General features: G+C 71.3%; 75 protein-coding genes and 4 pseudogenes (1 of these 79 cut by a window edge). 34 read left to right on the forward strand and 45 right to left on the reverse strand.

Annotation, left to right across the window (positions count from 1 at the left end; translation table 11 throughout):
• Positions 1-321 carry the 3' end of an alkaline phosphatase gene (locus tag DI272_RS34860; RefSeq protein ID WP_258314778.1) on the forward strand. The gene continues 1,320 nt to the left of window position 1, outside the view, so only the last 321 of its 1,641 coding nucleotides appear in the window; the start codon falls outside the window, past its left edge; the stop codon is at positions 319-321.
• Here the strand turns inward: DI272_RS34860 and DI272_RS34865 are convergent.
• The gene (locus DI272_RS34865; protein WP_109499166.1) at positions 308-1,351 is read right to left on the reverse strand and encodes a Gfo/Idh/MocA family protein; all 1,044 of its coding nucleotides are present in this window, start codon (positions 1,349-1,351) and stop codon (positions 308-310) included. The genes DI272_RS34860 and DI272_RS34865 overlap by 14 nt on opposite strands.
• 110 nt (positions 1,352-1,461) lie before the next feature.
• On the opposite strand from DI272_RS34865, the gene DI272_RS34870 reads away from it, so the two are divergent.
• From DI272_RS34870 to DI272_RS34890, 5 genes are all read left to right on the forward strand, one after another.
• Positions 1,462-2,757, forward strand: a complete 1,296-nt coding sequence (locus tag DI272_RS34870) for a multidrug effflux MFS transporter (protein WP_109499167.1) — start codon at positions 1,462-1,464, stop codon at positions 2,755-2,757.
• Positions 2,709-3,884 carry a serine hydrolase gene (locus DI272_RS34875; RefSeq protein WP_181387421.1) on the forward strand — a complete coding sequence of 392 codons (1,176 nt, stop codon included), beginning with the start codon at positions 2,709-2,711 and terminating at the stop codon, positions 3,882-3,884. Before DI272_RS34870 ends, DI272_RS34875 begins: the two co-directional genes overlap by 49 nt.
• Before the next feature lie 43 nt (positions 3,885-3,927).
• The gene (locus tag DI272_RS34880; protein ID WP_109499169.1) at positions 3,928-4,923 is read left to right on the forward strand and encodes a small ribosomal subunit Rsm22 family protein; all 996 of its coding nucleotides are present in this window, start codon (positions 3,928-3,930) and stop codon (positions 4,921-4,923) included.
• Positions 4,924-4,948: 25 nt separating this feature from the next.
• Positions 4,949-5,572 carry a TetR/AcrR family transcriptional regulator gene (locus DI272_RS34885; RefSeq protein WP_109499170.1) on the forward strand — a complete coding sequence of 208 codons (624 nt, stop codon included), beginning with the start codon at positions 4,949-4,951 and terminating at the stop codon, positions 5,570-5,572.
• A gap of 199 nt (positions 5,573-5,771) precedes the next feature.
• On the forward strand, positions 5,772-6,506 hold the full coding sequence (locus DI272_RS34890; RefSeq protein ID WP_109499171.1) for a bifunctional DNA primase/polymerase: 735 nt from the start codon (positions 5,772-5,774) through the stop codon (positions 6,504-6,506).
• A 12-nt stretch (positions 6,507-6,518) separates the two neighbouring features.
• Here the strand turns inward: DI272_RS34890 and DI272_RS34895 are convergent, their stop codons facing one another.
• From DI272_RS34895 to DI272_RS34915, 5 genes and pseudogenes are all read right to left on the reverse strand, one after another.
• A complete protein-coding gene (locus DI272_RS34895) occupies positions 6,519-7,523 on the reverse strand; it encodes a hypothetical protein (RefSeq protein ID WP_109499172.1) in 1,005 nt (334 codons plus the stop codon).
• Entirely contained in the window at positions 7,483-8,355 is an 873-nt protein-coding gene (efeU, locus tag DI272_RS34900) for an iron uptake transporter permease EfeU (RefSeq protein ID WP_109499173.1), read from the reverse strand. Before efeU ends, DI272_RS34895 begins: the two co-directional genes overlap by 41 nt.
• A gap of 6 nt (positions 8,356-8,361) precedes the next feature.
• The gene (gene efeB, locus DI272_RS34905) at positions 8,362-9,621 is read right to left on the reverse strand and encodes an iron uptake transporter deferrochelatase/peroxidase subunit (protein ID WP_109499174.1); all 1,260 of its coding nucleotides are present in this window, start codon (positions 9,619-9,621) and stop codon (positions 8,362-8,364) included.
• 14 nt (positions 9,622-9,635) lie between these two features.
• The gene (gene efeO / locus DI272_RS34910; RefSeq protein WP_109499175.1) at positions 9,636-10,790 is read right to left on the reverse strand and encodes an iron uptake system protein EfeO; all 1,155 of its coding nucleotides are present in this window, start codon (positions 10,788-10,790) and stop codon (positions 9,636-9,638) included.
• Positions 10,791-11,016: 226 nt separating this feature from the next.
• Positions 11,017-11,380, reverse strand: a pseudogene (locus DI272_RS34915) (ATP-binding cassette domain-containing protein); the annotation flags it as partial.
• A 188-nt stretch (positions 11,381-11,568) separates the two neighbouring features.
• Between DI272_RS34915 and DI272_RS34920 the strand changes: the two are divergent.
• The gene (locus DI272_RS34920; RefSeq protein ID WP_109499176.1) at positions 11,569-12,225 is read left to right on the forward strand and encodes a PhzF family phenazine biosynthesis protein; all 657 of its coding nucleotides are present in this window, start codon (positions 11,569-11,571) and stop codon (positions 12,223-12,225) included.
• A gap of 9 nt (positions 12,226-12,234) precedes the next feature.
• Here DI272_RS34920 and DI272_RS34925 read toward each other — a convergent pair whose 3' ends face one another.
• Entirely contained in the window at positions 12,235-12,882 is a 648-nt protein-coding gene (locus tag DI272_RS34925; RefSeq protein WP_109499177.1) for a heme oxygenase (biliverdin-producing), read from the reverse strand.
• A gap of 130 nt (positions 12,883-13,012) precedes the next feature.
• The gene (gene map / locus DI272_RS34930) at positions 13,013-13,870 is read right to left on the reverse strand and encodes a type I methionyl aminopeptidase (protein ID WP_109499178.1); all 858 of its coding nucleotides are present in this window, start codon (positions 13,868-13,870) and stop codon (positions 13,013-13,015) included.
• A 58-nt stretch (positions 13,871-13,928) separates the two neighbouring features.
• On the opposite strand from map, the gene DI272_RS34935 reads away from it, so the two are divergent.
• Entirely contained in the window at positions 13,929-14,156 is a 228-nt protein-coding gene (locus DI272_RS34935; RefSeq protein ID WP_109499179.1) for a hypothetical protein, read from the forward strand.
• On the opposite strand, the gene DI272_RS34940 is transcribed toward DI272_RS34935, so the two are convergent.
• On the reverse strand, positions 14,157-15,452 hold the full coding sequence (locus DI272_RS34940; RefSeq protein ID WP_109499180.1) for an MFS transporter: 1,296 nt from the start codon (positions 15,450-15,452) through the stop codon (positions 14,157-14,159).
• Between the two features lie 82 nt (positions 15,453-15,534).
• Positions 15,535-16,137, reverse strand: a complete 603-nt coding sequence (locus DI272_RS34945; protein ID WP_109499181.1) for a hypothetical protein — start codon at positions 16,135-16,137, stop codon at positions 15,535-15,537.
• 150 nt (positions 16,138-16,287) lie between these two features.
• On the opposite strand from DI272_RS34945, the gene npdG reads away from it, so the two are divergent.
• The gene (gene npdG / locus DI272_RS34950; protein WP_109499182.1) at positions 16,288-17,016 is read left to right on the forward strand and encodes an NADPH-dependent F420 reductase; all 729 of its coding nucleotides are present in this window, start codon (positions 16,288-16,290) and stop codon (positions 17,014-17,016) included.
• Between the two features lie 63 nt (positions 17,017-17,079).
• Entirely contained in the window at positions 17,080-17,259 is a 180-nt protein-coding gene (locus DI272_RS34955; RefSeq protein WP_109499183.1) for a hypothetical protein, read from the forward strand.
• Here DI272_RS34955 and DI272_RS34960 read toward each other — a convergent pair.
• Positions 17,249-18,046, reverse strand: a complete 798-nt coding sequence (locus DI272_RS34960) for a site-2 protease family protein (protein ID WP_109499184.1) — start codon at positions 18,044-18,046, stop codon at positions 17,249-17,251. The genes DI272_RS34955 and DI272_RS34960 overlap by 11 nt on opposite strands.
• A gap of 105 nt (positions 18,047-18,151) precedes the next feature.
• Between DI272_RS34960 and DI272_RS34965 the strand changes: the two genes are divergently transcribed.
• A complete protein-coding gene (locus tag DI272_RS34965) occupies positions 18,152-18,442 on the forward strand; it encodes a DUF6578 domain-containing protein (protein WP_109499185.1) in 291 nt (96 codons plus the stop codon).
• A 152-nt stretch (positions 18,443-18,594) separates the two neighbouring features.
• Positions 18,595-21,876: a BTAD domain-containing putative transcriptional regulator gene (locus DI272_RS34970; protein ID WP_109499186.1), complete on the forward strand. Its 3,282-nt coding sequence runs from the start codon at positions 18,595-18,597 to the stop codon at positions 21,874-21,876.
• 22 nt (positions 21,877-21,898) lie between these two features.
• Here DI272_RS34970 and DI272_RS34975 read toward each other — a convergent pair whose 3' ends face one another.
• From DI272_RS34975 to panB, 3 genes are all read right to left on the reverse strand, one after another.
• On the reverse strand, positions 21,899-22,723 hold the full coding sequence (locus tag DI272_RS34975; RefSeq protein WP_109499187.1) for an ABC transporter permease: 825 nt from the start codon (positions 22,721-22,723) through the stop codon (positions 21,899-21,901).
• On the reverse strand, positions 22,720-23,745 hold the full coding sequence (locus DI272_RS34980) for an ATP-binding cassette domain-containing protein (RefSeq protein WP_109499188.1): 1,026 nt from the start codon (positions 23,743-23,745) through the stop codon (positions 22,720-22,722). The genes DI272_RS34975 and DI272_RS34980 overlap by 4 nt, the downstream gene beginning before the upstream one ends.
• Positions 23,746-23,910: 165 nt before the next feature.
• Positions 23,911-24,777 carry a 3-methyl-2-oxobutanoate hydroxymethyltransferase gene (panB, locus tag DI272_RS34985; RefSeq protein ID WP_109499189.1) on the reverse strand — a complete coding sequence of 289 codons (867 nt, stop codon included), beginning with the start codon at positions 24,775-24,777 and terminating at the stop codon, positions 23,911-23,913.
• 216 nt (positions 24,778-24,993) lie between these two features.
• Between panB and DI272_RS34990 the strand changes: the two genes are divergently transcribed.
• The 4 genes from DI272_RS34990 to DI272_RS35005 all read left to right on the forward strand — a co-directional run bounded on the left by DI272_RS34990 (position 24,994) and on the right by DI272_RS35005 (position 29,911).
• Positions 24,994-26,592 carry an MFS transporter gene (locus tag DI272_RS34990; protein WP_109499190.1) on the forward strand — a complete coding sequence of 533 codons (1,599 nt, stop codon included), beginning with the start codon at positions 24,994-24,996 and terminating at the stop codon, positions 26,590-26,592.
• Between the two features lie 63 nt (positions 26,593-26,655).
• Entirely contained in the window at positions 26,656-27,315 is a 660-nt protein-coding gene (locus DI272_RS34995) for a TetR/AcrR family transcriptional regulator (RefSeq protein WP_258314779.1), read from the forward strand.
• A gap of 231 nt (positions 27,316-27,546) precedes the next feature.
• The gene (locus DI272_RS35000) at positions 27,547-28,596 is read left to right on the forward strand and encodes an endonuclease/exonuclease/phosphatase family protein (protein ID WP_109499191.1); all 1,050 of its coding nucleotides are present in this window, start codon (positions 27,547-27,549) and stop codon (positions 28,594-28,596) included.
• Between the two features lie 79 nt (positions 28,597-28,675).
• A complete protein-coding gene (locus tag DI272_RS35005) occupies positions 28,676-29,911 on the forward strand; it encodes an MFS transporter (RefSeq protein WP_109499192.1) in 1,236 nt (411 codons plus the stop codon).
• A gap of 193 nt (positions 29,912-30,104) precedes the next feature.
• On the opposite strand, the gene DI272_RS35010 is transcribed toward DI272_RS35005, so the two are convergent.
• The 4 genes from DI272_RS35010 to DI272_RS35025 form a co-directional block, all read right to left on the reverse strand.
• On the reverse strand, positions 30,105-32,168 hold the full coding sequence (locus tag DI272_RS35010) for an NAD(+) synthase (protein WP_109501216.1): 2,064 nt from the start codon (positions 32,166-32,168) through the stop codon (positions 30,105-30,107).
• A gap of 117 nt (positions 32,169-32,285) precedes the next feature.
• The gene (locus tag DI272_RS35015) at positions 32,286-34,226 is read right to left on the reverse strand and encodes a protease pro-enzyme activation domain-containing protein (protein ID WP_109499193.1); all 1,941 of its coding nucleotides are present in this window, start codon (positions 34,224-34,226) and stop codon (positions 32,286-32,288) included.
• A 185-nt stretch (positions 34,227-34,411) separates the two neighbouring features.
• The gene (locus DI272_RS35020) at positions 34,412-35,041 is read right to left on the reverse strand and encodes a DUF305 domain-containing protein (RefSeq protein ID WP_109501217.1); all 630 of its coding nucleotides are present in this window, start codon (positions 35,039-35,041) and stop codon (positions 34,412-34,414) included.
• A 5-nt stretch (positions 35,042-35,046) separates the two neighbouring features.
• Positions 35,047-35,706, reverse strand: coding sequence for a DUF3105 domain-containing protein (locus DI272_RS35025; RefSeq protein WP_109499194.1), 660 nt, complete (start codon positions 35,704-35,706; stop codon positions 35,047-35,049).
• A gap of 350 nt (positions 35,707-36,056) precedes the next feature.
• Here DI272_RS35025 and DI272_RS35030 point away from each other — a divergent pair, with 350 nt between their 5' ends.
• Positions 36,057-37,418, forward strand: coding sequence for a glutamine synthetase family protein (locus DI272_RS35030; protein ID WP_109499195.1), 1,362 nt, complete (start codon positions 36,057-36,059; stop codon positions 37,416-37,418).
• Positions 37,419-37,568: 150 nt separating this feature from the next.
• On the forward strand, positions 37,569-37,811 hold the full coding sequence (locus tag DI272_RS35035; protein ID WP_109499196.1) for a hypothetical protein: 243 nt from the start codon (positions 37,569-37,571) through the stop codon (positions 37,809-37,811).
• Positions 37,812-37,875: 64 nt separating this feature from the next.
• Here the strand turns inward: DI272_RS35035 and DI272_RS35040 are convergent, their stop codons facing one another.
• A complete protein-coding gene (locus DI272_RS35040; RefSeq protein ID WP_109499197.1) occupies positions 37,876-38,319 on the reverse strand; it encodes a VOC family protein in 444 nt (147 codons plus the stop codon).
• Between the two features lie 12 nt (positions 38,320-38,331).
• A complete protein-coding gene (locus tag DI272_RS35045) occupies positions 38,332-38,844 on the reverse strand; it encodes a pyridoxamine 5'-phosphate oxidase family protein (protein ID WP_109501218.1) in 513 nt (170 codons plus the stop codon).
• 99 nt (positions 38,845-38,943) lie between these two features.
• On the opposite strand from DI272_RS35045, the gene DI272_RS35050 reads away from it, so the two are divergent.
• Entirely contained in the window at positions 38,944-41,922 is a 2,979-nt protein-coding gene (locus DI272_RS35050; protein WP_109499198.1) for a bifunctional [glutamine synthetase] adenylyltransferase/[glutamine synthetase]-adenylyl-L-tyrosine phosphorylase, read from the forward strand.
• On the opposite strand, the gene DI272_RS35055 is transcribed toward DI272_RS35050, so the two are convergent.
• The gene (locus DI272_RS35055) at positions 41,910-42,833 is read right to left on the reverse strand and encodes a DMT family transporter (protein ID WP_109499199.1); all 924 of its coding nucleotides are present in this window, start codon (positions 42,831-42,833) and stop codon (positions 41,910-41,912) included. The two genes, DI272_RS35050 and DI272_RS35055, sit on opposite strands and share 13 nt — an antisense overlap.
• 72 nt (positions 42,834-42,905) lie before the next feature.
• Here DI272_RS35055 and DI272_RS35060 point away from each other — a divergent pair, with 72 nt between their 5' ends.
• Positions 42,906-43,802: a LysR family transcriptional regulator gene (locus tag DI272_RS35060; protein WP_109499200.1), complete on the forward strand. Its 897-nt coding sequence runs from the start codon at positions 42,906-42,908 to the stop codon at positions 43,800-43,802.
• On the opposite strand, the gene DI272_RS35065 is transcribed toward DI272_RS35060, so the two are convergent.
• Positions 43,765-44,619, reverse strand: coding sequence for a phosphatase PAP2 family protein (locus DI272_RS35065; RefSeq protein WP_109501219.1), 855 nt, complete (start codon positions 44,617-44,619; stop codon positions 43,765-43,767). The two genes, DI272_RS35060 and DI272_RS35065, sit on opposite strands and share 38 nt — an antisense overlap.
• 131 nt (positions 44,620-44,750) lie before the next feature.
• Positions 44,751-45,797: a LacI family DNA-binding transcriptional regulator gene (locus DI272_RS35070; protein ID WP_309221683.1), complete on the reverse strand. Its 1,047-nt coding sequence runs from the start codon at positions 45,795-45,797 to the stop codon at positions 44,751-44,753.
• 414 nt (positions 45,798-46,211) lie between these two features.
• Here DI272_RS35070 and DI272_RS35075 point away from each other — a divergent pair, with 414 nt between their 5' ends.
• The 4 genes from DI272_RS35075 (at position 46,212) to DI272_RS35090 (ending at position 51,391) form a co-directional block, all read left to right on the forward strand.
• Positions 46,212-47,483, forward strand: a complete 1,272-nt coding sequence (locus DI272_RS35075) for an extracellular solute-binding protein (protein WP_109499202.1) — start codon at positions 46,212-46,214, stop codon at positions 47,481-47,483.
• Positions 47,484-47,587: 104 nt separating this feature from the next.
• Positions 47,588-48,592 (forward strand): carbohydrate ABC transporter permease, encoded by a 1,005-nt coding sequence (locus DI272_RS35080; protein ID WP_109499203.1) that lies wholly within the window; start codon positions 47,588-47,590, stop codon positions 48,590-48,592.
• A gap of 12 nt (positions 48,593-48,604) precedes the next feature.
• Positions 48,605-49,525 (forward strand): sugar ABC transporter permease, encoded by a 921-nt coding sequence (locus DI272_RS35085; RefSeq protein ID WP_109499204.1) that lies wholly within the window; start codon positions 48,605-48,607, stop codon positions 49,523-49,525.
• Between the two features lie 180 nt (positions 49,526-49,705).
• Entirely contained in the window at positions 49,706-51,391 is a 1,686-nt protein-coding gene (locus DI272_RS35090) for a glycoside hydrolase family 13 protein (protein ID WP_109499205.1), read from the forward strand.
• An 86-nt stretch (positions 51,392-51,477) separates the two neighbouring features.
• Here the strand turns inward: DI272_RS35090 and DI272_RS35095 are convergent, their stop codons facing one another.
• Together DI272_RS35095 and DI272_RS35100 are read right to left on the reverse strand one after the other, a co-directional pair.
• The gene (locus tag DI272_RS35095) at positions 51,478-53,544 is read right to left on the reverse strand and encodes an AAA family ATPase (RefSeq protein ID WP_109499206.1); all 2,067 of its coding nucleotides are present in this window, start codon (positions 53,542-53,544) and stop codon (positions 51,478-51,480) included.
• Positions 53,545-53,654: 110 nt separating this feature from the next.
• Positions 53,655-55,718, reverse strand: a complete 2,064-nt coding sequence (locus DI272_RS35100; RefSeq protein ID WP_109499207.1) for a carbohydrate-binding module family 20 domain-containing protein — start codon at positions 55,716-55,718, stop codon at positions 53,655-53,657.
• A gap of 223 nt (positions 55,719-55,941) precedes the next feature.
• Between DI272_RS35100 and DI272_RS35105 the strand changes: the two genes are divergently transcribed.
• From DI272_RS35105 to DI272_RS35125, 5 genes are all read left to right on the forward strand, one after another.
• Positions 55,942-57,324, forward strand: coding sequence for an alpha-amylase family protein (locus DI272_RS35105; protein WP_109499208.1), 1,383 nt, complete (start codon positions 55,942-55,944; stop codon positions 57,322-57,324).
• A 93-nt stretch (positions 57,325-57,417) separates the two neighbouring features.
• Positions 57,418-58,818 carry a glycoside hydrolase family 30 beta sandwich domain-containing protein gene (locus tag DI272_RS35110; protein WP_109501220.1) on the forward strand — a complete coding sequence of 467 codons (1,401 nt, stop codon included), beginning with the start codon at positions 57,418-57,420 and terminating at the stop codon, positions 58,816-58,818.
• 144 nt (positions 58,819-58,962) lie between these two features.
• Positions 58,963-64,368 carry a pullulanase-type alpha-1,6-glucosidase gene (pulA, locus tag DI272_RS35115; RefSeq protein WP_109499209.1) on the forward strand — a complete coding sequence of 1,802 codons (5,406 nt, stop codon included), beginning with the start codon at positions 58,963-58,965 and terminating at the stop codon, positions 64,366-64,368.
• Between the two features lie 76 nt (positions 64,369-64,444).
• Complete coding sequence (locus DI272_RS35120) at positions 64,445-66,073, forward strand: fused response regulator/phosphatase (protein WP_109499210.1); 1,629 nt, start codon at positions 64,445-64,447, stop codon at positions 66,071-66,073.
• 134 nt (positions 66,074-66,207) lie between these two features.
• The gene (locus tag DI272_RS35125) at positions 66,208-66,558 is read left to right on the forward strand and encodes a 5-carboxymethyl-2-hydroxymuconate Delta-isomerase (RefSeq protein ID WP_109499211.1); all 351 of its coding nucleotides are present in this window, start codon (positions 66,208-66,210) and stop codon (positions 66,556-66,558) included.
• Here the strand turns inward: DI272_RS35125 and DI272_RS35130 are convergent.
• The 5 genes from DI272_RS35130 to DI272_RS35150 all read right to left on the reverse strand — a co-directional run bounded on the left by DI272_RS35130 (position 66,555) and on the right by DI272_RS35150 (position 71,762).
• Positions 66,555-67,244: a TetR/AcrR family transcriptional regulator gene (locus DI272_RS35130; protein ID WP_109499212.1), complete on the reverse strand. Its 690-nt coding sequence runs from the start codon at positions 67,242-67,244 to the stop codon at positions 66,555-66,557. The genes DI272_RS35125 and DI272_RS35130 overlap by 4 nt on opposite strands.
• 56 nt (positions 67,245-67,300) lie before the next feature.
• The gene (locus tag DI272_RS35135) at positions 67,301-68,320 is read right to left on the reverse strand and encodes a PDR/VanB family oxidoreductase (RefSeq protein ID WP_109499213.1); all 1,020 of its coding nucleotides are present in this window, start codon (positions 68,318-68,320) and stop codon (positions 67,301-67,303) included.
• Entirely contained in the window at positions 68,320-69,198 is an 879-nt protein-coding gene (locus DI272_RS35140) for a metal-dependent hydrolase (protein WP_109499214.1), read from the reverse strand. Before DI272_RS35140 ends, DI272_RS35135 begins: the two co-directional genes overlap by 1 nt.
• 79 nt (positions 69,199-69,277) lie before the next feature.
• The gene (locus DI272_RS35145) at positions 69,278-71,200 is read right to left on the reverse strand and encodes a hypothetical protein (protein WP_109499215.1); all 1,923 of its coding nucleotides are present in this window, start codon (positions 71,198-71,200) and stop codon (positions 69,278-69,280) included.
• Between the two features lie 49 nt (positions 71,201-71,249).
• Positions 71,250-71,762: a tetratricopeptide repeat protein gene (locus DI272_RS35150; RefSeq protein WP_181387422.1), complete on the reverse strand. Its 513-nt coding sequence runs from the start codon at positions 71,760-71,762 to the stop codon at positions 71,250-71,252.
• Positions 71,763-71,878: 116 nt separating this feature from the next.
• On the opposite strand from DI272_RS35150, the gene DI272_RS35155 reads away from it, so the two are divergent.
• Positions 71,879-72,304 (forward strand): hypothetical protein, encoded by a 426-nt coding sequence (locus tag DI272_RS35155; protein ID WP_109499217.1) that lies wholly within the window; start codon positions 71,879-71,881, stop codon positions 72,302-72,304.
• A gap of 63 nt (positions 72,305-72,367) precedes the next feature.
• Here DI272_RS35155 and DI272_RS35160 read toward each other — a convergent pair whose 3' ends face one another.
• From DI272_RS35160 to glnII, 7 genes and pseudogenes are all read right to left on the reverse strand, one after another.
• Positions 72,368-73,924 (reverse strand): DUF1996 domain-containing protein, encoded by a 1,557-nt coding sequence (locus DI272_RS35160; protein WP_109499218.1) that lies wholly within the window; start codon positions 73,922-73,924, stop codon positions 72,368-72,370.
• Positions 73,925-74,104: 180 nt separating this feature from the next.
• The gene (locus DI272_RS35165; RefSeq protein WP_109499219.1) at positions 74,105-74,758 is read right to left on the reverse strand and encodes a response regulator transcription factor; all 654 of its coding nucleotides are present in this window, start codon (positions 74,756-74,758) and stop codon (positions 74,105-74,107) included.
• A complete protein-coding gene (locus tag DI272_RS35170) occupies positions 74,743-76,008 on the reverse strand; it encodes a sensor histidine kinase (RefSeq protein WP_109499220.1) in 1,266 nt (421 codons plus the stop codon). Before DI272_RS35170 ends, DI272_RS35165 begins: the two co-directional genes overlap by 16 nt.
• A 52-nt stretch (positions 76,009-76,060) precedes the next feature.
• Positions 76,061-77,083: an SDR family oxidoreductase gene (locus DI272_RS35175; protein ID WP_109499221.1), complete on the reverse strand. Its 1,023-nt coding sequence runs from the start codon at positions 77,081-77,083 to the stop codon at positions 76,061-76,063.
• A 114-nt stretch (positions 77,084-77,197) separates the two neighbouring features.
• On the reverse strand, positions 77,198-77,767 hold the full coding sequence (locus tag DI272_RS35180; RefSeq protein WP_109499222.1) for a winged helix-turn-helix domain-containing protein: 570 nt from the start codon (positions 77,765-77,767) through the stop codon (positions 77,198-77,200).
• A 314-nt stretch (positions 77,768-78,081) separates the two neighbouring features.
• Positions 78,082-79,009: pseudogene (locus DI272_RS35185) on the reverse strand (hypothetical protein).
• Positions 79,010-79,096: 87 nt separating this feature from the next.
• Complete coding sequence (glnII, locus tag DI272_RS35190) at positions 79,097-80,125, reverse strand: glutamine synthetase (protein ID WP_109499223.1); 1,029 nt, start codon at positions 80,123-80,125, stop codon at positions 79,097-79,099.
• Between the two features lie 244 nt (positions 80,126-80,369).
• Between glnII and DI272_RS45725 the strand changes: the two are divergent.
• Positions 80,370-80,915: pseudogene (locus tag DI272_RS45725) on the forward strand (alpha/beta fold hydrolase); the annotation flags it as partial.
• 3 nt (positions 80,916-80,918) lie between these two features.
• Here DI272_RS45725 and DI272_RS35200 read toward each other — a convergent pair.
• The 3 genes from DI272_RS35200 to DI272_RS35210 form a co-directional block, all read right to left on the reverse strand.
• The gene (locus DI272_RS35200; RefSeq protein ID WP_109499224.1) at positions 80,919-81,584 is read right to left on the reverse strand and encodes a hypothetical protein; all 666 of its coding nucleotides are present in this window, start codon (positions 81,582-81,584) and stop codon (positions 80,919-80,921) included.
• Positions 81,585-81,693: 109 nt separating this feature from the next.
• On the reverse strand, positions 81,694-82,503 hold the full coding sequence (locus tag DI272_RS35205) for a hypothetical protein (RefSeq protein ID WP_109499225.1): 810 nt from the start codon (positions 82,501-82,503) through the stop codon (positions 81,694-81,696).
• Positions 82,504-82,561: 58 nt separating this feature from the next.
• Positions 82,562-82,921: an arsenate reductase family protein gene (locus DI272_RS35210; RefSeq protein ID WP_181387423.1), complete on the reverse strand. Its 360-nt coding sequence runs from the start codon at positions 82,919-82,921 to the stop codon at positions 82,562-82,564.
• 173 nt (positions 82,922-83,094) lie between these two features.
• On the opposite strand from DI272_RS35210, the gene DI272_RS35215 reads away from it, so the two are divergent.
• Both DI272_RS35215 and DI272_RS35220 read left to right on the forward strand, forming a co-directional pair.
• The gene (locus DI272_RS35215; protein ID WP_109499227.1) at positions 83,095-83,403 is read left to right on the forward strand and encodes a hypothetical protein; all 309 of its coding nucleotides are present in this window, start codon (positions 83,095-83,097) and stop codon (positions 83,401-83,403) included.
• Between the two features lie 227 nt (positions 83,404-83,630).
• Complete coding sequence (locus DI272_RS35220) at positions 83,631-85,007, forward strand: DUF2252 domain-containing protein (protein ID WP_109499228.1); 1,377 nt, start codon at positions 83,631-83,633, stop codon at positions 85,005-85,007.
• A gap of 83 nt (positions 85,008-85,090) precedes the next feature.
• Here DI272_RS35220 and DI272_RS35225 read toward each other — a convergent pair whose 3' ends face one another.
• The gene (locus DI272_RS35225) at positions 85,091-86,692 is read right to left on the reverse strand and encodes an alpha/beta fold hydrolase (protein WP_109499229.1); all 1,602 of its coding nucleotides are present in this window, start codon (positions 86,690-86,692) and stop codon (positions 85,091-85,093) included.
• Between the two features lie 28 nt (positions 86,693-86,720).
• On the reverse strand, positions 86,721-87,221 hold the full coding sequence (locus tag DI272_RS35230; protein ID WP_109501221.1) for a DUF1269 domain-containing protein: 501 nt from the start codon (positions 87,219-87,221) through the stop codon (positions 86,721-86,723).
• 209 nt (positions 87,222-87,430) lie between these two features.
• On the opposite strand from DI272_RS35230, the gene DI272_RS35235 reads away from it, so the two are divergent.
• Positions 87,431-87,718, forward strand: coding sequence for a hypothetical protein (locus DI272_RS35235; RefSeq protein ID WP_109499230.1), 288 nt, complete (start codon positions 87,431-87,433; stop codon positions 87,716-87,718).
• A 22-nt stretch (positions 87,719-87,740) separates the two neighbouring features.
• Here DI272_RS35235 and DI272_RS35240 read toward each other — a convergent pair whose 3' ends face one another.
• The 3 genes and pseudogenes from DI272_RS35240 to DI272_RS35250 form a co-directional block, all read right to left on the reverse strand.
• Positions 87,741-88,325, reverse strand: a complete 585-nt coding sequence (locus DI272_RS35240; protein ID WP_109499231.1) for a hypothetical protein — start codon at positions 88,323-88,325, stop codon at positions 87,741-87,743.
• Positions 88,326-88,328: 3 nt separating this feature from the next.
• Positions 88,329-89,246: a zinc metalloprotease HtpX gene (htpX, locus tag DI272_RS35245; protein WP_109501222.1), complete on the reverse strand. Its 918-nt coding sequence runs from the start codon at positions 89,244-89,246 to the stop codon at positions 88,329-88,331.
• A gap of 165 nt (positions 89,247-89,411) precedes the next feature.
• Positions 89,412-89,846: pseudogene (locus DI272_RS35250) on the reverse strand (hypothetical protein); the annotation flags it as partial.

Consider the following 89,846-nt stretch of genomic DNA (forward strand, 5'->3'; position numbering starts at 1 on the left):
CACGTGCACTACGGCTTCGACATCAAGCGGGACTTCGACGACCCCGCCTCCAGGACCCTGGGCACGGAGATCGTCACGACCTCGGTCAGCAGCGGCGGCAACGGCTCCGAGAAGCCGTCGAACTGGGCCACCTACCTCGCCGCCAACCCGCACCTGAAGTTCTACAACGGGCAGCGCGGCTACGCGACGGTGGCCCTCGACCGGGAGCGGGCGCTGGTCGACTACAAGACCGTCCCGTACATCACCACCCAGGGGGCGCCGCTCACCACGTACGCCTCCTTCGTGACCGAGGTCGGCGACCAGGGGCTCAAGCCGGCGTGACCGCCGGGGCCGCCGGGGCCGCCGGGGCCGCCGGGGTCTCGGACGGGTAGCGGACGCCGACGCGGTCCCTGATCGCGTCGAGCGTCCGCATCACGGCCAGCGTCCCGTCGAGCGGGACGAGCGGCGACTCGGTCTCGCCCGCCCGCAGGGCCCGCATCACCTCGGCGGCCTCGTGCTTGAGGCTGTTGCGGGGACCGGCGGCCGGGTCGGCCTTGAACTCCTCGGGGTCGCGGCCGTCCCGGTGCAGCACGAACCGGTCCGGGAAGAAGAAGCCGTACGGCACGTCGATGCGGCCGTGCGAGCCGGTGATCGAGGCCGACGTCGCCGTACCGCCGATGATGGAGCAGTGCACCGAAGCGAGAGCGCCGCTCTCGAAGGAGAGCAGTGCACCCGTCTGGAGATCGACGCCCTCGTCGGAGAGCACCGCTCTCGCCGCCACGTCCGACGGCTCCCCGAGCAGCAGCTGGGCGAACGACACCGGGTACACGCCGAGATCCAGCAGCGCGCCGCCGCCCTGAGCGGGGTCGCGGAGCCGGTGCGAGGGCGGGAAGGGGCCGGCCAGCCCGAAGTCCGCCTGCACACTGCGCACCTCGCCGATCGCCCCGTCGTCCACCAGCGCCTTCAGCTGCCGGACCAGCGGGTTGCAGTACATCCACATGGCCTCCATCAGGAAGCTCCCGCGCTCCCGCGCCAGCCCGACCAGTTCCCCGGCCTCGCGCGCGTTCAGCGTGAACGCCTTCTCGCACAGCACGTTCCGCCCGGCCTCCAGGCACAGACCGGCGGCGGCCCGGTGCGCCGAGTGCGGAGTGGCGACGTACACGACATCGATGTCCGTGTCCTCGGCCAGCGCACCCCACTCCCCGTACGCCCGCTCGATCCCGAACCGGTCCGCGAACGCCTTCGCCGACTCCTCGCTGCGCGAGGCCACCGCCACGACCTCCGCGTCCGGCAGATCCACCAGATCCGCCGTGAACGCCGCCGCGATCCCGCCCGTCGCCAGAACGCCCCAGCGCACGTTTCTCTCCGCCATCCCGCTCCCCGCCGCCCCTGTTCGCGCTCGCTCAGGTGACCCTCGCCACCCTGTACGAACTGAGAGCATAGGTGCCGGACCATGCGAGACACCGGCAGAGGGAGGGGCGCATGCCCGAGCGCGGGGCATCCACACCGGACCTGAACCAGGCGGCCGTCCCCGAGCAGGAGACGGCCGCCCCCGCCGTGCGCCGCACCGGACTGCTCGTCACCTTCGTCCTCGGCGGCCTGACCGCCACGCCCCCGCTGGCGATGGACATGTACCTCCCCTCGCTGCCCGAGGTGACCCGCTCCCTGCACGCCCCTGCGGCGACCGTCCAGCTCACCCTCACCGCCTGCCTCGCCGGCATGGCCCTCGGGCAGCTGGTGGTCGGCCCGATGAGCGACCGGTGGGGCCGCCGCCGCCCGCTCCTCGCCGGCCTCGCGATCTACGTCCTCGCCACCGTCCTGTGCGCCCTCGCCCCGACCGTCGAGACGCTGGTCGCCTTCCGGCTGACGCAGGGTCTCGCGGGCGCGGCCGGAATAGTCATCGCCCGGGCCGTCGTACGCGACCTCTACGACGGCGTCGCCATGGCCCGCTTCTTCTCCACCCTCATGCTGATCGGCGGCGTCGCCCCGATCGTCGCGCCGCTCATCGGCGGCCAGATCCTGCGCGTGACGGACTGGCGGGGCGTCTTCGTCGTCCTGACGGTCATCGGGGCGCTGCTCGCCGGGCTGGTGTGGGCGCGGCTCCCGGAGACCCTCCCCGTGGAGGCGCGGCACGTCGGCGGCGTCGGCGAGGCCCTGCGCGCCATGCGCACGCTCCTCGCCGACCTTCCCTTCACCGGCTTCATGCTCACCGGCGGCTTCGCCTTCGCCGCGCTGTTCGCCTACATCTCTGCCTCGCCGTTCGTGGTCCAGGAGATCTACGGCGCCTCCCCGCAGACCTTCAGCCTGCTGTTCGGCGTCAACTCGGTCGGCCTGGTGGCCGTCGGCCAGATCAACGGCAAGCTGCTGGTCGGGCGGGTCAGCCTGGAGAAGGTGCTCGGCGTGGGCCTGCTGATCGTCACGGCCGCCGCGGCGGCGCTGCTGCTGATGTCCCTGGGCGCCTTCGGCGAGGTGGGCCTGGCGCCCGTGGCCACGGCCCTGTTCGTCCTGATGTCGGCGATGGGCCTGACGCTCCCCAACGCCCAGTCCCTCGCCCTGCTGCGCACCAAGCACGCCGCGGGCTCCGCGTCCGCCCTGCTCGGCACCTCCTCCTTCCTCATCGGAGCGGTCGCCTCGCCGCTGGTCGGGATCGCCGGGGAGGGAACCGCTGTCCCGATGGCCGTCGTCCAGTTGTCGGCAGCACTGGTAGCGCTTACCTGTTTCATGGGAATGTGCCGTCCTTGGAACAGACGTGCGAGTGTGGAGGGAGCGGAGAGCTGAGCGCGCCGAAACTGCGCAGCGACACACCGGAACGGGCCGGACTGGACCCCGAGGAACTGCGCCTGCTCGTCCAGGACGTACACGAGCTCACCACCGGAGAACGCCCCTGGGCCGCGGGCGCGGTCGTGGTGGCCGGACGGGGCCCGGTCATCGCCGTGGAGGAGGCGGCGGGCTGGGCGGTCCGGTACGCGTCCTACGACCCGGAGGCGGACGCGGGCGTGCAGCTGCCGCGCGCCTCCTGCGTCCCGATGACCACCGACACCCCTTTCGACCTGGCCTCCCTCACCAAGCTGTTCACGGCGGTCGCCGCGATGCAGCAGATCGAACGCGGCACGCTCGGCATCGACGCGAGAGTGGGCGCGTACCTCCCGGACTTCCGGGCGGCGGCCCAACACGGCATCACGGTCCGCGAACTCCTCACCCACACCTCCGGCCTGCGCCCCGAACTGCCCCTGTACGAGTACGCCGACGACCCGGCCCGGCTCGCGGCCCTGCAGTCGGAACCCCCGATCGGCGTGCCCGGCACCTACTGCTACTCCGACCTCAACCTCCTCCTGCTCCAGCACGTCCTGGAACGCATCACCGGCCGCACCCTCGACGTCCTCGTCCACGACTGCATCACCCGCCCCCTCGGCATGACGTCCACGGCGTTCGGCCCCTGCCCCGGCGCGGCGGCCACGGAGGACCAGCGGCGGCCCTGGGCCAAGGTGGACCGGGGCATGCTGCGGGGCGTGGTCCACGACGAGAACGCGTGGGCGCTGGGCGGGGTGGCCGGTCACGCGGGCCTCTTCTCCACGGCCCGCGACCTGGCGGTGTTCTGCCGTGCGGTGCTGGCGGGCGGCTCGTACGGCCCGGCGCGCATCCTGGGCCCCGACTTCGTGGAGTTGCTGCTGACCCCGCCCGGTCTGGGCTTCGCGCTGGACCAGCCCTGGTTCATGGGCGAGCTGGCGGGCCGCGGCGCCGCCGGCCACACGGGCTTCACCGGGACGTCCCTGGTCCTGGACCGGGCGACGGACACGTTCCTCGTCCTGCTGGCCAACACGGTCCACCCGAGACGCCGGCCGGCGGCGAACGGTCCGCGGGCGAAGGCGGCGACGAGGATGGCGCGGGCGGTGCGGGAGAAGTGAGCGCAGGTGCGGTCGCCGCACCCCGCGCCCATAGAATCACCGGGTGAACGCCCCCGTACCCCCGGCAGAAACCCTCCGCACCGCCCTCGCCGGTCTCCTCGACGGTCTCCCGCCCCGGCAGGCCGCCCAGGCCGTGGACCGGCTGATCGCCAACTATCGCGGGGCCACCCCGACCGACGCCCCCATCCTCCGGGACCGCGCGGACGTCGCCGCGTACGCCGCCTACCGGATGCCCGCCACCTTCGAGGCGGTGCGGTCGGCGCTGGAGGAGTTCGCGGCTGCCACCCCCGACTGGTCCCCGCGGAGCCATGTGGACGTCGGCGGCGGCACCGGCGCCGCGACCTGGGCCGTCACCGCCACCTGGGACGGCACCCGCCCGGTCACCGTGCTCGACTGGGCCGAACCCGCGCTCGCCCTGGGCCGCGAGCTCGCCGCCGCCCACCCGGCCCTGAGCGCGGCGACATGGCAGCGCGCACGTATCGGATCGGCGCTCACCATCGAGAGCACCGATCTCGTCACCGTCTCCTACGTCCTCAACGAACTCACCCCCGCCGACCGCACCGCCCTCGTCGACGCCGCCGCGACCGCCGCGCAGGCCGTGGTGATCGTCGAGGCGGGCACCCCGGACGGCTACGCCCGCGTGATCGGGGCGAGAGACCGGCTCGTCGCCGCCGGCTTCCACGTCGCCGCCCCCTGCCCGCACAGCGCGCGCTGCCCGATCGTCCCCGGCGAGGACTGGTGCCACTTCGCCGCCCGGGTCAGCCGCTCCTCCCTGCACCGCCGGATCAAGGGCGGCTCCCTCGCCTACGAGGACGAGAAGTTCAGCTACGTCGCCGCGACCCGGTTCCCGGCCGACCCGGCGCCCTCCCGAGTGGTGCGCAAGCCCCAGATCCGCAAGGGCCAGGTCCTCCTCGACCTGTGCGAGACCGAACCGTCCCTGCGCCGCACGACGATCACCAAACGCCACGGCGACCTGTACAAGGCGGCCCGGGACGCGGACTGGGGCGACGCCTGGCCGCCGCACTCCGAGCAGCGCTGACACCGGCAGCCGGTACGGTCGGTCCATGGTCAAGAAGTCCGGTCCCGGCCCCGACACCACCCGGCGCAGCGAGAAGTCCCGCCGCGCCATCTACGACGCCGCCCTCGCGCTCGTCGGTGAGGTCGGCTACCCCAGGACCACCATCGAGGGCATCGCCGCCCGCGCCGGCGTCGGCAAGCAGACGATCTACCGGTGGTGGTCGTCGAAGGCGGACGTCCTGCTGGAGGCCTTCCTCGACCTCAGCGGGCAGGCGGCGCAGGCGGCGGGCCAGGAGCCGTACGCCATCCCCGACACCGGCGACCTGGCCGCCGACCTCAAGGCGGTCCTGCGGGCCACCGTCGATGAGCTGCACGACCCCCGCTTCGAGCGGCCCTCGCGCGCCCTGGCCGCCGAGGGCCTGGTCAACGAGCAGCTCGGCCGGGAATTCGTCACCAAGCTCCTCGACCCCTCCCTCCAGCTCTACGTCGAGCGACTGCGGGCCGCCCAGGAGGCGGGCCAGGTCCGCACCGAGATCGACCCGCGCATCGCCCTCGAACTCTTCGTCTCCCCCCTCGCCCAGCGCTGGCTCCAGCACACCGGCCCGATCTCCTACGAGTACACCGACACCCTCGTCGACTACGCCCTGTACGGCCTCGCACCCCGCTCGTGACGCCCCGGCCCCTGTGACGATGCCGACAACGGCGAGGGCGGTGAGCGGCTAAATCCCGGCAAAGCGGGTGATGGTGCGCGATCCACGGGCCCGGTACGCCCTGTCCCACCTACCCCGGTTGTCGGCTCCGGCCCCCCGGAGCGCAGGATGGTGGGACCATAGGGCATGCTGTCCGCACCACAGCGAGGCGAGGGGATAGATGAGCCAGGAGTTCGGCGGCCGGACCGGCCTTCAGGGCAAACTCACCCAGTGGCTGCGCGGACGCCGCCCCAAGGAGGCCGCCGACGACAGCGGCCGTGAGGCCCTGCTGCTGGCCGCCGCCGGGGCGGGACTGCCCCTCGCGCCCGCCGCGCACCCGGCCCCCGGCTACCGCTGCTCCTGCGACCGGGTCGGCTGTCCGACCCCCGCCCGGCACCCCGTCTCCTTCGCGTGGCAGACGCAGTCCACCACCGACCGCGGCCAGATCGAGCGCTGGGCCCGGCACCAGCCGCAGGCCAACTTCATCACCGCCACCGGCATGGTCCACGACGTCCTGGACGTCCCCCTGGAGGCGGGCCTGGAGGCCGTGGAGCGGCTGCTCGCCTCCGGTGTCGAGGTCGGCCCGGTCGCCGAGAGCAGCGACGGCCGCCTGCTCTTCTTCACCCTCACCCGCGGCACCCCCGAGGACGAGGACGAATGGTGGCCCTGCGAGCTGGACTGCCACCCCGAGACGATGGACGAGCATCCCGGACTGCGCTGGCACTGCCGGGGGTCCTACGTCCTCGTACCGCCCGCGCGGCTGCCCGGTGAGGGTCAGACCGTGCACTGGGTCCGCGGGCTCGAACACCCGCTGCCCGACCCGCTGAGCCTGCTGGAAGTCCTCACCGACGCCTGCGCCCGCTACGCCGGCGAGGAACCCGACCACGTCTCCGCGGCCTGGCCCCTGCGCGGCTGAGACGCCGTAGGGCTATTCGCCCTTGCCGGCCGTCAGGCCCTGGATGCGGCCCAGCAGCCGCACCTGCCCGCCGTCCGCGTTCTTCGGCGGGTCGAGGGCGATCTCGTTGGAGACGGACTCCAGCGTCAGCGACTGCTTCACCTCACCGGTCGTCAGCGCCTGCACGGCCGCGGTCTGGGCGGGCACCGAGGTGCCGGGTGCGGCGGTCTGCTTCTCGAAGTGGCGCGAGGTGAAGAACACGGCCGCGCCGCCGTCCTCGGTGCGCAGCGCCAGCGGGGCGTACGCGCCGCTGGTGAGCGGTTCGTCGATGTACTGCCTGACCAGACCGGGCTTCTTGGCCTGCTTCTGCCGCTCGGTGCGCCACCCGCTGGTGTGCGCGCCGTCCGCGAAGACCTTGCCCTTGCCGTCCTGGAGATACGTCGTGTAGTCCCGGCTCAAGTCCTTGGGCGCGACGGCCAGTTCGGTGGAGTTCACGGGGATCGCCTCGGCCCAACCGTCCGCGTCCGTCTTGAACCGAGGTACGTCGTCCGGGGCCACCAGCGTCAGATACGCCGCCTGGAAGGGCTCGTTCAGACCGTTGCGGGTGAACACGAACAGCCAGCGGGCGGTGCCGCCCTTGTTGGCGGCCGCGTCCGCGACGAACCAGCGCGGCCAGCCCGCCTTCTCGGTGATGGTGTACTTCACGTCGGTCAGCTTCAGCGGCGTGTGCGACGGATTGCCATCCGGGCTGGTCACCGAACCGGCCTTCAGACGCGCCGCGTCGATGTCGCCGAGGGCGCCGGTGACGTGGTCCGCGTCCAGTGAACTGTCGTACGCCTTGTCCGCGGCGTTGTACGCGGTCGTGAACTCCTGAAGCGCCTTCGCGGCCTCGGCCCTGGTCGTCGCGGGGAGCACTTCGCGCTCCCCGTGCACCACCACGCACCCGCTCGCCGTCAGCGACAAAGCGGTCACCGAGGCCGCTATCAGGGCCCTCCGGTCAAGACTGCGGAGCCTTCGACGGCTGCGATCCCTGCTCATCGGGTACCTTCACCTTCCCCTTCCCGGAGGCGAACCCTACCGGGGCGAGGAACAGGGCGAGCGTCGGGATCAGGTACAGCAGCCACACCGTGACCTGGAGGACCGTCGGGTTCGGCTGGAAGTTGAACACGCCCTTGAGCAGGGTGCCGTACCAGCTGTCCGGCGGAATGGTGTCGCTGATGTCGAAGGCCAGGGTCCGCTCGCCGGGCAGGAAGCGGGCCTCCTGCAGGTCGTGGAAGCCGTACGCCAGCACGCCCGCCGCGACCACGACCAGCATGCCGCCGGTCCAGGTGAAGAACTTGGCGAGGTTGATCCGCAGCGCGCCCCGGTAGAACAGCCAGCCCAGCACGACCGCCGTGGCGATGCCGAGCGCGGCGCCGATCACCGGGCGCGGGGTGCCGTCACCGGCCGCGCGCACCGACGTCCACACGAACAGGGACGTCTCCAGGCCCTCCCGGCCGACGGCCAGGAACGCCGTGGCGACCAGCGCGCCGGTGCCCATCTGGAGCGCCGCGTCCAGCTTGCCGTGCAGCTCGGACTTCAGGTGCCGGGCGGTGCGCCGCATCCAGAAGACCATCCACGTCACCAGGCCGACCGCGATGATCGACAGCGAGCCGCCGAGCGCCTCCTGCGCCTCGAACGTCAGCTCCTGGGAACCGAATTCGAGCGCGCAGCCGAAGCCCAGCGCGAGCGCGACGGCGACGCCGATGCCGGTCCAGATGGGCTTCAGCGCGTCCGTGCGGCCCGTCTTGACCAGGTAGGCGATGAGGATGCAGACGACGAGAGAGGCCTCCAGGCCCTCGCGCAGACCGATCAGGTAGTTGGAGAACACGGTCGCTCACGCCTCCTTGGAGAACAGCGTCCGGCCCCACCAGTCGTCCTTGTCCCGGACGCCGGGCGGCACGGCGAAGACGGCCGAACCCACGTGCTGGATGTACTCGTTGAGCGCGTCCGTGGCGAGATGCCGCTGGATGCGGATGAACCCCTCGCGCACGTCACGCTGGTAGGCCAGGAAGAACAGGCCCGCCTCCAGACGGCCGAGGCCGTCGGTGCCGTCGGTGAAGGAGTAGCCGCGCCGCAGGATCGTCGCCCCGCCGTTGGCGTCGGGGTGCGCGAGCCGGACGTGCGCGTCGGGCTTCATCGCCTTCAGGAACGGCTCGTCGCGCTCCTTGGCCTTGCCGACCGGGGCCCCCTCGCCCTTGTCGCGGCCGAAGATGTCCTCCTGCTCCTGCAAGGAGGTGCGGTCCCAGGTCTCGATGTGCATGCGGATGCGCCGGGCGACGAGGTAGGACCCGCCGACCATCCAGTCGGGCCCGTCCTTCTCGTCCACCCACACGAACTTCTTCAGCCGGTCCGTCTCCGTCCCCGCGATGTTGCGGGTGCCGTCCTTGAAGCCCATGAGGTTGCGCGGGGTCTGCTCCTCGGGCGTCGTGGAGGAGGTCTTGCCGAAGCCCAGCTGCGACCACTTGATGACGACCTTGCCGAAGCCGATGCGGGCGAGGTTGCGGATGGCGTGCACGGCGACCTGCGGATCGTCAGCGCAGGCCTGGACGCACAGGTCGCCGCCGCTGCGGTTCTTGTCGAGGGCGTCGCCGGCGAAGTGCGGCAACTCGACGAGGGCGTCGGGCTGCCGGTCCTCGATGCCGAACTTCTGGAACAGGGAGGGCCCGAAGCCGATGGTGAGCGTCAGCCGCGACGGCTTGAGCCCCACGGCCTCGCCGGTGTCGTCCGGCGGAGCCTCCGCCAGCCCGCCGAAGGCGCCCTCGCCGACGGCCTGCCCACCGGTCATCCGGCGGGCCGCGGCCGTCCAGTCCTTCAGCATCTGCACGAACTCGGCGCGGTCCTCGGTCTTCACGTCGAACGCGGCGAAGTGCAGCCGGTCCTGCACCGGCGTGGAGATACCGGCCTGATGGGCGCCGTGGAACTCCACCGCGGCCCCCGCCTCGGCGGCGACGGTGTCGACGTCGTCGCCGTCACGGGTCATCGCCACCGCGCCACCGGCCGCGACGGCACCGAGCGCGAGCCCGGCACCACCCCAGCCGATGACCGAACGCCGGGACGGAGCCGCCGAGTTGTCGGTCTGCGGGATCTCGCTCATCGGATGCCCCCCACTCACTTCACGACGACGGCGGCGGCGAGCTTGGACAGCGGCTCCGCGAGCGCGTTCACCGCGTCCGACAGCTCCTTGCGATCGGCGTCGCCGACCTTGTCGTACGAGGTGAAGTCGTAAGACGACTTGTCCGCCCGGTACTTGTCCAGCAGCGTGTTCAGCGCGGCGAACTGCTTGTCGAGCTCGGTCACCAGGGCCGGGTCGTTCTCCTGGGCGACGGGCTTCAGCAGCTCGTAGGACTTCTCGGCGCCCTCGACATTGGCCTTGAAGTCGACGAGGTCGGTGTGCGAGTAGCGCTCCTCCTCGCCGGTGACCTTGCCGGTGGCGACCTCGTCGAGGAGCTCCTTGGCGCCGTTGGCCATGGAGGTCGGGGTGATGTCCGCCTTGCCGACCCGCTTCTGCCAGTCGGTGAGGTCGGTGATCAGCTGGTCGGCGAGCTCGGAGTCCCGGGCGGTGAGCTTCTTGTCCTTCCACAGGGACTTCTCCAGCCGGTGCCAGCCGGTCCAGTCCTTCGCCGGGTCCTGGCCCTCCTCCAGGCCGTCCTCGCGGACGTCGACCTTCGGGTCGATGTCACCGAAGGACTCGGCGACCGGCTCGGTGCGCTCCCAGCCGATGCGGGACGGGGCGTAGGCCTTCTGCGCCGCCGCGACGTCGCCGTCCTTGACCGCCTTGGCGAAGGTCTCGGCGAGCGGCAGGGTCGCGTCGGCCTGCTCCTGCACATAGGTGCGGTAGGCGGCGACGGCCTTGTCGAGCCGTGGGTCGCGCTTGGCGGTGGTGCCGCCGGTGGCCTTGACGTCCTGGCGGATGCCGTCGCCCTTCATGCCCGGCTTGCAGGCGATGGTGTAGTCACCGGCCTTCACCTCGGCGGTGACCCGCTGCTTGGTGCCGGCGCCGATGTTCTCCCGCTCGGTGACGATGCGGTCGTCGGGGAAGAGGAGGTAGACCTCGGTGACCTTGGAGCCCTTGTTCTCGATGGCGAGCTCGACGTGCCCGGCCGGGAACTCCTTCGACGACACCTCGCACTTGCTGTCGGTGGCGGTCACGTTGATCACCCGGTCGCCGCTCGCGTCGCCGCCCTTCTCCGTGCATCCGGTGAGGGCGGTCAGAGCCGCCACGGTGGCGGTGGCGGTGACGGCGGACAGGCGGACGGCTCGCATGCAGGCTCCCGTGGATGGCTGTGGGTGGCCGAAAAATCACGTGACAGCGCTCACACGGATTGGTGAGGCTGCCCTAACTTAACCGAGGCTTACCTGCGTGATACCCCGTCGCGCCGTGATTCACCTCTCATAGACGGTGTAAGGGCACGAGCCGATCACGGTGACCTAAAACGGACCCCAAGGAAGTCCCAAGAACCCCTCAAAGGAGATTCACAGGTTCCGGGCCGGGGTGACGAGGGGCAGCGACCCGCCCGGCGCACAGGATCGCGCCCCGCTGCGCGCAGGCCGCCGCGAGCCCCAGGTCGTGCAGAACGACGACCACCACGTCCCCGGCCCGGGCCCACTCCCGGCACACCCGCAGCACCAGCTCCTGATGCCGGAGATCGAGCGCGGCGGTCGGCTCGTCCAGCAACAGCAGCGGCGCGCGCTGGGGCGAGCACCCGGGCGAGCGCGACCCGGGCCCGCTCGCCGCCGCTCAGCGCGGAGAAGGGCCGCGGCGCGAAGGCGGTGGCGTCCGTCTGCCGCATGGCTTCGGCCACGGCGGTGTCGTCGTCGGGCGGGTCGACGGCGGCCCGGGGGCCGAGGCGGACGTGAAGGGCGTCGACCTCGGCGAGGGCGTCACCGGGTTGGGCGGGGCGCCGATGAGATGAACGGACGCGGACCTGCGGGGGAAGCGGCTCACTGCCGTACGCCGTGGAGCCCATGACCGTGCAGCCCCTCCCCGGCGCAGCCCCCACCTGGGACGACCTCGGCGCCCGCGCAATGTTTCAATGCCCCCGTGACTGACTACGACGTCCTCCGCGTCTTCTGCGCGCCCAACGGCGGATACGGCAACGAACTCGGCGTCGTCCGCGAGGGCTCCGTGATGCCCGACAGGGACGAGCGGCAGGCGTTCGCGGGCAAACTCGGCTTCAGCGAGACCGTGTTCGTCGATGACCCCGAGCGCGGTGTCATCGACATCTACACGCCCACCCTGCGGCTGCCCTTCGCCGGGCACCCGTGTGTCGGTACCGCCTGGCTGCTGGACGTGCCCGAGCTCGTCACGCCCGCGGGGCCCGTGGGCGCCCGGCTGGACGGGGAGTTCAGCTGGATCGAGGCGCGGGCGGAGTGGGCGCCGCCGAGGACACTGCGCCAGTACGCCTCGGCCGCCGAGGTCGACGAGCTCCCGGTGCCGCCCAAGGGGGAGTGGATCTACGCGTGGGCCTGGGAGGACGAGTCCGCGGGCCGGATCAGGGCCCGTGCCTTCCCCGGCCGGGACGACGGCATCGACGAGGACGAGGCCACCGGCGCCGCGGCGATCCTGCTCACGGACCGGCTCGGCCGCGCCCTGAACATCACTCAGGGCGCGGGCTCCCAGATCCTCACCGCGCCGCAGCCGTACGGCTGGGTGGAGATCGGCGGCCGGGTGGTCCTGGAACGCGAGCCGGAACGCTAGAGAGAGGTCTCAGGCGCTCAGCGGGAACTCCTCGCCCAGCGCCCGGAACACCGCCGTGTTCAGCGTGAACGCCCGCTTGCACTCGGCCACGACCCGCTGCTTCTCCAGGTCGTCCGCCCGGACGGCGTCCAGCAGTTCGCGGTAACCCCGCTTGAACGCGGCCGGGTTGGCGATCCCGTCGAACACGTAGAAGCGCACGCCGTCGCCCTTGCGTGCGAAGCCCCAGGTCCGCTCCGCCTTGTCGCGGATGATCTGGCCGCCGGACAGGTCGCCCAGGTAGCGCGTGTAGTGGTGGGCGACGTATCCGGCGGGCCAGCGCTCGGCGCACTCGCGCACCCGGTCCGCGTACGCCCGGGTGGCGGGCAGCGCGGACAGTGCCGTACGCCATCCGGGGCCCCGCAGATGCTCCAGGTCCCGCTCCAGGGCGCCCAGCCGGTACAGCTCCGGCCGGATGAAGGGCCCGGTCACCGGGTCCGAGGCGAGCCGGTCCGCGTGGGCCTCCAGCGCCTCGTACACGAACCACAGCTGCTCGGTGTAGCGCGCGTACGCCTCGACGCCCAGGCGGCCGCCGAGCAGGTCGCTCATGAACGACGAGGTCTCCGCCTCGACGTGCTGCTCGTGGGACGCGGTGCGGATCACTGCGGAGAAGGAGTCCATGCGCCACATCCTCTGAGGTTAGCCTTACCTAAGTCAATACTCTTGCCGACACCCTGTCGGTAAAACGGTACAAGAAAGGACCCGCCCCCAGCAGGGGACGGGTCCTGGAGCCTGCCTGCTCAGAGCCTGCCTACGGCAGCGTCAGGATCTCGGCGCCGCTCTCCGTCACCACCAGCGTGTGCTCGAACTGCGCCGTCCGCTTGCGGTCCTTCGTGACGACCGTCCAGCCGTCGTCCCACATGTCGTAGTCGTGGGTGCCCAGCGTCAGCATCGGCTCGATCGTGAACGTCATGCCGGGCTGAATGACCGTCGTCGCGTGCGGGCTGTCGTAGTGCGGGATGATCAGGCCGCTGTGGAAGGAGGAGTTGATGCCGTGACCGGTGAAGTCACGGACCACCCCGTAGCCGAAGCGCTTGGCGTACGACTCGATGACCCGGCCGATGATGTTGATCTGGCGGCCCGGCTTGACCGCCTTGATCGCCCGGGTGAGGGACTCCCGCGTCCGCTCCACCAGCAGCCGGCTCTCGTCGTCCACGTCCCCGACCAGGTACGTGGCGTTGTTGTCGCCGTGCACCCCGCCGATGTACGCGGTCACGTCGAGGTTGACGATGTCGCCGTCGCGCAGCACGGTCGAGTCCGGAATGCCGTGGCAGATCACCTCGTTGACGCTGGTGCACAGCGACTTGGGGAAGCCGCGGTAACCGAGCGTCGAGGGGTAGGCGCCGTGGTCGCACATGTACTCGTGCGCCACCTTGTCCAGTTCGTCGGTCGTGACGCCGGGCGCGATCTTCTTGGCCGCCTCGGCCATCGCCCGCGCCGCGATTCGGCCGGCGATCCGCATCGCCTCGATCGTCTCGGGCGTCTGCACCTCCGGACCGGTGTACGGCGTCGGCGCGGGCTTGCCGACGTACTCGGGGCGACGGATGTTTCCGGGCACGGAACGGGTGGGGGACAGCTCCCCTGGGACGAGCAGCGACTGGCCAGACATGCCAGCGAGTCTAACGAGCCCGGGTGGGGGAACATGTCCCTGGCGAGAGGAGCAGGTCATGGCCTTGTTCAAGAAGCGCACGGTCGGCAAGCCGGGCGAGTGGTACTACTGCCTGGAGCACAAGAAGGTCGAGGAGGGGCCGGAGTGCCCCGCCAAGGACCGCTTCGGCCCGTACACCTCCCGGCAGGAGGCCGAACACGCGATGGAGACCGCCCGCGAGCGCAACCTCCAGTGGGAGAACGACCCCAAGTGGCACGACGCCGCGAAGGGCGCCGAGGACGACTGATCAGGCCTCGGCCGGGGATGCCTGCGCCGCCGCCTCGCGCTGGGCCCGCACCCGTGCCGCGTGTTCGTCCGTCCGGGCGTCGTACGTCATCAGCTTCGGCAGGCACAGCACGAGCAGCCCCATCGCACCCGCGCACAGCAGCCCGCCCGACCACACCGACGCCCGCACCCCCCACCAGGCGGCGAAACCGCCCGACCTGACCTGGCCGAGGGTCGGGCCGACCGAGTACGACAGCAGTTCGATCCCGGCGAGCCGGCCCCGCAGCTCGTCCGGGATCGTCTGGTTCCACATCACCCCGCGGAAGATCCCGCTGACCATGTCGCAGCCCCCGGCCACGGTCAGGCACAGCAGCACCAGCCACACGTTGCCCGCGAAGCCGGCCGCCGCGATCGCCGCGCCCCACAGCGCGGCCGACAGCACCACCATGCGGCCGTGGCGGTGGACCCGTGCCGTCCAGCCGCTCGTCACGCTCACCAGCAGCGCGCCCAGCGGCACCGTCGCGTACATCAGCCCCAGCGACCACTCCGCGTCCAGCTCGTCCGCGAGGAACGGCAGCACGGCCAGCGGCATCGCCAGGAACATCGCGGCCAGGTCGACGGCGTAGGTGCCGAGGAGCTCCTTGCGGTTCCAGGCGTACCGGGCCCCCTCGGCGATCGCCCGCAGCGACGGCTTCGCGGCCTCGTGCGCGGCGGGGGAGGAGGCGATCGGGATCATCAGGGCCACGGAGACCACGAAGGTGGCCAGGTCGGCGGCGTAGGCCCAGCCGAGGCCCGCGTACGCGACGACCACGCCCGCCAGCGCCGGGCCCGCGACCCCGCCGACCGTCCAGCGGAAGGTGTTGAGGGAGGCCGCGGCCGGCAGATGCTCATGGGCCACGATCCGCGGCCACAGCGAGTCGAGCGCGGGCCGCTGCACCGACGTCAGCGCCGAGGAGAGGGCGGCGACCACGTACAGCGGCCAGATCGCGGGGCTCGGCAGCAGCGCGTTGAGCAGCAGCACCCCGCTGAGCAGGCCCTGCCCCGCCTCGGTCCAGATGATCAGGCCGCGCTTGTCGAGGGCGTCGGCGAGGGCGCCGCCGTACAGCCCGAAGACGATCAGCGGGACGAGCTCCACCGCGCCGATGGCGCCGACGGCCGCCGCCGACCCCGTCAGCTCCTTGATCTGCACCGGCAGCGCGACGAACGTCAGGAAGCTGCCGAAGTACGAGATCAGCCCCGACACCCACAGCCGCCGGAAGTCGGCGGAGGCCCGCCAGGGGGCGAGGTCGGGGAGGACGGAGCGAACACGGCGGGACAAGGCCGTATCGGTATCGGCAGCAGCATCGGTCACGACCGGTCATGCTCGGCCGGGGCAGCCGCCCCGGCAACCGAATTTCCCGTTACCAGCGCGCCGGCGGCGGTGCCGTCAGGTGCTCCGTGAGCCGGGCGAGCCGGTCCCGGAAGCGGCGCGGGCCGCGGGGCGCCGGCAGGGCGTTCTCCCCCGCCGCCGCGCTCACCAGATGCTGCACGGTGTCCAGATCGAGGTCCGTGCCCTCCGGCACCGCCAGCGACTCGTGCGCCAGCGCCGCCAGGTCCCCCCGGCCGGGGCCGAGCGAGAGGACCGTCGCCCCGGCCCTGCGGGCGTCGTGCACCCGCTCCAGGAGCGGGGCGTCCGGCTCCTGCGGCGTCACCACCAGCAGCGTCTCGCCGCGCCGCGCCGCCGCCAACCGGCCCGGACCGACGGCCAGATGGGCCGGATCGGAGGGCCGCGCGTCGTGCCGCACCAGCGTGGGGGCCAGCTCCGGCGTACCGGACCAGGCCGCCTCGTCCACCAGATGGGCCGCCAGATGCCAGGGTTCGTACTCCGGGGTGCCGACCAGCAGCAGCCCGCCCCCGTAGGAGACGACCGACCCGCGCAGCACTCCCGCGAACCTCCGGGTCGACCCCAACCACTCGGTCCCGGCGAGCACTTCGCGCAGCAACGCGACACGTACGGCGTCCATGCGACCGCATCCTGCCGCAACCGGACAGCGGCGGCCCGGAGTTCATCACGGATTCGCCCGAACCGGGCACACGCGGTCCCGGCCGCAAGGCGCGGGTGACGCGGCTCACCTGACCGGTGGCGGCCGGCCGGGCGCACGTAAAGTCAGCCCATGACCTCTACCGACAGTGCTGCACAGACCCCCGGGCAGACCCCCGCGAAGGCTCCCGCCAAGGACCCCTGGGACCTGCCCGACGTCTCCGGACTCGTCGTCGGCGTGCTCGGCGGGACCGGCCCCCAGGGCAAGGGCCTCGCCTACCGGCTCGCCAAGGCCGGCCAGAAGGTGATCATCGGCTCGCGGGCCGCCGACCGCGCCCGGGCCGCCGCCGACGAGCTCGGACACGGCGTCGAGGGTGCCGACAACGCCGAGACCGCGCGGCGCAGCGACCTCGTGATCGTCGCCGTGCCGTGGGAGGGCCACGGCAAGACGCTGGAGTCGCTGCGCGAGGAGCTGGCCGGGAAGCTGGTCGTCGACTGCGTCAACCCGCTCGGCTTCGACAAGAAGGGCGCCTACGCCCTCAAGCCCGAGGAGGGCAGCGCCGCCGAGCAGGCCGCCGCCCTGCTCCCGGACTCCCGGGTCGCCGCCGCCTTCCACCACCTGTCGGCCGTCCTGCTCCAGGACCCGGAGATCGACGAGATCGACACCGACGTGATGGTGCTGGGCGAGGAGCGCGCCGACGTCGAGATCGTCCAGGCCCTCGCCGGCCGCATCCCCGGCATGCGGGGCGTCTTCGCGGGCCGGCTGCGCAACGCCCACCAGGTCGAGTCGCTGGTCGCCAACCTGATCTCGGTGAACCGCCGCTACAAGGCGCACGCGGGACTGCGCGTCACGGACGTGTGAGGGAATGGGGGACACTGGACGCCGTAACAGCGCAGTGTCCCCCGATCCGAAAGCCGAGCGACCATGCCCCGCCTCGCCCTCTACGCCCTGATCGTCTGCCTGCTCGCCGTCGCCGCAGCGGTGGTGTCCTTCGCGCAGGGCAGCTGGCTGGGGATTCTGTGGGTGCTGATCGCGGGCCTGTCCAGCAACATGTGCTGGTACTACGTCAAGCGCGGCAGGGAGCGGAAGGCCGTCAGCCGCTGACCGTGCAGAAGTCGCTCGTCTGCCAGAACCGGTAGAGGTCCTGACCGCAGTACGTCTCCAGGTCGCTGATCCCGAGCCCTGCCAGGATCGAGTCGATCAGGTCGAAGAACGCGTGGTTGACCGACGGCACCCACAGCAGCGCGAAGACGAACAGCAGGCCGAACGGCGCGAACGGCTCCACCTGGCGCTTGATGTCGTACGACAGCCAGGGCTCGATGACGCCGTAGCCGTCCAGGCCCGGGATCGGCAGGAAGTTCAGGATCGCCGCCGTCACCTGGAGCAGGGCGAGGAAGGCGAGGGCGAACCGGAAGTCGGCCGGCACCCCGTCCAGGGCGTCCAGCCAGAACGGGGCGGTGCACACGGCCGCGAACAGCACGTTGGTCAGCGGGCCCGCCGCCGAGATCAGGCTGTGCCGCCAGCGGCCCCGGATGCGCCCGCGCTCGATGAACACGGCACCGCCGGGCAGACCGATCCCGCCCATGATCACGAAGAGGACCGGCAGGACGATGCTGAGCAGGGCATGGGTGTACTTGAGCGGGTTCAGGGTCAGATAACCCTTCGCGCCGACCGAGATGTCGCCGCTGTGCAGGGCGGTCCGCGCGTGCGCGTACTCGTGCAGACACAGGGAGACGATCCACGCGGCCGTCACGAACAGGAACACCGCCACCCCGGGCTGCTCCGCGAACCCGGTCCAGGTGGCCCACCCGGTCACCGCCGTCACGGCGAGGATGCCGACGAAGACGGGGCTGATCCGCCGGTCGCTGCGGCGGGCGGCAGTGGCTGTCATGGGGTTCCCCCGACTCTCGTACACGCGCTGGGACTGCCCGACCGTACCGGGCGTACGACGAAAACGTCTCGCGCAGGGTCTTCGGTTCCGTGGAAGGTGGGGGACATGGGGTTGTGGCACGTGTACTACGAGGGCCGGCAGATGGAGTGCTGCGGGCCGGCGGTCTCGGTGGGGGACGAGGTGAGCCGGCCGCTGCTGCTGTGCGACGCCGAGGACGTCCTCGGCGGGGGCTGGTACGACCAGCTCACCCAGGTCTCCGGGCTGTCGTCCGCCGTCCGCGAGGCGAGCGGCCTGCCCGCGGACGCGCCGCCCGGAGCGGAGACGGCGGACCTCGACACGGCCTCCCTGGCGGCGCTGCTGGAGAGGTTCAGTACGGTGCACCGGCCGCCCCACTGAGGTCGGTCGCCCCCGACACGGCTCCCGGCCGCCTTCGTGCACCCCCGAGACCTTCGACCGGAACGACCAGAGACAGCCGAGGCCGGCCGCCCCCGACACGGCTTCACGCCGCCTCCGTATCCCCGTGACCCTTCCCCGAACGACCGGAAACAATGGACCCCGTGCGCTATCGCATCCTCGGCACCACCCAGGCACTCCGTTCCGACGGCACCCCGCTTCCCGTCGGCGGGGCGCGGCTGCGTGCCCTGCTGACCGTGCTCGCGCTGCGGCCCGGCCGTACCGTGACCGTGGGGCTGCTGGTGGCCGAGGTGTGGGACGGCGACCCGCCCGCCGACGCGCCCGCCGCCCTCCAGGCGCTGGTGGGGCGGCTGCGCAGGGCCCTCGGCGCGGACGCCGTCGCCTCCGTGGACGGCGGCTACCGGCTCGTCGCCGCCCCCGACGCCATCGACCTGCACCGCTTCGACCGCCTCACCGGCGAGGGCCTGCGCGCGCTGGCCGACGGCGACCCGACGAAGGCGGCCGGCGTCCTCGACGACGCCCTCGCCCTGTGGCGCGGCCCCGCCCTCGCCGACCTGCCCGACCGCACCGCCGAGTCGGCCCGCTGGGAGACCCGGCGCCTGGACGCCCTGCGCGCCCGCCACACCGCCGCCCTCGCCCTCGGCCACGCCGAGCAGGCGCTGCCCGAACTGACCGCCCTGTGCGACACCCACCCCCTCGACGAGCCCCTCCAGGCCCTGCGCCTGCGCGCCCTGCGCGACGCGGGCCGCACGGCGGAGGCGCTGGCCGCCTACGGGGACGTACGGCAGATGCTGGCGGACCGTCTCGGCGCGGACCCGGGGCCGGAGCTGCGGGCCCTGCACGGGGAGTTGCTGGACCGGGCGGCGGCCCCGGCCCCGGTCGCCGCGGCCCCCGCTCTCGCCCCCACCCCCGGCAACCTCCGTGCCCGGCTCACCTCCTTCGTGGGCCGGGAGGCCGACATCGCGGCCATCCGGGGCGACCTGGCGCGGGCGCGGCTCGTCACGCTGCTCGGGCCCGGCGGGGCGGGCAAGACGCGGTTGTCGCAGGAGGCGGCCGAGACCGTGGGGGACGCGGCCCGGGACGGGGTGTGGCTGGTCGAGCTCGCTCCCGTCGACGACCCCGCCGATGTGCCGGAGGCCGTGCTCACCGCCGTCGGCGCCCGCGAGACCGTGCTGTACGGGGCCGGTGCCGAGGCGATGCGGGCCGGGAACGAACGGCACGACGACCCGGTGGAGCGGCTCGTCGAGCACTGCGGCAGGCGGCGGATGCTGCTGATCCTCGACAACTGCGAGCATGTCGTCGAGGCCGCCGCCCGGCTGGCGGCGGCGCTCCTGGAGCGCTGCCCGCAGCTGACCGTGCTGGCCACCAGCCGTGAATCCCTGGGGGTGCCGGGGGAGTTGCTGCGGCCGGTCGACCCGCTGCCCGAGCCCGTCGCGCTGCGGCTGCTCGCCGACCGCGGGGCCGCGGCCCGGCCCGGGTTCCGGGTCGAGGCCGACGAGGAGACCGCCGCGGCCTGCGCCGAGATCTGCCGGCGGCTCGACGGCCTCCCGCTCGCCATCGAGCTCGCGGCAGCCCGGCTGCGGATGATGACGCCGCGTCAGATCGCCGACCGGCTCGACGACCGCTTCCGGCTGCTCACCTCCGGCAGCCGTACCGTCCTGCCCCGCCAGCAGACCCTGCGGGCCGTCGTCGACTGGTCCTGGGACCTGCTGGACGAGGGGGAACGGGACGTGCTGCGGCGGCTGTCGGTGTTCGCCGGCGGCTGCGATCTGGCCGCCGCCGAGGCCGTGTGCGGGCCGGCCGCGCTGGACGCGCTCGGCTCGCTCGTCGACAAGTCCCTCGTGGTCGCCGCCCCTTCGGACGGCGGGGAGATGCGCTACCGGCTGCTGGAGACCGTCGCCGAGTACGCGGCCGAGCGGCTCGACGAGAGCGGACTGCGGGCCGAGGCCGGGCGCGCGCATCTGACGTACTACCGCGAACTCGCCCGCGCCACCGACCCGTTGCTGCGCGGACCGGGCCAGCTCGACGCCATCGGGCTGCTGGAGCGCGAGTACGAGAACCTGCGCACCGCCCTGCGGCTCGCCGTCGCCGAGCGCGACGAGCAGGAAGGCATCTGTCTGATCCTGTCGCTGGCCTGGTACTGGCAGATGCGCGATCTGAAGATCGAGGCCCGCAACTGGTCCCGGGAGGTCATGGCCCTCGGCCCCGACCCCTTCCCCGACCCCGCCCGCCCCGCGGCGCCGGTGTGGCAGCGCTGCACGGACACGCCGCCGCCCTGGACCGGCGAGGTCCTCGAAGAGGCCCGGCGCGGGCTGCACCTGGTCCATCTCGCCTGTATGGACACCGAGCTGGACGCCTGGCAGACCCCGGCGGCCCAGACGAAGCTGCGGTCCATCGCCCGGACCTACGAACCCGGCATGCCGCAGACCTGCCGAATCCCCGGCTCCCTGTGGTTCTTCGCCGTCATGCTCACCGGGGACATGGAGCGGCTGCGGGTGGTCATCGAGGAGACCGTGCGCACCTCCCGCGAGACCCCTGGGTACGACTGGGAGCTCGCCGCGAGTCTCCAGTGGCGGGCCAACCTGTTCGCCCACCGCGTCGACTGGGAGGGCGACGCCATCCGGGACGCCGACGAGTCACTGGCGATCTACCAGCGCCTCGGTGACCTGTGGGGCACCGCCGAGGCGCTCTCCGCCCGGGCCGAGTCCCATGAGCGCGACGGCCGTTGGGACCGGGCGGCGGCCGACTACGCGGCGGGCATCGACATCGCCGCCCGGCTCGGCGCCCACGCCCAGCAGGCCGTGCTCAAGGCCCGGCTGGGCAGCGCCCTGCTGGAGTCCGAGCCCGAGCGGGGCGAGCGGCTGCTGCGCGAGGTGATCGCCGCCGACAGCGGCAGCCACAACGACGCGATGCCCGCCGCCCGGCTCTTCCTCGCCGCCCGGCTCGCCCAGACCGGCCGGGTCGCCGAGGCCCGCGAGCAGATCCGGCTGCTGCGCGAGAACTTCGCCATCGCCCACTTCATCATGTTCGACGCCTACATCCTCGGCGTGGAAGCCCGGGTGGAGGCGGCGGGCGGCTGCTTCGAGGTCTGCCTCGACAAGATCCGCCGGGCGCTCGACAAGGCCGAGGACCCGCTGTCCCAGGCCATCGCCCCGCACATGCGCGCCCAGTACCTGCACATCGCCGCGCTCGGCCTGGCCGGTCTCGGCGATCCCGGCCGTGCCCCGGACGGCGTCCGCTGTCTCGCGGCCGGCGACGCGCTGCTGCCCTCCGACCACGCCCCGACGACCTTCGAACGCGATACCCGCGCGCAGGCCGAGCGGGACCTGCGCGCCCTCCTCGGCGAGGCGGCCTTCGACACGGCGTACGACGAGGGCGCCGGTCTCTCCCCCGGGGAGGCCGCCGCCCTCGTCTGAACCCCGCCGTCGCCGCTCGGCGTCAGCTCTTCGTACGGAACTTGTGGATCGCCACCGGCGCCATCACCGCGGTGATCGCCACCGACCAGGCGAGGGTCACCCACAGGTCGTGCGCGACCGGCCCGCCGATCATCAGCCCGCGCGCGGCGTCCGCCAGCGTGGACAGCGGGTTGTAGTCGGTGAAGGTCTGGAGCCAGCCCGGCATCGAGGTCGTCGGCGCGAAGATCGACGAGCCGAACTGGAGCGGGAAGAGCACCAGGAAGCCCATCGCCTGCACGGACTGCGCGCTCTTCATGACCACGCCCAGGGTGAGGAACACCCACATGATCGACGAGGCGAACGCGGTGGCCAGCGCCACGGTCGCGAACAGGCCGGGCCAGTTGGTGATGTCGAAGCCGACCGCGACGGAGACCAGCATCAGCACGGTCGTCGCGAACAGCATCCGCATCAGCTCGACGGAGATCTTCGCGAACAGCACCGAGCCGCGCCCGATCGGCAGCGACCGGAACCGGTCCATGACGCCGGAGTTGAAGTCCTGGCTGAAGCCGGTGCCGACGCCCTGGGACAGCGTCATGCTCATCATCGCGATCATGCCGGGGATGACGTACTGCACGTACTGGTCCTGACCGCCGCCCAGCGCCTGCCCGATCGAGCCGCCGAAGACGAACACGAACAGCAGGGTGAAGATGACCGGCATCAGCAGCGCGTCGGCCATCGACTCCGGGTCCTGGCGGATCCACAGCAGGTTGCGGCGGATCAGGGCGCCGGTGTGCCGCAGATGCCCGCGCAGCGGGATGCGGACGTCGTCGGCGGGCTTGCTGTCGGCGGTAAGGGTGGCGGCGCTCATACGGCGACCTCCTCGCGGGTCTCGGCGGGCACGGTGTCCTGCGGGGCACTGGCACGGTGGCCGGTGAGGGACAGGAACACCTCGTCCAGGCTGGGCAGTTCGGTGGTGATGGCGGAGACCGTGATGCCGCGCGCGGTGACCGCCCCGACCACGGCGGTCAGCTGCTCGTCGCTGAGGATCGGCACCAGCAGGGAGCCGGACTCCGGGTCGACGACGGTGGTGGCCAGGCCGGTGATGCCGAGGCCGTCCAGGTGACCGGCGAGCGGGCGCAGGTGCAGCGGATCGGCGGGGCGCACCCGCAGGGTCCGGCCGCCGACCTTCGCCTTCAGCTCCTCGATGCCGCCGCCCGCGATGACCTTGCCGCGGTCGACGACGGTCAGCTCGGAGGCGAGCTGCTCGGCCTCCTCCATGTACTGGGTGGTGAGCAGGACGGTGACCCCGTCGCCGACCATCCGCTTGACCTCGTCCCACACCTCGTTGCGGGTGCGCGGGTCGAGGCCGGTGGTCGGCTCGTCGAGGAAGAGCACCGCCGGGTGCCCGATCATGGAGGCGGCCAGGTCCAGGCGGCGGCGCATACCGCCGGAGTAGGTGCTCGCCGGGCGCTTGGCGGCCTCGGTGAGCGAGAACCGCTCCAGCAGCTCGTCGGCCCTCCGCCGGGCCTCCTTGCGGGGCAGGTCGAGCAGCCGGCCGATCATGTAGAGGTTCTCCCAGCCGGGGAGCTTCTCGTCCACGGAGGCGTACTGCCCGGTGAGCCCGATCACCCGGCGCAGCTGCCGCGGCTGCCGGACGACGTCGTAGCCGGCGACCGTCGCGTGGCCGGAGTCGGGGGAGAGAAGGGTGGACAGAATCCGGACGAGGGTGGTCTTGCCGGCGCCGTTCGGCCCGAGCACACCCATCACGGTGCCCTCGCGCACATCCAGGTCGACGCCGTCCAGCGCCTTGGTCTCGCCGTAGTGCTTGACCAGTCCCCGCACGGACACGGCGCTGTCGGCGCCGCTGCGGTGGTTGTCGATTCGCGTCATGCCGAGAACGGTGCCAGGGCCCACCGACAAACGACCTACAGGTCACCGACAGCCGCCTACAGGCCGCCTGCAAAGCCAGCAGCCCGCCGATGGGGGAAGTCGGCGGGCTGCTTCTGTGCCACTGTGGCTCTGGTGCGCGGGCCCGGTACGCGGCCCTGCGGGGATCTAGTGGACGCTGTGCTCCTCCTGCGGGAACGTCCCGCCGACCACGTCCTCCGCGAACGCCTTCACCGCGTCGCCCATGACCGAGCGCAGGTCGGCGTACTGCTTCACGAACTTCGGCACCCGCCCGCCGGTCAGACCGAGCATGTCGGTCCACACCAGCACCTGCGCGTCCGTCTCCGCGCCCGCGCCGATGCCGACCGTCGGGATGTGCAGCGTGCGCGTGACCTCGGCCGCCAGCTCCGCCGGGACCAGCTCCAGGACGACCGCGAAGGCACCGGCGTCCTGGACGGCCTTCGCGTCGCGCAGCAGCTGCGCCGCCGCCTCCTCGCCGCGGCCCTGGACGCGGTAGCCCATGGCGTTGACGGACTGCGGGGTGAGGCCGATGTGGGCCATCACCGGGATGCCGGACTCGACGAGGAGCCGGATCTGGTCGTAGGACCGCTCGCCGCCCTCCAGCTTGACCGCCCCGACCCCGGCCTCCTTGACCATCCGGGTCGCCGAGCGCAGCGCCTGCACCGGGCCCTCCTGGTAGGAGCCGAAGGGCAGGTCGCCGACGATGAGGGCACGCGAGGTGCCGCGTACGACGGCGGCCGAGAGCATGGTCATCTCGTCGAGGGTGACCGGCACGGTCGACTCGTAGCCGAGGTGGGTGTTGCCCGCGGAGTCACCGACGAGCAGGACCGGGATGCCGGCCTCGTCGAAGACGGCCGCGGTCGACGAGTCGTAGGCGGTGAGCATGGGCCACTTCTCGCCGCGCTCCTTGGCGAGGGCGATGTCGCGGACGGTGATGCGGCGGGTGCCCTTCCCCCCGTACAGCGCTTTGCTGCCGTCGGAGGGCTTCGTCTGGGCAGCCGAAAGCTGCGTCATGGCAACGGCTCCTTCAGTCATCTCGAGGCGCCCTGACGGCGTCCCCGGATCACCTCCATGGTGGCACCTCGTGCCACGCGCGGCCAGACCGGGTGACGGGACATCGGTCACGCGTCGAGCGGTGTACGTCCGCCGCCCTAGGTCCGTTCTTAAGGTCTCCGTAAAGGATTCCGATACGAGACGGTGCCGTATCGGAATGGGTCTAGGCTCGGCCGTATGACTTCTCCAGCCGACCCTGCCCTCACCGGCCCCCGCATACCCGAGGCCGTGCACCGGCGCCGCTGGGCGATCCTCGGCGTGCTGATGCTGAGCCTGCTGATCGTGGTGCTCGACAACTCGATCCTGAACGTCGCGATCAAGACGATCTCGACCCCCGCCCCGACCGGCCTGGGCGCCACCCAGAGCGAGCTCGAATGGGCGATCAACGCCTACACCCTCGTCTTCGCGGGCCTGCTGTTCAGCGCCGGCCTCCTCGGTGACCGGCTCGGCCGCAAGAAGGTCCTGCTCGGCGGGCTCGCCGTGTTCGGCATCGGCTCCGCCCTCGCCGCCTTCTCCGGCTCACCGACGCAGCTCATCGCCTTCCGCGCGGTGATGGGCCTCGGCGCCGCCTTCGTGATGCCCGCCACCCTCGCCGTCCTCATGAACGTCTTCGAGCGCGACGAGCAGCCCAAGGCCATCGGCATCTGGGCCGGCGGCGTCGGCCTCGCCATCGCCATCGGACCGATCACCGGCGGTGTCCTCCTCGACCACTTCTGGTGGGGCTCGGTCTTCCTCATCAACGTGCCGATCGTGCTGCTCGCGCTCGCCCTGATGCTGTGGCTGGTGCCCGACTCCCGCGACCCGAACCCGGGCCGCGTCGACCCCGTCGGCGTCGTCCTGTCGGTCGTCGGCCTGGTCCTGCTCGTCTACGGCATCATCAAGGGCGGCCAGCTCGCCGACTTCACGGACCCCAAGGTGCTGTCGACCATCGGCGCCGGTCTCGCCGTGCTCGTCGCGTTCGTGGTGTTCGAGAAGCGCAGCGACCACCCGTCGATCGACGTCACCTACTTCAAGAACAAGGTCTTCTCGGCCGCGATCGCCGCCATCGCGCTGGTCTTCTTCGCGCTGATGGGCGTGACCTTCTTCTCCGTCTTCTACACCCAGAGTGTGCGCGGCTACTCGCCGCTCCAGACCGGTCTGCTGATGCTGCCGCTCGCCGCCGCCCAGATGATCTTCGCGCCGCGGGCCCGGCTGCTCGTCGACCGGTTCGGCAACAAGGCCACCACCACGACCGGCCTGCTCGTCATCGCCGCGACGCTGGCCGCGTTCGCCGGTTTCGAGGCGGACACCCCGATCTGGGTGCTCGAGGTCGTCTTCTTCCTCATGGGCACCGGCATGGCGCACATCATGACCCCGGTCAGCGTCGTGATCATGCAGGCCCTGCCGCGCGAGAAGGCCGGCTCCGCGTCCGCGCTGAGCAACACCTTCCGGCAGGTCGGCGGCGCCCTCGGCATCGCCGTCCTCGGCTCGGTGCTGTCCACCGCCTACCGCAACGGCATCGAGGACAAGCTCGGCCTGCTCCCCGCCGGTGTCCGCCACACCGCGGGCGAGTCCATCGAGGCCACCCTCGGCGTCGCCGAGAAGCTCGGCCCCCAGGGCAAGGCACTCGTCGGCCCGGCCCACGACGCCTTCCTGCACGCCATGCACGTCACCGCGCTGTGGGGCGCCGGCGTCGCGGTGGTCGGCGCGGTCGTGGTCGCCGTGTTCCTGCCGGGCAAGCCGCCCGTCGGCGAGAAGGACGAGCAGGGGCGGGAGTTGGTGACGGCGGCGGAGTAGCCGAGTCGTGCGCGAGCGCCATGGGGGGAGAATCACTCCGGACAGCAGAAGGGACGCACCGACGTGACCAGCCGCGCCGAAGCCGAAGGCACCCCCCGGCCCACCGCCCCCGGCCCCGCCCGCGGACGCCCCCGCAGCGAGGCCGTGGAGCGCGCCATCGTCGAGGGCGTGATGAAGCTGCTGGAGGACGGCGTGCCGCTCGCGGAACTCTCCATCGAGCGCATCGCCCGTACCGCCGGGGTCGGCAAGGCCGCCATCTACCGTCGCTGGAGCGGCAAGGAGGAGCTCTTCGTCGCCGTCGTCCGTACCGCCGAGCCCCCGGACCCGCCGCTGCCCGGCACCTCCATGCGCGACGACCTCGTCGTCCTGCTGGAGTCGCTGCGGCAGCGCGGACTGGTCACCCGTAGCTCGGCGATCCTGCACAACGTGTACGCCCAGATGAAGAGCAGCCCGAAGATCTGGGCCTCCTACCACGACACCGCCATCGCCCCCCGGCGCCGGGTCGGCCTCGACGTCCTGCGCCGCGGCCGGGAGAACGGCGAACTCCGCGCCGACCTCGACCTGGAGCTCGTCAACGACCTGTTCGTCGGCCCCATGCTGGTGCGCGCCATGATGCGCCCGGACGACGACCTGCCCGAGGGGCTCTCCGAGCAGATCGTCGACACGGTCCTGGCAGGCCTACGCCCCGTCAGCTCACCGTCCGTCAGTTCGCCGACCTCGTAATGCCGATGTGCGCGTTTCGTCACAGAGGGCGCTTTCCCCGGCCGTGTCCGGAACTCCGAACGGCGACTTGTACGTCCTCGTGCGGGTACGGCCGTCATGGGACGGCAGGATCGGAACCGATCATCCCCTAGGGTCTAGGGGTGCCCTCCGGGCGGGCGCCGGGGATCGACGGACACCCCCCTGGCCACCGGGGGACGGACGGTTGCACGGCAGGCAGTGAGGCGACGCGGTATGGCGCAGCAGGCGTACATGGAGGAGACGGACAACGGCGGCTCGGGGCCCGAGCGCCAGGGCTCCAGGCTCCGGCGCCTGCTGGACAGACTGACCGGCCCCTGGCGCGGCGACCCGCGGATCTGGCGGCGCGGCCTCGTCCTCGCCGCGCTGGCCCTGATCCTCGCGCTGATCATGCTGGTGCACTCGCGCATCCCGAACGCGATCGGCAACCTCGGCAGCCTGACGGAGACCTTCCTGCCCTGGCTGGGCCTCTTCGTCCCGGTGCTGCTGGTCCTCGCGCTCGTGCGGAAGTCGGCCACCGCCCTGATCGCGGTACTGCTCCCGGCGGCCGTCTGGCTGAACCTCTTCGGCGGGCTGCTCACCGACAAGGCGGGCGCCGGCGGCGATCTCACGGTGGCCACGCACAACGTCAACGCCGGCAACCCCGACCCGTCCGGCACCGCCCATGACGTCGCCGCCTCCGGCGCGGACGTCGTCGCCCTGGAGGAGCTGACCGGCGCGGCGGTCCCGACGTACGAGAAGGCGCTGGCGGGGACGTACAAGTACCACTCGGTGCAGGGCACCGTCGGGCTGTGGAGCAAGTACCCGCTGACCGGGGTGAAGCCCGTCGACATCAAGCTGGGCTGGACCCGGGCCATGCGCGCCACGGTGAGCACGCCCGCGGGGCAGGTCGCGTTCTACGTCGCCCACCTGCCCTCGGTCCGCGTGAAGATGGAGGCCGGCTTCACCGCCCGCCAGCGGGACACGAGCGCCAACGCCCTCGGCGAGGCCATCGCCGACGAGCCGCTGCCGCGCGTCGTGCTGCTCGGCGACCTCAACGGCACGATGAACGACCGCGCCCTCAACGCCGTCACCTCCCAGCTGCGCTCCACGCAGGGCGCGGCGGGCAGCGGGTTCGGGTTCAGCTGGCCGGCCTCGTTCCCGATGGCGCGGATCGACCAGATCCTGGTCAAGGACGTGCGGCCGGAGAGCTCGTGGACCCTGCCGGAGACGAGCAGTGACCACCTTCCGGTGGCCGCCCGTCTGAAGGTCGACATGTCGTCGTAACCGTCTGGAATACTGGGCCTGCAAGGCTTTGTTCCGCAGGTGAACATAAGCACCGCGGAACACCTCCGAAAGGCCCTTCATGCCCCTCGCCCTGCTCGCCCTCGCCGTGGGCGCTTTCGGGATCGGCACCACCGAGTTCGTCATGATGGGCCTGCTGCCCGAGGTCGCGGACGACCTGGGCATCTCCATCCCCGCCGCCGGCCACCTGGTCTCCGCGTACGCGCTCGGCGTCGTCATCGGCGCCCCGCTGCTCGCCGCGGTCACCGCGCGCATGTCCCGCCGTACGGTCCTCATCGCGCTGATGGCCCTGTTCGTGGCCGGCAACGCGGCCTCCGCCTTCGCGCCCGGCCAGCACTGGCTGCTGGCCGCCCGCTTCCTCAGCGGCCTGCCGCACGGCGCCTTCTTCGGCGTCGGCGCGGTCGTCGCCACGGGCCTGGTCGCGCCGGAACGCAAGGCCCGGTCGGTGTCGCTGATGTTCCTCGGCCTGACCGTCGCCAACATCGCGGGCGTGCCGGTCGCCACGCTCATGGGCCAGCACCTGGGCTGGCGGGCCACCTTCCTCGCGGTGAGCACCATCGGCCTCGCCGCGATCGCGGCCCTGGCGGCGCTGATCCCGCACGACCGGCCGGCGTCGGCGCACGGGGGCCTGCGCGGCGAGCTCACGGCCCTGAAGTCGCTGCCCGTCTGGCTGGCCCTCGGCACGACCGTCGCCGGCTTCGGCGCGCTGTTCGCCGCGTACAGCTACATCACGCCGATGCTCACCGACTCCGCCGGGTACGCCGACGCCAGCGTCACGCTGCTGCTCGCGCTGTTCGGCGTGGGCGCGACGGCCGGCAACCTGCTCGGCGGACGGCTGGCCGACCACGCGATGCGGGCGACCCTGTTCGGCGGCCTGGTCTCGCTGGTGGTCGTCCTCGCCGCCTTCCCGCTGCTGATGAGCACGCCGGTGAGCGCCGCCGCGGGCGTCGTCCTGCTCGGCGTCGCGGCCTTCGTCACCGGCTCGCCGCTCCAGCTGATGGTCATGGAGAAGGCGTCCTCGGCGCCCTCACTGGCCTCCTCCGCCAACCAGGCCGCCTTCAACCTGGCGAACGCCGGGGGCGCGTGGATCGGCGGCCTGGCGCTGGCGGCCGGCTTCGGCGTCACGTCCCCGGCGCTCGCGGGAGCGGCGCTGGCGGTGCTGGGCCTCGGCGTGGCGGGCGCGGCGGCGCTGGTGGACCGGCGGCGGGCGGTGGCACCGCGGGTGCCGGTGACCGGCCGGGAGCGCGTGGTCGCCTCGCATGTCCCGGAGCCGAGCAACGCGAGCCTGAGCGGCTGAGCCGCGTCCGCCGGATGCGGCTCCGGCCGGTGGCCGGCGGGCGGCCGGTGTGCCGGGTGCCGCCCGCCCTGGCAGCTGAGGTGGTCCGTCCGGCTCCCGCATCGCCTCGTCCCGGTGGGTCAGCAGTCGTGGCACGGACGTCACGCACGTCACGGACGGTCACGCAGGCAACGGATGTTGCGGATGGGCCGGTCTATGACGCGGACGCCCCGTCGTCGCCGGCCCGCAGCTCCTCGAAGCGCTCCAGATCCCGCAGCCACGCCCGCGCCGAACTGTCCGAAGGCGCGCGCCAGTCGCCCCTGGGGGACAGTGAACCCCCCGCCGACACCTTCGGGCCGTTGGGCATCGCGGAGCGCTTGAACTGGGCGAAGCCGAAGTAGCGGCGGCAGAAGACCTCCAGCCACTTGCGGATCTCCGGCAGGTCGTACGCCGTCCGCTTGGCCTCCGGGAAGCCCGGCGGCCAGTCGCCGGCGTCCGCGTCCCGCCAGGCGTGCCAGGCCAGGAAGGCGATCTTCGACGGCCGGAAGCCGTAGCGCAGGACGTGGAAGAGGGTGAAGTCGTGCAGCGCGTACGGGCCGATCTTCGACTCCGTCGACTGCATCTCCTCGCCCGGCACCAGCTCCGGGCTGATCTCCGTGTCGAGGATCGCGGTGAGCGTCTTGCCGGTCTCGTCGCCGAACTGGCCGCTGCTGATGACCCAGCGGATGAGGTGCTGGATCAGCGTCTTCGGGACGCCGCCGTTGACGTTGTAGTGACTCATCTGGTCGCCCACGCCGTACGTCGACCAGCCGAGCGCCAGCTCCGAGAGGTCACCGGTGCCGAGCACGATGCCGCCGCGCTGGTTGGCCAGCCGGAAGAGGTAGTCGGTGCGCAGGCCCGCCTGCACGTTCTCGAAGGTGACGTCGTACACCGGCTCGCCGGACGCGAACGGGTGCCCCATCTCCTGCAGCATCAGCCGCGCGGTCGGCGTGATGTCCAGCTCGGCCGCGGTGACGCCGAGGGAGCGCATCAGCGCGTGCGCGTTGTCCTTCGTGTGGTCGCTGGTGGCGAAGCCGGGCAGCGTCCAGGCCAGGATGTCGCTGCGCGGGCGCCCGGCGCGGTCCATCGCGCGGGCGGCGACGATCAGCGCGTGCGTGGAGTCGAGGCCGCCGGAGACGCCGATGACGACCTTCGCGCCGCCGATCGAGGCCAGCCGCTGCTGAAGGCCCTGCACCTGGATGTTGTACGCCTCGAAGCAGTCCTGGGCGAGCCGTTCGGCGTCGGCCGGCACGAACGGGAAGCGCTCCAGGCGCCGGCGCAGCCCCAGGTCGGTGAGCGGCGGGTCGAGTTCCAGCAAGACCGTACGGAAGTCGCCCGTCCGTGCCGCGTGCGTACGGCGGTTGTCGTCGAACGTGCCCATCCGCAGCCGCTCCTGCCGCAGCAGGTCGAGATCGACGTCGGCGACCGCGTACTCGTCGCCGAGCGGGAACCGCTCGGTCTCGGCGAGCAGCACGCCGTTCTCGTAGATCATCGTCTGTCCGTCCCAGGACAGGTCGGTGGTCGACTCGCCCAGACCGGCCGCCGCGTAGACGTACGCGGCGAGGCAGCGGGAGGACGCCGAACGGCACAGCAGCTTGCGGTCCTCGGCCCGCCCGACCGTGATCGGGCTGCCGGACAGGTTGACCAGGACGGTCGCACCGGCGAGGGCCGCCTCCGCGCTCGGCGGCACCGGCACCCACATGTCCTCGCAGATTTCTGCGTGCAGGACGAGACCGGGGACGTCGGAGGCCTCGAAGAGCAGGTCCACGCCGAACGGCACGCTCTCGCCGCCCACCCGGATCGAACCGCCGCGCTCGTCGGCGCCGTCGCCGATCTGCCGGCGCTCGTAGAACTCGCGGTAGTTGGGCGGGTACGACTTCGGGACGACCCCGAGGACCCGGCCGCGGTGCACGAGCACCGCGCAGTTGTAGACCCGGTTGCGGTGCCGCAGCGGGGCGCCGACGACCAGGATCGGCAGCAGGTCCGCGGACCCGGCCACCACGGTTGCGAGGGCCGCCTCGACCTCGTCGAGCAGCGCGTCCTGCAGCAGCAGGTCCTCGATCGAGTAGCCGCACAGCACCATCTCGGGGAAGACCGCGACCGCGACCCCCTCCTCGGAGCACCGGCGCGTGTGACGCAGGACCGCTGCGGCGTTGGCGGGCGGGTCGGCGATGACGGTGTGGCCCGTGCACGCGGCGACGCGCGCGAAGCCGTGCTGGTAGATCGACCGGAAGTTCAGCGGGGTACGCGGAGTCGGAGGCACGGCGCCCAGTGTAATCCGTGTAATCGTCAGAGCGACGCGATGGGGCGCGGGACGTGATCGTCCCGCGCCCCATCGGCCGCCTTGCCGGAGCTGCTAGCGGCGCTTGTACGACTCCACGTAGCCGTTCGCGGGCGTGCCCACGCCGGTGACGTCGTCGTAGCCCTTCACCGCGGACAGCGAGCTGTCCTTGCCGAGGGACCGCACGGACGTGGTCAGACCGTCCGTGGCGTCGTAGCCGTTGACGAAGTCCACGCGCGCGACCGCCAGGCCGGAGCCCGTCGGGTTGTCGGTGACGTCGTGGTAGACCTTCGACCCGTACTTGGCGTAGATCGACGGGTTGGCGAAGCCGATCGCCTTGCCGCCGCGGGCCTCCGTGGCGAGCGCCTGCACGGCCGCGATGACCGGCGCGGCCAGCGAGGTGCCGCCGATGCGGTACTCGCTGTACTGCTCGGAGCCGTCCGGGAAGGTCTGCGTCTGACCGACCTTGAAGCCGGTGTTCGGGTCGGCGATCGCGGAGATGTCCGGGACCACCCGGTTGCCGGCCGCGTCGTTGGCCTTGGCCAGCGCGTCGGGGACGACACCCTTCTGGTAGAAGGGCTCGGCGACGGTCCTGCTGGTGCCGCCGCCCGCGCCGGAGGTGAACGCGCCGGGGAAGTTCGTCCAGCTCGTGCCGTCCGCGGACAGCACGGCCTTCTCGGTGCCCCAGCCGGTCTCCCACAGGTACTTGTCGCCCTTGCCGACGGCGAGCGAGGTACCGCCGACCGCCGTCACCCACGCCGAGTTGGCCGGGGTGTCGACCTGCTTGGTGCCGGTGTTGGCGACCTCGTCGCCGTTGTCGCCGGAGGAGAAGTAGAAGCCGATGCCCTCGACCGCGCCGAACTGGAAGACCTGGTCGTAGGCGGCCGCGAGGTCCGGCGTCTGGTTGGCCTCGATGTCGCCCCAGGAGTTGGAGACGATGTCGGCGAGGTGGTTGTCGACGATCTTGCTGAGCGAGTCCAGCAGGTCGTCGTCGTAGCAGGACGAGGCGCCCACATAGGTGATCTGCGCGGCCGGCGCGACCGCGTGCACGGCCTCGACGTCGAGGGTCTCCTCGCCGTACCAGCCGGAGGCGTCGCACTCCTCGGTCTTCGTGTACTTCTTGGGCAGGACCTGCTTCAACTGGCCGGTGTTGTACGCCGCGTCGCCGTGCTTCGCCGCGTAGGTGGCCGCGTCGTAGGCGATCGTCGGGGAGGCGTAGGCGTCGGTGATGGCGACGCGCACCTTCTTGCCCGTGTACGAGCCCGCGCCGTAGGCGGCACGCAGCTGCTTGCCGGTGTAGCCCTTGACGGCGTACGGGATCTTCGTGCCGTACGCGTCGGGCAGCGTGCTCGCGATGTTGGAGCCGTAGTACGAGGAGAACGGCCCTGAGTTCTTGAACACGGCGCCGGGACCGGGAAGCTGGTCGGCGTGGCCGGCCTTGTGCGGGGCGGTGTCCAGGCCGGTGACGGTCAGGACGGCACCGTTGAGGCTCTCCGGCGCGGAGGCGGTCCTCGACGGCGCGCGGTAAGTCTTCGTGCCCTTGGCGTAGTTGTGCAGCTGGGTGCCGAACGCCTTCTCGGCGGCGGCCACGTCACCGGTGACGGAGACGTAGTGCTGCGTGACGCCGGTGACCTTCAGACCGGCCGACGTCAGCCAGGACTTGACGGCGGCGACCTGGGCCTTCGTCGCGCCGAAGCGGGACTGCGCCTGGCCGGCGCTCAGGTACTTGCCGTACGACGCCGAGGACGGGTCGGACACGGCCTTCGCGTACGCGGTGAGTCCGGCCGCGTCCTTGCCCGCCAGGTAGACGCGGGCCGAGACCCGCGAACTGTCGGCGGTGGCGCCCTTGTCGGCCTTGGCCGTCGCCCACGCGGGCCTGGTACCGGCCAGCGTGTCACGGGCCGGGGAGTCCGAGGCGTGCGCCGCGGGTATGCCGAGCGCCAGCGCGCCGGCGATCATGGGCAGTGTCGCTGCCATGCTCACTCCGGCGCGCGTTCTGGCGCGGTTGGATCTCATGGAACCCCCTGTGTGCGGTTCGTCGCGAGTGGATCACTCGACGGTGGCCACTCTTTCGGCGAACCGTTCATGCCAGGGGAATACGAATCCCAAGAAGAGCCCAATTAACCTAATGACAAGGCCATTTGAGCGTCAACGCGCTATGAGGACCGAGGGAAAACCCTCTATGGCGACACCCCGGTCCCCTAGGAACGCGGTGCGGCGCCCCGCTCCTTCAGCATGTCCGTCATCAAATCGATCTCGGACTCCTGCGCGTTCACCATGCCCTGCGCGATCCGCTTCTCCACCTTCACCGTGCACCGCGACACGCAGCCCTCGGCCATGTGGATGCCGCCCTTGTGATGGTCGGTCATCAGCTGGAGGTAGAAGATCTCGGCCTGCTTGCCGCTCAGCGACTCCAGCTTCTTCAGCTCGGTGTTGGTCGCCATGCCCGGCATCAGCGCGCCGTCCTCGCCGTCGGCCATGCCGCCCATGTCCATCCAGGTCATCGGCGCGTCCGAGGACACCTTCGGCAGCCCCCACAGATCGAGCCAGCCGAGCAGCATGCCGCGCTGGTTGGCCTGCGTCTGGGCGATGTCGTAGGCGAGCCGCCGTACGTCCTCGTCCTTGGTGCGGTCGCGGACGATGAAGGACATCTCCACCGCCTGCTGATGGTGCACCGCCATGTCCCGGGCGAAGCCCGCGTCGGCGGAGTCGGCGGCCGGGACGTCCGCCGCGCCGCCGCCCTCGCCCTCGGCGACCGCGTACGTGATCGCGCCGGCCGCGACGAGCACGGCCGCCGCGGACCCCGCGATCCAGCCGACGCGCTTGCGCATCGACATCACATCTTCCCGCCGGTGCAGGAGGCACCCGGCTCGGGCGTCTGCTCGCCCTGGACGTACTTCTCGAAGAACTTGGCGACGTTCGGGTCGCTCGCGCCGGTCACCGTCCGCTGGTGGCCCCACGCCGACAGCACGATCGGGGCCTCCTGGTCCTCGTACGGGCTCATCAGCGAGTACGGCGTCTTCTTCACCTTCGCCGCCAGCGCGTCCACGTCGGCCTTCTTGGCCTTGCTGGTGTACGTCACCCAGACCGCGCCGTGCTCCAGCGAGTGCACGGCGTTCTCGTTCTGCACGGCCTCGGTGTAGACGTTGCCGTTGCAGTTCAGCCAGACCGCGTTGTGGTCACCGCCGACCGGGGGCGACATCGGGTACTTCACCGACTTGGTGACGTGGGTCTGGCTGAGCTTCGCCGACCAGGTCTTCACCCCGTCCTTGCCCGTGGTCCAGTGACCCGGGGTCTTCGAGTCGGAGGCGGTGCTGCTGTCGTCGTCCTGCGACTGCACGAGCACGACCGCACCGACGACGAGAGCGGCCACGACCGCCACGCTCGCCCCGATCGTGAGGATCCGGTTGCGGCGCTCGCGGGCCTGCTCGGCACGCCGCATCTCGGCTATGCGCGCCTGCCGTGCGGCGGATTCCTTCTTCTTGGCGGAGCCCATGGGGTTGTGTCCTTCTGGGGAAAAGGGGCCGGTCGGGTCCGCTGATCGTAATGGGGGCGACGGATCTGTCGTAGGGCGGGCACAGGAATGGCCGAAGACCGGGTTCCGCCGAAGGCCGGGGGCGCGGCAGCTCGCGGCCCGCCCGGCATTACTTATACGGGTCCGAGCAGGCAAGATGGGCGGCAGAACAGTACACCTGTCGGACGTGAGGCGTTCAACCGGGCGTCGGCCTGCCGATCATGGTCCGCAACACGCATGAAATGGTGTTGTGGTGGGATGCTCAGGTGCCCGACCGTCTCTCGCGGGACCGGAGGCAGGCGGCCTGACCAGCAAGGATGGGGAAGCGGAAGATGGACAAGCAGCAGGAGTTCGTGCTCCGGACGTTGGAGGAGCGCGACATCCGGTTCGTACGCCTGTGGTTCACGGACGTGCTGGGCTTCCTCAAGTCCGTCGCCGTGGCCCCGGCCGAACTGGAGCAGGCCTTCGACGAGGGCATCGGCTTCGACGGCTCCGCGATCGAGGGCTTCGCCCGGGTCTACGAGTCCGACATGATCGCCAAGCCGGACCCGTCGACGTTCCAGATCCTGCCGTGGCGCGCCGAGGCCCCCGGTACCGCGCGCATGTTCTGCGACATCCTCATGCCGGACGGCTCGCCGTCCTTCGCGGACCCGCGCTACGTCCTCAAGCGCGCCCTGGCCCGCACCTCCGACCTGGGCTTCACCTTCTACACCCATCCGGAGATCGAGTTCTTCCTCCTGAAGGACAAGCCGCTCGACGGCTCCCGCCCCACCCCGGCCGACAACTCCGGCTACTTCGACCACACCCCGCAGAACATCGGCATGGACTTCCGCCGCCAGGCGATCACCATGCTGGAGTCGATGGGCATCTCGGTGGAGTTCTCCCACCACGAGGGCGCCCCCGGCCAGCAGGAGATCGACCTCCGCTACGCCGACGCCCTGTCCACGGCGGACAACATCATGACGTTCCGCCTGGTGATGAAGCAGGTGGCGCTGGAGCAGGGCGTGCAGGCGACGTTCATGCCGAAGCCGTTCTCGGAGTACCCGGGCAGCGGCATGCACACGCACCTGTCGCTCTTCGAGGGCGACCGCAACGCGTTCTACGAGTCCGGCGCCGAGTACCAGCTCTCCAAGGTCGGCCGTTCCTTCATCGCGGGCCTGCTGAAGCACTCCGCCGAGATCTCCGCGGTGACGAACCAGTGGGTGAACTCGTACAAGCGCATCTGGGGAGGCTCGGAGCGCACGGCCGGCGCCGGTGGCGAGGCCCCGTCCTACATCTGCTGGGGCCACAACAACCGCAGCGCCCTGGTCCGCGTCCCGATGTACAAGCCAGGCAAGACCGGCTCGGCCCGTATCGAGGTCCGCTCGATCGACTCCGGCGCCAACCCGTACCTGGCCTACGCGGTCCTGCTGGCGGCCGGCCTGAAGGGCATCGAGGAGGGCTACGAGCTCCCGCCGGGCGCCGAGGACGACGTCTGGGCCCTCTCCGACGCCGAGCGCCGCGCGATGGGCATCGAGCCGCTGCCCCAGAACCTGGGCGAGGCCCTGACCCTGATGGAGCGCAGCGACCTGGTCGCCGAGACCCTGGGCGAGCACGTCTTCGACTTCTTCCTGCGCAACAAGCGCCAGGAGTGGGAGGAGTACCGCTCCGAGGTCACGGCCTTCGAGCTGCGGAAGAACCTGCCGGTGCTCTGACGGGCGAGAAGACGGATCTCGTCTTTTCGGACAAAAGTGAGCATTCCGTATTGACGTGACGCGTCTCGGAGACAAGCGTGTTGACCCGAGACGCGACAGTCCTGCGAACGCTCTGCCGCGCAGCCGAGAGCAAGAATCGAGGCCGGGCGAATGACGAGCTCACTGACGATGAAGCGGATCGCGACGGCGCTCGGCGCCGGAGCGGCCGTGCTCGCACTCAGTCTTGGCGGCGCCGGTGTCGCCCATGCCAAGATCGAACCGGTGGACACCTCCTGCACCAACAACGGCGGTCATGAGGCCCCGGGCCAGCAGCCGACCTGCACGGGCGGCGGACAGACCCAGAACACCGAGAACCAGAACCCGGCTGGTCACGCCCCGCCGGGACAGAACTGACCCACGGACGACGAAGCCGCGGCGCCGAAGGCCCGCGGCTTCCCCGTTGCTCCGTGCCCTCGGTCTAGCCCTCTCGCCGCGCGGCCTGCTCCGTCAGCAGCTTGTGCAGTGGTTCCGTCTCGCGGCGCTTGTACTCCTGGATCGCCCAGCCGTTCCCGTCCGGGTCCTTGAAGTACATGAAGGCCGCGCCGTCCTGCGGGGCGAAGGACTGCGGCTCGGTGACGTCCAGGCCGCGGGCGGTCAGCTCCTCGTACGCCGCCTTGGCGTCCGTGACGCACAGTTGCATGCCGTGGTACGTCCCCGGCTGCGGGGTGCCCGTGGGGACCTGGAGGCCGTCCACGAGCGCGATCGAACAGCCCGAGCCGGGCGGGGTCAGCTGGACGATCCGTACGCCCGGCATCACCTCCCCGTCGAGGTCCACGTGGAAGCCGACCTTGTCCCGGTAGAACTCCTTGGCCCGGTCCACGTCGGAGACCGGCATCAGGATCACTTCGAGGCTCATGTCCATGGCAAGACTCCCTCAGTCGAAGCGCCAGCGCGTCTGGCTGAACGGTTCACCCTTACCGAAGCCGAAAACCGTACGCGGCGCCACAGAGAAGACCAGAGCGCTGCCCCCACCGTGGTGGAAACATCCGTCCCGTACCTCGAAGTGCCAGAACTCGCCGTACTTCGCCTCCCACCCGGCCGCGAGCGCGAGCAGTCGGTCCTCGTCCGTGACCCGTACCGCCTCGCCCTCCACGACCAGGTCGTACCCCTTGTTCCAGGTGCTCGTCCCGGTCGTCAGCACGACCTGCGGGTTCGCCGCCAGGTTCCGGGCCTTGCGCTCCTCGGGGCCCGTGCAGAAGTGCAGGGCGCCCTGTGACCAGACCGCCGGGAGCGGTGTCACATGCGGGCGCCCCTCCGGCCGTACCGTCGAGATCCAGAACAGTTCGGCCGCCTCCAGCAGCGTGGAAGCCTGCGACCAGGGCGTCGCCGTGGCGGTCGGCTCGCTGTAGCGCTCGTCCAGCCGGGTCCGTGGTTCGTCGAGAGTCATGGAGGGCAGACCCCGTTCCGGCCGGAAACTCATCGGCGCTTCCCGTGGCGGCTCCGGTTAGGCTCAAGCAGGTATGACCTTGATCGGAGGAGGCCGGGGATGACGGCGCCGGGGCGCAGGAGCAGTACTTTCAGCAGGCTGCTGCGGCACGGGTTCACCGACCCCTCGGCCGCCGAGCGGCTGCTGGACGGGCCGGAACTGAGCGCCGTCCGCAATGACCCGGTGCTCCTGGAGGCCCTCGGCGCCACCGCCGACCCCGATCTCGCGCTGCACGGTCTCGCCCGGCTCCTGGAGGCCCAGCCGGACCGCGAGCTGCTCGACACCGTGATAGCGGCCAAGCCGCTGCGCGACCGTCTGCTGGGCGTCCTCGGCGCCTCCGCCGCGCTCGCCGAGCACCTCGCCCGGCACGCCGGCGACTGGCGGGCGCTCGCCAGGTACGAGCCGCGGGACCTGCACCCGGGGGTGGAGGAGTTCGAGCGCGGGCTCGCCGAGGCCACCGACCCCGTCTCCCTGCGCGTCGCCTACCGCCGCTGTCTGCTCTCCATCGCCGCCCGTGACGTGTGCGGCACCACCGACGTCGCCGAGACCGCCGCCGAGCTCGCCGACCTCGCCACCGCGACCCTGCGCGCCGCCCTCGCCATCGCCCGCGCCGCCGCCCCGCAGGACGCCGCCCTGTGCCGGCTCGCCGTCGTCGCGATGGGCAAGTGCGGTGGCCACGAGCTGAATTACGTCTCCGACGTGGATGTCATCTTCGTGGCGGAGGCGGTGGAGGGCGCCGACGAGGGCAAGGCCCTGCGCGCCGCCACCAAGCTCGCCTCGCACATGATGCGGGTGTGCTCCGAGACCACCGTCGAGGGCTCCATCTGGCCCGTCGACGCCAATCTCCGCCCCGAGGGCAGAAACGGACCGCTGGTCCGCACGCTCTCCTCCCACCTCGCCTACTACCAGCGCTGGGCCAAGACCTGGGAGTTCCAGGCCCTGTTGAAGGCCCGGCCGGTCGCCGGGGACATCGAGCTCGGCGAGGAGTACGTCGCCGCCCTCGAACCCCTCGTCTGGAAGGCCGCCGAGCGCGAGAACTTCGTCGCCGACGTGCAGAAGATGCGCCGGAGGGTCGTCGAGAACATCCCGGTCGCCGAGATCGAGCGGGAGCTGAAGCTCGGCCCGGGCGGCCTCCGTGACGTCGAGTTCGCCGTACAGCTCCTGCAGTTGGTGCACGGCCGCGCCGACGCCTCACTGCGCAGCGGCACCACCCTCGACGCCCTCCAGGCCCTCGCCGCCGGCGGCTACGTCGGCCGCGACGACACCGTCCAACTCGACGACGCCTACCGCTTCCTGCGCTCCATGGAACACCGCATCCAGCTGTTCCGGCTGCGCCGCACCCACCTCGTCCCCGAGGACCAGGCCGATCTGCGCCGCATCGGCCGCTCCCTCGGCCTGCGCACCGACCCGGTCGCCGAGCTGAACCGCGAGTGGAAACGGCACACCAGCGTCGTACGGCGCCTGCACGAGAAGCTCTTCTACCGGCCGCTGCTGGACGCGGTGGCCCAACTCGCGCCCGGAGAGGCCCGGTTGAGCCCGGAGGCGGCACGCGAACGACTCGTCGCCCTCGGCTACGCCGACCCCGCCGCCGCTCTGCGCCACCTGGAGGCCCTGGCCTCCGGCGTCACCCGCAAGGCCGCGATCCAGCGGACCCTCCTTCCGGTCCTGCTGGGCTGGTTCGCCGACTCCGCCGACCCGGACGCCGGGCTGCTCAACTTCCGCAAGGTCTCCGACGCGTTGGGCAAGACGCCGTGGTACCTGCGGCTGCTCCGCGACGAGGGCGCCGCCGCCGAGAACCTCGCCCGCGTCCTGTCCGCCGGCCGCCTCGCCCCCGACCTGCTGATGCGCGCCCCCGAGGCGGTCGCGCTCCTCGGCGACGAGGAAGGGCTCGCCCCTCGCGGGCGGGCCGCGCTGGAGCAGGAGACCCTCGCCGCCGTCAGCCGCGCCGACGGTGCCGAGCAGGCGGTCACGGCGGCCCGTGGCGTCCGCCGCCGCGAACTGTTCCGTACCGCCGCCGCCGACATCGTCGGCTCCTACGGCACCGAGACCCAGCCCGCCGAGGCCGACCAGGGCGCCCTCGTGGACCGGGTCGGCGGCGCCGTCTCCGACCTCACCGCGGCGACCCTCGCGGGCACCCTGCGCGCGGTCGTGCGGGACACCTGGGGCGACACCCTGCCGACCCGCTTCGCCGTCATCGGCATGGGCCGCTTCGGCGGGCACGAACTCGGCTACGGCTCCGACGCGGACGTCCTGTTCGTCCACGAGCCGCGCAACGGCGTCCCCGAGCAGTCCGCCGCCGAGGCCGCCAACAAGGTCGTCTCCGAGATGCGCCGGCTGCTGCAGATCCCGAGCGCCGACCCGCCGCTGCTGATCGACGCCGACCTGCGCCCGGAGGGCAAGTCCGGTCCGCTGGTACGCACGTTGAAGTCGTACGAGGCCTACTACCGCCGGTGGTCCCTGGTCTGGGAGTCGCAGGCGCTGCTGCGGGCCGAAGTCGTCGCGGGTGACGAGGAGTTGGGGCGGCGTTTCATCGAGCTGATCGATCCGCTGCGGTACCCGGCGGAGGGGCTGGGGGAGGACGCCGTACGGGAGATCCGGCGGCTGAAGGCGCGGATGGAGTCCGAGCGGTTGCCCCGCGGCGCGGACCCGAAGCTGCACACCAAGCTCGGGCCGGGAGGTCTGTCCGACGTCGAATGGACCGTGCAGCTCTTTCAGTTGCAGCACGGCTGGGCCGTGCCGGGGCTGCGGACGACGCGGACGCGGGAGGCCCTTGCCGCGGCGTGTGCCGCCGGGCTCGTCTCGGCCGAGGACGCGGAGATCCTGGACGAGGCCTGGGTACTGGCCACCCGGGTGCGCAATGCGGTGATGCTGGTGCGGGGGCGGGCGGGGGACACATTCCCCACCGAGGCGCGCGAACTGGCCGCGGTGGGGCGGTACTTGGGGTATGGGCCGGGGCATGCGGGGGACATGCTGGATGCGTATCGCCGTACGGCCCGCAGGGCGCGGAGTGTGGTGGAGACGTTGTTCTACGGGGCGTGAAGTTTCGTCTGCGGGTGCGGGGCCGTGGGGGCTGGTCGCGCAGTTCCCCGCGCCCCTGCAGGGCGCGTCATGGCGACGCCTGCCAATACGACCAGCATGCCGACCAACACCCTGATCCCCACCTGTTCGCCCAGCAACACGGAACCCAACCCCACCGACACCACCGGCAGCAGGTACCCCACCGTCGCCGCCGCCGTCGGGCCCTCGTCGGCTATCAGGCGGTAGTTGAGGTAGAAGGTCACCCCTGTGCCCAGGACCCCGAGAACGGTGACGGCTGCCAGCGCCACGAGGTCCGCGTCCACGCCGCCCGCCACCGGTATCGACAGCGTCGTCCACCCCGTCGCCATCACCATCTGCGCCGCCGACATCGCCATCGGCGCCGCCTTGTCCGTCAGCTTGCGGGCCATGTACGCGAACGCCACGGCGTAGCTCGCGGCGGCGCCGAGCAGGGCCAGGGCGCTCCAGCTCAGCAGCCCCGACCGCTGCCATGGCGCGAAGATCAGGACCGTACCGGCGAAGCCGACGAGCAGGCCGGTCAGGCGTAGCGGAGGCAGACCGCGGTCGGTGCCCAGCAGGAGGCCGATCAGCAGGGACCACAGCGGCGTCGTGGCGTTGAGGACGCCCGCGATGCCGGAGTCGAGGTGCTGCTCGCCCACCGCGAACAGGGCGAACGGGATCGCGTTGCAGAACAGCGCGGCCACGGTCAGACGGCCCCAGACGGCGCGGGAGCGGGGGAGGCGCTGGCCGGCGGTACGGGCGAGGCCGTACAGCACGGCCGTCCCGAGCGCGCAGCGGACGATCGTGATCTGCGCGGGGGAGAGGCCGTGGTCGAGGGCGAGCTTGATCCAGAGGAACCCCGAGCCCCACAGGAGGGCCAGGGCGGTCATGCGCAGGGTGGAGGCGGGAGACATGCCCTCTACGGTCCGCGAGCAGACGCGTGAGGACAAGTGAAGAGTTCTGGAAGGTTCGTTAAGCTGTCCTGCATGTTGGATGTACGTCGGATGCAGGTGCTGCGGGCCGTGGTGAGCAGCGGATCGGTGACGGGGGCGGCGGCCGTCCTCGGGTACACGCCGTCCGCCGTGAGCCAGCAGATCGCCGCGCTGGAGAAGGAGGCGGGGACCGAGCTGCTGGAGCGGGTGGGCCGCGGGGTGCGGCCCACGGCGGCGGGACTGCTGCTGACCGAGTACGCGGACACCATCAGCCGCCAGGTGGCGGAGGCGGAGACGGCGCTGGCCGACCTGCTGGCGGGCCGCACGGGACGGCTCGCGGTGCGGTACTTCGCGACGGCGGGCGGCTCGCTGGTCGCCCCGGCGGTGGCCCGCCTGCGCACGGAACACCCCGGCGTGCAGATCGAGCTCAGGCTCATCGACCCCGAGGACCCGCTCCCGGACGTCCGGGAGGGCCGGGCGGACCTGGCGCTGGTGGTCGGATCGCCGGCACCGGCTCACGACGGGGTACGGCTGCTGCATCTGCTGGACGATCCGTACCTGGCCGTGCTGCCCGCCGGGCACCGCCTCGCGGACGCCCCCGACCTGGAGCTGTCCGATCTCGCCGCCGAACCCTGGGTCGGCAGCGAGTGGCCCGGCCCCTGTCTCGACGCCCAGCTCACCGCCTGCGAGGCGGCCGGCTTCCGGCCGCGGTTCGTGGTCGACAGCGAGGACTACGTGACCGCTCAGGGGTTCGTGGCGGCCGGGATGGGGGTGAGCCTGATCCCGAGGCTGGGGCTGGCGACCGGCGTGCGCCCGGGTGTCGTCGTACGGGAGCTGCGGGCGCCGGAGCCGACGCGCTCGATCCACGCGGCCGTACGCGAGACGGCACCGCCGCAGCCCGCGCTGCGGGCGTTCATCGCGGCGCTGCGGGACGCTGCTGCCCGGCCGTAGGCACCAGCCGCGGCAGGCGGTACGGCAGCGCCCCGTACCAGAGCCGCGCCACCAGGAAACCGAAGGCCAGGCACAGGATGCCGCCCACCGCGTCCAGCCAGAAGTGGTTGGCGGTGGCGACGATGACGATCAGGGTGGCCGCCGGGTAGAGCAGCCCCAGGACCCGCACCCACGGCACCGACGCCAGCGCGAAGATCGTCAGTCCGCACCACAGGGACCAGCCGATGTGCATGGAGGGCATCGCGGCGTACTGGTTGGACATGCTCTTCAGGTCGCCGGACGCCATCGAACCCCAGGTCTGGTGGACCACGACGGTGTCGACGAAGTCGCCGCCGTTCATCAGCCGCGGCGGGGCCAGTGGATACAGGTAGTAACCGACGAGGGCCACGCCGGTCGTGGCGAAGAGGACCATGCGGGTCGCCGCGTAGCGGCCGGGGTGGTAGCGGAACAGCCATACCAGGACACCCAGCGTCACCACGAAGTGCAGCGTCGCGTAGTAGTAGTTCATGCCCACGATCAGCCAAGTCACCGAGTTCACGGCGTGGTTGACCGACTCCTCGACCGCGATCCCGAGATCGTGCTCGACCCGCCAGATCCAGTCGGCGTTGCGCAGCGCCTCGGCCTTCTGCTCCGGGACCGCGTTGCGGATCAGTGAGTACGTCCAGTAACTCACCGCGATCAGCAGGATCTCGAACCAGAGCCGGGGGCGGCGCGGGGTGCGCAGGCGGCGAAGGGGGCCCCTGCCCGCGTTGTCCGCGACAGGGTGCGGAACGGCCTCTTCGCGGCCTTCCACTGTCGTCACGGTCGAATCACCCATGGACACAGAGTCTGCCAGAAAAGCCCTTGCCCCCAGATCATCCCGCGGTCGGGTTCGGGACGCATGTTCTACGGCGCTGCGACGCCCCCGTCTCCTACCAGCGCATGCCCCGAAAGCCCGGTTTCTCCACCTCAGGAACGAGCCCGCTCCGTACGGGACGCAACAGGCGCCGAAGCCGTCGATCCCCGCACCACCAGCTCCGGCATGAACACGAACTCACTGTGCGGCGCGGGCGTCCCGCCGATCTCCTCCAGCAACGTGCGCACCGCGGCCTGGCCCATCGCCGGAACCGGCTTGCGGACCGTCGTCAGGGGCGGGTCGGTGAACGCGATCAGCGGGGAGTCGTCGAAGCCCACCACCGAGACGTCCCGCGGCACTTCGAGACCGAGCTGCCGGGCGGCCCGTATCGCGCCCAGCGCCATCATGTCGCTCGCGCACACCACCGCCGTGCAGCCGCGGCCGATGAGGGCGTTGGCGGCGGCCTGGCCGCCCTCCAGGGTGTACAGGGAGTGCTGGACCAGCTCCGCCTCGACGGCCTCCGCGGGCAGGCCCAGCTGGTCCTGCATCGCCCGCACGAACCCCTCGATCTTGCGCTGCACCGGCACGAACCGCTTCGGGCCGAGGGCGAGACCGATCCGGGTGTGACCGAGCGAGGCGAGATGCGTGACCGCCAGCGTCATGGCCGCCCGGTCGTCGGGGGAGATGAACGGCGCCTGTACCTTCGGCGAGAAGCCGTCCACGAGCACGAACGGCACGCCCTGGCCGCGCAGCTGCTCGTAGCGCTGCATGTCGGCGGAGGTGTCCGCGTGCAGCCCGGAGACGAAGATGATGCCCGCCACGCCCCGGTCGACGAGCATCTCCGTGAGCTCGTCCTCCGTGGAGCCGCCCGGGGTCTGGGTGGCCAGCACCGGGGTGTAGCCCTGCCGGGTCAGCGCCTGGCCGATCACCTGGGCCAGCGCCGGGAATATCGGGTTCTCCAGCTCCGGGGTTATCAGGCCCACCAGGCCCTCACTGCGCTGCCGCAGACGCACCGGGCGCTCGTAGCCCAGCACGTCGAGAGCGGCCAGCACGGACTGGCGGGTGGTGGCGGCGACGCCCGGCTTCCCGTTGAGGACGCGGCTGACGGTCGCTTCGCTGACCCCCGCTTGAGCAGCGATGTCGGCAAGCCGTGTGGTCACAGGATTGGACTGTACCGGCCGACCCTGCCCTTGCACACCAATCGGACGCCGTGGGCGACCTGTTGACCGTCCCGGTCCGAGTTGCTGGGTCATCGCGCTCCCTCGTGAATGTGATGGCAAGAGCTTGCAGAGTCTTGCACAGGGCGCTCCGTGCCACTCCGCCCCTGGAAACAAGCGTCTCACGGCGGTAGCCGTGAGGTCACGCCCGGATAACTTCCATGACGTCTTGCACTTTTTTGCTGCAAGGTCTTTCGCAACGCTTACATCGCTGTTACGTTCGGCGACGCCCGGCGGCCGCAACGGCGCAGTCGGCAAGACAGTGAGGACGGCTGACGGGGCCGGCCCTCACCTCACGCGGGAAGCGGGCGGGACCGCCTCCCGCACCACACGGGCTTTCACCCTCAAGGAGAACTCATGCGGCGTGGCATAGCGGCCACCGCGCTGGTGGCGTCCCTCGCCCTCGCGGCGACGGCCTGCGGCGGAGACGACGACAGCGGCAGCGACTCGAGCGGTCCGGTCACCATCACCTGGTGGGACACCTCCAACGCCACCAATGAGGCGCCGACCTACAAGGCCCTCATCAAGGAGTTCGAGGCCGCGAACAAGGACGTCAAGGTCAAGTACGTCAACGTCCAGTTCGACCAGGCGCAGAACAAGTTCGACACCGCCGCCGGCTCCAAGGGCGCCCCGGACGTGCTGCGCTCCGAGGTCGGCTGGACCCCGGCCTTCGCCAAGAAGAGCTACCTGCTGCCCCTCGACGGCACCGAGGCCCTCGCCGACCAGGCCAAGTTCAAGCCGAACCTGATCGAGCAGGCCAAGTACGAGGGCAAGACCTACGGCGTCCCGCTGGTCACCGACACCCTCGCCCTCGTCTACAACAAGGCCCTCTTCGAGAAGGCCGGCGTCGAGGCCCCCAAGACCTGGGACGACCTGAAGAAGGCCGCCGCCACGATCAAGGACAAGACCGGCGTCGACGGCTACTGGGGCTCCACCCAGGCCTACTACGCCCAGTCCTTCCTCTACGGCGAGGGCACCGACACCGTCGACGCCGGCGCCAAGAAGATCACGGTGAACTCGGACGCCGCGAAGAAGGCGTACGGCACCTGGCTGAGCCTGTTCTCCGGCAAGGGCCTGCACAAGGCCGACACCACCGCCGACGCCTACGCCCACATCCAGGACGCGTTCGTCAACGGCAAGGTCGCCGCGATCATCCAGGGCCCGTGGGAGATCACCAACTTCTACAAGGGCTCCGCGTTCAAGGACAAGAACAACCTCGGCATCGCCACCGTCCCGGCCGGCTCCGCCGGCAAGGCGGGCGCCCCGACCGGCGGCCACAACCTCTCGGTCTACGCCGGCTCGGACGCCGCCCACCAGAAGGCCGCGCTGAAGTTCGTCAACTTCATGACCTCCGCGAAGTCCCAGGCGACCATCGCGCTGAAGAACTCCACGCTGCCCACCCGTGACGACGCCTACACCGACGAGGTCAAGGCCGACCCGGGCATCGCCGGCTACGGCACGGTCCTCGCCGCCGCCCAGCCGCGCCCGGCCCTGCCCGAGTACAGCTCCCTGTGGGGCCCGCTGGACACCGAGCTGCCGAAGATCGCCGGCGGCAAGGAGTCCCTGGACCAGGGGCTGAGCAACGCCGAGACCGCCATCGCCAAGCTGGTCCCGGACTTCAGCAAGTAAGCCCCGAGCGGCCGCCGGGTCCCCCGCTTCATGGGGGGAGGGACCCGGCGGCCATCGGCCTGTGAGCCGTACACCCCTTTGAACCTCCCAGAAGGTGTCGAACCATGACAGTCGCCATCGACCGCGCGACCGGCAAGCGCCGCGGTGACCGCGGGCCACGCCCCGGGCTGGGCCAGCGCCTGAAGCGCGGATACCAGAAGCACTGGTACGCCTACGCGATGATCGCCCCGGTGGCGATCGTCCTCGGTGTGCTCGTGCTGTACCCGCTGGTGTACGGCCTCTACCTCACGCTCACCGACGCCAACAGCCTCAACACGGCGCGGACGATCGGCGTCAACCACATCGACGCCACGTACAAGTTCATCGGCCTCGACAACTACGCCGACATCCTCTGGGGCGACACCGCCTACGACCGTTTCTGGTCGCACTTCATCTGGACGATCGTGTGGACGGCCGCCTGTGTGGCCCTGCACTACGGCATCGGACTCGGCCTCGCCCTGCTGCTCAACCAGAAGCTGCGCGGCCGCACCTTCTACCGGCTGATCCTGATCCTGCCGTGGGCCGTGCCGACCTTCGTCACCGTCTTCGGCTGGCGGTTCATGCTCGCCGACAGCGGCATCATCAACAGCTTCCTGGGCTCCCTCCACCTGCCGACACCGTCATGGCTGGAGGACACCTTCTGGCAGCGGTTCGCCGCGATCATGGTCAACACCTGGTGCGGTGTGCCGTTCATGATGGTCTCGCTCCTCGGCGGACTGCAGTCCATCGACTCCTCGCTCTACGAGGCCGCCGAGATGGACGGCGCCAACGCCTGGCAGCGCTTCCGGTACGTCACCCTGCCGGGCCTGCGGTCCGTCAGCTCCACCGTCGTCCTGCTCGGTGTCATCTGGACCTTCAACCAGTTCGCCATCATCTTCCTGCTGTTCGGCAACACCGCTCCGGACGCGCAGATCCTCGTCACCTGGGCGTACTACCTCGGCTTCGGACAGCAGCCGCGTGACTTCGCCCAGTCCGCGGCCTACGGCATCCTGCTGCTGGCCATCCTGATCGTCTTCACCTCCTTCTACCGCCGCTGGCTGAACCGCAACGACCAGCAGCTCGCGATCTGAGGCAGGAGTCCCATGAGCACCTCAACCCCTTCCGAGATCAAGGCTGATCGCCCGGTGACTCCCCAGGTCCTCGAAGCCGCCCGGCCGCGCAAGGTCCGCGGACGCGAGCAGCGCAGCCGCCTCACCGCACTCGCCTCGCACGGCATCCTGATCGTCGCGAGCCTGATCGCGCTGTTCCCGATCGCCTGGCTGGTCTACCTCTCCCTCGGCCCGGACAAGGACGACTACCTCCACCCCGGCGGCATCTGGGACAAGATGACGCTGGACAACTACTCGTTCGTCCTCCAGCACACCAACTTCTTCGACTGGCTGAAGAGTTCGCTGATCGTCTCCCTCGGCACCACCGTCATCGGCGTGTTCGCGGCGGCCACCACCGGCTACGCGGTCTCCCGCATGCGGTTCCCCGGCTACAAGAAGCTCATGTGGGTGCTCCTGGTCACCCAGATGTTCCCGATCGCCGTCCTCATCGTGCCGATGTACCAGATCCTGGTGGATCTCCAGCTCGTCGACAGCTACCTCGGTCTCATCCTCGTCTACTGCGCGACCGCGGTCCCCTACAGCGCCTGGCTGCTCAAGGGCTACTTCGACACGATCCCGTTCGAGATCGACGAGGCCGGACGCGTCGACGGACTGACGCCCTTCGGGACCTTCTTCCGGCTGATCCTGCCGCTCGCCAAGCCGGGCCTCGCGGTCGCCGCCTTCTACAACTTCATCACCGCCTTCGGCGAGGTCGCCTTCGCCTCGACGTTCATGCTCAGCGACGACAAGTACACCTTCGCCGTCGGCCTCCAGAGCTTCGTCAGCGAGCACGACGCCCAGCGCAACCTGATGGCCGCGACCGCGGTGCTCATCGCCATCCCGGTCTCCGCGTTCTTCTACCTCGTGCAGAAGAACCTCGTGGCCGGCCTCACCGCCGGCGGCACCAAGGGCTGACCCCCGCGGGGGCGCCGCCCCCACCGGACCCGAGGCGGTCGCGGTGTCCATCCGACCCCGCTGTCACCGCGACCGCCTCGCTGCAAGCCCGCCGCCGCACCGGCACACACCCGTGCGCCCCCCTTCTGCCCCCATCTGCAACCTCCTGCCCAGATGACTCCGTTACGTATCAAGGACGCCATGAGCCAGCACTCCGCAGCCGACCCGGCCCCGACCTCCGCCGTAGCCACCGTCGCCCAGCGCCGCGACTGGTGGCGGGACGCGGTCATCTACCAGGTCTATCCGCGCAGCTTCGCCGACAGCAACGGCGACGGCATGGGCGACCTGGAGGGCATCCGCTCCCGCCTGCCGTACCTGCGCGACCTCGGCGTCGACGCCGTGTGGCTCAGCCCCTTCTACGCCTCCCCGCAGGCCGACGCCGGCTACGACGTCGCCGACTACCGGGCCGTGGACCCGATGTTCGGCAACCTGCTGGACGCGGACGCGCTGATCCGCGACGCGCACGAGCTGGACCTCCGGATCATCGTCGACCTGGTCCCCAACCACTCCTCCGACCAGCACGAGTGGTTCCAGCGCGCCCTGCGCGAGGGCCCCGGCTCCCCGGCGCGCGCCCGCTACCACTTCCGCCCCGGCAAGGGCGAGAACGGCGAACTCCCCCCGAACAACTGGGAGTCCATCTTCGGCGGCCCGGCGTGGACGCGGGTCACCGAACCCGACGGCGCCCCCGGCGAGTGGTACCTCCACCTCTTCGCCCCCGAGCAGCCCGACTTCAACTGGGAACACCCCGCCGTCGGCGACGAGTTCCGCTCCATCCTGCGCTTCTGGCTGGACATGGGCGTGGACGGCTTCCGCATCGATGTCGCCCACGGCATGGTGAAGGCCGAGGGCCTGCCGGACCTCGGCGGCGACGGTGACCAGCTGAAATTGCTGGGCAACGATGTCATGCCGTTCTTCGACCAGGACGGCGTGCACGCCATCTACCGCCAGTGGCGCACGATCCTCGACGAGTACGCGGGCGAGCGCATCTTCGTGGCGGAGGCCTGGACCCCGACCGTGGAGCGCACCGCCAACTACGTCCGCCCGGACGAGCTCCACCAGGCCTTCAACTTCCAGTACCTGGGCACCCATTGGGATGCCGAGGAGCTCCGCAAGGTGGTGGACCTGACCCTGGAGGCGATGCGCCCGGTCGGCGCCCCCGCCACCTGGGTCCTCTCCAACCACGACGTGACCCGCCACGCCACCCGCTTCGCCAACCCGGCGGGCCTCGGCACCCAGATCCGCACGGCGGGCGACCGCGCCCTGGGCCTGCGCCGCGCGCGGGCGGCCACGCTGCTGATGCTGGCGCTGCCGGGCTCGGCGTACATCTACCAGGGCGAGGAACTGGGCCTCCCGGATGTCGTCGACCTCCCCGACGAGGTCCGCCAGGACCCGGCCTACTTCCGCGGCGCCGGCCAGGACGGTTTCCGCGACGGCTGCCGCGTCCCGATCCCGTGGACCCGGGAGGGTTCGTCGTACGGCTTCGGCGCGGGCGGCAGCTGGCTTCCGCAGCCGGCGGAGTGGGCGGACCTGAGCGTGGAGGCCCAGACCGGCGTCGCCGGCTCCACCCTGGAGCTCTACCGCACGGCCCTCGCCGTCCGCCGCACCGAGCCCGACCTGGGCGCCGGCGACGCGGTGGAGTGGCTGCGGGCACCGGAGGGCGTACTGGCCTTCCGCCGCGGCGAGTTCGTCTGCGTGGCGAACACCAGCGGCGAGGCGGTGACGACTCCGGCGTACGGCCGCGTGCTGCTCGCGAGCGGTGACGTGGCCGAGGTGGACGGCGAGGCGAAGGTCCCGGCGGACACCACGGTGTGGTGGACCACGGCCTGACGGCTGAGCAACTGAACGCGGCCCGCCGCCCTTTGGGCGGCGGGCCGACGTCGTTCGCGGCACCGCGGACTCGTGCAGGGGCCGGGTCAGGCGGACAGGCCCAGCTGCTCATCCACCGCGGTGGCCAGGTCGGTTTCACAGCCGGCCCGGAACGCCTCCTCGTAGGAGGCGTCACCCATGGCCTCGCGCGCCTGCTTCTCGCACCGTTCGCGGGCGGTGATCCACGCGGCCACACCGACCTGCGACTGGCCCACCGTGGCCCAGAGCCGGTGTGTCAGACCCAGCAGGTAGGCCGTCTGCGCTCCTCGCCCTTCCCCGGCCGCGGCCACCGTGAGTACGTCCAGGGCCATGGCCATGCCCAGTCGGTCGTTCAGCTGCTGTTTGGCCCGCAGGGCCGCCCGGCCGTGCCGGCGAGCCGCCTCGTGGCGACCGCGCGCCGACTCGGCCCGGGCCAGCATGTAGTCGGCGTAACCGCGCATCCACCGCTCGCCGTGCCGGGCGCAGTCGGAGTGCAGGTGCTCCAGGACGACGAGGGCGTCCTCGACGCGCCCCTCCAACAGGTGGGCCTGTCCGCGGAAGAGACCGGCGGCCATCCAGGGATGGCCGAGGGCGCCGGCGCAGTCGTGCTTGTCGAGCAGTTCCTGCGCCAGGGGTACGGCACGTGCGCTGTCGCCGCGGAGGATGGCCGCGAACGCGAGCATCGCCCGCGCGTGATCCCGCAGTTCGGCGTCGTCCAGCCGTTCGGCCAGGCCGGCGCACTCGGTTGCCCGGGCCTCACCCGCGTCGGGGTCTCCGAGACTCGACAGGACCAGGGAAGACGCCCACAGGGCCTGGCCGCGCTCCCTGCCCGGGGTGGGATCGCAAGCCAGAGCCCGCTCCAGGTAGTGGTGCCCCTCGTGGTGGAATCCCAGGCAGTGCCAGAAGAACCACAGCCCTCCGGCCAGTTCCAGGGCGGCATGTCCTTCCGGATGACGCAGCGAGTACTCCAGGGCGGCCCGCAGGTTGTCGACCTGGTCCGTCATACGGCGCTGCCAGGTGTGCTGGTGCGGACCGATCCAGGCGGCGCAGCCCTCCCGTACCAAGGCGAGGCAGTAGTCCCGGTGGCGACGCCGCAGCAGGTCCTGCTCGCCCAGTTCGCGCAGCCAGTGGCCGCCGTACTCGCGGACGGTGTCCAGCATCCGGAAGCGCTCCGCGTGCTGGTCCGGCTGCCAGGTGAGGATCGACTTGTCCACGAGCGCGGCCAGCAACTCCACGACGGAGTCGGCGGCCAGACGTTCGTCGGCGCACACGTGCAGCACGGCCTCCGCCTCGAAGCCGCCCGCGAACACCGAGAGCCGTGCCCACAGCAACCGCTCGGCCGGGGTGCACAGTTCGTGGCTCCATCCGATCGCCGTCCGCAGCGCCTGGTGCCAGGGCGGGTCGGCGTCGGGCACGGCCTTCTCGGTGTCGCCGAGCAGCGCGAACCGGTCGTCCAGCCGCTCGGCCAGCTCCGTCAGGGGCAGCTCGCGCAGGCGGGCCGCGGCCAGTTCCAGGGCCAGCGGCAGTCCCTCCAGCCGGCGGCACAGCTGCACGACGTCGGCCCGGTTGGCATCGGTGACGCGGAAATCCGGCACCGCCTCCCTCGCCCGCTCCGTGAACAGCACCATCGCGTCCGTCGTCGAGCGGCGGCCCTCGGGCACCGGCAGCGGATCGACCCTGAGGACCTCCTCGGCCATCATGCCCAGCGGCCGGCGGCTGGTCGTCAGGACCCGCAGTCCCGGCGCCGCACGCAGCAGCGCCTCCGCCGTCAGCGCGCAGCCGTCGACCAGGTGCTCGCAGGTGTCCAGGACCAGCAGCGCCTCCCGGTCGGCCAGATACTCGGCGACCGCGTCGATCACCGGCCGGGTCGTCTGATCAGCCAGTTGCAGCGCCTCCGCGATGACGTGCGGCACCAGGCTCTCCTCGCTCAGGGAGGACAGCTCCACGAACCACACCCCGTCCCGGAACCTCGTGTGCGCCGTCCGGGCCACCGCCCATGCCACCCGGGTCTTGCCCACGCCGCCCACGCCGGTCAGCGTCACCAGCCGCGACCGTTCGAACAGCAGCCGGTGCACCTCGGCGATCTCGTCCCGCCGCCCGACCAGGCGCGCCCGCGCCACCGATGGATTGCCCATCGCGCCAGCGTTTCCCGCCCGCCTCCTGGCTGTCACGTCCTGCCCGATAGACGACACAGCCCCGGTCCTCCGCTTTCGCGGAGGACCGGGTCGATGCGCAGACGGATCGTTCAGTGCCAGGTGTCGTTCGCGGTGTAGCCCGTGGCCGAGCCGGTGGTGTACGCGCGGTTGGTGCCGGATTCCCAGGTCACGTTCCCGGAGCTGTCCTTCTTGATGTACTTGTAGGTGAAGGCCGTGCTCTTCGGGACGATCACCAGCTTGCTCCACGTCGGGTACGACGCCGAGGACAGCGGGATCGCGTCGCCGGTGTTCCAGGAGCCGAGGGAGGCGAGGGAACCGACGACGTAGACGTTGGTGCCCCAGTCGGTCGTGGCGGTGACGTTGAAGGTGACGTCGGTGGCGCTCGCGCTCGCCACGTTCCAGGAGTTGTCGAAGGAGACGGCCGAAGTCGCGCTCGAACCGGCTCTGTTGGCGTTGGACTCCCAGGTCACGTTGCCCGAACTGTCCTTCTTTATGTACTTGTACTCGAACGACGTGTTGATCGGCACGCTCACCTCGCCCGACCACACCGGGTACCCGGTCGACGACAGCCGGATCGCCTTCGAGGTGTCCCAGGAGCCGAGCGCCGGCACGGAGCCGACGACGTAGACGTTGGTGCCGGAGGAGGTGGAGGCGTACTCGTTGAACGTCGCCGTCACCGTCGACGTCGAGTCGCCGCCACCCGAGCCGCCGCAGGTCGTGCACGGCGTGAACGCGCCGTCGTAGAAGGCGATCGCGCTCTTCGCGGGGATCGTGAGGGTCGCGCTGCCGCCCGACACGGTGACCGTGGTGGCCCCGTTGTCGATGACGTTCGTGTACGTCCCGTCGGCCATCCCGGTCGCGAAGGTGTACGTCGCCGCGGAGGAGCCGTTGTTCAGAGCGATGTAGCCCGCCGTGCCGCGGCTGAAGCCGATCACGCTCGACGACTTGGTCGACCAGTTGGCCACCGCCTCCGAGCCGACCGCGTTGTGCCACTTCACCATGCCGGTGACGGCGGTGTCCCGGTCGAGACAGTACCAGCCGTCGGAGCAGTCGGTGTCGGTGACGAAACCGGCGGAGTTCGGCGGGGCCTGGTCGCTCTGGGTGAACTCCCAGCCGGCGTAGACGGTCGGGGTCGACCACTTGTAGGCCAGCTGGAAGATGTTGGCCAGCTTGTAGGTGTCACCGTCCTTGTAGGACATGTGCAGTCCGTTGCGCTCGGTGTCGTGGTTGGTCACGAAGGACACCGAGTTGGCGGGGGCGAGGATGCCGGACGAGGACAGCGACTCCAGGTCGCTGATGTTCCCCTGGAAGGCCGACTTCATCTTGCTCGCGTAGGTGAAGTCGAGGACGTCACCGGAGGCGTAGTAGTCCGAGGCCGCCGGGGTCGAGCCCGGGTACACCTCCTGGAAGACGTACGGGTCCGTGCCCGACGTCGTGTCGGTCAGCTTGGCCTCGATCGCCTGGAGGTCGGCGGTCGGGATGTGCTTGGCCGCGTCGACGCGGAAGCCGTCGACGCCGAGGGCGAGCTGCTTGTTGAGGAAGCCCGCGATGCCGCTGCGGACGCTGTCCTCCTCCGTCTCCAGGTCGGGCAGGCCGAGGAGTTCGCAGTTCTGGACCTCGGTGAGGTTCGACCAGTCGTCGATGACGAGGTCGGAGTCGGAGCAGTCGTCCGACTGGTGGTAGTCGCCCGGGTTCCAGTCGGGGGTGTCGTACTTGTTGGTGATCGTGGTGCCGTTGTAGCCGGTGCCGGTCTGCGCGGCGGTGTGGTTGATCACCGCGTCCGTATACACCTTGACGCCGGCGGTGTGGCAGGTGCTCACCATCGACGCGAACTGGGCGGCGGTGCCGAAGCGGCTGTTGAGGTTGTAGGAGTACGGCTGGTAGGCGTCCCACCAGTAGTACGAGGACTGCTTGAGGGACTCGGCGGGCGGGGCCACCTGCACGGCCCCGTAGCCGTTCGGTCCGAGGACGTCGGTGCACTCGGCGGCGACCGAGTCCCAGTTCCATTCCCACAGGTTGGCGATGACATCGCCGGAGGTGGTGGCGTCGGCCTGGGCGGTCGCGGCGGGCAGGGCGGTCGCACCGGCGAGCGCCAGGGCGCCGACCGCCAGGGCTCTCGTGGTGCGGCTGAGCACACCCGGTTCGAAGATCATGTGCGGCTCCGGGATGGGGAAGCGGACGGAGGCGAGGTGGAGTCGATCAGAGGTCGGGGATTCAACAAGTGGTGAGCGTGCGGCAGTTGAGAAGGGCACGTCAAGAGAGTGGGTGAAAGTTCTTGCTGTGAGTTGCAAGCCTCTTGCTGTAAACCTTTCGTCAGGGGTACGTTCACGCCGGCGCCGGGCAAGGACGCCCGGCCGTCCCGCAAGGAGCCCCCACGTGATATCGAGATGGCCAGCCAGCGCATCCCTCACCGCGCTCGCCGCAGCCGCGGCCCTCATCGCCCCCGCCACCCCCGCCGCCGCCTCCCCGCCCGGCACCAAGGACGTCACCGCCGTCCTGTTCGAGTGGAACTTCGCCTCGGTCGCCAAGGAGTGCACCAACACCCTCGGCCCCGCCGGATACGGCTACGTCCAGGTCTCCCCGCCCGCCGAGCACATCCAGGGCTCGCAGTGGTGGACGTCGTACCAGCCCGTCAGCTACAAGATCGCCGGTCGCCTCGGTGACGCCACCGCCTTCAAGAGCATGGTCGACACGTGTCACGCGGCCGGCGTGAAGGTCGTCGTCGACACCGTCGTCAACCACATGTCGGCGGGGAGCGGCACCGGCACCGGCGGGTCCAGCTACAGCAAGTACAACTACCCGGGCCTGTACTCGTCCTACGACATGGACGACTGCACGGCCACGATCAGCGACTACACCAACCGCACCAACGTCCAGAACTGCGAACTCGTCGGCCTCGCCGACCTGGACACCGGCGAGGAGTACGTCCGGTCCACCATCGCCGGGTACATGAACACCCTGCTCGGCTACGGTGTCGACGGCTTCCGCATCGACGCGGCCAAGCACATCCCGGCGACCGACCTCGCCAACATCAAGTCGCGTCTGTCCAACCCCTCCGTGTACTGGAAGCAGGAGGTCATCTACGGCAGCGGCGAGGCCGTCCAGCCCACCGAGTACACGGGCAACGGGGACGTCCAGGAGTTCCGTTACGCCTACGACCTCAAGCGCGTCTTCAACAACGAGAACCTCGCCTACCTGAAGAACTACGGCGAGGGCTGGGGCTACATGAGCAGCTCGGTCGCCGGCGTCTTCGTCGACAACCACGACACCGAGCGCAACGGCTCCACGCTCAACTACAAGGACGGGGCGAACTACACCCTCGCCAACGTCTTCATGCTGGCCTACCCGTACGGCGCCCCGGACATCAACTCCGGCTACGAGTGGTCCGACACGGACGCCGGTCCGCCCAACGGCGGCTCGGTGACGGCCTGCTGGCAGAACGGCTGGAAGTGCCAGCACGCCTGGCCGGAGATCATCCGCATGGTCGCCTTCCGCAACGCGACCCGCGGTGAGTCGGTCACCAACTGGTGGGACAACGGCGGCGACGCGATCGCCTTCGGGCGGGGCAGCAAGGGCTACGTGGCCATCAATCACGAGTCGGGCAGCCTGACCCGTACGTACCAGACGTCACTGGCCGCGGGCACGTACTGCAACGTCCAGAACAACACGACGGTGACCGTGAACTCCAGCGGACAGTTCACCGCCACCCTGGGCGCCAACACCGCGCTCGCGATCTACAGCGGCAAGTCCAGCTGCTGAACACCCCCCGGGGAACGTGGGATTGACGCTCACGGAGTGTCGTCCTACGTTCTCCGGTGGTTATGGGAGCGCTCCCATGAAGGGATGTTCAGTATGCGAACCAGATTCCGCAGGTGGACGGTGACGTCCGTGGCGGCCCTGCTGGCGGTCGCGGGCACCAGTGCGGCCCAGGCGCCGAGGGTGAGTGCCGCCACCACGGCGACCATCGACGGCTCCACCACCTACCAGCCCATCGACGGCTTCGGCTTCTCCGAGCACTTCGGCCGCGCCGACATCATGCACGGCGCACAGGGGTTACCGGCGCAGAAGCAGCGCGAACTCCTGGACCTGCTGCTCGACCGCAGTACCGGCGCCGGCCTCAGCATCCTGCGCCTCGGCATCGACTCCGGCATCCAGCCCACCGACCCCGGCGGCCCGGACGCCACCCCCCGGTACACCTGGGACGGCTACGACAAGGGCCAGGTGTGGCTCGCCAAGGAGGCCAGGGCCTACGGCGTCAACCGCTTCTACGCCGACGCCTGGACCGCCCCCGGCTACATGAAGACGAACGGGACCGACGCCGACGGCGGCACCCTGTGCGGCCTTCCGGGCGCCGCTTGCGCGAGCGGCGACTGGCGCAGGGCGTACGCGGACTTCCTCGTCCAGTGGGCGAAGTTCTACGGGCAGGAAGGCGTCCGCATCACCGACATCGGCTTCACCAACGAACCCGACTGGACGGCGACGTACGACTCCATGCGGCTCACCCCCGCCCAGGCGACGGAGTTCGTGAAGATCTTCGGGCCGGTCGCCCGCGCGGCCGGTTACCGGGTGGCCTGCTGCGACTCCTTCGGCTGGACCCAGCAGAAGGCGTACACGAGCGCGATCGAGGCGGACCCGGTCGCCCGCGACCTCGTCTCCACACACACCGGCCACACCTACGCCAGCGCCGTGGACGGCCCGCTGCCGACGCGGAAGCGCACCTGGATGTCGGAGTGGTCGCCCAACGGCACCACCTGGAACGAGAACTGGGACGACGGCAGCGGCTACGACGGCTTCACCGTGGCCTCCGCCGTCCACGACGCGCTCACCAAGGGCAACGCGAGCGGATACGTGTACTGGTACGGCGCCTCGGTCGGGGCCACGCGCGGGCTGATCCAGATGGACGGCGAGAACTACCACGTGTCGAAGCGGCTGTGGGCGCTCGCCGGCTACAGCCGGTTCATCCGGCCCGGCGCCACGCGCATCGGCGCCACCACCCCCGACGCCGGCCTGGAGCTCTCGGCGTTCCGCAACACCGACGGCAACCTCACCGTCGTGGCCCTGAACGCGGGCACCGGTGCTCAGCAGGTGTCGTACGGCCTGAGGAACACCGGTATCACGGCCGGGACGGCCACCCCGTACCTCACCAACGGCTCGCACAGCATGGCCCGGCAGCCGGCCGTGCACGTGCGCGGAGGGGCGCTGACCGCGACGGTGCCGGCCCGCTCGCTCGTCACGTACACCATCAGGCGGTAGCGGCGCCGGACGCGTACGGGCCCGGAAGAAGTCCCGTGAAAGGTCTTTCCGTTACTTTCAAGACTCTTGCTGTAAGCCTTACGGCGGCGATACGGTCGCGCGGGGTCGGACCCACGTAGAGCCGTAATCGCAAGGAGTCCATCTGTGATACCGAGATGGCCGACGCCGTCGAGGCGCCGCACCGCCCATGCCGGACGGGTCGCCGCGGTCACCGTGACCGCGTTGGCCGCAGCGCTCGTCCAACCCCTCGCGGCGCGGGCGGACACACCGCCTCCGCCGCCGTCCGACGCCAAGCTCGCCGCCGAGCCCGCCCGGCACGACTCCACGCGCGAGCAGTTCTACTTCGTGCTGCCGGACCGTTTCGCCAACGGCGACACCGGCAACGACGAGGGCGGCCTCACCGGCACCCGCCTCACCACCGGCTACGACCCCACCGACAAGGGTTTCTACCAGGGCGGTGACCTCAAGGGCCTGACGAAGAAGCTCGACTACATCAAGGGGCTCGGCACCACCGCCATCTGGATGGCGCCGATCTTCAAGAACCGGCCCGTGCAGGGCACCGGGGCCAACGCCTCGGCCGGCTACCACGGTTACTGGATCACCGACTTCACCCAGGTCGACCCGCACTTCGGGACCAACCATGACCTGGAGAACCTCATCTCCAAGGCGCACGCCAAGGGGATGAAGGTCTTCTTCGACGTCATCACCAACCACACCGCCGACGTCGTCGACTACGAGGAGAAGTCCTACGACTACCTCTCCAAGGGCGCGTTCCCGTACCTGACCAAGGACGGCGAGCCCTTCGACGACGCCGACTACGCCGACGGCACGCGGGACTTCCCGGAGGTCGACGCCGACTCCTTCCCGCGCACCCCTGAGGTCACGAAGAACAGCAAGGTCCCGTCGTGGCTCAACGACCCGACGATGTACCACAACCGGGGTGACTCGACCTACGCGGGCGAGTCGACCACCTACGGCGACTTCTCCGGACTCGACGACCTGTGGACCGAGCGTCCCGAGGTCGTCAGCGGCATGGAGAAGATCTACCAGCGGTGGGTCAGGGACTTCGACATCGACGGCTTCCGGATCGACACCGTGAAGCACGTGAACATGGAGTTCTGGACCCAGTGGGCCACCGCCCTCGACTCCTACGCCGCCAAGCACGGCCGCGACGACTTCTTCATGTTCGGCGAGGTCTACTCCGCCGACACCTCGATCACCTCGCCGTACGTCACCCAGGGCCGCCTCGACGCCACACTCGACTTCCCCTTCCAGGAGGCGGCCCGGCAGTACGCCTCCCAGGGCGGCAGCGCGCAGAAGCTGGCCTCCGTCTTCGGTGACGACTACAAGTACACGACCGACAAGGCCAACGCGTACGAGCAGGTCACCTTCCTCGGCAACCACGACATGGGCCGCATCGGGTACTTCCTGAACCAGGACAACCCGAAGGCCGGCGACGCCGAACTGCTGAAGAAGGACGAGCTCGCCAACGAGCTGATGTTCCTCAGCCGCGGCAACCCGGTCGTCTACTACGGCGACGAGCAGGGCTTCACCGGCTCCGGCGGCGACAAGGACGCCCGCCAGACGATGTTCGCCTCCAGGACCGCCGACTACCTCGACGACGACGAGATCGGCACCGACCGCACGCACGCGAGCGACGCCTTCGACACGAGTGCGCCGCTCTACCGGCAGATCAGCGCGCTCGCCAAGCTCCGCAAGGCCAACCCGGCCCTCGCCGACGGCATCCAGACCGAGCGCTACGCGGCCGACGGCGCGGGCGTCTACGCCTTCTCCCGCACCGACGCGAAGACCGGCCAGGAGTACGTCGTCGCCTTCAACAACGCCGGTGAGGCCAAGTCGGCGACATTCGCGGCCGGTTCGGCGGGCATGACCTACCAGGGCATCCACGGCACCGACGACTCCGCGAAGTCCGACGCCGACGGCAAGCTCACCGTCACCGTCCCGGCCGGCTCCGCGATCGTCCTCAAGGCGGCCGCCAAGCCCGCCGGAGCGGCCACCGCGCCCACGCTCACCCTCAAGGCCCCGGACGCCGGCGCCACCGGCACCGTCACGCTGACGGCCGACGTCGACGGCGGCCGGCTCAACCGCGTGGTCTTCGCCGCCCAGGTCGGCAACGGCAAGTGGCGGACCCTCGGCTCCGCCGACCACGCCCCGTACCAGGTCACGCAGACGATCGACAAGGACGTACCGGCCGGAACGGCCCTGCGCTACAAGGCGGTTGCCGTCGACTCGGCGGGACACACCGCCAGTGCCCTCGCCGCGTCCACCACCGGCACCCCGCCCGCCGAGGAGGTCCCCACCGCCTCCTCCCGCGACTACGCGATCGTCCACTACAAGCGCGCGGACGGCGACTACGGCAACTGGGGCCTGTACGCCTGGGGCGACCTCGCCGACGGCGAGGCCACGAACTGGCCGGACAGCCACCCCTTCACCGGCCGTGACGCCTACGGCGCCTTCGCCTACGTCAAGTTGAAGACCGGCGCCTCGAACGTCGGCTTCCTCGTCATCGACAAGGACGGCAACAAGGACGTCTCCGCCGACCGCACGATCGACGTCACCAAGACCGGTGAGGTCTGGATCGAGCAGGGCAAGACCGACGTCGTGACGGAGAAGCCGGACTACCCCGAGCAGGACAGGACCAAGGCGGTCCTCCACTACCACCGCGCCGACGGGAACTACGACGGCTGGAGTCTGCACGTCTGGACGGGCGCCGCGAACCCCACCGACTGGTCGAACCCGCTGAAGCCGGTGAAGACTGACGCCTATGGCGCCGTTTTCGAGGTACCGCTCACCGACGGTGCCACCAGCCTCAGCTACATCATCCACAAGGGCGACGACAAGGACCTCCCGTCCGACCAGTCGCTGGACCTCACCGCCGACGGCCATGAGGTGTGGCTGTTGAACGGCCAGGAGAAGTACCTGCTCCCGCAGCCCGCGGGCTCGGCCGCCGCCCTCGACCTGACCACCTCCAAGGCGGTCTGGATCGACCGGGACACGGTCGCCTGGAACGGCTCCGACGCCGCCGCCTCCACCCAGCTGCGCTACAGCCGCGACGGGTCGATCGCCGTCAAGGACGGGACCCTGACGAGCGACGACGAGCGCTGGCTGCGGCTGTCCAGGACGACCCTCACCGACGCCCAGAAGGAGAAGTTCCCGCACCTGAAGGCCTACACCGCCTGGACCGTCGACCCCCGCGACCGCGACCGGGTCCGCGAGGCCCTCAGCGGCCAGGTCGTCGCCTCCCAGCGGGCCGCGAACGGCGCCGTGCTCGCCGCGACCGGCGTCCAGCTCGCCGGCGTCCTCGACGACCTGTACGCGGACGCGGCGACCAAGGCCGACCTCGGACCGACGTTCCGCAAGGGCCGCCCCACGCTGTCCGTCTGGGCGCCGACCGCGCAGTCCGTGAAGCTGGAACTCGACGGCTCCACCGTCGCCATGAAGCGCGACGCGCGCACCGGCGTCTGGTCCGTCACCGGCCCGAGGTCCTGGAAGGGCAAGGAGTACCGGTACGTCGTGAAGGTCTGGGCGCCCAGCGTCCAGAAGCTCGTCACCAACAAGGTCACCGACCCCTACTCGGTCGCCCTGACCACCGACTCCGAGCGCAGCCTCGTCGCCGACCTCGACGACAGATCCCTGGCCCCGTCGGGCTGGACGTCGTACACCAAGCCGAAGGCCACCCCGCTCAGGGACGCGCAGATCCAGGAGCTGCACATCCGGGACTTCTCGGTGGCGGACAAGACGGTCCCGGCGAAGGACCAGGGCACCTACCTCGCCTTCACCGACAAGGACAGCGACGGCTCCCGGCACCTGAAGCAGCTCGCGAAGTCGGGCACCTCCTACGTGCACCTGCTGCCCGCCTTCGACATCGCGACCATCCCCGAGAGGAAGTCCGACCAGGCGACCACCGACTGCGACCTCACCTCCTACGCGGCCGACTCCGACAAGCAGCAGGAGTGCGTCGCGAAGATCGCCGCGAAGGACGCCTTCAACTGGGGCTACGACCCCTACCACTACACGGTCCCCGAGGGCTCCTACGCCACCGACCCGGACGGCACCGGCCGCACGGTCGAGTTCCGCAAGATGGTCAAGGCGCTGAACGACGACGGTCTGCGGGTCGTCATGGACGTCGTCTACAACCACACCGCGGCCAGCGGCCAGGCCGGCACCAGCGTCCTCGACAAGGTCGTCCCCGGCTACTACCAGCGGCTCCTCGCCGACGGCTCGGTCGCCAACAGCACCTGCTGCGCCAACACCGCGACCGAGAACGCGATGATGGGCAAGCTGGTCGTCGACTCGATCGTCACCTGGGCCAAGGAGTACAAGGTCGACGGATTCCGCTTCGACCTCATGGGCCACCACCCGAAGGCCAACATCCTGGCCGTCCGCAAGGCACTCGACGCGCTGACCCTCCAGAAGGACGGCGTCGACGGCAAGAAGATCATCCTGTACGGCGAGGGCTGGAACTTCGGCGAGGTCGCCGACGACGCCCGCTTCGTGCAGGCCACCCAGAAGAACATGGCCGGCACCGGCATCGCCACCTTCTCCGACCGCGCCCGTGACGCGGTCCGCGGCGGCGGCCCCTTCGACGAGGACCCGGGCGTCCAGGGCTTCGCGTCCGGCCTCTACACCGACCCCAACTCCTCGAAGAGCAACGGAACCCCGGCCGAGCAGAAGGCCCGCCTGCTGCACTACCAGGACCTCATCAAGGTGGGGCTGAGCGGCAACCTCGCGAAGTACACCTTCACCGACACCGACGGCAAGGAGGTCACCGGCGCCGAGGTCGACTACAACGGCCAGCCGGCCGGCTACGCGGACGCGCCCGGCGACGCCCTCGCCTACGCCGACGCGCACGACAACGAGTCGCTGTTCGACGCGCTGACGTACAAGCTCCCGGCCACGACCGGCGCCGACGACCGCGCCCGGATGCAGGTCCTCGCCATGGCGACGGCCACCCTCTCGCAGGGCCCGTCGCTCTCCCAGGCGGGCACCGACCTGCTGCGCTCCAAGTCCCTGGACCGCAACTCGTACGACAGCGGCGACTGGTTCAACGCCATCCACTGGAACTGCGCCGACGGCAACGGCTTCGGCCGGGGTCTGCCGATGGCGGCCGACAACGAGTCCAAGTGGCCGTACGCCAAGCCCCTGTTGGGTCAGGTGAAGGTCGGCTGCGCGCAGATCACCGGGGCCTCGGCGGCGTACCAGGACCTGCTGAAGATCCGTTCGACGGAGAGCGTCTTCTCCCTCGGCACCGCCGCGCAGGTGCAGTCGGAGCTGTCCTTCCCGCTCTCCGGCAAGGAGGAGACGCCGGGTGTGATCACCATGGAACTCGGTGATCTCGTGGTGGTGTTCAACGCGACGCCCGAGAAGCAGGAGCAGCGGATCGTTTCTCTGGCAGGCAAGGGGTACGCGTTGCACCCGGTGCAGGCCACGGGCGGGGACTCTATCGTCAAGTCCTCCTCGTACGAGCGGGAATCGGGCACCTTCGCCGTTCCGGGGCGCACTGTCGCCGTATTCTCCCGGACTGCCTGACCGGGCACTATTTTGGGTGGGGCGGGCCCGGTTTCGGGGCCGTCCCACCCCATCGTGCTCCAAGGGGCTGTCGGACATGGACGGCTACACCGAACTCACGGACACGACCGTGCTGGTCGTCGACGACGTGGCGGCCAGCCGCTACGCCATGGGCGCCGTGCTGCGGCGGGCCGGGCACCGCGTGGTACCGGTCGCGAGCGCCGGTGAGGCGCTCTTCGAGCTCGACCTGCGCCTGCACGCGGGGCGGCTGCCCGACCTGGCCCTGGTGGACGTCGGACTGCCGGACATGAACGGCTTCGAGCTGTGTCGGCGGCTCAAGGCCCAGCCGCCGACGGCCACCCTGCCCGTCGTGCACTTCTCCGCCGCGGCCGTGGCACCCAGCGACCGGTGCCTCGGGCTGGACGCGGGCGGGGAGGCCTACCTCACGGTGCCCGCCGAGCCGGAGGAGATCCAGGCCGTCGTACGGGCCGCGGTGCTCGGGGCGCGGCGGCGCACCGGGACCGAGACCCTGGTCCAGCGGCTGACCCTGCTGTCCGAGGCCATCGTCGCCGTGCAGTCGGCGCGCTGCGTCGCGGAGCTGGCCGACGCCGCGGCGGAGGGGGCCCGGCGGCTCACCGGCGCGCCCGCCGTGGTGTTCGTGATCGGCCCGGAGGGGGAGCTGCACCGCGGCGCCTCCCGGGCCCGCACCGCCCTCGCCCTGCCGGACACCAGCGCCCATGACGCGGTCGTCCGGCTGGTCGAGCGGATCTCCGAGGGCCAGACCGGGGTGCAGAGCCTCATCGTGCCCGCGCCGATGTGGCCCGCCGGGTTCTTCCGGCCCGGCGTCGAGGAGGACGCCCGCCTCGCGGTGGCCGTGACCCGGCACGGACGGACACCGGTCTGCGTCGCCATCCCCGCGCACCGGGCCACCAGGGGCGTCCCCGCCGACGACGGACTCGTCGCCCGCCTCGCCGAGGCCACCGCGCTCGCCGCCGAGCCACTGCTCATGTACCAGGCCGAGCGCCATGTCGCCCTCACCCTCCAGCACAGCTTCCTGCCCCAGCCGCACCGGCTGCCCCCGCTGCCCGGCATCGAGCTGGCGGCGCGCTATGTGCCGGCCTCCCGGCAGGCCGAGATCGGCGGGGACTTCTACGTCGCCGTGCGTTCCGGCGACGGCGTGCTCACCGCGGTCGGCGACGTCGTCGGGCACTCGCTGGACGCGGCCACCGTCATGGTCGAGATGCGGCACGCGCTGCGCGCCTACTCCGTCGGGACCAGCGACCCCGGGGTGCTGGCCGAACGGCTCGACCGGATGCTCCAGCACTTCCACCCCGATGTCACCGCCACGGTCTGCCTGGTCCTGGTCGACCCGCCCACCGGACGCATCCGCATCGCCAACGCCGGACATCCGCCGCCGCTGGTCGTGCCCGCTCTCGGCGGCGCCGAGTACGTCAAGGTGTCCGGCCCGCTGCTCGGCCTCGGCCTGGACCGCCCCGCGCCCACCGAGCTCCACCTCGCGCCCGGCGACCGGCTGCTGCTGGTCACCGACGGGCTCATCGAGAGCCGGGGCACCGACCTGGCCGTCTCCATGGAGCAGCTCCGCAAGGCCGCCGCCGACGCCCCGCCCGGCCTGGACGCCCTGTGCGACACCCTGCTCGGCTGCTTCGGCCGGGACCGCGAGGACGACATCGCGATGCTGGCGCTGCGCCTGGACCGAGACCGTTAGGGTGACCTGGTCGACCTGAGCGGGCCGGGGGACGCCGGGGCACATCGCCACGCCGCCCGGCACGCACGCCCGCCGCACCGGACGACGCGGGAACGCACCCCTGCGTCCCCCGACCCGCTTGAACAGGAGTGCTCATGCCGCAGATCACCGTCGACTACTCCGGGACGATAACCCCCGCCTTCGACCGGGCCGGGTTCGCCCGGGCGCTGCACGAGGCGACGGTGGAGATCGCCGCGGCGAAGCCGGAGGCCTGCAAGACGCAGTTCCGGGCGAGCGAGTTCACGGCCTTCGGATACGAGGAGGACGGTCACGCCGTCGTCCATGTCACCTTCGGTCTGCTCGCCGGGCGCACCGACGAGACCAAGGTGAAGCTCACGGAAGCGGCCCTGGAGCTGCTGCGCAAGCACATCCGGGACGACCAGGGGATCGTGCTGCACGCCTCCGCCGAGGTCCGCGATCTCGACTCTTCCTACCGCAAGTTCTAGGACGCCAGCGCGATCAGCCGGCCCACCAGGTCGGCGAACGGCCCGTCGGTCGGCTCGTCGCGGAGCATGACGCGCATCAGCGCGCCCATCTCCTCGTCGTAGGCGGCGCTGACCGCGGCGAGCGCCGCGAAGTCGTGCACGAGCTGGACCTCCAGCTCGCCGCGCGGGATGCGCCGGCCGTCCAGCCAGATCAGCGCCGTGGACTCGGCGAGCGAGATCCAGGAGCGGACGACCAGTTCCAGTCGTGCGGGCGGGTTCGTGACGCCCAGATGCGAAAGGATCTGGTCGTACGCGGCCTGCCGCACGGAGTCGATGAGCGCGTTGGTGGCCGAGGAGCCGACGGCCGGGCCGCCCCGCATCAGCGCCGCGAAACCGGGCCCGTGCTCGTCCACGAAGTCGAAGAACCGCCGCATGACCCGGAGCAGCCGCGCCCCCAGCGGCCCTTCCTGCGGCTCGACGAACCGGCTCGCCAGATCGTCCGCGGCCCGCTTCAACGCGGCTTCGTACAGGCTGAGTTTGCCGGGGAAGTAGTGGTAGACCAACGGGCGCGAGATGCCCGCCGCGTTCGCTATCTCGTCGATGGACACGTCATCGGGTGAGCGCTGGCTGAACAGTTCGAGGGCGACGCCGATCAACTGCTGCCGCCGCTCCTCGACTCCCATTCTTCGCCGTACGCCGGTAGTCATGCGAATACCTTACCGATCGGATCCGGCCCCGAACGGACCGGTCCAACCATGGGTGTTCACATATCCAGCACAAGTCGCTCACTTCGCGCCCGCGAAACGCAGATGAGCATCGAGTCGCCGCGCTCGGCGTCCGTCAGCAGCTCGTCCCGGTGGTCCACCTCGCCCTCCAGGACCCGCTGCTGGCACGTCCCGCAGAAACCCTGCTCACAGGAGTAGAGGGTGTCGGGCAGCTCGGCGCGCACGGCGGCCAGCACGGAGGAGTCGCCCGGCACGGTCAACGTCCGCCCGCTGCGCCGCAGTTCCACCTCGAAGGCGGCACCCGGCGCGGCGGCCCGCGGCGTGAACCGCTCCAAGTGCACCTGCGGGAACCGCTCTTCGACCGCCGCCATCAGCCCTTCCGGCCCGCAGCAGTACACGGCCGCGCCCTCGGGCACGTCCAGCGCGTCGAGGTCGGGCACCCCGGTGACGACGGTGACCCGGTCCCGGTCGAGCCTCTCCAGCTCCGCCACGAACGGCATCGACTCCCGCGACCGCCCGCAGTACAGCAGCCGCCACTCGGCGCCCTCCGGCAGCGCCCGCAGCATCGGCAGGATCGGCGTGATCCCGATGCCGCCCGCGACGAAGACGTACGCCCCGGCCTCGACCAGCGGGAAACGGTTGCGTGGCCCGCGCACCTCGACCTCCGTGCCCTCGGTCACCCGCTCGTGCACCTCGCGCGAACCGCCCCGCCCGTCCGCGACGAGCCGGGTCGCCACGGTGTACGACGAGGTGTCCGCCGGGTCCCCGCACAGCGAGTACTGCCGCACCAGCCCCGACGGCAGCACGACATCGAGATGCGCGCCGGGCTCCCAGCGCGGCAGGTCCGCCCCCTCCAGGCGCAGTTGTACGACGCCCTCGGCGACCTCCGTGCGCGAGGCCACCAGCAGGCGCAGGGCCCGGGACCGGGGGCGCCCGGAGATCGGCTCGTCGAGCGCCGGCATCGGCCACAGCGGTGAGGTGCGGATGCGGCGGCGCAGCGCCCGCCGGGCGAGCAGCGCGGCGCCCGCGACGGCCGCGACGGTCAGCGGCTTCGGCATCACGCGGCGCCCTTCTCGGCGGCCAGTGCCGCGGGGGACTGGGCGAGGTAGGCGACGGCCTGCTCGGTGCAGCCCTCCTGGGAGGGGTGGTAGTCGCGGCTCAGGTAGCGCGGGATCGACCTGAGCATGTCGCCGGTCGCGGGCAGTACGCCCTGCCGTCCGCGGACGTAGAAGTCCTTGAAGCTCGCCTTGCCGTCGATCAGCGTCGGGTCGTGCTCCATGAAGAAGCGGGCCCCGCGCTGCCACAGGAAGACCAGCGCCGCGAACGCCGTCGCCCAGGTCCGCGCCCGCCGCCGGTAGCCGCCGTCGACGTGCAGGAACAGGTCGAAGGCGACGGACCGGTGCTCGACCTCCTCCGCGCCGTGCCAGCGCAGCAGGTCCAGCATGGTCGGGTCGGCGCCGCGCCGGTCCAGCTCCTCGGCGTTCAGCACCCAGTTGCCGAGGAACGCGGTGTAGTGCTCGATGGCCGCGATGATCGCCACGCGTTCCATGAGCCACCACTTGCGCGGCCTGCCCGGCGGCAGGGTCCGGTCGCCGAGCAGCTTCTCGAAGAACCAGTCGATCTGCGCGGTGTACGGCGTCGGATCGAGGCCCAGCTCCTTCAGGTGCGGCAGGACCTCGTCGTGCGCCTGCGAGTGCATGGCCTCCTGGCCGATGAACCCGATGACGTCCTCGCGCAGCCGCTCGTCCCGGATGTACGGCAGGACCTGCTTGTAGACGTGCACGAACCACCGCTCACCGGCGGGCAGCAGCAGGTGCAGCACATTGATGGTGTGCGTGGTGAAGGGATCGCCGGGCACCCAGTGCAGCGGGGTGTCGTCCCAGGAGAAGGACACCTTGCGGGCCTTGAGGTGCACCCGGTCCTGCGTGTTAGACATGGCGTCAATGTACTGACGGGTAGGGCGGTCGGGAACCCCCCTGCGCCGTCTTGTTTACGCCGACGTCAGCAAGCGGCGCTCAGCGCAGCCCGTTGATCGCCCGCCCGTCGGCCAGTGTGCCCTTCAGCCCGGCCTGCGCGCCCTCCTTCGCCTTCACGGCCAGCAGGTTCCCCTGCCCCGAGCCGCGGACGGCGCCCGTGGTGCTGATCGACGCGGTGTTCTTGCCGCCCGCCGCCAGCAGGTACCAGGACCCCGCCGCCGACTTCCACAACACACCCGCCAGCACGTTCGGGTCACGCGGACCGCACGCCGGGACGTTCTCGGCCTGTGCCGCCACCGCCCCGTACGTCCCGCCCGGCGTGCGGAACTGCGCCAGCACGCGCGTCCCGCCGCCACGCCAGGTCTCCGCGCGCGTGCACACCCAGTCCGCCGACCCGCTCGCGTCGGGCAGCCGCTGCTCGGCGTACGGCCACGCGTTCACCGTCCGCACGCCGGCCGAGCGCATCGCGCCCAGCGAGCAGGCGTACGGCGCCCAGGTGTGCAGCGCCTCGGCGCCGGACGCCTCGCGCACCGCGCCGGGGCGGCCGGTGGTGAGGCGGGCCGGGACCAGTTCGCCGAGGTCGCTCAGCAGGCGGGTGCCGGAGCGGTCCGTCAGCTGCAGGACGTTCCAGGACGTGCAGCTGCCGTTCTGCTGGGCCGGGCCGGCCAGCGGCGAGGTGACCCCGTCGGTCGGCGTGAGGTCCATCGCCCCGGAGTTCGGCTTGAGGAGGTCGCGCTCGGCCGCCTTCGTCACCCACGGGGCCAGCAGATAGCGGACGTTGCCGTCGGCCCGGCCCAGCACGACCGCACTCGCCTCGCCCGGCGTCGCCCCGTCGACCCGTGCGAAGTCGAGGGCGGCGCCCTCGGTGCCGTCCTTGGGCTCGGCGTAGCGGGCGATGCGCAGACCGTCGTAGAGGATCACCACGCGCGCGTTGTCGACGAGCCCGGCGAACAGCAGCTGGGGCGGGCCCGCGGGGCCGCCGGACGGGGTGCCGGGGGTCGCGGAGACCCGGACGGTCTCGCCGGGTCGGGCCCAGACCGCGAGGGCGCGGCGCAGCAGCGCGGTGTCGTCGGCGAGGTCGCCGCGCGCGGGCCACACGGAGAAGTCGTTCCGGGAGGCGGCCTGCCAGGCGGTGGCCGGGACCCGGGTCAGCTTGGCCGGGTCGAGGGCGGCCTGGGCCGCCGGGTTCTGCGCGTACGCGGGCGCGGCGGCGCCGTCGGGGGCCCAGCCGTCGCCCGGCAGACCGAGCAGCGCCCCGCACACGGCGACCGCCGCGGCGGCGGCGAGCGCGGCCTTCATGTGCTGCCTGCGGCGCATCAGGTCGGTGGGCCGCGCCTGGAGCGAGCAGGGGTCGAACTCGGGCGAGTCGAGGAGGTCGTACTGCGCGGATACCTCGCCGGCCTCCTCCAGCGCCTCGTCCGGGTCCGCCACCCCGGCCTCGGTCAGCACCCGGCGGACGTCGCCGTCCGGGAGCCGCTCCAGGCCGCGCAGCGCATAGGCGGCGCGGGCCGCGCCGGACAGGGCGGACAGCCGCTGGTCCAGGGCGAGTTCGTCGGCGCCGCCCGAGCGCGGGAAGAGCCTCAGACCCCACACCTGGGGCAGCAGCGGCGGCAGTTGGGAACGCTTGGGCCACGCCCGGTACGTCAGCGGCAGGCCCGCCTCCAGTGCCGTGCGCAGCACCTGGAGGCGGACGAAGGCGTAGCCCGGGTCGCCGTCGCGGCCGGTCGACTGGGCCGGGATGGCGGGCGTCGAGGCGCGGCCGCGGGGCAAGGCGCGCTGGGTGAGGGCGTGCGCGGTCAGGACCCGCCGGTTGCGGCCGAGGCCCGGCGGCAGCACCAGGTAGGCCAGCCGGACGAGCCGTGGGTAGTGCTCGACGAGCGCGGCCTCGGCCTGTTCGACGTCGACGAACGGCTCGGCGGAGGCGGACGGTGCGGGGCGCGGGGCGACATCCTGTGACTGCACGTTCAGCAGAACGAGCGAATCGGTGGTTGGTCACCGCCACCCGGGTGAGTCAGGCCCCCGAAGGCTCCTCCGGCTCGACCAGGGCGCGGGCGTAGTTCGCCATCGACCGCTGGTAGCGCGGCAGATGGGGGGCGAGGGCGCCGAGGACGAGCGAGAGGCCCTCGCGGTCCCGGCCGAGGCTGGACAGACACAGGGCGAGGCAGGCCCGTACGGCGTCGTCCAACTCGTCGGAAGGACCGTCCAGTTCGGGCGTCAGCAGCTTGACGCCCTCCTCGGCCTGCCCGATGTTCCGCAGCGAACTGGAGAGCTGGATCTTCGCGCGGCGGCCCTTGTAGCCGGACAGCCCGCGCGCCAGCGCCTCCCGGTACAGCGGGGCCGCCTTGTCCGAGTGGCCGGTCGAGTCCCAGGCGCAGGCCTGCTCGAAGGGGCCGAGCGGACTGTCGGCGGGGAGTTCGGCGACGAGGGCGTCGATGACCGCCCGGAAGTCGGCGGCCCGCTCCTCCGGATAGTCGTCGAAGGTGGCCCACGCGGCCGTCACACGCTGTTCCCAGTTCTCGTTCACCGGCACACTTTCGCACGGGTGTGCCTACCGGTACAGCGTTTTTGAGCAGACCCCGGGCCGTGACCGTATGCAAGGGGACGGGCGTCCAGGCCCACCGGAACGGACCGGAGGAACAGATGAGGTTGACCCGACCGATGCTCGCGGCGACGGCCGCCGCGGCGGTGCTCGTGCTGGCGGGCTGCGCATCCGGCGGCGGTGCCGACGACCGGGCCGCGGACGTGCCGGAGACGGCGACCGGCACCCTGGAGCATCTGGCCGCCGAGGTGAAGTGCACGCCGAACATGCAGACGGACGCCGACACCATCCGCCAGGCCCTCTGCAAGAAGGGCGAGGAGAAGTACGTCCTGGCCACCTTCTCCACCGACCGGGGCCAGCGCGAATGGATCGACACGGCCAAGGACTACGGCGGTTACTACCTCGTCGGCCGCAGGTGGGTGGCCGTCGGACACCAGGACGTGGTCGAGGCCCTGCGCGGCACGCTCGGCGGGGACCTGGAGGTGGGCACGGACCACTCGGCGCACTCGGGCCACTCGGGTCACTGAGCCGGTACGGCACAGAGAAGAGCCGGCGGTGGGGGATCCCACCGCCGGCTCCCTAGTGGTGCGTCACTGGCACTTCCTGCCGGTGTTGATGCAGTTGACCACCTTGTTCATCAGTCGCGTGCTCATGACGTTGATGAAGTCGTTGTGGTCGGTGATCGGCTTGTGCAACTGCTCCGGGAAGCCGTCCACGGCGTACGGGTTCTTCACCTGACCGTTCTCGACGGTCGGCGCGGGCACGTTGTAGACCAGGCGGACCTGGAGCTGCGGGATCGCCTTGAAACCGTTCGCACAGCTGCCGTCGGCCTGGACGAACGCCACGTGGTCGCGGTGGTTGGCGCTGTCGATGTTCTTCCCGTCCCAGCAGCTCTGGAAGTTGGACGTGCGCACCACCGAGCTGCCCTGGGGGCAGATCACGTACTTGTCCGTCACCTGCCGGTCCTCGAAGCCGGTGCAGCTGAAAGAGGTGTTGGCGTTCTTCAGACCGTTGGTGAAGGCCTTGGCGTCACCGGTGATGATGCGCAGGAACTTCGGCATCGCGACGACCTGGCTCTTCTTGTTGCCGACGAACTTGATCTGCGCCTGGCTCGCCTTCAGGATCTTGCCGACGTTGCCCTCGGCGCCACCGCCGAGGTCGCCCGCGTCGAACTCCTGGGTGCCGTCCTGGAGGCGCAGCACCGGCCAGTAGTACGTGGACTTGTCACCCTGGTTCTGGCAGGTGGTCCGGGCGTTGGCCAGGTCCTGGTCGCTGGCGAAGGCGGTGTTGCTCTGGTTGCCGACGTAGTCGTGCGTGTGGTGCGCACCGTTGTCGACACCCGGGGCGACGATGATGTTGTCGCTGTTGAACAGGTTGTTCTGGTTCACCCCGCACTTGGTGGTGAAGGAACCCTTGGAGCCGGTGTTCCCGTTGGCGGCGAGCCCGTTCTGCAGACCGCGCGAGTTGGGCTGGACGTCATTGATGTTGACGAAGTCCTCGGCCACCGGGCCCGCGGCCCCGTTGCCGTTGTTGCCCGCGTTCTGACCGCCGCCGTTCTGGTCCTGGCCGCCCTGCTGCTGGCCGCCGCCGTTCTGGTCCTGGCCGCCCTGCTGACCGCCCTGCTGCTGACCGTCGCCGTTCTGGTTCTGGTCGCCCTCGCCGGCGTTGGTCTCCGGCTGCTCGGCCGGGACTCCGGTGCATCCGGCGAACTGGGACAGGTTGGAGGCCTGTCCGCCGGCCCGCTGGATGTTGATCCGGATGCGGTCCAGAGCCGCGGTCCGCTTGTCCTTGAGCGGGCCGAGGATCGCGTTCTGCACGAACCCGGAGTCGTTCGCCTGTGCCTGACGCGTGGACGCCAGCCGGGCGTAGGCCTCGGTGATCTGCTTGTCGAGGTTCGCCAGCTCCGTGCTCACGCCGTTCCGGGCGCCGTTCGGGACGTTCCTCAGCTGCTGGCCGACGTCGGGGCACTGGATCGTGGCGATCTGGGCCCCGGCGGCCTTCGTCTGGTTCTGTCCTGCGTTCGACTCATGAGCCGATGCGTAGAAATTCGCCCATACAAGCCCGCCCCCACCGAGCGCTAGGGCTGCCGAAGCGGCAATGGCCTTGGTGGCCAGCGGCGTACGGCGCTTTCGTGTGTTGCGTCCCATGGAACTCCTCTGACTTCCTTGCGGGGCATCGAGGCGCCCGACAGGAGTGAAGCGGCGTCGTTCCATACGGACGGGGTCCCAGGGGTGTTCAGCCGTCCCGCAAACAAATCAGCGGACTACTGGGCCACGTGGCCTCAACAGCCGCCTGAGCAGCGGTAGTTACGGAAAATCAGCGGCCGTTCACCGGCCCTGGTCCAGGTAGGCGAGGACTGCCAGAACGCGGCGATTGTCGTCGTCCGACACCTCCAGGTCCAGTTTGGCGAAGATGTTGGAGGTGTGCTTGGCAATGGCCCGTTCCGTGACGACGAGCTGGGCCGCGATCGCCGCGTTGGACCGGCCCTGCGCCATCAGGTCCAGCACCTCCAGCTCCCGCGGGGTCAGCCGGCCCAGCGGCTGGTCGCCGGCCGCCCGCCGGGTCAGCAACTGCTGGATCACCTGCGGGTCCATCGCGGTGCCGCCCGCCGCGACCCGGCGCACCGCGTCCACGAACTGCCCCGCGTCGAACACCCGGTCCTTCAGCAGATAGCCGACCCCGCCGGTGCCGTCGGCGAGCAGCTCGCGGGCGTACAGCTGCTCCACGTGCTGCGAGAGCACCAGCACCGGCAGCCCCGGCCGCGCCCGCCGGGCCGTCAGCGCGCACTGCAACCCCTCGTCGGTGTGCGTGGGCGGCAGCCGCACGTCGACCACGGCGACGTCCGGCTCCAGCTCGGCCAGCGCGCGGGCGAGCTCGGGGCCGGACTCGACGGCGGCGGCGATCTCGAAGTCGTGGGCTTCCAGCAGCCGGACCAGCCCGTCCCGCAGGAGGAAGAGGTCTTCGGCTAGGACAACGCGCAAGGGATCTCCATGGTGACCATGGTGGGACCGCCCGCGGGGCTGCTGACGGCCAGGACGCCGTCGAATGTACCGAGACGGCGCTCCACCCCGGCCAGGCCCGAGCCCGCCCCGATCACCGCGCCGCCCCTGCCGTCGTCGGTGACGCTGATCCGCAGCGTGCCCTCCGTGTGGTGCAGGTCGATCCAGAGCCGCTGCGCGTTCGCGTGCTTCACCGCGTTGGTGAGCACCTCGCTGACCGCGAAGTACGCCGCCGACTCCACCGGCGCCTCGGCCCGCCCGGGCAGCTCCACCGTCACCTCGGCGGGCAGCGGCAGCCGCAGCGCCAACGCCCGTACGGCGTCGCCCAGTCCGCGCTCGGCGAGCACCGGCGGATGGATGCCGCGCACCAGGTCGCGCAGCTCGGCGAGGGCGTCCACGGACGACTTGCGGGCCTGCGCGAGCAACTCCTTCGCTTTCTCGGGGTCCTTGTCGAGGAGCATCTCGATGGTGCCGAGGTCCATGCCCATCGCGACCAGCCGGGCCTGCGCCCCGTCGTGCAGGTCCCGCTCGATGCGCCGCAGTTCGGCGGCGGAGGTGTCGACGGCGTCCCGCCGGGTCTCGGTCAGCACGCGTACCCGCTCGGCGAGTTCGGCCTGGCTGGGGGTGAGCAGCGCACGGGTCAGACGGAAGTGGGCGCGCAGCAGCGGTACGGGCAGCAGCCGGAACAGCAGCAGGAAGACCAGCGCGAGCGCGCCGGCGCCGAACGCGGAGGCCTGCCCGGTGACCGGCACGAAGGCGTACCAGTACCCGTCGGGGAAGGCCCGCCACAGCCCCGCCGCCAGCGCGAGCCCCTCCACCGGGTAGAGCAGCAGCGCGGCCGGCAGCAGCGCGGTCAGGAACCCCGCCGTCATGTCGGCCGGCAGCCACCGCAGGTCCCGCCAGGTCGCCGGGTCACGCAGCATGCCGAAGGTGCGCCCCCAGGGGTTGGCGTCCGCGGGGAGCGGCCGGTACGCCGACGGGATGCGCACCCCGCCCCACTCGGCGGCGACCACCCGCCGCCAGTCCGCGAACGCCCGTACCCCGGTCAGCACCCACGGGGTGGTGACGATGCCGACGCCGATCGGGATGAGCGCGATCGACACCAGGGACAGCGTGAAGCACAGGACCGACCCCGGCAGCGCCACCAGCGCCAGCCCGAACCCCCGTACCGCCGCCAGACCCGAGGTCCGTGCCCATGGACGACCGCTGTCCTGATGTATGTCGATGCTCATGGCATCAGTCTGGCCGAGGGCGGGCGCGGGGGCACGGGGCCTGGGCACCGGGTCAGAGGGTGGTGCCAGGTACACCCCCGGCGGCACCCAGCACCTTCGCCTCCACCTCCGGATCGAGCCCCACCACGGGCCGGTCCGGCCGCTGGGGCGCCTGGCCGCCGACGCTGCGCAGCCAGTCCCAGGTGTCGGCGACGGTCTCCTCGACCGGCCGGCACCGCAGCCCCGCCGCGAGCGCCCGGGACACGTCGGAGCTGTGCAGGGCGGCGTGCAGGTCGCTGCCCGGCGGTACCCAGACCGGCAGCTGGGTCCAGGGCTCGATGCCGGCGTCGAGCACGACGTCCGGTTCGGTCCAGCGCAACTCGGCACCTCCGCCGGTGACTTGGACGCAGGCGTCCAGGAGACCGCCCATGGTGGCGTGCCCGGACGGCCCGACGAGGTTGTACGGGCCGCTCAGCTCCCGCTCCACCGCGCCGAGGACCCACTCGGCGAGGTCGCGGACGTCGACGAACTGCAACGGCAGCTCCCGCGGCCCCGGAGCCAGCACCGGCCCGCCCCGGGCGGCCCGGTTCAGCCACCAGGGCAGCCGCCCGATGTTCTCGTACGGCCCGAGGATCAGCCCCGACCGGACGAGCAGCGAGCGGTCCGCGCCGAACGCCTCGGTCGCGGCCAGCTCGCCGCCCCGCTTGTCACGGGCGTAGTCGCTCTGCCCGGCACCGGCCTGGGCGCCCTCCACCAGGGCGGCGTCCTCGGTGTATCCGGCGGCCGGGGGCCACGCGTACACCGAGCAACTCGACACGTACACATACCGCTGTGCGCGGTCCCGCAGCAGCCGCGCCGTGTCCCGCACCGCCCGGGGCGCCGCCGACCAGGTGTCCACGACGGCGTCCCAGGTGTCCGTCCCGGCCAGGGCGGCGAGTCCCTCGGGCGCGGTGCGGTCGCCGTGCAGCGACCGCACCCCGGCCACGGGGGCGTGCCGTCCCCGGTGGAAGACGGTCACGTCCCAGCCGCGCCCGAGCGCCGCCTCGACGACGGCCCGTCCCGCGAACTCCGTACCACCCAGCACCAGAAGTCTCATGGGACGACTTTGCCTGGTGGTGGGGGGTGCGCGGAACAGTGCTCTGCCGTCAGCAGAAGACCGGCGTCCCGGCCCGGGAGCCGGCGCTCGGGCCGCGGCGGCCGACCGTCGGCGTCAACGCCCGGTCGGTGGCGCGTACTTGTAGCCGACCCGGCGGATCGTCTGGATCGCCTGCCGGTGCTCGGCGCCCAGTTTGCGGCGCAAGCGGGCGATGTGGACGTCGACGGTACGGCCGTCGCCCACGTGGCCGTAGCCCCACACGGTGGTGACCAGCTGGTCGCGGGTGTGCACCCGGTGCGGGTGCGCGACGAGGTGGGCGAGGAGCTCGAACTCCAGGTAGGTGAGGTCGAGTCGGGTGCCGTCCACCTCGGCGGTGCGCTGCACGGTGTCGATACGGACGAGCGGTTCGCCGCCGCTCCCGGCAGCGGCCTCGCCCGGTTCGGTCGGCAGCAGGGGCGGCTGCCGGTCGGCCGGGACGAGCACCAGGTAGCCGATCATCGGCGGCCGGCCGGGCAGCGTGGGCACGGCGTGCTGCGGGGCGGGCAGCCAGGTGGCGCCCGGCGGAAGGAAGTCCGCCACGTGCAGCACGTCGTCGGGGCCGACGGCCCGCAGCCGGTGCCGCGGGCTGGGCTCGGCCGGGGTGGTGGCGAGGGGAGCGGGGGACAGGGAACGGGTGGTCGCCATGAGGGTCAGCTCTTTCGCGCGAGAAGGTCGTCCCGGGGACGGGTCGTCCGGAGACGTGGATCGACTGCGCGCTGGCCGAAGGCCGGACGGGGTGGGTACGGCTTTAGAGGGCCCGCGCGTTCATCGCGCGACAACACACCCGGTCGAAGTCGTGGTGCTGACGGGACGGCCAGAACGGCTCGAGGTCATGGCGACCTGTCGCGGTACGGTTCTGGAAGCTGGCCATGCCCACATTGAAGCAGACACCGGCCCGCGACAGGACCCTCCTCTCACTGCTCGGACGCCTCCGTGACCGGAAACCGACGCCGCGGGTCTCATCCCACCAGGCGTTTGCGCCAGTTCAGGGGCGTGACCTCGATCGCGGTGCCCGGATCGCCGTCCCACTGGGTGGACAGCCCCACGGAGCCGAGGGCGGCGACGACCTCGCGACCGACGGCGGCGGTGGTCTCCGCCGAGCCGTCGAAACCGCCGTAGAGCAGCGTCAGTCCGTGTCCGGCGGCGGCGCTCTCGGTGCACTGGGAGTGGAAGTAGACGAATCCGCGGTCGCCCTCGGCGCGTTCGGCGCCCATCTCGGCGGTGCCGCAGGTGCGGCAGCAGGTGAAGTTCTCCCGGGCGGTGATGCCGGCCGCATCGAGGGCCTCGAAAGCGCGCGTGATCCGCTCCGGGTCGGTGGTCCCCTCCCAGGTGCGCTGTTCCGCCACCCGCTCCAGCCACATCCGGTCCACGAGCAGGCGGGCCTGCGCGGGAGAGACCGGACGGTCGTCGCCGTCGACGAGCCACTCCTCGGCGTCCTCGGCCATCCTGCCGCGGTCGCCGTACCCGCACCGCAGCAGCTCGCGCACCCGCCCCTCGACGTTCTCCCGCACCTCGTCGGGGAGTTCGGGCACCTCCTCCTGCGCCGTGTCGAAGTCGACCGGCGTCCAGGAGATCCCCGCGTCCCAGCCGTCTCCCTCACGGGCCCAGCCCGTCAGCACGTCGGCCGCGGTGCCGGGATCGGTGAGGTCCGTACGGAAGAAGTCGGTGCGGCTCGCCCGGTGCTCGACCTGGTAAACCCACGCCGTGCTCGTGCCATATCTGGGCGAACACGTCCGGCAGATCAGGAATGCGCTGGATCACCAGCCAGCGGTCCCCGCTCTCCCCGATGCGGTGGACCAGGTCCCGCAGTGCCCGCTCGCTCACGCCGGTGAGCGTCTCCCCGTACTCGGTCATGACCTTGGCGGCCAGACCCCCGTCGTTCTCCATGCCCCCACGATGGCAGACCTCACTGACAACGCGCCGAGGGGCGCCCACCGGGAAGGTGGGCGCCCCTCGGGAACCGGGTGGGGTGGATCAGACCTGGCCGGCCTTCTCCAGCGCGGTGCAGCAGGTGTCGACGATCAGGCGCGTCACGACGTACGGGTCGACGTTGGCGTTCGGACGGCGGTCCTCGATGTAGCCCTTGCCGTCCTTCTCGACCTGCCACGGGATGCGGACCGAGGCGCCGCGGTTGGAGACGCCGTAGGAGTACTCGTTCCACGGGGCGGTCTCGTGCAGGCCGGTCAGGCGGTCGTCGATGCCGGCGCCGTAGTTCTTGACGTGGTCCAGCGGCTTGGAGCCCTCACCGAGCGACTCGCACGCGGTGATGATGGCGTCGTAGCCCTCGCGCATCGCCTTGGTGGAGAAGTTGGTGTGCGCGCCCGCGCCGTTCCAGTCGCCCTTGACCGGCTTGGGGTCCAGGGTGGCGGAGATGCCGAAGTCCTCGGCGGTGCGGTAGAGCAGCCAGCGGGCCACCCACATGTGGTCCGAGACCTCGAGCGGGGAGAGCGGGCCTACCTGGAACTCCCACTGGCCGGGCATGACCTCGGCGTTGATGCCGGAGATGCCGAGACCGGCCTTCAGGCAGTTGTCGAGGTGGGCCTCGACGACGTCACGGCCGAAGATCTCGTCGGCGCCGACACCGCAGTAGTAGCCGCCCTGCGGGGCCGGGAAGCCGCCCTTGGGGAAGCCGAGCGGGTAGCCGTCCTTGAAGAAGGTGTACTCCTGCTCGATGCCGAAGATCGGCTCCTGGGCGGCGAACTTCTCCGCGACCTCGACCAGCGCGGCGCGCGTGTTGGAGGAGTGCGGGGTGAAGTCGATGTTCAGGACCTCGCACAGGACGAGGATGTCGTCGCCGCCGCGGATCGGGTCCGGGCAGGAGAAGACCGGCTTGAGCACGCGGTCCGAGGAGTGCCCCTCGGCCTGGTTGGTGGAGGACCCGTCGAAGCCCCAGATCGGCAGCTCCGCGCCCTTGGCGTCGTCCGCCAGGATCTTCGTCTTGGAACGGAGCTTGGCCGTCGGCTCGGTGCCGTCGATCCAGATGTACTCAGCCTTGAAGGTCACGGGCCACATCCTTCGGGGGTGGGTCTCTAGGCGCACTTGCGGGTGCTGCGGCGCTGCGGCACTGAAACGCCGCGTTTGATGTGCGCGAGCCTGTCAACAGGCGATTTCCCGGTCATTGCTCGAATGTGAACCCCGTGTTACCTGGTGATTCTGTGGCGCGTTTCACGCTGTGAGGCGGACGGCGACGGGAGAGCGGCACGGAAAGCCGGCCGGAGCCGGGCGAGGGGCGGCCGGTGCCGGCTCGTATGCGATGGGATTGCGGGTCGGGCCGGGCCGCAGCACCCCGGCCGCCGACCGTCACCCCCGTATGGTCGCCGGCCTGGCGGCATGGCTGGACGTGCCCCCCAGCGCTTCGCCGGATACCGCCCGGCCTATCTGCTGCACGCACTGCCCATGCTGCTGCGGCCCGCACCGCACCGCGTCCGGGCCTTCCTGGAGTGGGAGACCGGGGGAGTGCCGCTCGACCCCGACCGGCTCCGCCTCCAGGAGGCGGCCGCCGGCTTCCCCTCCGTGACGAAGCCGGTGACCGGCCCGCGCCCGTCCCCTGACGCGCTGCGCGGGCTGGACGTGCCGGTCCTGCCGCTCGTGGCCGCGAACAGCAGGACGCACGTCCCCCGCAAGGTGGCGACCAGGGCGGGTGAACTGCTGCCGCGCGTCGAGACACTGGTGGTCCCCGGTGTCTCACCCCCCCCACTCCCGACTTCGCTCGAGCGGGGGGACCCCCATCGCGCTGCCGCACTCGGCACCCGCCGAACTGGGCCGCCGCCTCACGGAGTTCCTGTCCCGCTGAACCTCACCCCACCTTCTCGATCACGGCCCGCCGGATCAGGAACTTGCCGGGCTCGCGGACCTGCTCGAAGGCCGCGTTGTTCAGCAGGACGCAGCTGCCCGAGACCGACGTGACCTCCACCGTCGTGGACTTGCTGTTGTCCAGGTTCGTGACCTTCAGCTTCGTCCCCGCCGGGAACTGGTTGCTGGACGCGGCGGGCGCACCGCCCTCGCCGGAGAGGGTGACCGTCGAGCCGTTGCAGACCTGCTGCCCCGAGGCGGTGCCGCCGTTCCCGGCGTTCCCCGCGGACGCGGCCGGTGTGCTCGGTGCGGCCGGAGTGGCCGGCTGTGCCGTCTGGGAGCCCTGAGCCGACTCCCCAACGGTGCACCCGGACGCCTTCTGCTGCACCTTGATCTGCTCGATCACCGCTTCGCGGTTGGCGATCCGGGCCGCCGACTGCGCGTCCGGCGCGGCCCGTTGGCCGTCGATGAACTTCTGGTTGTTGCCGAGGGCGGTGGCGAGCCCTTGGCAGACCGCCGCGTCCGCCGACTTGGTCCGCGGTTGCGCGGCGGTCGACGTGTCGGCGTTCGAGGTGCTCGCCATGACGAAGGCGCCACCGCCCGCCACCGACGCCGCGCCCACGAACAGCGCGATCTTCTTGCCCGTACTCAGAGTTCTCCTGCGCGACATGCGCGCCTCCTGAAGAGGTAGGGGAGCGTACGCCGCTATGTACGAGATACCGAACGAGCTTGCTCAGACGCTGCGGGAGTCACTGGCGTAACGTGCGTCACACCGTGGATCAGGCCGAGTCGGGGTCCTCGTACGCGAGGACGTCGTCGTCGACGTACCGGAGAAGGTCCTCGGTCTGCTTGGTGATCGCGGCCTCGTCGGCCTCCGACCCGTCGCCCCACTGCCCGTTGGCGAACACCACGGACCGCACGGTCATCAGCCGCCGGAACACCCCGGCCGACCCGGGCGGCACGGTCGGCATCCCCGCCTCCGGCGGCGGGTCGAGCGAGACGACCTGATAGGTCACCGGGTCCATCGAGGCCATCGCGAACACGGACGAGGCGTCCTGCACGGTACGGAAACTGAGCACGGTCACCGTCACCTGCGAGCGCCGCTCGGCGTCCGTGAACAGCGCGGCGGTCAACCGCTCGCACCCCTGGCCCTGGGCGATCAGCGCGGCCAGCTCCGGTGCCGTGCCCTCGGAGCAGTCGGAGGTGGTGGCCAGGTCGACGCGCTCGTACCGGGAGCCGTCCGCCGGCCGCACACTCTTCGCCGGGAAGGCCTGTTCCGGGCGGATGACCGGCCGGGCGAGCAGCGAGGGCAGTGCGGAGGGGGCGTCGGAGGGCATCGAGACGGTGACGGACGGAACGGGGGCGGCGGACGCGGCGGGGGAAGAGGGCGCGGCGGCCGCCGCCCCGCCCCGGCCGCCGTCCGTGTACAGCACGGCCCCCGTGGTGATCGCCGCGACGAGCACGACGCCCGTCCCGGCGGCCACCGCCCGCCGGGTGCGCCGGCGCCTGCGCATCCGCTCCTGCTCGACCACCCACTGGGTGTACGGGTCCGCGCCCCCGTACGGCATTCCTTGATCACCGAAGGTCATGGCGGCGGAGGGTAACAGTGCGCGGGCCCTGAACTCCCGCCGCCGGACAATCGGTTGACTACCGGGACAGAGCGTCCCGTACGGCCTCGTCGCTGCGCGCGACCACCGCCGTGCCGTCGTCCGCGGTGATGATCGGCCGCTGGATCAGCTTGGGGTGCTCGGCGAGCGCCTTGACCCACCGGTCGCGCGAAGTCTCGTCCCGCGCCCACTCCTTGAGCCCCAGCTCCTTGGCGGCGGCCTCCTGGGTGCGGGTGATGTCCCAGGGTTCGAGACCGAGCCGGTCGAGCACGGCCCTGATCTCGTCCTCGCTCGGTACGTCCTCCAGGTAGCGGCGGACGGTGTAGTCGGCCCCCTCGGCATCGAGCAGGCTGAGGGCGCTGCGGCACTTGGAACAGGCCGGGTTGATCCAGATCTCCATGCCGCCCACGGTACGCGAAAACCCCTGTTCCACCCCTGTCACAGCACCCCCGAAAGCCCTTGTGGCCAGGGGCTTTTGTCAGTGGGGGCGGGTAGAATAGAAGCAGTGTTCGAGGGAGTTGGCGGGGTCGCGGAAGCCCCGCCGGACACCCTGACCGCGACAGGAGGATGCCTGTGCCCGCTGCCGCCCTGAAGCCGTTGCCCACCCAGTCCACCGCCCAGCACCCGGTGCTGCTCGACCTGCCCTACGCACCCGTGGAGAAGCGCCCGCTGCCGCCGGGGCGCCCTCGCGAGTGGTACATCACGCACAACCGCCGCCTGAAGGCGATGCGGCTCGCCATCGCCCTGCTCGACTCGGGCGTCTACGTGCCGAACCAGGCCCGCAACGAGAAGATACGGAGCACGGCGGAGCTGATCGGCGTGCACCCGCCGTCGGACACGACGTGCCACATGGTGCGGGCGCTGATGCGCTACGCGCGGTGAGCCGACGACGCCGGGTGCCCCCGCTCGCGGGGGCACCCGGCGTTCCGCCTGCCGCCTGCCGCCCGCGGGCCCCGTCGGCACCGCGTGCCGCACCGGCCCGTCTCACCCGATCGCCGTACTCCGCATGCGCCCGCCCCCGTCCCACGCTTCCCTGCGATCAGGAGGTGTCCGGCACCAGGGAACGGCCGGAACAGCGAATCGGGAGGCGCGATGCAGAGGCACGGCGGATGAGCGCCCTCGGAATCCCCGGAAGCCCCGGAGGCCCGGGCACCCCCGGCGACCGCGCCGCCCGAGGACGAGCCGCCCGTAAGCGCGTCCCCCGCTCCGCGCACGCCGGCCGGCTCCCCGCCGTCGACCGCCCCGACCCCGTCGCCGTCCTGGAACGCCAGGGCCGTGACCGCCTCCCGGAGCTCCTGCCGATCAGATACGGCAGGATGTCGGCCTCCCCGTTCGCCTTCCTGCGCGGCGCCGCCGCCGTGATGGCCGCCGACCTCGCCGCCCAGCCGCACACCGGCCTCACCGTGCAGCTCTGCGGCGACGCCCATCTGCTCAACTTCGGCCTCTACGCCTCCCCGGAACGCGCCCTCCTGTTCGACCTCAACGACTTCGACGAGACGTACCCCGGCCCCTTCGAGTGGGACGTCAAACGCCTCGCCGCGAGCGTCGTCGTGGCCGCCCGCGAGAACGGCCACAGCGACACCAAGGCGCACCGGGCCGCCGTGGCGGCGACCGCCGCCTACCGCACCTCCATGCGCCGGCTCGCCGGGCTCGGTGAACTCGACGTCTGGTACGAACGCCTCGACGCCGACAGCCTGCTGCCCCTCGTCCGCTCCACCCGGCACCGCCGCCGCGCCCGCTCGACCCTCGCCCGGGCCCGCCGCCGCACCAGCCTCCACGCCCTCGGCAAACTGACCGAGGTCGTCGACGGGCGCCGCCGGATCATCCAGGACCCGCCGCTGCTCGAACCCGCCGGCGTCCCCGACATGGCGGCCCTGCGCAAGATCTTCAGCGACTACCGCTCCACGCTCTCCGAGGAACGCCGCCTCCTCCTCGACCGCTACCGCTTCGTCGACGCCGCCCGCAAGGTCGTCGGCGTCGGCAGTGTCGGCACCCGCTGCTTCATCGTCCTCCTCACCGGACGGGACGCCGACGACCCGCTGTTCCTCCAGATCAAGGAGGCCCGCAAGTCCGTCCTGGAGGAGCATCTGCCGAGCGGGCCGTACGTCCACCCCGGACACCGGGTCGTCGCGGGTCAGCGCCTGCTCCAGGCCGCCGGAGACATCTTCCTGGGGTGGATGACGGGGCCGCAGGGACGCGCCTTCTACTGGCGGCAGCTGCGCGACATGAAGGGCTCGGCGGAGGTCGCCGGGATGAGCCCGGCGGAGCTCACCACGTACGCCCGCCTCTGCGGCACCGCCCTCGCCCGCGCGCACGCCCGTTCCGGCGACCGGATCGCCATCGCCGCCTACCTGGGCGGCGGCGACACCTTCGACCACGCGATCGCCGACTTCGCCCGCGCCTACGCCGTCCAGACCGTCACCGACCACACCACCCTGGCCGCGGCGATCGCGGCGGGCGTGGTGGCGGCGGCACCCGAGGTGTGACCGGGCGCCGGGGACGAGGGGCGCGGCGACAGCGGCGCCCGGCGCTCGTCGCCCCCCCTCCCGCGGGCCTCTCCCGTGACCGCTCAGGCGTAGCGCTCCCACAACCCGTCCACATAAGCCGCCAGCCGCGCGCCCAGCACCTCGGGCGTCAGATCGGTCCGCCCCAGTTCGCGCCACGGCCCGGCCAGCTTCGCCGCGTCGGGGGCGTAGCCGAGGGCGTCGAGCAGCCGCCAGTACAAGTGGTCGGCGCCGTCGGCGAGTTGCCGCCCGCCCTGGGCCTCGTACCGCTCCCGGAACCCCAGCCCGTGCTCCGGCCCGTGCAGCAGGGCGAGCGCCGTCGAGCAGTGCGCCACGTCCAGGTCGGCCGGCCCCCACGAGGTCTCCACCCAGTCGACGACACCGCTGATCCGCCCCTCGTCGAAGAGCACGTTCCCCGGGTGGAAGTCCCGGTGCAGGAAGACCCCTTCGTACGTCGGCGGCTCACGCCGGATGACGTCCACGGCCCGCTCCCACAACGCCCCCTCCGGCACCCGCACCCGTTCGGGAGACGTCCACGCCTGATAGGTCCGCGGCCGGTCGTCCGGTACGACCGCGTGAATCCGGGCGAGCTGCCCCGCCAGCAGGTCGAGGCGCCGTCCCAGATCCTCCTCGTCCACCCGCACCCGGCCCGGCAGCCGGGACATCAACAGGCTCGGATGGTCGGTGAGTTCGGCCGTGGCGTCCACGGCGAGCAGCTCGGGCGCCGGGACGCCGTCCGCCCCGGCGAGCAGGGTGAGGACCGCCGCCTCGCGGGCGAGGAGCCCGGGGGCGTGGTGCCGGAAGAAGGGCTTCACGAACGACCGCAGCACCAGGTCCGTGCCGTCGTCGAGGGTGAGGCCGCGCATCTGCGAGGTCCAGCCGCCCGGCAGGAACCGGGTGGTGGCGACCGTACGGCCCGCGGGGAGCTGCTTGGCCAGCCAAGCGCGGGTCGCCGTCCGGCCGTCGGCGAGCAGCAGGTCGACGAAGTCCCGCCGGGGGCCGGCGTGGTCGCGGAACCACAGGCCCAAGTAGTGGTCGGCATCGGGCAGTTCGAGGCGCGTGTACGAGGCCCGGGCCGCCAGCGCGTCCTGGACGGCCGCTGTCACGGCGGGCGGGATGACGCGGTCGTCCCCCGGCACCGCGAGCACCGTACGGCCCTCGTACGCCCCCAGGACGTCGAGCGCGGGCGTCTCCCGCCAGCTGTCCGGGGTGCGGATGATCGCGCTGAACCGGCCGTCGCCCGCCCCGAAGGGCACGTCCCACGCCTCCGCCGCGTACACCGCCGGCGCGCACAGCCCGACCGCCGTCACGCGCTCCCCGTAATGCCCCACGAGATCCGCCACGGTCTGGCCGCTCATGCTGAACCCGACCAGGACCAGCGGCTCCGCTGCCGGAACGTGCGCGTCGATCACCGCGACGGCCTGCTCGAACCGGCGCCGCAGACTCAACTCCGCGAGCTCACCGCTGCTTTCGCCGTGTCCGGAGAAGTCGAAGGCCAGGGCGCCGCAGCCACGGCTCAGGAACTCCGCCGCCAGCGGCACGAGCCGCTCCTTGCTGCCGTTGCCGGCCCCGTGCAGCAGAACGGCGGTGGCCCGCCCCGGACCACCGCCGCCGTGCACCCCGCTGAGCCGTTCGCCGCCATGACCGAAGGTGAAGGAGGAGAGCATGCCCTCATTCGATCACGGCGAACGGGCCTCAGGCAGGCGACTTCTGCGCCGCCCTGATCGCCTCGCGCAGGTGGTCCTCGTCGGCCTGGCTCAGCGAGGTCTGTACCAACTGCCCGCCGAACGGCGTGAGTTGCGGGATCACCTTGTCCTGTGCGGCCTGCTTGACCAGGACGAACAGGGCGGCGGCACCCGGGCGCAGATTCTGGCTCAGCTCCTTCATGAAGTTGTCGTTGATGCCGGTGTCGGTGACCGCGCCCCCGGCCGCGCCGGCCGCCGCGCCCACCGCGGCGCCGAGCAGCGGGGCGAGGAACAGCAGCCCGATCACCCCGCCCCACAGCGCGCCGCCGGCCGCGCCCATGGTGGTGTGGTTGACGGCCTGGTGCAGCTTGATCTTGCCGTCGTCACGCCGCTCGACGACCACGATGTCCTCCAGCTCGACGAGATGCTGCTTGGACAGTTCGACGACCTTCTCGCGGACCTGATGGGCGGTGGCGAGGTCGTCGTAGGCGATGACGAAGAGATCACTCATCCCGGGCACCCCTTGTGTGGTGAATTAGCGTGAATCTTCCTTTTCGCCCGACTCTAGGCCGCGAGAAAAAGAGATGCACGCCGAGTGACGGTCTCCCTACGCTGGACACCCGTTGCGGAGCCGTCAGCTCTGCTTTCCGCAGGGCCGGCGTCACTCTGCGCGTTCAGCACTAATCTGCTGCACACCACCCACGCACACGGAGGCCACCGATGGGCACCATCGTCATGGCCGGGACCGCTGTTCTGGTCGTCTTGGGATTCGGGAACCACCTCTACTGGCTCGCCGCCGTCGCCGTGCTCTTCCTGTACACGCAGTACGGGCGGGGGACGTCCTCGACATCGTCGAGGGGCGGCGGGGCGTCGTCCGGCGGCGGCATGATGGCCGGCGACTACCGCACGTACCGCGCCCGCCGGGACAAGCAGGCCAAGTGGGAGCGCCGCTACCGCCGGGAGCGCCCCCTCGAGGCCCGTCGCCAGGCACGCGAGAAGAGCAAGTGAGAGCGGTACGGGTGTCCCCTGGTCACAGGCCGGGGGCGCCCCACACCGGGAACCAGCGGCTCAGGTCCTGTTCCAGCCGCAGATCGTCCGCGAGCGCCGCCTTCACCCGCAGCTCCAGCGCGTTGTCCCGCCGCTGCCCGCCGTCGGGCAGCGGCGCGAAGGGGTAGAAGGTGCCGCGCTTGTAGAGGTAGACCAGCGCGAGGGCGCGGCCCGCGTCGTCGCGGAAGCCGGCGAGCGAGCACAGCAGCTGCGGGCCGAAGCCGTTGACCTCCATCGAGGAGTTCACCGCGTGCAGATCGTTGACCAGCAGATGCAGCTGGTCGGGGGCGCGCTGCGAGACCAGCCAGGAGTAGCCGTAGTCGTCGCGCCGCAGCTCGACCGGGGGACCGTCCCGGTCGGCGTCCGCGTCCAGCAGCGCCTGCACCTCACGGTGCGTCTGCTCGAACGCCGCGCCCTCGACGGTCGCGAAGCACACCGCGCCGCTCCCGGTCGGGGTGAACCCGGTCGCGGCCTCCAGCGTCACCGCCGCCGAGGGCAGCGCGAAGAGCCGGTCGAGATCGGGCGCGACGGGCTTGGTGCGCCCGAGCAGGATGTCCAGCAGCCCCATCCGCTACTCCGTCTTCCCGGGGCGCGCCGCCTCGCCCAACTCGGCCGAGATCCGGCCCAGTTGCTCAAGCCGCTGCTCCAGCGTCGGGTGCGTGGAGAAGAACCGCTCGACGCCGGGCTCCTTGCCGGTCGCCGGGGTGAAGTAGAACGCGTTGAAGGCCTGCGCGGTCCGCAGATCCTTGGTGGGGATGCGGGCGATGTCCCCGGACACCTTCGTCAGCGCGGAGGCGAGCGCCGAAGGCCGCCCCGTCAGCTGCGCCGCGGCCCGGTCGGCGGCCAGCTCCCGGTACCGGGACAGCGCCCGGATGAGCAGGAAGCTGATCGCGTACACCGCCGCCGAGATCCCCATCACGGCGGCGAAGACGACGGCGGTGTTCTGGTCCTTCCGCCCGCCGAAGACCTGCGAGTAGAACGCGAACCGCACGATGAGCCCCGCGATGACCCCCAGGAACGAGGCGACGGTGATCACGGCGACGTCCTTGTGCGCCACGTGCGACAGCTCGTGCGCGAGCACACCCTCCAGCTCGTCCTTCTCCAGCCGGCGCAGCAGCCCGTCGGTCACGCACACCACGGCGTGATCGGCGTTCCGCCCGGTGGCGAACGCGTTGGGCATGTCCATGTGGGAGACGGCGACCACGGGCTTGGGCATGTCGGCGATGGCACACAGCCGGTCCACGACCCCGTGCAGCTCCGGATACTCCTCCCGCTCCACGACCTGCCCGCGCATCGCGAACAGGGCGACCCGGTCGGAGAACCAGTACTGCGCCCCGAGCACCAGCGCCGCCACGACCACGACGAGCACCCAGGACTTCAGCAACACGATCAACGCGCCGACGAAGGCGACGTACAACAGCCCGAGCAGGAACAGCGTGACCGTCATCCGCACGGTCAGGCGCCGGTCGCTCCGGAAGCGGCTCTGCATCTGCATCACCCCGCAGTCAGGCACTCGTCCCACTGCCAGTGTGCACCCGCCCCTGTCATCAAGCAGTCGTGATCGGGCCCAGGACAGGCAAAACCTCAAGCCCGCAGCCGGCCTCCCTCCCCAGTTCTCAACTCCGTTCGAACCGGGGGGACCCCGAGCGCCGCGTCAGCACCAACTCGCTGAACAGCTCCCGCGCCCGCTCAAGCAGCTCACCGACCTCGACCACCCCGTGCGGCACATCCGAAGTCGGGCACCACCGCCGCACGGCCTGCCGGGCACCACCGCCGCACGGCCTGCCGGGCACCACCGCCGCACGGCCTGCCGGGCGGCATGCCGCAGCCTGTCGTCCGGATCGCCGATCAGCGCGACCGCGGCCCGCAGCCGTGCGAGCCCACCGTGCCGCTGGAACAGCCGGAACGCGGAGACCCGCACCGCCCGGGACCGCCCCTCCGCGAGCCGTCCCCTCAGCCGTTCCTCGTCCAGCGCCCCCGCCGAGGGCAGCAGCGCCACCGCCGCCTCCCGCACCACCCCGGCATCGGGATCGTCGAGCAGCGCCATGAACCGTGCCACATCCGATACGTCAAGCGCCCGCAGCCCCGC

The sequence above is a fragment of the Streptomyces sp. Act143 genome, from assembly GCF_003143935.1.
Taxonomy (GTDB): Bacteria; Actinomycetota; Actinomycetes; order Streptomycetales; family Streptomycetaceae; genus Streptomyces.

Bases quoted from the DNA above. Each gene is read 5' to 3' on its own strand.
- DI272_RS34865 (WP_109499166.1), bottom strand. From the start codon at position 1,351: ATGGCGGAGAGAAACGTGCGCTGGGGCGTTCTGGCGACGGGCGGGATC.
- DI272_RS34870 (WP_109499167.1), top strand. From the start codon at position 1,462: ATGCCCGAGCGCGGGGCATCCACACCGGACCTGAACCAGGCGGCCGTC.
- DI272_RS34885 (WP_109499170.1), top strand. From the start codon at position 4,949: ATGGTCAAGAAGTCCGGTCCCGGCCCCGACACCACCCGGCGCAGCGAG.
- DI272_RS34890 (WP_109499171.1), top strand. From the start codon at position 5,772: ATGAGCCAGGAGTTCGGCGGCCGGACCGGCCTTCAGGGCAAACTCACC.
- DI272_RS34895 (WP_109499172.1), bottom strand. From the start codon at position 7,523: ATGAGCAGGGATCGCAGCCGTCGAAGGCTCCGCAGTCTTGACCGGAGG.
- efeB (WP_109499174.1), bottom strand. From the start codon at position 9,621: ATGAGCGAGATCCCGCAGACCGACAACTCGGCGGCTCCGTCCCGGCGT.
- efeO (WP_109499175.1), bottom strand. From the start codon at position 10,790: ATGCGAGCCGTCCGCCTGTCCGCCGTCACCGCCACCGCCACCGTGGCG.
- DI272_RS34925 (WP_109499177.1), bottom strand. From the start codon at position 12,882: ATGGACTCCTTCTCCGCAGTGATCCGCACCGCGTCCCACGAGCAGCAC.
- map (WP_109499178.1), bottom strand. From the start codon at position 13,870: ATGTCTGGCCAGTCGCTGCTCGTCCCAGGGGAGCTGTCCCCCACCCGT.
- DI272_RS34935 (WP_109499179.1), top strand. From the start codon at position 13,929: ATGGCCTTGTTCAAGAAGCGCACGGTCGGCAAGCCGGGCGAGTGGTAC.
- DI272_RS34945 (WP_109499181.1), bottom strand. From the start codon at position 16,137: ATGGACGCCGTACGTGTCGCGTTGCTGCGCGAAGTGCTCGCCGGGACC.
- npdG (WP_109499182.1), top strand. From the start codon at position 16,288: ATGACCTCTACCGACAGTGCTGCACAGACCCCCGGGCAGACCCCCGCG.
- DI272_RS34955 (WP_109499183.1), top strand. From the start codon at position 17,080: ATGCCCCGCCTCGCCCTCTACGCCCTGATCGTCTGCCTGCTCGCCGTC.
- DI272_RS34960 (WP_109499184.1), bottom strand. From the start codon at position 18,046: ATGACAGCCACTGCCGCCCGCCGCAGCGACCGGCGGATCAGCCCCGTC.
- DI272_RS34965 (WP_109499185.1), top strand. From the start codon at position 18,152: ATGGGGTTGTGGCACGTGTACTACGAGGGCCGGCAGATGGAGTGCTGC.
- DI272_RS34970 (WP_109499186.1), top strand. From the start codon at position 18,595: ATGGACCCCGTGCGCTATCGCATCCTCGGCACCACCCAGGCACTCCGT.
- DI272_RS34975 (WP_109499187.1), bottom strand. From the start codon at position 22,723: ATGAGCGCCGCCACCCTTACCGCCGACAGCAAGCCCGCCGACGACGTC.
- DI272_RS34980 (WP_109499188.1), bottom strand. From the start codon at position 23,745: ATGACGCGAATCGACAACCACCGCAGCGGCGCCGACAGCGCCGTGTCC.
- panB (WP_109499189.1), bottom strand. From the start codon at position 24,777: ATGACGCAGCTTTCGGCTGCCCAGACGAAGCCCTCCGACGGCAGCAAA.
- DI272_RS34990 (WP_109499190.1), top strand. From the start codon at position 24,994: ATGACTTCTCCAGCCGACCCTGCCCTCACCGGCCCCCGCATACCCGAG.
- DI272_RS35000 (WP_109499191.1), top strand. From the start codon at position 27,547: ATGGCGCAGCAGGCGTACATGGAGGAGACGGACAACGGCGGCTCGGGG.
- DI272_RS35005 (WP_109499192.1), top strand. From the start codon at position 28,676: ATGCCCCTCGCCCTGCTCGCCCTCGCCGTGGGCGCTTTCGGGATCGGC.
- DI272_RS35015 (WP_109499193.1), bottom strand. From the start codon at position 34,226: ATGAGATCCAACCGCGCCAGAACGCGCGCCGGAGTGAGCATGGCAGCG.
- DI272_RS35020 (WP_109501217.1), bottom strand. From the start codon at position 35,041: ATGCGCAAGCGCGTCGGCTGGATCGCGGGGTCCGCGGCGGCCGTGCTC.
- DI272_RS35025 (WP_109499194.1), bottom strand. From the start codon at position 35,706: ATGGGCTCCGCCAAGAAGAAGGAATCCGCCGCACGGCAGGCGCGCATA.
- DI272_RS35030 (WP_109499195.1), top strand. From the start codon at position 36,057: ATGGACAAGCAGCAGGAGTTCGTGCTCCGGACGTTGGAGGAGCGCGAC.
- DI272_RS35035 (WP_109499196.1), top strand. From the start codon at position 37,569: ATGACGAGCTCACTGACGATGAAGCGGATCGCGACGGCGCTCGGCGCC.
- DI272_RS35040 (WP_109499197.1), bottom strand. From the start codon at position 38,319: ATGGACATGAGCCTCGAAGTGATCCTGATGCCGGTCTCCGACGTGGAC.
- DI272_RS35045 (WP_109501218.1), bottom strand. From the start codon at position 38,844: ATGACTCTCGACGAACCACGGACCCGGCTGGACGAGCGCTACAGCGAG.
- DI272_RS35050 (WP_109499198.1), top strand. From the start codon at position 38,944: ATGACGGCGCCGGGGCGCAGGAGCAGTACTTTCAGCAGGCTGCTGCGG.
- DI272_RS35055 (WP_109499199.1), bottom strand. From the start codon at position 42,833: ATGTCTCCCGCCTCCACCCTGCGCATGACCGCCCTGGCCCTCCTGTGG.
- DI272_RS35060 (WP_109499200.1), top strand. From the start codon at position 42,906: ATGTTGGATGTACGTCGGATGCAGGTGCTGCGGGCCGTGGTGAGCAGC.
- DI272_RS35065 (WP_109501219.1), bottom strand. From the start codon at position 44,619: ATGGGTGATTCGACCGTGACGACAGTGGAAGGCCGCGAAGAGGCCGTT.
- DI272_RS35075 (WP_109499202.1), top strand. From the start codon at position 46,212: ATGCGGCGTGGCATAGCGGCCACCGCGCTGGTGGCGTCCCTCGCCCTC.
- DI272_RS35080 (WP_109499203.1), top strand. From the start codon at position 47,588: ATGACAGTCGCCATCGACCGCGCGACCGGCAAGCGCCGCGGTGACCGC.
- DI272_RS35085 (WP_109499204.1), top strand. From the start codon at position 48,605: ATGAGCACCTCAACCCCTTCCGAGATCAAGGCTGATCGCCCGGTGACT.
- DI272_RS35090 (WP_109499205.1), top strand. From the start codon at position 49,706: ATGAGCCAGCACTCCGCAGCCGACCCGGCCCCGACCTCCGCCGTAGCC.
- DI272_RS35095 (WP_109499206.1), bottom strand. From the start codon at position 53,544: ATGGGCAATCCATCGGTGGCGCGGGCGCGCCTGGTCGGGCGGCGGGAC.
- DI272_RS35100 (WP_109499207.1), bottom strand. From the start codon at position 55,718: ATGATCTTCGAACCGGGTGTGCTCAGCCGCACCACGAGAGCCCTGGCG.
- DI272_RS35110 (WP_109501220.1), top strand. From the start codon at position 57,418: ATGCGAACCAGATTCCGCAGGTGGACGGTGACGTCCGTGGCGGCCCTG.
- DI272_RS35120 (WP_109499210.1), top strand. From the start codon at position 64,445: ATGGACGGCTACACCGAACTCACGGACACGACCGTGCTGGTCGTCGAC.
- DI272_RS35125 (WP_109499211.1), top strand. From the start codon at position 66,208: ATGCCGCAGATCACCGTCGACTACTCCGGGACGATAACCCCCGCCTTC.
- DI272_RS35130 (WP_109499212.1), bottom strand. From the start codon at position 67,244: ATGACTACCGGCGTACGGCGAAGAATGGGAGTCGAGGAGCGGCGGCAG.
- DI272_RS35135 (WP_109499213.1), bottom strand. From the start codon at position 68,320: ATGCCGAAGCCGCTGACCGTCGCGGCCGTCGCGGGCGCCGCGCTGCTC.
- DI272_RS35140 (WP_109499214.1), bottom strand. From the start codon at position 69,198: ATGTCTAACACGCAGGACCGGGTGCACCTCAAGGCCCGCAAGGTGTCC.
- DI272_RS35155 (WP_109499217.1), top strand. From the start codon at position 71,879: ATGAGGTTGACCCGACCGATGCTCGCGGCGACGGCCGCCGCGGCGGTG.
- DI272_RS35160 (WP_109499218.1), bottom strand. From the start codon at position 73,924: ATGGGACGCAACACACGAAAGCGCCGTACGCCGCTGGCCACCAAGGCC.
- DI272_RS35170 (WP_109499220.1), bottom strand. From the start codon at position 76,008: ATGAGCATCGACATACATCAGGACAGCGGTCGTCCATGGGCACGGACC.
- DI272_RS35175 (WP_109499221.1), bottom strand. From the start codon at position 77,083: ATGAGACTTCTGGTGCTGGGTGGTACGGAGTTCGCGGGACGGGCCGTC.
- DI272_RS35180 (WP_109499222.1), bottom strand. From the start codon at position 77,767: ATGGCGACCACCCGTTCCCTGTCCCCCGCTCCCCTCGCCACCACCCCG.
- DI272_RS35200 (WP_109499224.1), bottom strand. From the start codon at position 81,584: ATGTCGCGCAGGAGAACTCTGAGTACGGGCAAGAAGATCGCGCTGTTC.
- DI272_RS35205 (WP_109499225.1), bottom strand. From the start codon at position 82,503: ATGACCTTCGGTGATCAAGGAATGCCGTACGGGGGCGCGGACCCGTAC.
- DI272_RS35210 (WP_181387423.1), bottom strand. From the start codon at position 82,921: ATGGAGATCTGGATCAACCCGGCCTGTTCCAAGTGCCGCAGCGCCCTC.
- DI272_RS35220 (WP_109499228.1), top strand. From the start codon at position 83,631: ATGAGCGCCCTCGGAATCCCCGGAAGCCCCGGAGGCCCGGGCACCCCC.
- DI272_RS35225 (WP_109499229.1), bottom strand. From the start codon at position 86,692: ATGCTCTCCTCCTTCACCTTCGGTCATGGCGGCGAACGGCTCAGCGGG.
- DI272_RS35230 (WP_109501221.1), bottom strand. From the start codon at position 87,221: ATGAGTGATCTCTTCGTCATCGCCTACGACGACCTCGCCACCGCCCAT.
- DI272_RS35235 (WP_109499230.1), top strand. From the start codon at position 87,431: ATGGGCACCATCGTCATGGCCGGGACCGCTGTTCTGGTCGTCTTGGGA.
- DI272_RS35240 (WP_109499231.1), bottom strand. From the start codon at position 88,325: ATGGGGCTGCTGGACATCCTGCTCGGGCGCACCAAGCCCGTCGCGCCC.
- htpX (WP_109501222.1), bottom strand. From the start codon at position 89,246: ATGCAGAGCCGCTTCCGGAGCGACCGGCGCCTGACCGTGCGGATGACG.